A 110,605-nucleotide genomic window follows, 5' to 3' on the forward strand; every position below is an offset into this window, starting at 1 on the left:
GTCGGCCGCGGCGAGCGTGACGACGGGCGCCGCCCCGCCGGCGGGCGCCGCGCGCGGGCCGCGGGGCGTCGCCGCGTCGCCGCGCGCCGCTGCGCCGCCGGGCGCCGCTGCGCCGCCGGGCGCCGCCGCGCCGCCGGGCGCCGCCGCGCCGCCGGGCGCCGCCGCGCCGCCGGGCGCCGCCGCGCCGCCGGGCGCCGCTGCGCCGCCGGGCGCCGCTGCGCCGCCGGGCGCCGCCGCGCCGCAGGGCGCCGCGCGCGCCCACGCCGCCAGCGCGGCGTCCAGCCACCGCTGCGCCTCTTCGACCGTCGCGAGGAGGTCGGGCACGCCCATCGCCGGGTCGATCAGCGACGTGTTGACGAGGTCCTGGGCGAGGACGAGGCCGCCGGGGGCGTGGTCGAGGCCGAAGCGATCGCCCGCAAGCATGGGCAACAGACTATCGACATGGTCTAATTGACTTAGACTCTGTCATGACGTATCGTCGTGGACGTGCTCCCCCTGGACAATCCGGTCTACTCCGCTCTCGACACCGACCACGCACACTTCGCCGTCAGCCACGGCCTCGCCAAGCGCTATCCCGGCGAGGTCGCGCGCTTTGCCGGTCTGCGCGAGGCGTCGGCGGCGGGGTTTGCCGACCTCGAGGCGCTGGTCGAGCCCGGCGAGACGGTCGCGTTGGTCACGGCGGCGGATGTCGTCGTCCCCGACGGGTGGGAGCTCGCCCGCGGCCGGTTGATCGACCAGATGGTCTGCGACCGCCCGCCGGCGCCCGCACCCGCCGGGCCGCCGCTGCTCGAGCTCGGCGTCGAGGACGTGCCGGAGATGCTGGATCTCGCCGAGCTCACGCAGCCGGGGCCGTTCGGGACGCGCACGCTCGAGCTCGGCCGCTATCTCGGCATCCGTGTCGACGGCCGCCTGGCGGCGATGGCGGGCGAGCGGATGCGCCCGTCCGGCGCGACCGAGATCAGCGCCGTCTGCACCCACCCGGATTTCACGGGCCGTGGCTATGCCCGCGCGCTGATGACACCGCTCCTCCAGGACGCCTTCGCCGCCGGCCGGAGCCCGATGCTGCACGTCAAGACCGAGAACGGGGCGAAGCGGCTCTACGACCGTCTCGGCTTCACCGTCCGCCACGCGATGCGGCTGACGATCGTCACGCGAGCGCGATGACCTCGAGCTCGACCAGCCACGCCGGGTCGAGCGTCTCGACGACGATCGCCGTGGTGGGTACGAGACGCCCGCCCAGCGCGGCGGTGCGACACGCCGCGTTGCGCTCCGCGTACGCGGCGTCGCGCAGGTAGCTCGTCACCCGCACGACGTTGTCGACCGTCATCCCCGCTGACGCGAGGATCGCTCGCAGGTTGTCCCAGATCAGCGCGAGCTGCTCGTCGAGCGATGCCGGGGCGTCACCGTGCAGATCGAGGCCCATCGTCCCCGAGACGAACAAGGACCGGGTCGCGCCGCGCACCTCGAGCGCGTGGACGTAGTCGGGCGTGGCGGCGTAGAGGCCGTCGTGTGTCGCAAGCTCCATGACCGGCGAAGCTAGGCGATCCTTCGAAGCCGACGCACCCGATGCGCAATGATTGCCAGCGGATGGCGGTCCTGGACGAGATTGATTGCGCGATTCTCGCCGAGCTCCAGGAGCGCGGGGACATTCCGAACATCGAGCTCGCCCGGATCGCGGGCCTCTCGCCCGCGGCCACCTCGCGCCGGGTCGCGCGTCTGCGACTCGAGGGCGTGATCGAGGCGGTGCGGGCCGTGCTGGTGCCGGAGGAGGTCGGGCTGCCGATCGAGGCGTTCATCCTGGCCACGCTCGCCGAGCACCAGCCGGAGGCCGACGCCCGCTTCGCCCGCGAGGTCGCGGCGATGCCCGCCGTCCTGCGCGCGGACAGCGTCGCGGGGGAGGACGACGTCCTCCTGCAGGTCGCCGTCGCCACGCCCGCGGACCTCCAGCGTCTGCTGCTCAAGCTCAAACGCGCGGGAGCCGCGCGGCTGACGACGATGCTGCGCCTCCAGGTGATCAAGCCGGCCGCGCCTTTGGCGCTCCGTTCGTCGGCGTGAGCGGTTAACACGCGCACCATGCGTGTTGTCGTCGCCGTCGCCGTCCTGCTGCTGTTCCCGGCGGCGGCGCGGGCGGACTACACCGTGGCGACGGTCGAGAGGCCCACGACGGTGTCGGCTTACGCCGGCCACGTGGTCTGGAGCCAGTTCGACGGCTCGAGCTACCGCCTGTACGAAGCCCACGCGAGCCCCGCCGGGCAGGTGACGACGCAGCTCGCCGCGGCGCCGCGCAGCGTCCCCTTCGACGCTGACATCGGCCCCGGCGCCGACGGCACGCCCACCGTCGTCTACTCGCGCTGCGCCACCGAGCCCAAGCTCGATCAGCTCCCGATCTGGGCGACCGCCCGCGGGTGCGATGTCTACCGCCTCGCCCTCGGCGCGACGAAGGAGACCCGCGTGGCCGGCGTCAGCACCGCCGCCGACTCCGAGTTCCTCCCGAGCATCTGGCGCGGCAGGATCGCCTTCGCCCGCGTGTACGACCGCAACCCGTATGTCTACGTCCGCGGGCCGGAAGGCCCGAACGAGCGCCAGCCCGGCGGCATGCGCGGCGAGACCGGCCTGCCGGGGCCGACGTCGCTCGACCTCGCCGGCGTCCGCCTCGCGCTCACCTGGGGCGTCGACGGCGACGCCCGCACCGAAGTGCGCCTCGACACGACCACCGGCGGCCACCGACTGCTCGAGTTCACCACCGACCAAGGCCGCGGCGAGCGGGTCGTCAACGCGTTCGTCTTCGCCGGCCGCGTGTGGTGGGCGCACGAGACGGACACCGGCCCGCTGCACCGCTACCGCCGGTGGCGGATCGCGACCGAGAAGCTCGAGGAGGCCGACATCCCGAATGACCGTCAGCCGACGCTGAGCATCGCGCCGCAGTCGGCGTCGAGCGTCTACTGGTCGCAGCCCGGCCGCGTCGGCGGTGACGGATCCGCGATTTTTCAAGCTAGTCTTTGAGGCATGAGCACGACGACCGACATCCGCAGCCGCATGGATGCCGTCGTCGCGCGAGCGCTGTAGCCGCAGGCCCGCACGCCTGCGGCTCTCCACAGCCCTCGCACACCCGCAACCCAAGGCGGACCCATGCTCAGCAGTGACCTCCGGCGTTCCTACGTCGACTTCTACACCTCCCGCGGCCACACCGAGATCCCCGGCTCGACGCTGATCGGGGACGACACCGTGCTGTTCACGAGCGCCGGGATGCAGCCGCTGATCCCGTACTTCGACGGCACCCCGCACCCCTCCGGGCGGCGGCTCGTCAACGTCCAGCGCTGTCTGCGCACGGTCGACATCGACGAGGTCGGCGACGACCGCCACCTGACCTGCTTCGAGATGCTCGGCAACTGGTCGCTGGGCGACTACTACAAGCACGAGTCGCTCAGCTGGACGCTCGAGTGGCTCCTGGAGATCGGCCTCCCGTTCGAGCGGCTCGGCGTGACCGTCCACGAGAGCGATCCCTACGCGCGCGCTGTGTGGCGCCAGCTGGGCGTCCCCGACAACCGCGTCCGCGTGCTCGGCGACGAGGACAACTGGTGGGGACCGCCCGGCCCGCACGGACCCTGTGGCCCGGACTCCGAGATCTTCTACATCCGCGACGACGGCCGCTGGCTGGAGATCGGCAACAACGTCTTCATCGTCCACGATCAGGACCTCGACGGCACGCGGCGCGGCCTGCCGCAGCACAACGTCGACGTCGGCCTCGGGCTGGAGCGGATCCTCGCGCTGCTGCAGGGCGTGGAGACGGTCTACGAGACCGACCTGTTCAAGCCGACCTTGGAGGTCGTGCGGCAGCTGAGCACCACGCCCGACACCCGCGCGGAGCGGATCGTCACCGATCACGTCCGCGCCTCGCTCTTGCTCGTCCAGGACGGCGTCACACCGTCCAACACCGGCCGCGGCTACGTCCTGCGCCGGCTCGTCCGGCGCGCGATCCGCCAGGGGCGCAAGCTCGGCATCGAGGGCCCGTTCCTGCACGAGCTCACGAAGTCCGACGTGCTCGAGGCCGAGGAGCGGCGCTTCGGACGCACGCTCAACCGCGGCCTGCGCGAGCTGCGCAAGCTCGACGACGTCGACGGCCGGCAGCTCTTCAGGCTGTTCGAGACCTACGGGCTGCCGCCCGAGCTGACGCTGGAGGAGTTGGGCGTCAGCCCGGGTGGCTGGAGGGAGGACTTCGACCGCGCGGCTTCAGAGCACCGCGAGCGCTCTAGACAGCGGCCGTAAAGCGCTTGCTCTCGGACTCGACCGCGGATTCCTCGGCCGGGACCGGCGTCGCGCCCTGGAACAGCGCCATGTGGACTCCGGCGCCCACCAGCGCGCCGATCAGCGGCGCGACGATGAACATCCACAGCTGCGAGATCGCCCACCCGCCCACGAACAGGGCCGGGCCGATCGAGCGCGCCGGGTTGACCGACAGGTTCGTGATCGGGATGCCGACGAGGTGGATCAGCGTCAGGACGAGGCCGATCGGGATCCCCGCGAAGGCGACGTTCGCGATCTTGTCGGTCGCCGACAGCACGGTGAAGATCAGGAACGCGGTGAGCAGTACCTCGGCCAGGAACGCGCCCCCCAACGCGTAGCCGCCCGGCGAATGGTCGCCGTAGCCGTTGGCGCCGAGCCCCATCGCGCCCGCGTCGTAGCCGCCGGACTTCGACTTGGCGATGATCAGCAGCACGCCGGCCGCGACGATCCCGCCGAGGACCTGGGCGATCCAATAGCGGACGGCCTCGCTAATCTCGATCCGTTTGGTGACGAGCAGCCCGAGCGTCACCGCCGGGTTGATGTGACAGCCGGAGATCGGCCCGACCGCGTAGGCCATCGCCAGCAGCGATAGGCCGAACGCGAACGCGACGCCGAGATTGCCGATCTTGTCGCCGGCGATCACCGCCGCGCCGACACCACCTAGAACGAGGACGAACGTCCCCACGAACTCCGCACCTGCACGCCTGAGTGGCATTCGCAACTCCCCTTGGTCGCTTGCTCGGCAGCGTGTCAGGTTCGGCGGCGGCTGTAAATGCAGGCAACAGCGCCGTCACAGTCGGAACGGCGCGGGCCGCGGCAGGACCGCGGCGCCCTCGACCGTCCGCACCCACTCGTAGCCGAGCGCCTTGGCGTGCGTCAGCCGCGCCCCCGCGTCGCGCAGGCGGTCCAGGCCGCGGGCGTGCATCTCGCCGGAGGAGAACGTCGCGTCCTCCACCACGACCACCGTTTTGCCCTTCTCCATAAGTCCGACCGCGGACTGGTAGACGCAGACGTCGGTCTCGAAGCCCACGAGCACCGCGGTCGGCCGGCTGACCGCCGCGAGGATCTCCGGCGTGCCGGCGAGCCCGAAGGTGGGCTTGATGAACGCAGGCGTCACGGCCAGACGCGGGTCGGTCGGCCCGTTGTCCTCCGGCTCCTCCTCGGTGACGACGACGGGGACGTCGAGGCGTTGGGCGAGCGTCACGAGCCACGCGGCACGGTCGAGCGCCTGCACGGCGCCTTCCGGCTCAGGGCCGAAGAACCCGGGTTGGGCGTCGATGACCACCAGGACGCAGTCTTCATGGGCGATGAGCGGCATGGGAGGATTCTGAGATGAACGTCGATCTCGACCTGCACCCGAACGAGGCGTCCGACCTCGCCGTCATCCCGGGCGGACTGGAACGCTACGACCAATCGTTCGTGACCGTGCTCGACGAGGGCGTGATCGAGGAGTCGATCGCGGTGCTGGGGCATCGCGGCGGCGATGTCACCGGCGGGTGGGAAGCCGTCCGCCTCTCGCTGACCCCGACCGACCATGCGGGTCGGACCGAGGACTCCGAGGCGTGCGACTTCTGGGGCGGGCACCTGTACGTGCTCGGCTCGCACTTCGGCTCCAAGGACGGGCCGCTGGAGGCGCGGCGGGCGTGGATCGCGCGGGTGCGCACCGCGGACCTGGCGGGTGCGGTGGCGGGTGAGAAGCCGCCGGTCGAGATCGCCCGCAACCGCTTCGGGCTGCACCGGGCGGTCAACGACCGGTTGCGCGAGTCCGGCGTCGCCTTGCGCGAGCTCGGCCCGCGGGCGCGCGAGCGGCTGGTGCTGCGCACGATCGAGCGCGGCACCAAGAAGGGCAAGGCATGGGCGGCGCGGGTGCAGACCGACGACCAGCCGCTCAACATCGAGGGGTGCTGCTTCCTGGAGGATGGGACGCTGCTGCTCGGGCTGCGCTGCCCGGTCACGGCGTCCGGCCACCCGCTGCTCGTGGAGTTGCGCAACCTCGAGGCGTTCTTCGCCGACCCGGACTCCGTGCCGGACCTCGGCGCCGTCTGGGTGCTCACGGATGCCGGCACGCGCGAGGACCCGGTGGGCGTGCGCGCGCTGCATCGCACCCCCGATGGCCACGTGCACGCGATCGTCGGCTCGTTGGACGCGCTCGGGAAGGACAGCGCGCTGGTCTTCGATCACGCGTCGGCGGGGCAGGCGCACTGTGAGCACTGGGAGCTCGAGGTGCCCGACCACCGCGGCGGGGGCGTCGTCGAGGTGGGTGTGAAGAACGCGTTCCCGGGCGAGCGTTCGGTCGAAGGGCTGGCGAAGATGCCGTCCGGGCCGTTCATGTACGTGGTGGATCGCGACCACAACGTCCATCTGCGCTTCCTCATGGCAGATTAACCCGCATGCCCGCAAACGGACCATGCCCCAGCTGCGGGGGCCAGCTCGTCCAGCTCGAGCGCAGCGGCGTGCACATCGACGCGTGCCGGAACTGCCGCGGCGTGTGGCTCGACCGCGGCGAGCTCGACACGATCCTCCAGCGCGAGCGCCAGGTCGTCGCCTCCCACCACGACGACGACGAGGAGTTCTTCCGCGAGATGACCGGCCACGGCGGCCAGAAGACCTCGCACCACCACGAGTCCTACGGCTTCGACTTCGACAAGCACACCGCCGAGCGCCTGCTCAAGGACTTCAGCTCACATAAGAGCCACAAGCGCAAGAAGAAGAAGAGCTTCCTCGACGAGCTCTTCGACTAAGCGCGCCTGCGCGTGTAGGCGCGCAGGATCAGGGCGATCACGGCGAGCACGCAGAGGCCGACGACCGCGGTCCCGATCGGGCCGACGATCCCGCCGACCTTCTCGTAGTGCTCGCCCAGCGCCCACCCGGCGCCGATCAGCGCGCAGTTCCAGGCGGTCGAACCGAGCACGGTCAGCGCGGTGAACTTGAGCACGGGCATCTCGCTCAGCCCGGCGGGGATGCTCACGAGGCTGCGTGCGCCGGGGACGAGCCGGCCGAAGAGCACGATCGGCGCCCCGTGGCGGTCGAACCAATGATCGGCCTTGTCGAGGTCGGACTCCTTGATCCGCAGCACCTTGCCGAAGCGCAGGACGAGCGAGCGGCCGCCGAAGCGCGCGATCGCGTAGAGGATCAGCGCGCCGGCCAGGCTGCCGAACGTCGCCGCCAGCACGGCGAGGACGAACGCCATCTCGCCCTGGCCGACGTAGTAGCCCGCCAGCGGGAGGATCAGCTCCGACGGGATCGGCGGGAAGAGGTTCTCCGCCAGGATCAACCCGCCGAGCGCCGGGTAGCCGCCCGCGGAGACTGTGTTTCGCACCCAGTCACCGGGCGCCACCGCGAATGTCATCCCGCACCAGGCTACCCGGAACCTAAAGGGGCCTGACCCCTTTAGGTTGGTGGGCGTGGATGACAGGGGGGACTACGCGCTGCTCGCGTTCGCGGTCGTCTGCGTGTCGTGCTCGGCGCCGCTGGTGGCCGCGGCGACCGCGCCCGCGCTCGCGCTGGCGTTCTGGCGCACGGGGGCGGCGGCGCTCGTGCTCGGGCCGTTCGCGCTCGTGCGGCGCGAGGCGATCACGCGGCGCGGGTTGGGTCTCTCGGTGTTCGCCGGGTGCCTGCTGGCGGCGCACTTCGGGACGTTCCTGCCGAGCCTGAAGTACACGAGCGTCGCGTCGTCGAGCGCGCTCGTCTGCTCGCAGGCGGTGTTCGCCGGCGTGTTCGGGCGGCTGCTCGGCGAGCGCCAGCCGCGGCGGGCGTGGTTCGGCACCGCGATCTGCCTCGCCGGGGTGCTGATGGTCACCGGCGTCGACGCGTCGCTGGACTCGCGAGCGCTGCTCGGCGACGTGCTCGCGCTGGCCGGCGGGGTGTTCGGCGGCGCGTACATCGTCACGGGCGGGTTCGCCCGGAGGGATCTCTCCACCGTCAACTACACGAGCCTCTGCTACGGCGTCTGCGGCGTCCTGCTGCTGGTCGTGTGCCTGGTGAGCGGAGCCGCCGTGACCGGGTTCTCCGCGGCCGACTGGGCCCGGATCGCCGCGTTGACGGTGCTCGGACAGCTGCTCGGGCACTCGCTGATGAACTTCGTGCTGCGCTCGATCAGCCCCACGATCGTCTCGCTCGCCGTGCTGTTCACCGTGCCGGGCGCGACGTTGATCGCGGCGCTGACGATCGGTCAGTCGCCGCCGATCGAGACGGTCCCGGCGATGGCGTTGCTGCTCGCCGGGACCGCGATCGTCATCAGCGCACGCGAGCGAGCTCCGGCGCGGGCACCGTGAGCACGCGCGACACGTTCAGCGCCGCCAGGATCGTCATGCAGATCGCCGAGCCGACGCACCAGATGCAGATGGCGTCGATCAGCGCGATCTCCGTGTAGGTCAGCCACGCGCTGAAGCCGAAGCCGAGGATCGAGAGGAACGCGGCGATGCTGCGTTCGCGCTCTCCGTCCTTGATCAGCGCGGCGAGGATGCCGACGTAGCCGAGCATCCCGAGCAGCGCGACCGGAACGCCGGCGAGCTTGGAGTAGTCGGACTTCTGCACGGTCTCGCAGCCGTGGGCGATGGCGCACACGGGCGAGCCGCCCGCGTAGTGGACGATCGTCAGGTAGGTCGCGATCCCGAGCCCGATCACCGCGACGACGATGGCGGCGGCGCGGAGCTTCACGACAGCGCCTTGTCGAGGTTCGCGGTCAGGTTGTCGAGGCCGACCGCGGCGACGGTCTCCTTCTCGCCCTTCTTGGTGACGGTGAACGTCGGGGTGGAGTCGACCTTCAGCGCCTGCGCGTCGCCGTCGGCCTGGTCGAGCGCGGCCTGGGCGGAGGCGCCGTCGGCGAACGCCTTGGCCTTGTCGGGGTCGACGCCGGCGGCCTTGGCGACGCCGGTGAGGAAGTCATCGGTCACGTAGCCGGAGTTCTCCTGGCCCTGGGACGCGTAGAGGGTCTCCAGGAACGCCCACAGCTTGCCCTGCTGCTCAGCACCGTGCGCCCACTTGGCGGCGGTGATCGAGTCCGGGCCGATGAAGCTCAGCGTGCGCGCCTGCAGCTTGACCTTGCCGGTGCGGACGTACTTGTTGATCAGGTCGGGGAGGTTGGCCTTGGAGGCCTCGGCGCAGATCGGGCACTGCGGGTCGAGGTACTCGGTGACGGTGATCGGCGCGTTCGGGTTGCCGAGGACGCCGTCCTTCTCGGGGATGCCCGCGACCAGCTTGGCCGCGCTGCTGTGGGCGACGGGCTTGGCCTTCGCGCCGCCGTTGGCGGAGATCGCGATGCCGGCGACGACCAGGACGACCGCCAGGCCGGCGGCGCCGAGCAGGTTGCGGATGCGGCGGCGACGGGACTCGGCGGCGACGGCGGCCCGTTCGGCCTGGCGGCGCTGCTCGCGCAGCTCGCGCTTGGACTTCGACATTGGGTTTGCTCCTTACGGTTTCGGGTGTCTTCTGCGGTGCCTGGCGAACTACGCCGGCGCAGGAGGCGCCCGATCCCGCGTGGGGCGGGTGAAGCGAAGGAGCTGCGGGGTCGCCGGCGGCTGGGTGCCGACGACGGTGAACTCGAGGATGCCCTGGAGCTTCGGTGCGAGTTTGTGGATCAGCTCGCGGGCGGCGGGCACGGCGTGCAGCGCGAGCGCGATGACCGCTCCGGCCGCGACGCCGAACGCGGCGAGCTGCAGCCAGCCGCCGCCGAGCAGCGCGCCGCCGCCGAACAGCTCGGCAAGGATCGCCTGGCCGCCGCACACGGCATACACACCCGCGGTCGCGACCGCCCACAGGTAGGCGGGCGCACGACGTCGCTGCGCCACCCGCGCGACGAGAGCGGCGATCGCCGAGGTGTAGATCGCGAGGATCGCCACCGCCGCGAGCCCGAACCGTCCGTTCCCGGCGGTCTCCAGGCAGCTGCGCACGTCAGGTCCGCAGACGAACGACACCCGCATCTGGTCGATCCCCACCGCGAGCAGCGGGATCAACACCAACGCGCGAAGCGTCAGCGGCAGGCGGGTGAGCAGGGCGCGCAGGTGCACTCGCCCATGATCGTCGTCGCATCCGAAGGCTTCTTAAACCGTGGGAACTACGGATGTGCCTCCGTATTCGGCCCAACAGTGGTATGAACCACTTGGAGGATGATGCGCGCGCTGCTGATCGACGGAGGGCAGAGCGGGTGCCGCGCCGCGGTGGTCGACCACGGCCGAACGGTCGCGACGGCCACTGCCGCGGGGCTACCGCGCCAAGGGCGCGACTACGACGCCCTGCGGGCGCTGCTCGCGGACGACGACTGGCGTGGCATCGACGTCGTCGCCGCCGGCCTGACCGGGTTCCGCGGCGACGCGGACGCCGCCGCGGCCGCGTTGCGCGTCCCGTCCGCGATCGTCACCAACGACGCCGTCACCGCCCACCTCGGTGCGCTCGGGGGCTCGCCGGGCGTGGTCGTCGTGGCCGGCACCGGGGCGATCGCGCTCGCGGCCGACGAGCGGGCCGCGCGCGCCGACGGGTGGGGCACGCGCCTCGGCGACGACGGCGGCGGCTACTGGATCGGCCGCGCCGGCCTCGCCGCCGCCCTGCGCGCCCACGACGGCCGCCGCGGCGGCTCCCCGGACCTGCTGGCCCGGGCGGTCGCCCGGTTCGGCGAGGTGCCGCCCCGCGACGCCGCGCCCGCCGGTGGCGACGCCGCGCCTCGCCGCGGCGCCGAGCTCGCCGGTGGCGACGCCACGCCACGCCTCGACGCCGCGCCCGCCGGTGGCGACGCTACGCCCCGCCGCGGCGCCGCGCCCGCCGGTGGCGACGCCACGCCCCGCCTCGACGCCGCGCCCGCCGGTGGCGACGCCGCGCCTCGCCGCGATGCCGCGCCCGCCCGGGACGACGCCGCGACCCGCCGCCCCGCAGCGTCGGCCGGCGCGATCATCACCGCCGTCTACGACTCGGCCGACCCCGTGGCGGTCATCGCGTCCTTCGCGCGCGACGTCGCGGATGCGGCGCGCGACGGCGACGCGATCGCGCGCGGCATCTGGGAGGCGGCGGGGCGGGAGCTCGCGGAGACTGCGCGGGCGGCCGCGCGGCGCGCCGGGGTCGACGGGCCCGTCACCTACGCCGGCGGCCTCTTCGACGTGGGCGACCTGTTGCTCGACCCGTTCCGCGCCGAGCTCGGCGAGGTGCGCGAGCCGCTGGGCGACGCGCTCGACGGTGCCGCTCGCCTGCTCGAGCGCCCGCCCCACTTCCTTGACCTGATCCACGAGACCGGAGCCTCATGACGCGACTTGGCCACCTGTCCACAGAGGGGGCGCGCGCGGAGCGCGCGGAGATCGATCGTCTGCCGACCGGCGAGCTCGTGCGGCTGATGAACGCCGACGACGCGATCGTTCCGGCCGCGGTGGGGGAGGCCGGGCCGGCGATCGCCGCCGCGGTGGACGCGATCGTCGAGCGGCTCGAGGCCGGCGGCCGGCTGATCTACGTCGGCGCGGGCACGGCGGGACGGGTCGGCGTCCTCGACGCGTCCGAGTGCGGCCCGACCTTCAATACCGATCGCGTCGTGGGGGTGATCGCGGGCGGGCAGGTCGCGGTCAGCACGGCGAGCGAGAGCGCGGAGGACCACCCGGACTCGGGTGCGCAGGCGATCGCGCTGCTCGGCGTCGGCGCCGACGACGCGGTCGTCGGGATCAGCGCGAGCGGCCGCACGCCCTACGTGCTCGGCGCGATCGAGCGGGCGCGCGCATCGGGGGCGCTGACGGTCGGCCTCGCGTGCAACGAGGGCTCGGACCTCAGCGCCGCCGCCGACCTCGCGATCGAGGTGCTCGTCGGCCCTGAGTTCATCGCCGGGTCCACGCGTCTGAAGGCCGGCACCGCGCAGAAGCTCGTGCTCAACATGCTCTCGACGCTGACGATGGTGCGGCTCGGCAAGACGTACGGGAACCTGATGGTCGACGTCCGCGTGACCAACGCGAAGCTGCGCGACCGGGCGACGCGGATCGTCGAGCAGGTCGCGGGCGTCACCCACGCCACCGCGGCGGCCGCGCTGGCGGAGGCTGACGACGACGCGAAGGTCGCGATCGCGATGCTGCGCACGGGCACGACGCCGGATGCCGCCCGCGAGCGCCTGGCCGCCGCCGACGGGCACCTGCGCCGCGCGCTGATGGAAACCTAAAGGGGTCAGGCCCCTTTATGTTGGTGGTCGGGTTGATGTCCGGGACGTCGTGCGACGGGATCGACGCGGCCGTCGCGGACCTGGAGCTCGACGGCGACGTCGTGACGCTGCGCTGCGTCGGCGAGCTCTCGGCGCCCTACCCCGACGACCTCCGCGACGAGATCGAGGCCGCGCTGCCGCCCGCGAGCACCACGCTGGAGGCGGTGTGCCGGCTGGACACGCGGATCGGGCAGGCGTTCGCGGACCTGGCGGAACGGGCGGTCGCGCAGCACGGCGGCGATCTCGTCGTCTCGCACGGCCAGACCGTCTTCCATGCCGCGCACGACGGGACGCTGCAGCTCGGGCAGCCCGCGTGGATCGCCGAGCGGACCGGGCTGCCGGTGGTCGCGGACCTGCGGGCGCGCGACATCGCGGCGGGCGGGCAGGGCGCGCCGCTGGTCTCGTTGCTCGACGCGCTGATCCTGCACGGTCGCCCGGGCCGCCCGGCCGCGCTCAACCTGGGCGGGATCGCGAACCTCACCGTCCCGCCGATCGCGTTCGACGTCGGACCCGCGAACGCGCTGCTCGACGCCGCCGCACGCCACTTCACCGGCCGCGCCTACGACGCCGACGGAACGCTCGCCGCCGCGGGCACCGTGGACCAGACGCTGCTCGACGAGCTCCTCGAAGACCCCTACTACGCCCGCCCCGCGCCGAAGACGACCGGCAAGGAGCACTTCCACGCGCACTATGTCCGCTATCGCGGCGGCGCGGAGGACACGCTCGCGACCCTCACCGCGCTGACCGCCCGCACGGTGGCCGACGCGGCCCGCCGCCACGGGGTCACCGAGGTGATCGCGTCCGGCGGCGGCGTCCGCAACCCGACACTGATGGCGGCGCTGCGACGCGAGCTCGACCCGATCGCCCTGACCACGAGCGACGCGCTCGGCCTCCCCGCGCAGGCCAAGGAGGCGTACGCGTTCGCGCTGCTCGGCTTCCTCACCCACCACGGCGTCGCCGGGACCATCGAGCAGGCGACCGGCGCGCGCCACGCGAGCGTCCTCGGCGCCGTCACACCGGGTGCGGGTGCGCTGCCCGCTCCGCGGGTAGTGCGTCTCGAATGATCCGGAAGATCGGTCTCACCGCGCTCGTATGCGCGAGCCTCACCCCCGCCACGGCACAGGCGGACTCGTTCAAGACGGTGCCCACGAACGGGCTGACGTGGACCAGGCACGGCCTCGACGCCGGCGCATATGCGCGCCTGGACAACCTCGCGAAGACGTTCCCGCGCCGCGACCTGAAGTTCGTCCTCGAGCACCCGCGCCAGACGACCCAGTCGGCGGCGGGCTCGCCGTCGCTCGGCCAGGTCGGTCCCGGCGCCGTCTCGGCCTTCAAGTGGTCCGACAAGGACAACACCGGCAAGTGGATCCCGCAGGGGATCACCGGCAGCGCCGCCGCCCAGGACGACGGGATCGTCGGCGGCCACCGGTCGCTGCTCGTCAGCTGGTACCAGGACATCCCGTCGAGCCCGGCGCGGGTCAGCTTCGTCAACGCCGACAGCCTCAACGGCGGCGGGTCGACCTACAACAGCGCGACGCTCGTGATCCCGAGCGGTCGCACGGTCAAGCCGATCAAGACCCACGCGGGCGGCATCGCCTGGTACCAGCACTGGCTGTTCGTGGCCGAGACCCGCGTCGGCGTGCGCGTCTTCGACATGAACTACATCCTCGGCGCGAAGAAGCTGCCGCCGACCGCGGACCTCAACGCGCCGTTCGTGCTGCCGCAGGTCGGCTTCTACAAGCAGGCCAAGGGCGCCGGGCTGACGTTCTCGTTCGTCGAGACCGACCGCTCGTCACCCGCGTTGATCACCGGCAAGTACGCCGACAAGAAGGCCAACCGCCGGATCGTGCGCTGGCCGCTGGACGCCGGCAGCGGGCTCCCCGGCCTGCAGGCCAACGGCGCCTGGAAGATGCCGGCGTCCAACGTCCAGGGCGGGCTGATGCACAAGGGCCGCCTGCTGATCTCCTCCAGCTACAAGCCGGGCGGCGGTGGCATCGGCGAGCTCGTCGCCGGCAATCCCGACCAGGCGGCATCGCACTGGAACTGGCCGGACGGCGCGGAGGACCTGCACTACGCCGGAACGAGCAACCGCGTCTACTCGCTGACGGAGAAGGCGGGCGACCGGATCGTGTTCGCGATCGACGGCGCCTCGGTCGGTTTGACGCCGTAGCATCGCTCCGTGACTCCGATCGCGATCCTGCTCGGGCTCGCGATCGGCGTCGTCGTCGGCGCCGTCGGCGGGGGAGGAGCGATCCTCGCGCTGCCGGTGCTGATCTACGTGCTCGACCAGCCGGTCGGCCCCGCGTCGACCACCTCGCTGGTCGTGGTCTCGCTCGCCGCGGCGATCGGGGCCGGCTCGCTCGCCCGCCACGGCCGCGTCTGCTGGCGCCTCGCGTTCCGCTTCGCGATCCCCGCCGCGGCGGGCTCGCTGCTCGGCACGTTCGCGAGCCGCAACGTCGGCGGACCCGCGCTCGTCCTCGCCTTCGTGCCCGTGATGCTGATCGCGGCGTTCGCCACCTGGCGCCGCACGGGCGAGGACGACGAGGCGGACAGCGGCTGCCCGGACGCGCCGATCCGGCGGGTCGTGATCGCCGGGCTCGGCGTGGGTGTCCTCACCGGCTTCTTCGGCGTCGGCGGCGGGTTCGTGATCGTGCCGGTGCTGACCCTCTGGCTCGGCGCGCCGTTCCGCCGCGCGGTCGCGACCTCGCTCGTGATCATCACGCTCACCGGCGTCGCCGCGCTGGCCAGCCATCTGCTCGCCGGCTCGCGCCCGAACCTCGAGATCACCGCCGAGCTCGCGGGTGCGACCGGCATCGGCGCGCTGATCGGCACGACGGTCGGCGAACGCCTCCCACAGCAGGTCCTCCGGCGCGCCTTCGCGATCATGGTGACCGTCGTCGCCTGCGGGCTGCTCATCGATGTGCTGGGGCTGGGCGGCCCGCCGCGCTAGGCGCGCGTTCGAACCGGAGCGGCTCGCGCCCCGACGGCAGCGACACGCGGTGCACGCCCCAGGCGAGCGCGACCAGGAACGCCAGCGCGATCGCCATGACCGTCGCGTACGCCGCGCCCCAGAGCCAGCCCGCAGCGGACTTGCGCTCGCGTTGCAGGAGCTTCTGTTCGGGGCCGAACGGACGGTCCATCGTCGCCCGCGCGGGGACGCCCGCGACCGGGATCGCCGAGTCGGCGGGGAGGTGGACCGGCAGCGCGGTCAGCGCGCGGCCGCGATGGAGCCGGATCATCGTCTTCCAGTCGCCGGTCAGCGGGAGCGGCTGGGTCGAGCGGTAGACGCCCTCGCGCACGCGCTGGAGCCGATCGACGACGAGGCCGCCGCCCTGCCAGGCCGTGGCGGTGAGCCAGTTGGCGTCGTCGGCGCCCGTCGGCGGGTCCAACCGCACGGTGGCGACCGCCGTCGCGGGTGCACCGTCGGCCGCGGCCGCGGCCTCGCCCGCGCGCGGCTCGAGCGTCACCACTGCGCGGACGCCCTGGCTGCCGGTCGAGACGAGCCCGAACGCGACGAGGGCGAACAGCGCGGCCGCGCCGGCCGCCGCGGCGGGTCGCAGCGACGGGGTGCGGTCCTGGCTGAGCCGCGCGCCGAGCCACGCGCCGACGCACGACGCCGCCAGCGCCGTCGCGAACCCGGCGAGCACGCCCTCGGGAGCCAGCGCGGCGGGCCACGGGAGCGGCATCCACACGTGCGTCCAGCCCCACTCGGCCGCGAGGCCGAACGTCCCGATCCCGACGCCGGACGCCAGTGCGAACGGCAGCGGCCGCTTCACCCGCAACGCGATCAGCTCGACGACGAGCGCCGACACGATGTAGAGCGGGAAGTGCGGCGTCGGCTCGCCGAGCACCGGGCCGACGAGCAGCGCCATCAGCGCGCGCATCGCCAGGAAGAACGCCGCCGCGCCCAACGCGGCCCCGCGCCCCAGCCACACGCGGGTGGCGACGAGCGCGACGCCCGCCGCGAGCATGGTCAGGATCGGCCCGAAGACCATCCGGAACTGGGGGACGCCGAAGTCGAACTCCGCCTGGAACGTCGAGAGTCCCAGCAGCAGCGCGCCTGGCAGCGACACGCGGCGCATCGTCCGCGCCCACGCGAGCTCGCGGCGCGGCGCGGCCTCCACGAAGAGCACGGCGAGGCCGACCAGGGTCATCGCCGCGCCGCCGATCAGCATCAGATGCGTCGGCCCCCAGAGGGTCACGTCCTGCCCGAACAGGCGATGCCAGACGTCGTCCAAGGGGAAGCCGACCAGCGAGAAGGCGCCGGCGGCCGCGATCAGCACGCCGCCGAGCGGCGCGTACCAGCCGTCGGCGAGCTTCACCGCCACCCGCGACGGCTTCTCCAGCGGCAGGCACATCGACAGGAACCCGCTCGAGAACACGCCGAAGAGTCCGCCGAGGATGAAGTAGTGCGCCGGGTTGGCGAGCGGGCCGTTGTCGCGCCCCTGCGCGATGTGCAGCGAGATGTCCCAGAGCATCCCGAACAGCGCGGTGATCAGCGAGACGACGATGATGCCGGCCGGGATCGCTGCCCAGTCGGGGAGGCCGGAGACGCGCCGGCTGAAGCGTCCCAGCCGGCCCAGCACACCCACGCGACCGGATCGGTGCCCGAGGCCGAGCCACAGCAGCACGGCGGTCACGACGAGTGCCGCCCCCGATGCGATCGCGACCTGGTCCAGCGCGGCGCCACCCGCGGGCTTCGCGGCGAGCAGAGCGAACATGCCGGCGAATGTATCGTCGTTTGATGTCACGTTGTGTGACGTAACACCCAGAGGCGGTACGGTTCAAACGTGCTCACGATCGACGAACTCGCGCGCGAGACCGGGATGACGGTGCGCAACGTGCGCTCGCACCATGCGCGCGGCCTGCTGCCTCCGCCCGAGGTCCGCGGACGGACCGGGTACTACGGCCCCGAGCACGTCGAGCGGCTGCAGCTGATCCAGAAGCTCCAATCCGAGGGGCTCAAGCTCGCTGGGATCAAGCGTCTGCTCGATGACCCCGACGCGCGTCTGCTGGCGCTGCGGCGCGCCGCCGACGAGCCGCCGGAGACGCCCGAGTACCTGACCGGGATCGAGCTCGCGCAGCGCCTGGACTTCGGCGGGGAGGACCCGCGCGGCCTGCTGCGCCAGGCCGAGCAGCTCGGCGTCCTCAAAGCGCTCGGCGACGGGAGCTTCGAGATCAAGAGCCCGGCGCTGCTGGCGGCCGCCGAGCAGGTCGTCAAGCGCGGCGTGACACTCCGCCACGCGCTCGCGCTGATCGCGAGCGTCGAGCAGCACTCGCGCACGCTCTCGCGTGGTTTCATCGACCTCTTCATGGAAGACGTCTTCGGGCCGTTCGCCTCCGAACAGCGTTGGGACGAGCTCGCCGACGCGATCCAGGAGGTGCGCCCGCTCGCGGGCGAGGCGCTGCTGGCGGTGTTCCGGCGCACGATGGACGAGGAGATCGGCGCCCTGTTCGACCAGCTCGAACGCGCCTGGCGAGCGTAAGCTCCGCGGGTGGCCGAACAGCGCCCGACCCCCGTGCTGCTGACGCTGGCGCTGGCGTGCGTCGCGTTCTCGCTCTCGCAGACCCTCGTCGTTCCCGCGCTGCCGTCGCTGGCGCGGGAGTTCGACGCGAGCCCGTCCACGGTCTCGTGGGTGCTGACCGGGTTCCTCGTCAGCGCCTCGATCGCGACGCCGATCGTCGGCAAGCTCGGCGACCTCTACGGCAAGGGCCGCGTGCTGACGGCGGTGCTGGTGCTCTTCAGCGCGGGCGCGGTGATCAACGCGCTGGCGGGCTCGATCGGCGTCGTGATCGCCGGCCGCCTGCTGCAGGGTGTCGCGGGCGGCGTGTTCCCGCTCGCGTTCGGGATCGTCCGCGACACGTTCCCGCCCGACCAGATCGCCGGCGGGCTGGCGATGATCAGCGCGATCTTCGGCATCGGCGGCGGGATCGGCCTGCCGCTGTCGGGCGTGATCGTCGACAACGTCGACCTGCAGTGGCTGTTCTGGATCAACCTGATCGCGCTGCCGGCCGCCTTCGCCGCCCACCGGCTGATCCCGCCGTCGCCACCGGTCCCGCACGCGAAGGTCGACTGGATCGGCGCGGTCGTGCTGTCCGGCGCGCTGGCGGGGATCCTGCTCGGCGTCTCGCAGGGCTCCGAGTGGGGCTGGGGCTCGCCGGCGAACGTCGCGGCGATCGGCGGCGGGCTCGTGCTGATCGGCGTCTTCGTCGTCGTCGAAGGTCGCGTCGACCAGCCGCTGATCGACCTCGACGTGCTCAGGCGCCGCAGCGTCGCCGCCACGAACCTGACCGGCTTCATGGTCGGCGCGGCGATGTTCTCGAGCTTCTTGATCATGCCCCAGTTCGCGCAGGCGCCGGAGGTCACGGGCTACGGCTTCGGCTTCACGGTGACCGAGGCCGGGCTGCTGCTGATGCCGACCGCACTCGCGCAGCTGCTGGCCGGCCCGCCCGCGACCAAGCTGGCGCGGCGGGTCGGCTTCAGGGCGCTGCTGAGCCTCGGCGCGGTCATGATCACCGCCTCGTTCCTGATCAACACGTTCGCCCACGACCATCCCGTCGAGCTGATCGTCGGCGGCATCCTGCTCGGTGCGGGCATCACGTTCGCGTTCGCGGCGATGGCGAACCTGATCGTCGACGCCGTCGCGCAGTCGGAGGTCGGCATCGCCACCGGGATCAACACCGTGATGCGGACCGTCGGCGGCTCGTTCGGCGCCGCCGCGGCCACGGCGATCCTGGCCGCGACCGAGATCGAGGAGCTTGGCCTGCCGACCGAAGGCGCCTACACGACGGCGTTCGCGTTCTCGAGCGGCGCGGGCGTCCTCGCGCTGCTGGCGAGTCGGCTCGTTCCCCGCCCAGGGAAGCGGGTCAGCCTCGAGCCGGCCCGTGCTGAGTCACGCTGAGCGACCCGGAGAACGGCTCGGCGGTCATTGCCTCCAGGCGCCCGTGGAACGCCCGCGCGACCCGCAGCGCGTGCGCCTTGGCCAGCTCCGCCCGCTCACCCGCGAACAGCTCGTCGACCGTCGCCCGCCACAGCACGAGCCAGCGCTCGAAGTGACCTGAGCGCAGCCGCACCTTCATATGCAGCTCCGCGTGCGGGCGGAACGCGCCGCCGCGGTAGGACTGGGCGCCGAGCAGGATCGTCTCCCAGAAGGACGAGATCTCCGGGACGTGCGCCTCGAGGTCCAGGTGCGCGACGTCGGTGAAGATGAAGCCGATCACCGGGTCCGTCAGCGCGCGCCCGTAGAAGGCGCGCACGAGGCGCTCGACGTCTTCGCGGGTCTCGATGTCGGCCACGCATCCAAGATGTATCAGGCGCGGGATCCGGTGCTCTGGATGAGCGGATTGTGAGGCTCAACCGAAGGGATTCACGTGCAACGCACACCGCTCAAGTGGGCCGCGGCGATCGGACTTGCCGCGACCTGCCTCGCCGTGCCCGCGGCGACCTACGCCGCCGACCCTGAGAACGTGATCTACAGCGCGGAGTTCGAGGACGGCAAGATCGTCCGCTCCGGGCAGACGCAACTCGGCAAGGAGGCCTTCGGGCGCGCCGAGATCAAGCAGAAGTCGCTCAAGGAGGACACGCTGCCGCCGCAGGGCAAGATCCAGCAGGACCTGCTGGACCTGATCGCGGTCGGCGACCCGCACAAGCCCGTCGAGGTCGTCGTCAACTACCGCGACCCGATCACCGTGCCCGAGTTCCCGATGCCGGTGCTCGACGAGGATCGTTCGAGCCCACGCAACCAGGAGCTGCTCAAGCAGGCGCAGAGCATCGTCGCCGGGCTCCAGAGCGAGCGCGCCGGGCTCTACAAGCGCCAGAGCGCGCAGCTCGAGCAGCTGGGCGGCAAGCTGCTCGACACCTTCTGGCTCGTCCAGGGCGCCCACGTCAGCCTGCCGCTGGAGTCCGTCCGCAAGCTCGCCGACTCCGACGAGGTCGCCTACATCGAGCTGGCCGACGGCGCCGCCAAGCCGCCCGCCGACGCCAACCCGAACAACGACATGGACGACGCCCGGGCGCAGATCTTCTCGGACCCGTACTTCAACCTCGGCCAGACGGCGGGCTGGATCGGCCTGCTCGACACCGGCGTGCGCACGAGCCACGTGCTCTTCAACTCGCCCGACCACATCGCGATCGCCTCCGACGTGACCGGCGACGGCGACCCGACCGACCAGTGCGGTCACGGCACGAGCTCGGCCGCCGAGATCACCGGCAACGCGCGGCTCGGCAACGCCTACCGCGGCGTCTCGGCGATCTCCGTCGACTCGTGGGACATCTACGGCAACGACTGCCTCGTCGGCTCGGCGCACACGGTCGCCGGCTTCCAGCAGGCCGTCCTCTGGCTGGACAAGGTGATCGTCGCCGAGATCCAGCTCAACGCGGGTGAGGCGAGCGCTTCCTCGACCGCCGCCGACAACGCCTTCAACGCCGGCTCGGTCGTGATCGCCGCCAACGGCAACTTCGGCCCGGGCGCCGGCACGGTCCGCTCCCCGGGCAACGCCCACAAGGCGATCGGCATCGGCGCCGCCGACCTGCAGACCGACGCGCTGATGGGCTATTCCGGCCGCGGCCCGTCCGACGACGGCCGCTACAAGCCTGACCTCGTCTTCCCGACGAACATCGAGACCGGCAGCTCGGCCTCCGACACCGCCGTGGGCGTCTTCACCGGCACCAGCGCCGCGACCCCCGTCGCCGGCGGCGCCGCGGCGCTGCTGCGCAACTGGATGCGCGGCGGCGTCGGCTCGATCGACGCGGGCCACGTCTACAGCCACATGATCCTCGGCGGCCAGACGACGTTCCCGTTCAACAACAACACCGGCGCCGGCGCGTTCCAGCTCGGCACCGGCGGCAACGCCTGGTGGGGCAAGACGACGGTCGCCAACGCCGCGCGCGTCGACATCCCGATCTCCGTCGTCGCGGGCAAGACCCTGTTCGAGGGCGCCCTGTGGTGGCCGGAGGGCACGGTGGGCCACAACGACATCGACCTCGAGCTGATCGCCCCGGACGGCACGGTGCGCGCCTCCAGCTGGTCCGGCGTCAGCGTGTTCGAGCGCGCGAGCGTCCGCACCGGCCTCTATCCGGGCGCCTGGAAGCTGCGCATGAAGGGCTACTCGGTCACGGGCAACCCGACGGTGTTCTGGAGCGCGCGGACGCGCTAGGGAGCCGGTTGACGAATTCCGGTGCTAGGTCTGCGCGAGGTCGCCGAGGTCGGCGACCTTCACGGACGTGGCGCGTCCGTCTTTGACGCGCCACGTCCACACCGAGGAGCGCTTGACGTCCAGCCCCTGGCGCTTGCCGGTGACGTGCCCGATCACGATCACCGAGCCCGGGATGACGCGGATGTCCTCGGTGTGCAGGACGAGCTCCTCCCACACGCGCTCGACGTCGCGGAAGTACTCGCGGGCGCCGTCGTGGCCGCGGTAGGCCCCGGCGCGGCCCGCGAGCCGTGACGTCCCGGCGAGGTCGAGCTCGCAGTCCGGGCTCAGGTAGTCGAGCATGCCCTCGACGTCCCGCCGCGCGAACGCGTCGTAGATCGCGCGCACGACGTCCGCCTCGTCGGTGAGTCCCGCTGGGTTGCCGTAGTAGTCGGGGCGGGCCACGTTCCCGTAGAGCGTGACAGAGATGGCGGCGAGATCAGCACCCGAACGCTTCCTTGTAGGTCCCGTCCACGGTGAGGCCGAGCTTGCCGCCGGGGACGTCGCCCTTGCCGTTGATCACGTCGGCGTACTGCCACACGACCTCGGGGTAGTCGCCCTCGACGTCCATCGAGCGCAGCAGCGGCCAGTCGCGCGAGCCCGCGAGAGCCCGCGCCGCCGTGGCCTTGTCCCCGTTCAGCCACTGCTCGATCCAGCCGCAGACGACCGCGCCGGCGACCTTCGCGCCGAGCTGGTAGCGGTCGCGGGTGTCGCCGCTCGGCGCCGGCGCCTTGAAGCCGGGCGGGAGCGGGATGCCGCGCAGCATGTCGTCGATCGTGGCCGCCTGCGCCTTTGGCTGGACCGCGTTGGCCGGCAGCGCCTCGAGCCACTCCTGCGCGCTCACCTGGTGGATGCGTCCGAGGGTGTCGAGGAACTCGCCCGGCGACGACGCCGTCCCGCGGGCGCGGACGTCGTGCCACAGCGCGGTGTAGTCGTGGGTCCCGGGGTAGCGGCCGACGAAGGCGCGCGTGCCGTCGACGGTGACGCTCGCGACGCCCTCGAGGTCCTTGCGATCCTGGTTGTCCGGTGCCCAGCTGACCTCGAGCGTGCGCCCGTCGCCGCTGAACGTCATCTCGCCCGTGCCGGCGTCCCACTCGTCGACGCGGGTCACCTTCCAGCCGTCGACCAGCAGCCGAGGCGAGGCCTGCGCGGCGCGGATCGCGGCTTCGGCGAACGTGGGGCCGCGTTGCGTCAGCACGAGCGCGAGGGCGATGACGCCGGCGGCGACGACCGGCGACAACAGCAGCACCGGGCGGCGCCGGCGCCGCGGCGTGAACGTGCGGTGGGGTGGGGGCTCGACCGGCGGGGCGAGCTCGCGCAGGAGATCGAGATCAGGCACGGGTGGGCTCCAGGAGGGTGGGGTCGGCGCCGAGCGCGCCGCGGGCGCGGTTGAGGCGGCTGCGGACGGTGCCGACGGGAATGTCGAGCGCGCGGGCGATCTGCTCGTAGCTGAGGTCCGCCCAGACGTGCAGGAGCACGACTTCTCGTTGCCGGCGGGGGAGGCGGGCGACGGCGCGGATCGCCTGCTCGGCCTCGGCCGCGTCGACGTGGGCGACGTGCTGCGCGGCGACGCGGGCGTAGGCGTCCAGGCGCCGGCGTTCCGAGCGCCAGTGGCGCCGCATCACGTTCGTGGCGATGCCGAGCAGCCACGGGACGGGATCGGGGCGGCCGTCGTAGCGCCGCCGCTGGGCGAAGGCGCGGGCGAAGGTCTCCGCCGCCACCTCCTCGGCCAGTTCGAACCCCACGCGCCGCTGCGCGAACGCGTGCACCGCCGCGTAGTGGCGGTCGAACACGGCGTCGAAGTCCAGCGAGGTCATGACCGGTGTAGCCCGCTCGGCCCCGGGAAGTTCCATTTCGTTAGGGTCAGGTCGCTATGAGCCAGATCGGGGTCACCGGGCTCGCCGTGATGGGGGCGAACCTGGCACGCAACATCGCACGTCGCGGCGTGCCCATCGCCGTGCACAACCGCACGGCGTCCAAGACCCGCGACTTCCTGGACGAATTCTCGTCCGAGGGCAGCTTCACCGGTTCGGAGTCGATGGAGGAGTTCGTCGCGGCGCTCGAGCGCCCGCGGCGCATCATCGTGATGGTCAAGGCGGGCAAGCCCGTGGACGGCGTGATCGCCGAACTCGTGCCGCTGCTCGACAAGGACGACATCATCATCGACGCCGGCAACTCGCACTACGTCGACACCCGTCGCCGCGAGGCCGAGCTGACCGCGCAGGGGCTGCGCTTCATCGGCACCGGCGTCTCCGGTGGCGAGGAAGGGGCCTTGAACGGCCCGTCGATCATGCCCGGCGGTCCGCACACCGCCTACAGCGAGGTCGAGGAAGTTTTCACCACGATCGCCGCGCAGGTCGACGGCGAGCCGTGCTGCGCCTACATCGGCGCCGACGGCGCGGGCCACTACGTGAAGATGGTCCACAACGGCATCGAGTACGCCGACATGCAGCTGATCGCGGAGGCCTACGACCTCCTGCGCCACGGCATCGGTCTCGACGTGCCGACGATCAAGGGCATCTTCGACGACTGGAACGCGGGCGATCTGGAGTCCTTCCTGATCGAGATCACCGCGACCGTGCTCGGCAAGACCGACGCGTCGACGGGCAAGCCGCTCGTGGACGTGATCGTGGATCAGGCCGAGCAGAAGGGCACCGGGCGCTGGACCGCGCAGGACGCGCTGGAACTCGGCGTGCCGCTGACCGGCATCACCGAGGCGGTCTTCGCCCGCTCGCTCTCCGCGTTGCGCGACCAGCGCCGCGAGGCCGCGGGCGTCTTGGCGGGCCCGAAGCCGGGCGGGCTCAGCGAGTCGCTCGTCGAGGACATCCGCAAGGCCTTGTACGCCTCGAAGGTCGTCGCGTACGCGCAGGGTTTCGAGCAGATGGCCGCGGCCGCGCGCACGTACGACTGGGACCTGCAGATGGGCGAGCTGGCGAAGATCTGGCGCGGCGGCTGCATCATCCGCGCCCGCTTCCTGAACCGCATCACCGAGTCCTACGGCGAGCACCCCGACCTCGTGAACCTGCTGATGGCGCCGTATTTCCGCGACGCCGTCGCCGACGCGCAGGACGCGTGGCGCAAGGTGATCGTCGCCGCGGTCGAGCAGGGCGTCGCCGTCCCGGCGTTCTCCTCGTCGCTGGGGTACTACGACGGCTACCGGCGCGAGCGCGGCCCCGCGAACCTGATCCAGGGCCAGCGCGACTTCTTCGGCGCCCACACCTACCGGCGCGTGGACAAGGAAGGCTCCTACCACACCCGCTGGTCGCAGGACGGGACCGAGGTCCGCACGGATTGATCGTCCTCCTGCCGCCCTCCGAAGGGAAGACCGCGCCTTCGGAGGGCGCGCCGGTGGATGTGAGCTCGCTGCCGTTCCCGGGGCTGAACAAGACCCGCGAGCGGCTCCTCGACGTGCTCTCGCGGCTCACCTTCCCGCGGGCGCTGAAGTACCTCGACATCGGACCCGGCCTGGAGGAGGAGGCGCGGCGCAACCTCACGCTCCGCGACGCCCCGGCCGCGCCCGCGCACGAGGTCTACACCGGCGTGCTCTACGAGCACCTCGGGCTGGGCTCGTTCGCCGAGACCGACCGCGTGCTGATCGCGTCGGCGCTGTGGGGCTTCGTCCGCCCGTCGGACCGCATCCCCGCCTACCGGCTGTCGATGGGCGCGACGCTGCCCCGCATCCCGTCGCTGCCGGCACTCTGGCGCGATCCGCTGCGTAAGGCCCTACCCGACTCCGGGCTGATCGTCGACATGCGCTCGGGGTCCTACATCGCGGCCTTCAAGCCGAAGAACGCGACCGTGATCGGCGTCCGCGCGTTCGTGGACGGCAAGACGATCAGCCACATGGTCAAGGCGACGCGGGGCGACGTCGCGCGGCTCCTGCTCGCGTCGGGCGAGACGCCTGAGACCCCCGAAGACGTTGCGAGTCTCGTCCGCCAAAACGGCCTATCCGTCGAGTTGTCCGGCGCCGGACGTTCATTCAATCTCGACGTCAACACCTGACCGCGGCGGCCGATACAAGGGGTGTCAGACAGCGACGGCAACCCGAGGGCTGAGACCTCGTTTTACGACGTCCCCCGACCATAACCCGCCTGATCTTCTGATGGCCGAAGCCCGCTCCCGAGCGGGCTTCCGCGTTTAACGGGGCGCTTCGCGCACCACGTCCGCCGCGGCCTTGTCGTCGCGCATTCCCAGGAACTTCGGGTGGCGCAGGCGGCCGGCGGTCGTCCACTCCGAGAAGCCGAACTCGCCGACGAGCTCGGGCTCGATCCAGGTGGCGTCGCGGTAGTTCGGGGAGTCGGCGAACGGGGTGGTCTCGCGGACCAGGGCGCGCATGCGGGCGCCGAGGTCCTTGAGGGTCTCGCGATCGAAGCCCGTGCCGACCTTGCCCGCGTAGCGGAGCTCGCCGTCGGCGTAGTGGCCGACGAGCAGCGCGCCGAACTCCTCGCGCGACCCGCGCGGCGCGGTGAAGCCGGCGATGACGAGCTCCTGGCCCTGCTCGCACTTGAACTTGAGCCAGTCCTTGGAGCGCTTGGACGTGTACACCGAATCGGCTCGCTTGGCGATCACGCCCTCCCAGCCCTTGGCGCACGCCTCGGCGAACATCGCCTCGCCTTCTTCATTCCGGTGCTCCGTGTACCGGACGTGGTTCTTGAAGTTCAGAGAATCCTTTAGAAGGACTTTCCGCTCGCGCAGCGGGCGGTCGCGGACGTCCTCGCCGTCGAGCCAGAGGATGTCGAAGACGTAGTAGAAGATCGACGCGTCCTTGTGCCCGAGGCCCTGGAACGAGGTCCGCGTCCCCTCAAACGCGACGACCTCTCCGTCGATCGCGAAGCGGGTGCACGGCTGCGACTGGAGGTCCTCGACGACGTGGGGGTAGCGGCCGTTGAGCGACAGGTCGTTGCGCGAGAGGAGCTTGACCGCGCCGTCGTCGCGGATCGCGATGCAGCGGATGCCGTCGAGCTTGCGCTCGAAGATCCAGTCGGGATCGGAGAAGCGGGCGTCGGTGAGGACCGCCTTCATCGCCGAGGCGGTCGTCGGGGCGTCGGACATCTATGCGGCAGTGTGCCGCAAGCCGTCCATCAACAGCTTCAACAGCGTGGCGATCTGGTCCCGGTCATCGGTGGACCAGACCGGCCCCATGGCGCGCCAGATGTCGTCCGCGGTCACGTCGGACCGCAGGACGCCGGCCTCGACGCCGGCCGCCAACAGCTCCCCGAGGGCGGAGAGGATCTGCACCCGGGTCTCGGCGTAGACGTCCGAGCCGCCCGCGACGATCTGGGTCAGCGCGCCGCGCATCCCCTTCTTGGTCTCCGCGTAGGCGACGAAGCGCTCCATCCAGCGCTCCAGCGCGACGTCGGGCGGGTGGGCCTTCAGCAGTGCCTCCGCCGCCTCGCACAGGTGCTCGACCTCCGCGCGGTAGGCGGCCTCGACGAGCGCGTCGCGGGTGGGGAAGTGGCGATACAGCGTGCCGATCCCGACCCCGGCGCCCTTTGCGACGGCGTCCAGGGAGACCTCGGTGCCGACGGTCGCGAACAGCTCACCGGCCGCGTTGAGGAGCTTCTCGCGGTTGCGGCGGGCGTCGGCGCGCTTCGTGGTCTCAGGACGAGTCATCGAGATGTAAACGGAGGGTCCCTCCGGTTGGTGCTACATTGAGCGAACCGGAGCAATCCTCCGCTTGATTCTAGGAGGCATGAATGTCGAAAGTCTGGTTCATCACCGGCACTTCGAAGGGATTTGGCCGTGTCTGGGCCGAGGCCGCGCTCGAGCGCGGCGATCGGGTGGTCGCGACGGCGCGCAACGCCGCCACGCTGACCCCGCTCGTCGAGACCTACGGCGACCTGGTTCTTCCGCTCGCGCTGGACGTGACCGACAAGGCCGCGATCGACGCGGCCGTCAAGCAGGCCCATGAGCACTTCGGCCGTCTCGACGTCGTCGTCAACAACGCCGGCTACGGCTTGTTCGGGACGATCGAGGAGGTCACCGAGGAGCAGGCGCGGGCGCAGATCGAGACGAACGTGTTCGGCGCCCTGTGGGTGACCAAGGCGGCGCTCCCGATCCTGCGCGAGCAGCGCTCGGGCCACATCATCCAGGTGTCGAGCATCGGCGGCGTCAACGCCTTCCCGGGCATCGGGCTCTACCACGCGTCCAAGTGGGCGCTCGAGGGCTTCACGCAGTCGCTGGCAGGCGAGGTCGCGGGCTTCGGGATCAAGGTCACGATCATCGAGCCCGCCGGTTTCTCGACCGACTGGCGCGGTCCCTCGGCGGTCGTCGCCGACCCGATCCCTGAGTACCAGGCCGTCCGCGACTATCGGGCGGCGCGCGCCAACGACGGCGACAACGAGTTGTTCGACCCGGGCGACCCCGAGGCGACCGGCCCGGTGGTCCTCGAGCTCGTCGACGCCGACGAGCCGCCGTTGCGGCTCTTCCTCGGCACCGGCACGCTGAACATGATCAAGGACGAGTACGCGAAGCGGATCGCCGAGTGGGAGCAGTGGGACCACCTCGCGGTCGCCGCGCAGGGAGGGGTGAAGGCGTGAAGTACGGGTTCGACACCACCGCGCTGGAGGTCGTCGAAGGCGTCGACCTCTCGGGCAAGCGGGCGATCGTCACCGGCGGCGCGTCGGGCATCGGCATCGAGACCGTCCGCGCGCTGGCCAAGGCCGGCGCGGACGTGACGATCGCCGCCCGCGACGTCACGGCCGGCGAGCGCGTCGCGACCGAGACCGGCGCCACCGGCGTCAGCTACCTCGACCTCGCCAATCTCGAGTCCGTCGAGGCGTTCGCTCGTGGCTGGGACGGCCCGCTGCACCTGCTCGTCAACAACGCGGGCGTGATGGCGATCCAGGAGCTGACGCTGAACGGCGACGGCCTGGAGATGCAGTTCGCCACCAACCACGTCGGTCACTTCGCGCTCGCCACCGGCCTGCACGGCGCGCTGGCGGCCGAGGGCGCGCGGATCGTCTCGGTCAGCTCGAGCGCGCACCTGCGCTCGCCTGTGATCTTCGACGACCTCAACTTCGCCTTCCGCGACTACACGCCGTTTGGCGCGTACGGTCAGGCGAAGACCGCCAACGTCCTGTTCGCGGTCGGCGCGACCGCCCGCTGGGAGCGCGACGGCATCTACGCCAACGCGCTGCACCCCGGCGGGATCGCGACCAACCTGCAGCGGCACACCGGGCCCGAGCTGATCGAGCAGGCGCTCAAGAGCGGGCTCGTGCTCAAGACCCCCGAGCAGGGCGCCGCGACGTCGACCGTCCTCGCCGCGCGGCCGGAGCTCGAGGGCATCGGCGGCCGCTACTACGTCGACTGCAACGAGGCGCCGGTCGTCGACCGCTACGACGCGGGCGGCGTCGCTCCCTACGCGCTCGACCGCGACAACGCGGACCGGCTCTGGGAGCTGAGCGAGCGGCTCCTCGGCGCGCACGTCCGGTAGCGCCGCGTGACGGTGAAGGTGCGGCCGTCGGCGAGCTTGACGGCCACCTTCACCGTGTAGCGCCCCTTCGGCAGACCGCGCAGGGTGATCGTGCCCGTGAACGGCTTGGCCTTCCTGCCGTTGATCGAGACGGTCGCCTTGGCGATCTTGACGCTCGCGGGGTGGCGGAGCCGCAGCGTGAGCGTCCGGCGCGACACGCACCGTGTGTTGGCGGGGAGCGCGACGAGGTCGGCGGCGGTGAGCGTCGACGTGGGGGTCGCGGTCGGCGTGGGCGAGGGCGAGGCGGTGGGCTGCGGGACGGCGGTCGGCGTCGGCGACGGGTCGGCGGTGGCGGTCGGGTCGGCGGTGGCGGTGGGTGACGCCGTCGCGGTCGCGGTGGCCGTCGGCGTGGCGGTGGCGGTGGGTGACGACGTCGCCGTCGCGGTGGCCGTGGCCGTCGGCGTGGCGGTCGGCGTCGGCGTGGGGCTCCCGCACGTCGCGGCCGCGGCCGGGCACAGCGCCAGCCCGCCACCCACGACGCCGAGCCGGAAGCGGCTCGCGGCGGCCCCGGTGACGCTCGAGAACGCGCCGCCGAGCGTGCCCGCGGTCACGATCGGCAATTGGTCGCCCGCGGTCGGCACATAGGAGCCGAGCAACTCGAGCGTCCCGCCGAGGCTCGCCGCGCCGGTCACGGCCAGCAGGTCGTGCTGGTCGGCGCCGGCGCCTTCCAGCTCCATCCGCAGCAGGCCGCCTCCGAACTGCGTGAACGCGCCCGCCACGTTCAGGGTCCCGGGCGAGGCGCCCGGCTCGATCGTCCCGCCGTTGTTGGTCACGTCGCGCACGGTCCCGCGGCCCTTCAACGTGCCGCCGTCGAGCACGACGTTCTTGTTCAACGTCGCGCCCGAGAACACGTTCGTCAGCCCGGCGGACTGCGTCAGCGTGCCGTAGGCCGGGCCACCGCCGCCGAACGTCCCGGCGTTGATCGTGATCGTCCCCGAGTTCTTCAAGGAGCCGGTGCCGAAGAAGGTCGTGCCGGTGTTCTTGACGATCGCGCCCGAGTTGTCCAGCACGCCCGGACCAGAGAGCTCGCCTCCGGTGACCGTGATCGTGCCGCTGTTCTCCCAGCTACCCGCGTCGAGGTCGATGCCGCCGCCCTTGAACGCCGTCGCGCCCCGCGTGTCCAGCACGGCTCCGCCGTCGAGGTGGCTCGACGTCGCGTCGATCTGCAGCGGGCCGTCGATGCGCGTCCGCCCGCCGCCGAGGTGGGTGCCGAGCAGGTAGGAGTCGGCCGGGCCGATCGCGCGCAGCTCGCCCGCGCCGTAGCGCCCGCCGGTGCCGCGGATGTCGTGCAGCTCGATCGCGCCGACGGTGGCGTCGGCCCCGAGCTCGAGTCGCGCGGCGAGGTACAGCGCGAGCATGCCCGGCGTGAAGGTCGCCCCGGACAGCACGCGGGCCTTGCCCACGCTGTTGAGCTGCGGCGACATCTCGAAGCGCCCCGGTCCGGTGACCGCGGAGCCCGCGGCGAAGTCGAACGTCGAGCCGGTGCCGGGCCGCAACGAGAGCGTCCCGGTGGCCCCGATCTCGAAGCTGCCGGTGCTCGCGGGGGAGTCGGGCGCCGGCGCGATCTCGGTCAGCACGTCGGTCCGCAGCTTGCCGCTGTTCTGGAACTTCGTGGAGATGTTGAGCACGCTGTTGTCGACCGTGACGTCGCCGGTCGGCGTGATCGTGGTGGTGCCCGCGCCGAGCACGGCGCCGGTCCACTTCACGCCCGCTCCGGAGATCACCAGCGACGTGCCGCCCGTGAGCGTCAGGCCGCCCTGGTAGGCGCCGGGCCCGGCGAACGTGACGACGGCGCCGTCGCTGGCGACCGCGCTGGTGAACGAGGTGACCTCGGTCGGATGCCCGGTGATCGTCAGCGACTTCTTGATGTCGAGCGCCGATCCGTTCTGCACCGCCTGGACCGTGATCGGGACATCGAGCGTCACCTTGTGGCCATCGTCGGTCGGGCCGAGGTTGGCGACGTCGCCGGGGCCTGCCACCGCTCCGTTGAACCAGTTGTTCGGGTCACTCCAGTTGCCGCTGAACCCGGGACGCCAGATGCGCGTCACGGCCTGCGCCGGCGCGGCGAGCCAGAGGGTCAAGAACGCCGTTCCGATCAGGGCCATTCGTGGCATACGGGCGAGTATCTCCGGACCCGTCGAGGAAAATCAACGGGTGGAATCCTTCACCCCTGAGAGCGATGCAAGATCCCGACGCCGCAGCCGATCATCCTGTCCATGCCCTGCGTGATCAAGCTCATCATGGATCTGGTCTTCGGCCCCGAGGAGCAGATCGCCTACGTGTCGGTGACGACGCGCTGAGGCGCCTCGTCACCCTCCCGATCAGCCACTACTGCGAGAAGGCACGCTGGGCGCTCGAGCGCGCCGGGCTCGCCTACACCGAGGAACGCCACGTCCAGGGCGTGCACATGCTCGCCTCCCGCCGCGCGGGTGGAAACGGCACGACGCCGGTCCTGGTCACCGGGCACGGCACGTTCGCCGGCTCGGAGTGGATCGTGCGCTACGCCGATCTGCACCTGGAGCCGCACCATCGCCTGGCCACGGGCGACCCCGAGGTCGAGACGCTCTCGCGCCACCTCGACGACGGCCTCGGCCCGGACGGCCGCCGCCTGATCTACGCGCACATGCTGCCGCGCCCCGAGCTGATGCTCCCCTACAACGACCAGGGGGTTCCGGCATGGGAGGACAAGGCGCTGCGGAGCCTCTACGCGCTCGCCAACCGCTGGGCGCGCCGCCACCTCCAGCTCCGCAGCCTCGACGACGATCGCGCGAAAGTGCTCGCCGAGTTCGACGCCATCGCCGCGCGGCTCGCCGACGGCCGCCCGTACCTGACCGGCGACCGCTTCACGGCCGCCGACCTGACGTTCGCCTGCCTGGCCGCCGCGGTCGTGCTCCCGCCGGAGTACGGCGTGACGCTGCCGCAGCCGGACCAGTTGCCCGGCCCGGTGCGCGAGGACATCGAGCGCTTCCGCGCCCACCCCGCGGGCGTCTACGCGCTGGCGCTCTTCGCAAATCTTCGCCGGAACGCGCCCGTCCAGCCTTCGTAGCGCGCGAGCTGCGACTGCTGCGCCGCCAGCCGTGCGGCCATCGCCTCCTGGAGCGCGTCGACGAGCTCGGGGCGCGCGTTGAGCAGCGGCTGCAGCTGGCGCCTGCCGACCTCGTAGACGAGCGCGCCGTCGAGCGCCCGCACGGTGGCCGAGCGCGGCTCGCCGGTGAGCAGCGACATCTCGCCGATCACGCAGTCGCGGCGCATGCCCAGCCCCACGTCGGTGCCGTCGGAGCGGCGCAGCAGCACCTCGACCGAGCCGTCGACGACAGCGAACAGCGAGTCCCCGTCCTGGCCCTGCACGATGATCCGTTCGAGCGGCCCGTAGAGCTGCGGGCGGGCGCTGTGGGCGAGCCGGTCGATCTCGTCCTCGGCGAGGATCGAGAACGGCGCGGTCGCGCCGAGCAGGTCGGCGAGGACGTTCAGCGGCGGCGCGTAGCCCGCGGGCAGCTCGGCGCCGACCTCGATGCGGTCGGAGTCGTAGCCGTCGCGCTGCTGCAGCAGCGCCACCCGCGACGGCTGGTTGAGGTGCGCCTCGAACAGGCTCACCGCGCGCGGGACGCACTCGTCGCCCGTGTGGTCCATCAGCCCCAGTTCCCGGGCCCGGTCGGCGACCTGGTTCATCGAGTCCCGGTACTGGTTGCACGCCGAGCCGAACAGGCCGTCCTGGTCGCCGAGCAGCTTGCCGAGCGGCCCGGGAACGCGCAGCGCGCGCGTCAATCCGAGTTGACCCTGGCGGTGCCAGAGCACGAACTTGCGGACCTCGGCCGGCAGGTCGGCGAGCTCCGGGAACGCGTCCGGCGTCTGCCGCAGCACGGCGCGCTCGGCGTCGCGGAAGACGCGGTGCCACGTCTCCTGGGCGTGGTCGAGGTTCGGTCCGGCGAGCTCGATCGCGTGCTGGAGGTCCCGGTGATGGACGTGCAGGAACTGCAGCGTCGCGCGCCGCTTGGCGATCAGGTTCATCGCCGAGACCGGGCCGGAGCGGGGGAGGCCGCGGGTGGTGATGGCCCGCAGGCCCCAGACGCCGCGCCAGCCTTCGACGTCGAGCCGCGCGCGGATCGGCGCGAACTCCGGCGCGGTCTCGAACGCGGCGCGCTCGTCCGCGCTGAGGATGTCGCCGATGTCGTCCTTGACGGCCTCGACGATCCCGAGCGCCGTGAGGAACTCGAGATACAGGCCGACGCGCACCAGCCAGCCGGGATCGGCGAGGTTGCGCCGCTTGTGGACGATGTCGCCGACCAGCGCACGGGTGTAGAGCTCGGCCTTGTGCGCGCCGATCAAGAGCACCGGGAACCACGGGTGGTAGGCGTGCGAAAGGCCAGGCGCCTGGCGTTCGGTGTCGGGCTTGACGACGCGCTCGACGATCCGCTCATAGAGCGAGCCCATCTGCTCGACGTCGTAGACCTCGAGCGTCGCCTCGGCGCTCGTCTCGCCGACGCGGACCTCGACCGCCAACTGCTGCGAGAACAGCGTCGCGAACGAGTACTCGCCAGGGAGGTCGTCGAGCGCGATCACATACGTGCCGTCGCCGAGGGAGGTCTCACGCAGGCTGCCGTCCTCGGCGAACACGGTCGGCGTGACGGTGCGACCGCCGACGACGAGGTCGCACCCGGCGCCGTCGGTGACCGCGATCAGGAGGTAGTACGCGCCGTCGCGGAACGCGACGGCGTCGCTGGAGCCCATGCCGGGATGGCGCGCCTCGTCGGTCGGGCGCCGCCCGGGGGAGAACGGGATGATGCGGACCGCCGGCACGGGCGGCGACGCTACCTGTCCGAGGGGGCGTACGTCCAGCGCGCCGGCGGGCAGCCGCGCTCGGCGAAGCAGACCTTGCTGAGGTCGATCCGGCTCGCGTCGACGCGCCCGATGACCTTCCCGGCGGCGTCGTAGCCGACGATCCCGCGCCTGCACCCAGATCACGTAGCCGTGGCGGACGCCCTCGGCCACGGCCGGCGGACTGTCGTCGAAGGTCGCCTCGACCCGCACCACCGAGCGCGCCGTCACGCCCATGATCGGGAAGCGCCCGCGCTCGTCCCAAGGCCGCCCGTGCACCGAAGCGGGCCCGAGGAGGACCACCTTGCGGTCGGCGAACGTCTTGCGCCAGTCCTCGATCGTCGCGCCCTCGCTCTCGGCAGTCGTCCGGCTACACCTGCGGGATCGCGATCCCGAGCTTCTGGACCGACCCGCGCGCGACGACGCCGCGGCGGGTTCGCTCCGCGCCCGCTTCAAGCTCGAGTGCAGCATCGCCCCTCAGTGCCGCGAGGGGCTGCAAGCGTGACTAGGCGGTCCAGTAGAAGTCGGCGCCGGCCGGGATCGGCGTGCCGGCGCGGGCGAGGGCGGCGCGGGTCTTCGCCGGATCGGCCTGCATGATCGCGATGACCTCGACCGTGGCCAGCGGCTCCGGCGCCCACGCGAGCACCTGCTCGACCGACTCGGGCTTGGCCCGGCGGGCGAGGCCGAGGTTGGCCAGCGCGGTCTCGTAGACCTCGATCGGGTTGTAGCCGGGGATCGAGAACGTGCGACCGTCGGCCGTGATCTCGTAGCTCGGCGCCGTGTAGCGGCGCTCGTGCTCCGGACCGCCCAGCTTGTGGTCCAGCCGGCGGGCGGCCGGGCTGGGGGAGCGGGCGGCCTCGATGTCCGCGCGCAGGGCGTCCTCCACCGCCGGCATGCGCATCCAGTTCTCGAGGTCGGCGGGGTCGAGACCGACGTCGGTCGCCGCGCCGTGGATCAGCGCCGGGTCGTCGAGAAGGCCGCGCTGCATCGCCCGGACGCGCAGTCGGCGCAGTAACGGTGCCTCGGCGCCGGGGGCGTTGAGGCGGGCGGCGACGACGGCGCGGCAGGCGGGCTGCGACGAGAAGGTGCGCTCGTACGGGTTGGGGTCGATCGGCATCCCGTACTTGCGCTGCAGGCCGGGCGCGCCCTCGGCGAGCTTGGCGTCCTCGCCGGGCTCGAGCGTCAGCACGATCATGTTCAGCCGCCACCGCAGCTGATCGCCGTAGTACCAGCGCAGCCGCTGGCGGTTCGGTTCGGCCGAGAACGCGAACGGGCAGGCAGGATCGGTGAAGAGCGTGATGTCGGCGGCCACGCGCAGGCAGGCTAGCCGGTCACAGGATCCTCACCTCGCCGTAGGGAAGGGAAGGTGAACCGCTCAGACGAACAGCTCCTGGCCGCCACGCGCCGCGATCCGCGGGCGTTCGGCGAGTTCTACGCGCGCCACGAGCGGGCGGTGTTCCGCTACTTCTACCGGCGCGTCGGCGACGTGGAGCTGGCGGCCGACCTGTCGGCGGAGTGCTTCGCGGCGGCGCTGCTGTCGTGCGGGCGCTTCCGGGCGGGCGAGGCGCCGGCGGTGGCGTGGCTGTTCGGGATCGCGCGCAATGTGCTGGGGCGCAGCTTCGAGCGCCGGCGGGTGGAGTCGCGGGCGCGTGCGCGCCTCGGGATGCCGCCCCTGGTCCTGGCCGACGACACCCTCGACGCGCTCGAGCGCATCCATGCCGGCCAATTGCTCGAGAACGCGCTCTCGTACCTCCCGGACGACCAGGCGGAGGCGGTCCAGGCCCGGGTGGTCGAGGAGCGCTCGTACGAGGAGATCGCGCGCGAGCTGCGGACGTCGGAGGCGGTCGTGCGCAAGCGCGTCTCGCGTGGGCTGGGTGCGTTGCGTCGTCACGTGGAGGACCAGGCATGAGCGATCTGCCGCAGTTGGAGACGTTGCTCGTCGACGCGGCCGTGCGGCGCCGGCGACGGCGGCGCGTGGTGGGCGGAGCGCGGGTCGCCGTGCTCGCCGCGGCGGCGGTCGTCGCGTTCGTCGCGATCCCGCGGTCGCCCTCGGACGTCGAGGTCCCGGCCGTCACGCCCGGGTCGGTCGAGGCGAACTATCACGTGTTCCGCCGGCCGGCCACGCCCGCGGACGGCGGCGCGGAGAGCCGCGCGATCGGGTCCGCCGGCGGCGCGTTCCTGCGCCGGATGCAGGGCGAGGTGTGCCTGGTCTTGAAGGGGCGCGGTACCGGGCGCGCTCCGTGCGGGCCGGTCACGTCCGCGCTGGACGGCTTCCTCAAGCAGGACTTCGACGGCGGCGTGGCGTTCGCGTTCTCCGACGGCGTGCGCAAGGTCTCGCTGATCCTGGCCGACGGTGACGAGAAGACGCTCCCGGTGGTGGACAACGGCGTCGTCGTCGACCTGCCCTCGCCGGTCGTGCGGGCGAACTGGACGGCGGCCGACGGGAGCGCGAAGGGCACGAGCTACGCGGGCGCGGCGGCGCCTCCGGCCGACATGTTCGCGATCCTGCGGGCGCCGTCGGACGGCCGCGACGAGCTGCCGGGGCTGCCCGGATCACGCCTGGCGCTGCGCGCCAACTCGGTCAAGGTGTGGCTGGTGCCGCGGCGGACGACGATCTGCGTCGTGATGCGGATCAAGGACCGGTCGGCGTCCGGCTGCCAGCCGATCGGGATCGCCAACCAGGCCCCGATGGCGATCGCGATGCCCGGCAGCGCGGGGCGCGTCGTGGTCGTGGTCCACAACGACGCGATCACGGACGTCTCGGTCTCGAAGGGCTACGCGCAGGCGGCGTACACGGCCAACGTGTTCATGTGGACCGACACCGGCGGGCCGCGGACGCTGCGCTACGTGACCCGCGACGGCCCGGTGCGCAAAACGCTGCGCAAGTTCCCGTTCAACGCGCGCATGCAGGCTCCCTGACGTCGACCCTCGCCGGAGGCGGTGGACCGCGCCGGGAGCGCTGTACTCTGCCGCGCGTGACCGTCCTCGATCTCGTCGAACGCATCGCCCGTCAGGAGCTGATCGAGCTCCTCGGAGACGTCGAACCGCCGCCCGCCTCCGGGCCCGTGCGCGTGCGCTCGACCGAGGAGGAGCTCGCGGCGCGGCTCGCCGCCGAGCACCACGGCGAGTGCTGGGCGACCTTCGCCGCGGGCGCCGTCGACGCGGGCTTCGCGGGTCGCGCGCTCGACCTCTACGCGTTCGCGACGCCCTGGCTGGACGGCGACGACGCCGTTGCCGCCGGTGCCGCCGAGCTGCTGATCCAGATCGCCGACGGCTACGCGCTGCTCTCCCACCCGGTCGCGATCGCGCCGCTGCCGTTGCCGTTGAAGGCGTTCGCCGAGGTCGTGATGCGCGCGCTCGCGATCGACGGGTGGGCCGCCGCGCTCGGCCACCCGCTCGAGCTCGACGCGGCCGAGGCCGACTACCAGCTCGAGCACCGCGAGGACCCGGTCAGCGACGATCGCGACCCGCACGCCGACCTCGACGGCGCCCTCTCGGTCGCCGCCCTCCGCCACGAGCTCCTCAAGGTGCTCTGTGACTCCCCGACCGGCCGCACCGCGCTGCAGAGCGACGGCTTCCGCGGCTTCGCGGTCGAGCGGCTGGCCGAGGCCTACGGCTGGTCCTACTGGGTGCGCACGGAGGACGAGGGCAAGACCGCCCAGCGACTCGTGCGCATGGCCGAGACGTGGTTCATCGCCGCCCACGGCGCGGCCGCCTCGAGCCGGGACGTCAGCGTCTGATCTGCAGCGTGCGCTCGCGGGCGGCGTTGCCCGCCGTGTCCGTGACGACCAGGCGCATGCGCCACGTGCCGGCGCTCAGGCGGGGGAGCCGGACGCGCTGCTCGCCGGCGCCGATCGCCTGCTCGACGACGCGGCGGTCCAGCGTGCGCGTACAGCTCTTCCCGCGTGCGCGGCCCGGGGCGACGCAGCGCTTGCCACGGCGCACGCCGCGGGCCTGCTTGGTCAGCACGACGCGCACGCGGCCGGCCTCGTCCGTGGTCAGCCGGAGCGTGCCGCGGATCACCGCGAAGCTCAGCAGCCGCGGGGCGCGCGCGTCGTGCGGAGGCGGGGTCGTCGGCGCCGGGACCACGACCGGACCCGGAGGCGGCGGCGCGTCGGCGACCTCAAGCACCCGCCCCGCGGTCGACTGGTTGCCGAAGTCGTCACTGAGCAGCACGCCGATCACCTTCAAGCCGGCGGTCGCGAAGGCGTGCGGGCGCGTCAGCCCGCTCTCGAGCGGCCCGTCGCCGAACGCCCACGTCGCGTCCTTCGCCGGGCCGGACCAGACGTCGAGGCCGGTGACGGAGTAGAGGTCGAACCCGCCCGCGACGGGGTGCTGGGGCAGCGTCAACGACGTCACCCGCGGCCCGGCCGCGTCGTAGCCGAAGGCCCGCAGCACGTACCCGCCGTAGTCCTCCTGGGCGGCGAGCGCGACCGCGTTGCCTTCACGGTCGGCGCCGACGGCCAACAGGTTGTCGTCGAACGTCGCCGGGGCGAGCGTCGCCGGGGCGCTCAGGGTGCCGTCGGCGCCGAGCACGCGGCCGATCAGCTTCACCTGCCCCTCGCGCTGGAGCCACGCGAACACCGCCTCGCCCGTGCCCGCGCGGGCGGCTTGGAAGAACCGCGCACCCTCGTCGCCCAACAGCGGCCGCGGCGTCGTCCAGGTGCCGTCGTCACGGCGGGTGGCGTACGACCAGAGGGTGCCGGCGCGGATCGCCGCCACCGGCGCGCCCGGTCCGCCGAGCAGTCGCTCCACCACGGCGCCCGGACCGGTCACCTCCTCGGCGGGGAGCAGGACCGACGGCCACGCGACACCGCGCTTGCGGTGGCGGGCGAGCGAGGAGATCGTCCCGGTCGTGAACGACGCGCGCGTGTAGGTGATCGTGTCCGCGCCGTCGGCGTCGGTGGCCAGCTGGATCGGGACGGCGAGCACGTCGCCCGTCTCGACCGCGCACGCGCCCTCGGCGACCTCGCCCTCGCCCTGGGCGAGCGCGACCGACCAGACCGGCCCGACGACCCCGCGCGAGGAGACGTCGACCTCGCGGATCTTGCTCAGCAGCGTGCACGGATCGCCCGGAGCGCCGGGCGTGCTCCCTCGCTCGAGGAACGTGACGTGGGCGCGGTCGGCCTCGGGCACGGTGATCGCCGGCGACGTCTCCCGCGCGCCTGGGTCGAGCAGCGGAACGCTGTCCCGGCTCCCGAGCCGGTAGACCGCGAGCGCGTCGTCGCGATCGGGCGCGCGGGAGACGAGCCACAGCCGCCCGTCCGGTCCGAGCGCCGCGTCGCCGCCCGCCGGCGCGGCCTCCGCCGGGCTGGTCCACGCCTGCCCCGGCGCCCGCACCGAGGCGTACCGCACGTTGCCGACGTCGAACACCAACGCGGCGGTCCCGTCAGGCCCCGTGAGCACCCGCAGATGCGAGTCCGCGGGCGGAGCCACGGACACCCGCGGCAGGTCGATCACCGGCCCGTACGCCCCACCCGGCGGCCGCTCCCGCACCTCCAACGCCCCGTCGGGAGCGAACCGCGCGACGATCACGGTTCCGTCCTGCGCCATCGCGGCGCTCGCATCGGCCTGCAGAGCGTCCGCGACCCCGAACGGAGGATCGGCGGCGAACCAGCGCGGCTCCGCGGCGGCAGGACTCGCGAGGACCAGCAGCAGCGCGAAAGCGGGGAGGAGGTGGCGCATCCTGCGAGGGTGCGACGGCCGGGCACCCCCGACAATCGGGACGTCGCCCTGAAGTTAGATCTGAAACGCTGCCCGCCATGACTCCCGGCGTCTACGTGGCGGGGTGCGAGCCCGCGACGGGCAAGTCCGCGGTCGCGCTCGGTGTGCAGCAACTCCTCACACGCCGCGTGGAGCGGCTCGGGGTGTTCCGGCCGGTGGTCGCCGATCCCGAGCACGATCCGCTGATCGAGTTGTTGCGGCCGCTCGGGGCGGCCGGGGTGCCGTACGAGGCGTCATGCGGCGTCGGGTATGACGAGGTGCGGGCGGACGAGGCGGGGGCGCTGGAGGAGATCGTCGCCCGCTATCGGGCGCTCGCCGCGCAGTGCGACGGGGTGCTCGTCGTCGGCACCGACTTCGCGGGGACGGCGTCAGAGCTCGCGTTCAACGCGCGGGTGGCGCTGAACCTCGGGCTTCCCGCGCTGCTCGTCGTGACCGGGCACGAGCGCACGCCGGAGGAGATCGAGACCGCGATCTCGGTCGGCCTGACGACCTGGCGGCGCTGGGGGCCGGATGTGATCGGCGTCGTGGCGAACCGCGTGCGGGGCTTCGAGGTCGACGCGATCGCGGCACCCACCGCCGACCCGCCGGTCTACGCGCTCCCCGAGGTCGACCTGCTGATGGCGCCGACCGTCGGGCAGGTCGCGGCCGCGTGCCACGGCGAGGTGATCGCGGGCGACCCGGAGCTGCTGGGGCGCGAGGCACTGCACCTGACGGTCGCGGCGATGACGCTGCCGAACCTGATGGAGCGGATCACCGACGGAGCGGTGCTGATCACGCCCGGCGACCGCGCGGAGGTGCTGCTGGCGGCGATGTTCGCGCACGCGTCGACGCAGCTCCCCTCGCCCGCGGGTGTCGTGCTGACCGGCGGGCTGAGGCCGCCCGAGCTGATGCTCAACGCGCTCGGGAGCTTCGGCGGCATCGTGCCGGTGATCCTGACCGAGCACGACACCTACGAGACGGTCTCGCTCGCGAGCGCGCGCGAGGGCGCGATCACGCGCGACGCGCCGCGCAAGATCACCAAGGCGCTCGCATTGTTCGAGACCCACGTCGACGGCGACGAGTTGCTCGACCGGATCGACGTCGCGCGCTCGAACGCGGTGACCCCGCTGATGTTCGAGTACACGCTGCTCGACCGCGCACGGGCGGCACACAGGCACATCGTGCTCCCGGAGGGGACCGACGAGCGGGTGCTGCGGGCGGCGGACATCCTGCTGCGCCGGCGCGTCGTCGAGCTCACGCTGCTCGGCCCTGAACCCGAGGTCCGCGGCGCGGCGTCGCGGCTGGGGCTCGACCTCTACGGGGCGCACATCGTCGACCCGGCCGAGCCCGAGCTGCTGGAGCGCTTCGCGGTCGAGTACGCGCAGCGGCGCGCCCACAAGGGCGTCACGGTGGACCAGGCACGCGACGTGGTCAGCGACGTCTCCTACTTCGGGACGATGATGGTCGCGCTCGGACTGGTCGACGGGATGGTCTCCGGCGCCACCCACACGACCGCCGAGACGATCCGGCCGAGCTTCGAGCTGGTCAAGACGGCGCCCGGCGTCTCGATCGTGTCGAGCGTGTTCCTGATGTGCCTCGCCGACCGTGTGCTCGTCTACGGCGACTGCGCGGTCAACCCGAACCCGGACGCGGCGCAGCTCGCCGACATCGCGATCTCGTCGGCGCAGACCGCGTTGCAGTTCGGCATCGAGCCGCGCGTGGCGATGCTCTCCTACTCGACGGGATCGTCGGGCGCGGGCGCGGAGGTCGAGCGGGTGCGCGAGGCGACCGAGCTGGTGCGCGAGCGGGAGCCGGAACTGTCGGTCGAGGGGCCGATCCAGTACGACGCGGCGGTCGACGCGGGCGTCGCCCGCACCAAGCTGCCGCAATCCGCTGTCGCCGGTCGCGCGACAGTGTTCATCTTCCCCGACCTCAACACGGGCAACAACACGTACAAGGCCGTGCAGCGGTCGGCCAACGCGATCGCGATCGGGCCGGTGCTGCAGGGGCTGAACAAGCCGGTCAACGACCTCTCGCGCGGCGCCACCGTGCACGACATCGTCAACACCGTCGCGATCACCGCGATCCAAGCCGGCCAGTGAGCGTCTTCGTCGTCAACTGCGGCTCGTCGTCGCTGAAGTGGTCGGTGATCGACGTCGACTCGGGCGAGACGCTCGGGTCCGGCACCGTGCAGAAGGTCACCGACCACGCCGCGGCGCTCAACGGCGTCCTGCAACAGGCACCCGTCGATGCCGTCGAGGCGGTCGCGCACCGCGTCGTCCACGGCGGCGAGCGCTTCAGCGCGCCGGTACTGATCAACGACGCGGTCGTCGCCGCGATCCGCGACCTCTCGGTGCTGGCCCCGCTGCACAACCCGGCGAACGCCGACGGCATCGAGATCGCCCGGCGCGCCTTCCCGGACGTGCCGCACGTCGCGGTCTTCGACACCGCCTTCCACGCGACGCTCCCGCCGCGCGCCTTCACCTACGCCGTCCCGCGCTCGTGGAACGTCCGCCGCTACGGCTTCCACGGCACCTCGCACGCGTACGTCTCCCGCGAGGCGGCCCGCCTCATCGGCAACCCGGACGCGAACGTCATCGTCCTGCACCTCGGCAACGGAGCGTCCGCGAGCGCGGTGTCCGCCGGGCGCAGCATCGACACCTCGATGGGCCTGACTCCCCTCGAGGGCCTGGTCATGGGCACGCGCTCGGGGGACGTCGACCCGGCGCTCGTCCTGCACGTGCGAAGGACCCGCAACCTGTCGACCGACGAGATCGACGCGGTCCTGAACTCCCGCTCCGGCATGCTCGCCCTCGCCGGCGACAACGACATGCGCGAGGTCCAGCGGCGGGTGAACGCCGGCGACCAGGCCGCCGAGCTGGCCCTGGACGTCTACTGCTACCGCATCCGCAAGTACGTCGGCGCCTATCTCGCGGCCCTCGGCGGCGCGGACGCGATCGCGTTCACCGCCGGCGTGGGCGAGAACGACGCCGTGGTCCGGGCGCGCGCCCTGCAAGGCCTCGAGCGCCTCGGCATCGCCATCGACCCCGCCCGCAACCAGAAGGGCGAGACGGTGATCTCGCCCGACGACTCCCCGGTGACGGTGCTGTTGATCCCGACCAACGAGGAGCTCGAGATGGCGACCCAGACGGCCGCGGTCGTCAGACGAGCCTGACGGACTCCTCGCCCAGCACGACCACATCGCCCGCGTGCAGCTGCCGGCCGCGGCGGATCTCGACCTCGCCGTTGACCGTCACCTGCTCGTCGGCGAGGACCAGCTTGGCCTCACCGCCCGTGTCGACCAGGCCCGCCGCCTTGAGCAGCTGGCCGAGCCGGATCATGCCGTCGCGCGCGTGGAACTCATCCATGTCGCCACCATGATGACTCCCAATGGAGCTCAGACACCTGCGCTACTTCATCGCCGTCGCCGAGGAGCTGCACTTCCGCCGCGCGGCGGAGCGGCTGCACATGTCGCAGCCGCCGCTGAGCCAGCAGATCCGCCAGCTCGAGGAGGAGGTGGGCGCGCAGCTGCTGATCCGCAACCAGCGCAAGGTCGAGCTCACCGCGGCCGGCGCGGCGTTCCTCGTGCGGGCGCGCGAGATCCTCGACGCGGTCGAGGACGCGTCCCGCCAGGCCAGACGCGTGCAACGCGGCGAGGTCGGTCGCCTCGCGGTCGGCTTCGTGGGCAGCGCGATGTACAGCTTCGTCCCGGAGCTGCTGCGCGCGTTCCGCGAGACCGCGCCGGACATCGCGCTGCGCCTGCATGAGCTCGGGACGACCGAGCAGCTGCGCCAGCTCGACGACGGGCGCCTCGACGTCGGCTTCCTGCGCACCCCCGGCCGCTGGCCCGGGCTGAGCTTCGAGACCGTGCTCGAGGAGCAGGTCGTCGTGGCGATGCCGGACGTGCACCCGCTCGCGCAACGCTCGATCGTCCCGCTCACCGACCTCACGGGCGAGTCGCTGGTCCTGCTCACGCCCGCCGGCTCACCCGGCCTCAGGGCGGCGCTGGCGACCTCGATCGCCCAACTCGGCGGTGAGGAACGGATCGTGCAGGAAGCCTCGGAGATGCAGACCGTGATCGGGCTCGTCGCGGCGGGCGTGGGCATCTCGCTGGTGCCGGAGTCGGTGCGGGCGCTCGTGCGCCACGGGGTGACCTACCGGCCGCTGGAAGGCGACGCGCCCGCGGTCAAGCTGGCGATGGCCTGGCGGGCGACCGACGACTCGCCGGTGCTCACGTCCTTCCTGGAGAAGGCACGCGCGGCGGCCCCCGCCGAAGGAGAGAGAGGTCGGCGGGGGCCAGCACGCAATTGACGTCGCCTCGGCACCGGGGAGGAGAGATATGTACCGGCACCGCTGCGAGGTGGGGAGCCACCAAGTCGTCGAGAGAGAATGTACGCCGAGCTAAGTGATTGGTCCAATATCGAGTTTCGGGAGCAGTGATACTCGAGACGTATCAGGGTCGTTGAGGAGTCTCATCAACGACCAATCTTGCTCTCGTTCACCGCTCACGGTAGGTTCGGCGCTCAAAAGGCGCGACGGTACGGATCGCCGCGCGCCAATGAGGAAGAGGGGTTTGGATGCGAGGTCGGTCCTGGGCCGCCATCGGTGGCATTCTCGCCAGCCTGGCGCTCACCGCGTCGGCGAGTGCGCAGACATACACGCCAGGCGGACGCTCGCTCGGCGACAGGCTGCCTGAGCTGGCGTACCTCGGCAACACGGGCTACGACGCCCTGAACTACGACCTGACGCTCAACTACGACCCGGTGGCGAACACCTTCAACGCCGGGACGAAGGCCGACATCACGCTGCGGGCGACGCAGAACCTGTCGGAGTTCGCGCTCGACTTCCGTGGGCTGAACGTCACCGGGGTCACGATCGACGGCGTCGCCGCGACGTTCACGCGCGAGAACGGCGACCCGGCCGGCGCCGACCGGTACCGCAACAAGCTGATCGTCACCCCCGCCGCGGGCATCAACACCAACCGCGTCTTCCACGTCGTGGTCGAGTACGCCGGCACGCCCACCGCGATGGAGGACCCGGACGAGTCCTTCGAGGGCTGGATCCGCACCTCCGACGGGTCGTTCGTGGTCAACGAGCCGATGGGCGCGATGACCTGGTTCCCGAACAACAACCACCCCGCCGACAAGGCGACGTACGACTTCCACATCACCGTCCCGGCGACGCACACGGCGCTCGGCAACGGCGAGCTCGTGGGGCCGAACCCGCCGGCGCTCAACGCGGATGGCACGCGCACCTGGAACTGGCACGACGGCTACCCCACGGCGACGTACCTGACGACGGCCACGGTCGGCGTCTTCGACTTCACGATCGGCACGGGCGCCACCGCCAAGGGGGCGAGCGGCAACGCGCTCGGGCTCTACAACGCCTGGGAGAGCACGTTCACCACCGCGCAGAAGACGGCGCTGAACACCGCCGCGGGGCGTGAGGATCAGATCGTCGCGTTCGAGGCCGAGTACAACGGCGTCGCCCACCCGTTCGACTCGATCGGCGCGGTCGCCGACCGCCTGCCGTCCAGCCTCGGGTACGTGCTCGAGGTCCAGACCAAGATCCACTTCCCGTCGGCCTCGATCAGCCTCGGCACGCTGTCGCATGAGATCGCGCACCAGTGGTACGGCAACAGCGTCTCGCTCAAGCAGTGGACGGACATCTGGCTCAACGAGGGCTTCGCGACCTGGTTCTCGTGGAACTGGGGCAGCAAGTTCAACAACGCCGCGACGCCCGAGGCGCAGTTCCTGACGAACTACAACCGCACCTCGAACAACTGGACGATCCCGCCGGCCAACCTGCCCAACGCGGCTGAGCTGTTCACGAACTTCCCGGTCTACAACCGTCCGGCGACGATGATCGAGGGCCTGCGTCAGATCCTCGGCGAGCCGGCGTTCCAGGCGCTGCTGAAGTCCTGGCAGACCACCTATCGCCACGGCAACGCCGACACGGCCGCGTTCATCGCGATGACCAAGCAGATCGCGGCCGAGAAGGCCGGCTTCGTGCAGGCCAACCTGAGCAAGCTCGACACGTACTTCCAGCAGTGGCTGTTCGGCACGGTCAAGCCGACGCTGACGCCGACGACGTTCTTCCAGAGCACGACGGTCCCGAACGTCCCGGTCGCCGGCACGGTCCCGGCGACGCTGGCGCTGACGATCGGCTCCAACGCGAGCTTCGGCCAGTTCGCCCCGGGCGTCGAGAAGACCTACACGGCGGACGCGACGGCGACGATCACCTCGACCGCCGGCGACGCGGCGCTGAGCGTGAGCGACCCCGGCCACCTGATGAATGGCACGTTCGCGCTGCCGGAGCCGCTGCAGGTGTCCTTCAGCAAGTCCAGCTGGACCGGCCCGACGAGCAACGAGAACGTCACGGTGACGTTCAAGCAGCTCATCAAGCCGACGGACGCGCTGCGCACCGGCAACTACTCCAAGACGCTCACGTTCACGCTTAGCACCACACAGCCGTAGTTCTAAGGTCCCCACGATGCTGACGAGCCTCGTGGGGTCCTATCCCCAGCCGCAATGGCTACTTGATCGCGAGAAGCTGCGGGGGCGTCAGCCCCCGCGGATTCGCGCCGCGGACTTCTGGCGCGTCGAGGAACAGCACCTCGAGGAGGCCCAGGACGCCGCCACGCTGATGGCGATCCGCGACCAGGAGCGCGCCGGCCTGGACGTCATCACCGACGGCGAGCAGCGCCGCGAGAGCTACTCCAACCGGGTCGTGATGGCGCTCGACGGCGTCGACGTCGACAACCCGGGGGAGACCCTGGACCGCAACGGCAACCCCTTCCCGGTGCCGCGGATCGTCGGCAACATCGAGCGCCCGCGCCCGATCCTCGCCCGCGACGCGGAGTTCCTGCGCGCGAACACGGACCGCCTGACCAAGGTCACGATCCCGGGCCCGTTCACGATGGCCCAGCAGGCGCAGAACGACCACTACGCGTCCGAGCGCGACGTGGCCTACGCGTTCGCCGACGTGGTCCGCGCCGAGATCGAGGACCTGCACGCGGCCGGCATCGACATCGTCCAGCTCGACGAGCCGTGGATGGAGTCGCGCGCCGACGCCGCCCGCGACTATGGCATCGACACGCTGCACCGCGCGCTCGACGGCCTCAAGGGCACGACCGCGCTGCACATCTGCTTCGGCTACCCGCTGTTCGTCCCGGGCCACAAGCGCGCGTACCGGTTCCTGGAGGAGCTCGCCGACGCGCCGGTCGACCAGATCTCGATCGAGTCCGCGCAGGCCGAGCTCGACCTCGAGGTGCTGGCGGCGCTGAACGGCAAGACGATCATCCTCGGCGTCATCGCGCTCGACACCGAGGACGTGGAGAGCGGCGAGACGGTGGCGAACCGGCTCCGGCGCGCGCTGCCCTACACGACGAACCTCGTCGCGGCCCCCGACTGCGGCATGAAGTACCTGACGCGCGAGTCCGCGTTCGGGAAGCTCCAGTCGTTGGTCGAGGGCGCGAAGGCGGTCTCAGAAGAGCTTGCGTGAGGCGATCGCCGCGCCCTCTGTGAGCGCGGCGAGCTTCGCCCACACCACGTCGGGATCGACCGCGGCCTGGCCCACCCAGGTGCCGTAGCCGCAGTCTGACCCGGCCATCACGTTCTCCGCTCCGACGAGGTCGGCGTAGCGGCGGATCCGCTGCGCGATCAGCTCCGGGTGCTCGATGAAGTTGGCCTTGGACTCGAGCACGCCCGGGATCAGCACCTTCCCGTCGGGCAGCTTGACGTCCTCGAAGATCTCCCACTCGTGCGCGTGACGCGGGTTGGCGGCCTCGAAGGCGATCGCGCTCGGGCGGGCGGTGAAGACGAGGTCGACGATGTCCCTGAACGGGACGTCACAGTGGTGCGGGCCCTCGTAGTTGCCCCAGCAGACGTGCATCTTGAGCATGTCCGGGTCGATGTTGCGGGTGGCGTGGTTGAGCGCCTCGATGTTCAGCGCCGCCTCGCGCCGGAACTCCTCGAGTGAGGCGCCGGCGAACTGGATGTGGCGGCCCATCGCCAGGTCCGGGCAGTCGATCTGGACGATGATCCCGGCGTTGGTCACGGCCTCGTACTCGACCCGCATCGCCTCCGCGATGGCGTGGACGTACTCCTCGCGCGTCGCGTAGTGGTCGTTGCGGAAGAAGAGCGCGATGACACCCGGCGACGCGGCGTTCAGGAACGCCTCCTGGCCCTCCGGCAGCGCGGCCTTCAGGTGCTCGACGTCGATGTTCGCCGCCTCCGGGTCGCGGACCGTGATCGGCCCGTCGCAGGCCGGGAGCCGGCGCCGCGAGCGGCCGGGGTCGCCGAACACCTTGCGGTGCAGGACCGGGAAGTCGTCGAGGTCGGAGTAGGTCTCCACGGGGTGGCTCTCGCCGCCGAAGCCGTCGAGCCGGTCGATCACGTAGGTGACGTAGGACGGCTTGCTCATCTCGCCGTCGGAGACGACGTCGACCCCGGCGGCCAGCTGCTTGCCCACGGTCTCCGCGACCGCCGAGCGGGTGCGGACTTCGAGGGCGGCGTGGTCGATCGGCACACCCTCCTGCTTGGCGAACATGGTGCGGATCAGGTCGTCGGGGCGGGGGAGGCTGCCGACGTGGGTGGTGAGGATGCGTTCGGTGGAGCGCTTCATAGCTTGGACGCGACGTGCTCGACGGTGTTCTCGAGGTGGGTGCGGGTGGCCGCGGCGGCGCGCTGCGGGTCGCGCGCCACGCACGCTTGCAGGATCTCGCGGTGCTCGGCGTCGAGCCGGGCGACGGGGAAGTCCGACTGCGCCCGGTAGATGTGCAGGTAGGCGCTGGAGGCGTCGCGCAGCGCGGCGATCATCGTCACCAGCTGCGGGCGGCCCGAGTGCTCGTAGAGCGTCGTGTGGAAGGTCTGGTTGAGCTGGATGTAGCGCGGGGCGGGCGGCGCGGTGCGCATCTCGTCCAGCATCGCTTCCAGCGGCGTCGCCCACTCGGTCTCGAAGCGCTCGGCGGCCTTGGCCGCGGCCAGGGACTCCAGCGCCGCGCGGATCTCGTAGTGGTGGCGCAGGTCCTCGACGCTGGGCAGGAAGACCACCGCGCCGCGCTGCGCGCTGTGCTGGACGAGCCCCTCGCGCTGCAGGATCGCCAGCGCCTCGCGGACCGGCGTGGTCGACACGCCGTAGGCCTGCGCGATCTCCACCTGGCGCAGTTTTGTGCCCGCGGGCCGCTCACCGGCGAGAATCTCGGCCTTGAGGCGTTCGGCGACCTGGCCGGCGATCGTGCGGGGCGCCATGAGCGTCATCCGGCGGTCAGTATTGACGCGTAATATCGATTGTGCAAATTTTGCGGGCAGACTCGAGGAGGAGACGCGTATGAAGCAACCGCTCAAGGGACCGCACCACTTCACCGGCGTCACCCGCGACGTGGTGACCAACGTGGACTTCTGGTGTCGCGTCATGGGCATGCGGTTCGTCAAGAACACGCTCAACTTCGAGACGACGTTCCGCTACCACACCTACTTCGGCGACGAGGAGGGCAACCCGAGCTCGGTCGTCACCTTCCTCGAGTTCAAGGAGGCGCCGCAGGGCGTCCCCGGCGACGGGGACATCCACCGGATGGTCTTGCGCGTCGGCTCCTACGCCTCGCTCGAGTATTGGATGGACCGGCTGATCGCCAACCAGCACCACTCCGAGCTGCTGCGCCTCGATCCGACCTCGCCCCAGTCGCTGGTCTTCTGGGACCCGGAGGGCCATGAGGTCGAGCTGATGGTCTCGGACTCCACCGACAAGCCGCTGGTCGCCGACGCCGACGACATCCCCGCCGAGCACCGCATCCTCGGTCTCGAGGGCGCGCGCTCCTACACGACGATCGAGGAGCAGGCCCCGTTCGGCGCCCACCTCGGGTTCCGCGTGGACGGCAACCGGCTCGTGCTCGACGGCGAGCGCTCCGGTCGCTGGTACTTCTCCGAGCCCACCGGCCGCCCGTCCAACGACGGCCGCGTCGGCGTGTGGCATCACATCGCCTATGACGCCGGCGACGGCGAGGAGACCCAGCGCGCCCGCGACGAGGCCAATGAGGGACTGCGCCCGTGGACGAAGATCTTCGATCACTACTTCTTCGACAGCTGCTACACGATGTCACCCGGAGGGCGGATGGAGATCTGCACGACGGGGCCTGGATTTCAACTCGACGAGAAGCTCGAAGACCTCGGAGACCGTCTCTGCCTCTCGCCTCGAGTGGAGCCGCTTCGCGCCAAGCTCGAGTCCGAGTTGACGCCGCTCGTCAATCCGCGGCCGCGTTCCAAGAAGAAGGCGCCGCCGGCGCCCGTCGCGGAGCCTGCGAGCGTCGCCTGACGTCACCCTCACCTTCGACAACGGTCCGGACCCGGAGGCGACGCCCCGGGTCCTGGACATCTTGCGCGCGCGCGAGCTGAAGACGACGTTCTTCGTCGTCGGCGAGCAACTGCGCGCGCATCGTGAGCTGGCCGAACGCGCCGCCGCCGAGGGGCACTGGATCGGCAACCACACGCTCACGCATCCGCGGCCGCTGGGGTCCGCGGACGACGCGCGCTGCGAGATCCTCGCCACGCAGGAGGCGATCGGCGCGCTGTCACATCCCGACCGGCTGTTCCGGCCGTCCGGGGCGGGCGGCGAGCTCGAGCGCGGGCTGCTCAGCTCGGACGCCGTCGACACGCTCGTCGACGGCGACTACACGTGCGTGCTCTGGAACGCCGTCCCCGGCGACTGGAAGGACACGCTGTGGGTCGAGCGGGCGCTGCGCGAGTGCGCCACGCGCGAGTGGACCCTGCTCGTGCTCCACGACGTCGCCGGCGGCGCCGCGGAGCGGCTGGAGGAGTTCCTCGACCGCGCGCCGGTGCGGTTCCGGCAGGACTTCCCGCCCGCGTGCGTGCCGATTCGGCGCGGCGTGATCGAACGCCCGCTCAACGGCCTGCTCGCCCGGTAGACCGAGTCCGCACGATCGTCCCTGGATCAGCGACGCCGACTTCGAAGCCTGTTCTGAATCCGGATCGTTCGGGCGTTCTCATCTGGATCGAAGCCGCCGAGGCGTAGCGTGGTGCAGTCGAACGGAGGAGGAGTGCATGCGGCGTTTCCTACTACCGGTCTCCCTCTTGGCGGTCGCTGCCGCGGCTGCACCGGTCGCCGGTCTCGGCACCGGCCGGAGCACGTCCGATGCGCAGGCGTCGGGTCTGAACGCGTTGACGCCGATGCAGCAGCGGCTCGTGTCCGGGTTCGCCCGGGCGGCGCTCGACCAGCGCGCCGGCCTGGCGCCAAACGCCCGCTCGCTGCAGCCCGGGCAAGCGCAGCAACGCAGCCTGTTGACGGGGTGCCCGGTCAATCGCGGGTCCAACGTGCGGGTCAACCAGAACTGCCTGAACCTCACGGATCCCGATCTGCAGGGTCGCGGGCAGGCGCAGAACGAGACCGGGATCGCCCAGGACCCGGGTGACGCGCGACGGATGGTGTCGTCGTTCAACGACTATCGCCGTGGGGACGGCAACTGCTACACGTCCTACAGCGCCGACGGAGGGCGCAGCTGGCAGGACTCGACGCCCCCGATGGGGTTCACGCGCGGGGCGAGCTTCGGCGGTGCCGCGCGTCAGTACTGGCAGGCCGGCGGGGACACCTCGGTCGCCTGGGACACGAAGGGCAACGCCTACCTGTCCTGTCAGATGTTCATGCGGGGCACGGCCGTCTCCAACAACCCGGACCAGTCGAGCGCGTTCTACGTCTTCCGCTCGACCGGCAGCGGCGGCGCGTCGTGGAACTTCCCGGCCCGCCCGGTGGCCGAGCTCAATGACGTCGCGGGTGCCGGTGACGCGCTCCTGGACAAGCAGTACATGACCGTCGACGACCAGCGCGGGAGCCCGTTCCAGGACCGCGTGTACGTGACGTGGACGCTGTTCGCCGCCGACGGCACCTCGTACATCTACGAGGCCTATTCCCGCGACTACGGCGAGAGCTTCAGCACGCCGAAGCTGGTCAGCACGACCAGCGCGCTGTGCTCGAACACGCAGGGAGCGGCGACCCCGCAGGGCACGTGCAACACCAACCAGTTCTCGCAGCCGTTCACCGGGCCCGACGGCGCGCTGTACGTGGTCTGGGACAACTACAACCTGACCGGCGTGCGCCCGGGGGAGGGTGACGACGAGGGTGGCGGCGCCGATCGGCAGGCCGCGCCGGCGGTCGGCATCGACAACCGTGCCCAGGTCCTGCTCGCCAGATCGACCGACGGCGGCAACAGCTTCTCGGCCCCCGTCAAGGTCTCCGACTACTACGACCTGCCCGACTGCGTCACCTACCAGGGCCAGGACCCCGGCGTCGCGTGCGTGCCGGAGAAGGGCGAGACGGCGAACTCGTTCTTCCGCGCGACCAACTACCCGTCGGCGGCCGTCAACCCACGCGATCCGAGCGAGATCGACGTGACCTTCGGCTCCTACATCAACCGGCACTCCAACGAGCGCCAGCGGACGCCGTGCGTGCCGCAGGGCTACAACCCGGACACGTTCCAGCCGCTCTACACCGGCGTCAAGACGGCGGGCGCGTGCAGCAACGACATCCTGATCAGTCGCTCCACGAACGCCGGGAGGTCGTTCACCGGCTCCTCGGCTGACGTGCGGACCCTGCCGTCCGTGCGCGATGGCGACGAGCGCGCCGACCAGTACTGGCAGTGGGCGGCGTTCGACAACCGTGGTCGACTCGCGGTCTCGTACTACGACCGCGCCTACGGCAACGATGAGCAGACCGGGTTCTCGGACCTCAGCGTCTCCGGCACCCGCGACGGCTCCAACTTCGGCACGACGCGGGTCACGACCGCCTCGATGGCGCCGCCGTCCGAGTTCGGAGGCCTGTTCTTCGGCGACTACAGCGGCCTTAGCGCCGACGACTCCGCGCATCCGGCGTGGATGGACACCCGCGACCCGGACCTCTTCGTCTGCCGCGACTCGGCCGGCAACGTCACACAGCCGCCCAGCGTCTGCACGGCGTCGGCCCCCAACGCGGCCCAGGCCAACGACGAGAACATCTACACCGACTCGGTGAACATCCCCGTGAGGTGATGACCGTTGGGCCCCGCTCCGGCGGGGCCCAACACCTCAGTGGGCGGGCCGGCTGCAGATGATGTCCTGGTCGCACGTCCGGTACTCGTGTCCGGGCAGGAGCGGCCAGCGCCGTGCGAAGCGATACGTGATGCCCGGACCGCCGCGTTGCAACGTGACGATGTACGCGTCACCGAGGACCCACCCGCCGTCGTAGCCGGAGAAGGCGTCCTCGCGGCCCGCGAGGTAGCCGGCGTCGTACGTGCCGGGCGTGGGACGCGCGGTGTGATCGGCGTTCGCCGTCGCACGCCCGAGGAGGAAGGCGCCGCCGGTGGCGGCGATCAGGACGGCGAGCAGGAGCGCGAGACGCACGCTACGCCGTCAGACCGGATTGCAGGTCGCGGACGATCGTGCCGAGGACCCCCGATGCCAGCAGCCCCGGCCCAAGCGGGCCGGACCGGTCCTCGCCGACGGGCGGGAGCTGCCGCAACGCGGCCCTGACCTCCGCGGACATGTGACCCAACTGCCAGCGGATCTCCTCACCGACGGCGTCCGGCTGTTCGGGCGCGGCGAGACCGGTCGCCTTGGCGGCGTATGCGGCGGCTCCGAGGGCGTGCGCGCCCATATGCACCACTGCCGCGGCCTGCCCGGCCGCACGCGCGGCGGCCACCGCCGCGGGAGCGAGCGGTTCGCCCGCCGTGACACGATTGGCGAACCGGCGGCGGATCTCGTCCGCGACGTCGACCTCGCCGCGAGCGAAGGCCCGCGTGCGGGCGATCGCCTCCCGGGCGCGGGTATCCGCCGGGGCCTCGACCTCGAACAGGCCGACCACCCGCTCCGCGCAGTCCGCGGCCCAGAGCGCGACGATCCGCCGGTCGGCTTCACTGAGCGTCTGCGGAGAAGTCACACGCACAGTCTTGCGCGCCTCATCTCCCGGCGTTAGCGTCGGTGCAACGACACCGAGCACAGGAGCGAGCGTCGTGGCCTTCACCAGCCCGCGGGCCCTCGGCCCGATCAAGCCCTACCTGCTCACGCAGTGCGGCGTCCAGGTCGTCGCCAAGCCGCTCGTCGAGCAGCCGCACCAGGACCGGATCGCCGGGCAGGCCCAGCACGTCGCAGACGCGTTCGCGCACTTCGTGTCCGCTGCCCGGACGAGCCTCGACATCTGCATCTATGACTTCCGGCTGGAGATCGACCGCGTCCGCCAGACGATCGTGGACGCGATCAACGGCGCCGCCGCGCGCGGGGTGACGGTGCGGATCGCGTACGACAAGTCGTTGGAGGCCTCCGACGGCCCGATCCTCAAGCAGTTCCGGACGGCCGGCGGCGACCCGGCGCCGGTCGGCACCGATCACTTCCTGCGCGACAGCGCCGGCCTGCACCAGCAGGTCGAGGCGAAGGCGATCAGCGAGGAGGCGATCGACCCCGGCAACCAGATCATGCACCAGAAGTACATGGTCCGCGACAGCGCCGCCGACGGGGCGGCGATCTGGACCGGGTCGACGAACTTCACCGTCGACGCGTGGGCGCTGCAGGAGAACAACATCCTCGTGATCAGCCACTGCCCCGAGCTCGCGGCCGCCTACACGCGCGACTTCGACGAGCTCTGGACGAGCGGGCGGATCGCCGGCAGCGGCGCCGGCGACATCGGCACCGCCGTCGTCGCCGACCGGGCCGTCCGGTACGCGTTCGCCCCCGGCGAGGGCCATGCGATCGAGGCCCTGATCGCCGAGATCGTCGCCGGTACGACCGAGCAGCTGCGGATCGCCTCGATGGTGACCTCCTCGCAGACCATCCTCGCCGCGATCAAGGCCCAGATCGACGCCGGCCTCGACGTCGGCGGCACCTACGACCGCGGCGAGACCGAGAACGTGCGCGCCAACTGGCGACGCACCGGCCAGACGGCCAAGGTCGCGCTGCTGGACGCGACGACCAGGCCGCTGGTCGCCAAGCCGTCGCTGCCCTACTCCCCGCAGAACGCGCACAACTTCATGCACGACAAGCTGATCGTCGCCGACCACACCGTCATCACCGGCAGCTTCAACTTCTCGCTCAACGCCACCCGCAACGCCGAGAACGTCCTCGTGTTCGACGACGCCGACCTCGCGACGCTCTTCACCGGCTACATCGAAGAGGTGGCGGACCGCTATCGCGGGTCCGCGTGACCTCGATCAGCCGGCGGACGGTTCCTCGCCCGGGTCGGGCGGTGCCACCAGACACGGCGTGACGGAGCCCGTCGCGCTGTAGCTGCCCGTGAAGTTCGATCCGCCGCCGCCGCGGGCTCCGCCGGTGACGAATGCCTTGAAGGCCTCCGGGGTCCCGGCGTGGTCGGAGTTGCGGTACACGCTCGCCTTCGGGTCATCGGTGGGCTTGACGCCGAGCAGGTCGAAGTCCGTGCCGAACGCGGTGTAGACCGCCGCCGCCCATTGCCAGCTCACGTTCACGCCCGGGGTGTCCGTGAGGAACCTTCCGCTCCAGGTGACGGGGTTCAGGCCGCCGGGCAGCCCCGCGGCGACGCCGAGCCCCGCGCCGGAGAGGAAGGTGTTGCCGCCGAGACCCTTCGGGACCGTCGTGTTCCACGCGCCGCCGGCAGGGTCCAAGCTCGTGGTCGCGACGGTCGCGGTCGGCGAGAACGTGATCGTCGCGTCCGGCACGGGGACCGTCGTCCCCGCGAGCTGGACCTTCTGGTCGACGACCCGGATCGTGACCGCGCCGGCCGTCATGGCGATTCGTCGTGGCATCCCCGTCTGTTTCGGCCTGGACGCGACCGATCGTGAAGGTCGCCGCGCGCCGTCGACGCATGACGTCAGACGCCGATGACACTCAGCTCTTCTTCATCTCCGTGGAGGTCAGCCCGGCGTTGAGGCTGCCGCCCGCGTTGCGCGCGGTCGCGATGCAGAACAGGATGCGGTGCGAGGTGGGGCGGCCCTTGGCGTAGATCGCCTTGGTGATCTTCAACTTCGCCCCGTGCTCGTGGCGGAGCTCCAGGAAGCCGCCGGTGTTGGTTCCGACGGACCACTCGTAGGACAGCTTGGCCGGGGCGCCGCCGAGCTTGGGCGCCGTGCACGTGACAGTGCTCCCGATCCGCGCCCGGCCGACGATGCGCGTGTGACGGAAGCCCCCGGTGGTGTACGGCTCGATGACCGGGTTTGCCTGGTTGATGAACGCGGCGTAGGACGAGACCCGCATCGCGACGTCCGGCAGCCGCTGCTGGCCGCAGCCGACCTCCATCACCTCCGCCCCCCAGCTGGTGACCCCGACCTGCACCGGACCGGTCGGGGTCTGCACGATCACCGGCCCGCCGCTGTCGCCCGGGCACGCCATGACGAACGGCGGCGCCATGCTGACGCCGTCGGCGGTGCAGAGCATCGTGGCCTCGATCGCCTTCGGGTACGCCTTCGCGCAGTCGCTCTCGCCGAGCACGCTCAGCGCGCCCTGCTGCAGCGGGGCCTTCGGCCCCGGGCCCGTCGGGCCGTCCGGAGCGGTGTCGCCGTAGCCGAGGATCGTCGCGGCGGTGCCGGGCGCCTCGAGCGCGGCGTCGCCGGCACCGGCGACGCGCACCGGCGCGATCGTCCGGATCGGCTTCTTCAACAGGATCATGCCGACGTCGTTGACGGCGATCGCGTCCTGCGGGCGCTTGTGCGCGAAGGGGAACGACTCCTTGAACTTGGGGTGCACGGTGTACCCGCGGACGGCCACGGCGAGCTTGCCCCTGCCACTCGTCTGCGCGTTGCCGTCGACGCCGACCAGGACCTGCGCGTCCGCGATGTCGGCGCCGTCGATGCAGTGCGCCGCGGTCAGGATGCGCGTGGGGGAGATCAGCGTGCCGGTGCACCGCCCACCGAGCCAGGAGACATACGGAGCCTGTGCGATCGGCATCGTCGCCCCGCCTGACACCGCCTGAGCGGGGGCCGCCGCGACCACGGTCACCAACGCCGCCAGGACGAGTCTCGAGCGCATCATCCCGCCAGCGTAGGCGCGACCCACACAGGGTGTCAGCCCTGAACTTCGCGCTCATCCACCCTGAGCTTTCGGGGGTCCGTGAGGGCGAGCAGTAGACTCGCGCCACCGATGAGGAAGTTCGGAACACTCGCGAGTCTCGCACTCGTCGCGCTCCTCAGCGTCCCGGCGGGTGCGCAGGCCGCCGCGCACACGATCATCGTCGGGACGACCGATCGCGTGGTGTCGCTCGATCCCGCAGGTTCCTACGACCTCGGCTCGCAGCAGCTGATCGGCAACCTCTACCAGAACCTGCTGGCGATCCCGGCCGGCGGCAACCAGCCCGAGCCGGACGCGGCCAAGCGCTGCGCGTTCAAGAACGCGAAGACCTACGTGTGCACGCTGCGCGGCGGGCTGAAGTTCGCCAACGGCGACCGGCTGACCGCGGCCGACGTGAAGTTCTCGTTCGACCGGGTGCGCAGGATCGCCGATCCCTTGGGACCTTCGTCGCTGCTCTCCAACCTCGCGCGGGTCGACGCGACCGGGGCGAAGACGGTGACGATGCACCTGCGCCGCGCGGACGGCACGTGGCCGTTCATCCTCACGCACACCGCGACGGCGATCGTGCCGAGGCGGGTGTTCCCGGCGCGCCGCCTCCTCGCCGACCGCAAGGCGGTCGGCTCCGGGCCGTACGAGCTCGACAAGTACACGGCGGACCAGCAGGCCGCGCTCTCGCGCAACACGCGCTACACGGGGCGCAAGCCGAAGACCGCGAACATCCTCGTGAACTACTACTCGAGTGGCAGCGGGCTCAAGCAGGCCGTCGAGCAGGGTGACATCGACGTCGCCTGGCGTGGCTTCTCGGCGGCCGAGATCGCCCAGCTGCGCACCGAGGCGGCCGCGGGCGTCCGGGTGCTCGAGGGCCCCGGCGCCGAGATCCACTACCTCGTCTTCGATGTCAGGCGGGTGCCGGTCGCCGTGCGTCAGGCGATCGCGCAGGCGATCGATCGCGCCGCGCTCGCGAGCACGGTCTACGCCGACACGGTGACGCCGCTCTATTCGCTGCTGCCCGCGGCGCTCTATGGAGCCAAACCGGCGTTCCAGACGACGTACGGAGCGCCGAACGTCGCGAACGCGCAGGCGACCCTCGCGGCCGCCGGGATCACGACGCCGGTCGCGCTCGAGGCCTGGTACACGCCCGCCCAGTACGGGCCGGAGGAAGCGGCCGGCACAGCCGAGATCCGCCGTCAGCTCGAGTCGAGCGGGCTCTTCACGGTGAAGGTCGGTTCGCAGGAGTGGGAGGCGTACAAGGAAGCCGCCTTCGACCAGCACGAGTACCCCGCGTACGGCCTCGGGTGGTTCCCCGACTACGCCGACGGCGACAACTTCCTCTCGCCGTTCCTGCGCGACGGAGGCTTCATGGGCAACGGCTACGAGAACGCCGCGGTGAACGGGTTGCTCGACCGCCAGCACGCGTCGACCAAGCCCGCCGAGCGCGCCGCGCTCTTCGGCCGGCTCCAGGACGCGCTCGCCCGCGACGTCCCGCTGCTCCCGCTCTGGGAGCGCAAGCAGATCGCCGCGGTCCGGACGGGCGTCGAGGGCGTTCAGGAGACGTTCGACCCGGCGCTGCAGCTGCGGTTCTCGCTCCTGTCGAAGCCGTAGACCGCCGGCCGATCGTCGCGAAGGGCCTCGACGCCGAGGCTCGTTGCCACATCCCGCGCCCGCGGTGACCAGCAGGTCCCCACGAGGAGCGCGGTGTCGACCGGCCCGGCGATCACGTCAGTGCCTGCTCACCGTCGCGACGCGGACGCGGTGAAACCGCTCCGGTCCGACGGGCAGCGGGCCGTTCCACGCAGGCGCGCGTGCGTGGCGGAGCCATCAGTCTTCCAAGACAGGGTGGGAGCCGTGAAGCCGGAATTCGGCGATCGTGCCGGGTGTCGACCATGATCTGCCGCATCAGGAACAGGTCGGCCATCCGTGCGCGCTTACGCAGGTCGACACCACTGTCCCCTGGGCGCGACCGAGCACCTTCGCTCCGCCGGCGCCGGCCGGGCGGGCGGTCACCCGCCCGATCGGCGCCGGGTAGTGCCGAACTCACTTCACGGTGAAGTCAGCGTGCATCCCGCCCTTGTAGTGGCCCGGGATGTTGCAGATGAGCACGTAGTGGCCCTTCTTCAGGTTGAACGTCTGCTTCTTGCTCTTGCCGCCCCCGATGTCCTCGATCTCGCCGACCGAGCCCTTCTGGGACGCGCGGTTCTTGGAGACCTTGAGCTTGGAGGCGCTCGTGGAGGTCTTGATGATCACGAGCTCGTGCTGCATGTCGCCCGTGTTCTTTGCGGTGAACGTGACCTTGCCCGCGGAGACGCTCTTGGGCGAGGCGGAGATCTTGAACTCATTCAGCGTGACCGTCGTCGCCTTTGAGGCGGCGTCGGAGGTGGTGGCGACCGTGACGGCCGCGATCATCGCCGCAAGTACTGCGAGAAGGCCGAGTAGACCGACTCGGCGGTGCGAAATTGACATGGGGAGATCTACGCAGCGCCCGCGAACCGGTTCAGCTCGCGATGAGAAATGCTCTCATCTCTCCCACCAGTGGGGTCCGAGCGGAGCGGGACGCGGGTTGCGCGCCGGGAGCGTCAGCAACTGGTCGAGCACGCGCTGGGCGCGGGCGAAGTCCTCGTGGTCCAGCCCGAGCGCCGCGGCGAGCGCGCCGTCCTCCCACCCGGCGGCGGGCTCGCGCAGGAAGTGACGTTGGATCAACGCCATCAGCACCACTGAGTCGACGGGTGCGCCCCCGTCCTCGAGGTCAGCAGGATGGCCGGGGGACTCCGGCGCCCGGTAGCCGCCGCGGGTGTTCAACGCCGCGAACAGCCACACGCGGGCGGCGATCGGCGGCGCGCCCGCGGGGGTAGCGGGCGACAGCTGCCAGCCGTGCAGCGAGTAGCTGAAGGTCACGGCGTCCTTGTGCGTGAGGGTCGCGTGGTCGACGCCGAGGCTCTCGAGATGGCCGCGAGCGCTCCAGGTGTTCGTAGGCATTTCACGGGAAGACGTCGCGAGCGCGCGACGTCTTCCCGTGCGGTCTCACGGCGTCGTCGTCGACAGCGTGTAGGTCAGGGTCTTGGCGTAGGTACCGGTGCGCAGCGGGTCGCTCGCGCCGATGTCCTGCAGGAACGTCAGTGCCACGCCGTCGTTGCTGACCGGACCGGTGTAGGTCAACAGGGTGCTGGGCGCACCGCTGACGGTGGCCACGCCCGCCGAGGTGCCGAGCGGACTCGACGCGCTCGCCTTCAACGCGGCCGGGAGCGAGAACGTGCCGTTGACGAGCTTGCCCGGCGCGACGGATGACGGGTCGCCGACGCTCAGTGCGGCGTCGCCGGCGGTGCTGATCACGGTCGCCGTCGAGGACGCGGTGTACGTCTTCGCCACGCCCGGCGTGAAGGCGCCGAAGCTCGGCGCCGCCCCGAGCGTGAGCGACAGCGTCGCCGGCACCGTGCCACCGACGTCGCCGAGCACCGGCGTCTCGGTCGGCCCGTTCGGCACGTCGCCGAGCAGGTCGCCCGGGTGGCAGTGGTGCGGGGAGAAGAACGTCGACCCGGCTACGCAGCGCCACATGCTCGGGTTCGTCCAGCTCGGCGCGAGCCGGACGTTCGTCGCCTGCTCGAAGGCGTAGCCCGCCGCGAGCAGCGCGGCCTCGCCGCCGGCGGTGCCGACGAAGGTTACGCCGATCGGGTTGCGGCCCGCGCCCGCCGTGCCGTAGCCCGCGGGCACCGTGAGCACCGGATAGCCGGCGCGATCGGCGACGCCCACGAGGGCGTCGCCCGACGGGACCATGATCACGTCGGCATCGCTCAACAATCCGTCGATCAGCGCCGCCGCGCCCGCCTTGCCCGCTGCCTTGTCCGCTTCGTAGGTACTCAGGTCTGGCGCATTGGCGGCGATCAGCTGGCCCTGCTGGTACTTCAGCCCCTCGACGGGGTTGGCGGCGTTGTAGTCGATGATCGCCTGCAGTGACATCGAGCGCGGCGCGAGGAACCCGTTGAGGTCGCGCTTGAACTCGCTGGCCACGATGCTCGGCGGGTTCGGGCTCGGCGTCCCGATGGTCTTGGTCACAGGCGTGGCACCGAGGCCGGCGATCGCGGTGATCGCGGCCGGGTAGGGCGCCGCGGTGGAGCTCGTCACCGCGACCTTCTTGCCCGCGAGCGCGGTCGCCGACAGCGGGTACGACCTGCCCGTCAGCACCTCCAGCGCGCTCGCCGCGTCGGCGACTGTGCGGTGATCGGGCCGACCGCGTCCTGCGAGGCCGCGACCGGCAGCACGCCGGTGGTCGGCACCGCGCCGACGCTCGGCTTCAGCGCGACCACACCCGCCGCGCCCGCCGGGGCGACGATCTGCGCCGTGTCGGTCGAGGTCTCCAACCCCACCGCGAGCGCCGCGAAGCCCGCCGCGGTCGCCGCGGCGGCGCCCGCCGCCGAGCCCGCGGGCGTCTTGTCCGTATCCGACGGGAGCAGCACCTGCCCGCCGAGCGACGAGTAGCCCTCCGGCATGTTTGCGTCGAAGAGCCCGCCGAGCTCGGACACGTTGGTCTTGCCGAGCACGATCGCGCCCGCCGCCTTCAACCGGGCGATCAGCGCGGCGTCCGCGCCCGGCAGCGACTTCTGCAGCGCGATCGACCCGCCGGTCGTCGGCAGCCCGGCCACGTCGACGAAGTCGTCCACGAGCACGGGGATGCCGTGCAGCGGGCCGCGCGGCCCGGTCGCCGCGTCCGCGGCACGCGCCTCGGCCACCGCGTTGGGGTTGAGCGACCGCACGGCCTGGATCGAGGGACCCTCAGCGTTGGCCAGCGCGATCCGCGCCAGGTAGGCCTTCGTCAGCGTCTCCGATGTCAACGTCCCGGCGGCGATACGGGCCTTCAGCGACGCGACGGACTCGGTCTCCAGCGAGAAGGGCAGCGTCGGCGCCGGCCCGCCGACGAGCTTCATCGCCGCCTCGTAGTCGGGGTTGCAGCCTCCGCGCGAAGCGAACGGCGGCGCCGGGATCGTCTTCGCGCAGCGGTACATGCTGGGGTTCAGCGACGACGCCGTCTTGCGCTTCTTGGTCGCCTGCTCGAGCACATACGCGACGCCGAGCAGGTCGCGCTCCTTGTACGCGTTGGCGTGGAAGTTGACGTTGACCGTGCGTCGCTGGGTGTCGTTGTAGCCCATCGGGACGGTGACCTGCGGGTAGCCGGCGAGCGGGCCGTTGTTGACGCTGCCGAGGATCGCGATGAAGTCGTCGCTGGTGTCAGCGGGCGTGTCGTTGTTCATCATCCGGTCGATGCCCGACCAGGCGATCTGCTTGCGGATCGGCAGGTTGGTGTTGAACAGCGTCGTGTACTCGGTGCCCGGCCCCCACGGCACCGCCAGGGCGTTCGCGTGGCTCGAGTTGCCGAACTTGAGCGCCTCGTGCTCGTTGGCGGTGTTGTCGGCGACCTCGTCGGCCAGCGACTTGATCGGCGCGCTCGCGCCGAGCCGCTTGTAGTAGAGGTCGATCGCCATGTGCTGCTCGCCGCCGCCGGCCAGCGCGGGCATCGCGCCCGGGTCGATCACGGGCCGCTCGACGAGGATCGCGCCCGCCGCCTCCAGCGCCGCCTTGGCCTCGAGGATCTGCGGCGTCGAGCCGTTGTAGCCGATCCGCTTCCCGCGCACGAAGTTGACGTCGAGCGCGCTCATGTAGTTCGGCACCGTGGGCGGCGCGGGCGGCACCACCGAGGCCGGGTTCAGCGCGCCCCAGTACTCGCGGTAGTAGGCGTCGTTGATCGGGTCCGGCCCGGCGATCGACTGCAGTGTCATCGCGGCGTTGGCGACGGTCCGGTCCATCGGGCCGGCGGTGTCCTGCGACGCGCGGATCGGCGCGATGCCATAGCCCGCCACGAGCCCGACCGTCGGTCGCAGGCCGACGAGCGACTGGGCGCTGGAGGGGGAGATGATCGACCCGGACGTCTCGGTGCCGACGGTCAGCATCGACAGCGCCGCGGCGCCCGCCGTGCCCGAGCCCGAGGAGGAGCCGGACGGGTTCTGGTCGGCGTCGAGGCCGTGGATCACCTGGCCCGTGAGGTTGCTGAAGCCCGACGGCTGGTTGCCGAAGGAGTTCGCGTACTCGGACAGGCCGAGCTTGCCGAGGATCACGACGCCGCTCTCGCGCAGCTTCTTGGCCACGCCCGAGTCGGTCTCCGGGAACGAGTTGCGCAGCGAGTAGTTGCCGGCCGACGTGTACATGCCCTTGACGTCGATCAGGTCCTTGAGCAGGACCGGGAGCCCGTGGGCCGGCCCGCGCAGCTTGCCCGCCTTGCGCTCGGCGTCGAGCCGCGCCGCGTCCTTCAACGCCTCCCGGTTGAGCTGCGTGACCGCGTTGAGCCCCGGCCCGCGCTTGTTCAGGGCCGCGATCCGCGCGATGTACGCCCGCGTCAGCTGGACCGATGTCAGCGTCCCGTTGGCCATCATGGCCTCGGCCGTCGGGCCGTCGAGCGTCTCCAGGTCCAGGATCGGCTCAGCCGCGTGTGCCGGCGTCGCGCAGATCGCGCCCACGGCGCACGTCAGCGCCGCGAGACGTGCCAGTCTCATTCGGTCCCCCTCGTCTCATTTGACCCTCATACGGGAGTCAATTCGGGGGAGGCCCGGCGCGCATTGGACCGGCGGTCGGAGCCGGGTTCGACGCTCAGTCCTTCGGGGGCACGACCGGCGCGGCGTTCTCGTTGCCGGCCTGCACCTCTTCCAGGCGCGAACGCAGGCGCTCACGCAGCTCGTCGGGCGAGTAGTCCGACTGCGGGCGGCGGTTGCGGGCGACCACCGCGCCCGTCGCGGCGACGCCGGCGGCGCCGGCGAGACCGAGGAGCTTCCATCGCGCCTTCATGGTTCGCGTACCTTACCGGCCGTGAACGCCTCGTCGCTGCCCTTTGAAGAAGCTGTCGCCACGACCTCGACCGGCGACATCTGGCTGTTCCGCGGGCGCTCGCTCGCCGATCGCGCCATCCAGACCGTGACCAACAGCCCCGTCAACCACGTCGGGATGGCGATCGCGCTCGACGACATGCCGCCGCTGCTGTGGCACGCCGAGCTCGGCAAGTCGCTCCCGGACGCGTGGACCGGCGAGCGCCACCGCGGCGTGCAGCTGCACAAGCTCGAGGACGCGGTGCGTACGTGGGACGAGAAGTACGGTCAGCGGGCGTGGGTGCGACACCTGGAAGGCGGCTCGGTCACGCGCGAGCAGGAGAATCGGCTGATCGAGACGATCGACAAGTACAACGGCAAGCCGTTCCCGACGACGCCGAGGCTCGCCGCCGGGTGGGCGACGGGCCGGCTGCGCCGGCGCGAGGTGTCGCGCGAGACGATCTACTGCGCCGAGCTCGTGGCCGCGACCCTGCAGCACATGGGCCTGCTGGGCGACGACCGGCCGATGACGTGGTACGACCCGGGCAAGTTCTGGTCCGGCGACGACGTCGAGCTGACGCCGCCGTTCAAGCTCGGCGGCGAGATCGCCGTCACCTGAACGCGCGCCGCCACGAGCGGCGCTCGTCGATCTCGCGGACGAGCCGGCCCGCGAGCCAGTATTCCCAGCTCGGCGGCCCGAGGCGCCGCGCGGCGAGCAGGCCGAGGCCGAGCATGAGCGCCGCGACCGTCCGAGAGGACCGCGGCGTCGGCGCGGTCCCGGGGGTCAGACCGCGAACGCGGGCGGAGCGGTGCCGCGCGCTGCGCTCGAACGCCGCGATCGCGAGGTCCGGAGCGATCCGCCACGTCAGCCCGCGGGTGGCGGACAGCCCTTTGACGTGGGCGGCGATCAGCGTCCCCATCGCGACGCCCGCCACGGCCTCGGGCCACACCGCGGGCGCGGAGAGCCGTTCCGGCTCGGGCAGCACCTCGGGATCGGCGGGCGGCGGCACGTACACGGGCCCGTCCGGGAGCACTAACAGCACCTCGCGGAGTGTGAGCACTTGACAAGTGTCCTCCCCCGACCGGGGGAGGGGGCTAAAGGGACTTTCAACGGACGCCGACGGATCTCCTAGGTCGCAGGTATTCCCATTGGTCCTGGGGAGCGACTGAATCCGTCCCGTCCGTCGGAGGTCTCCTTCATGCGCCGCAATGCGCAGCGTCTCGCTGTCTCGTCCCTGCTCGCCCTCGCCGCCGCAGCCGGTGCCCCGGCCGCCGCGAACGCGAAGGGATGCTCCGGCGCCGACAGCAGCCCGGCCACGCTCGGCCAGGCCAAGACCGCGCACACGACGCTCTGCCTGCTCAACCACGAGCGCACGATCCGCGGCCTCCGCCGCCTCCGTCACGACACCCGCCTGAGCCGCGCCGCCCGCGGTCACGCCGGCGACATGGTCGCCAAGCACTACTTCGACCACACCTCCAAGTCCGGCGCCTCCTTCGTCACCCGCATCAAGCGCACCGGCTGGACCAAGTCGCGCCGCTCGTGGACGGTGGGCGAGAACATCGGCTACGGCGAGGGCTCGCTGGCCACCCCGCGCGAGATGGTCAAGGCGTGGATGCACAGCGCCGGGCACCGTCAGAACATCCTCGCCCGCCAGTTCAAGATGATCGGCATCGGGGTCGCCAACGGCGCGCCGACCGGCGGCGGCGGCGCGACCTACGCCACCGACTTCGGCGGCTGATCCCGGCAGGGGATTTAATGCCGGGGAGTGCCACGTGAACCGGTAAGGAAACGGATGGCGGGCGTCCTCGTCGTGGGCGCCGCTGAGCCGGAGATCCAATCCTGGCTGCGTGCCGCCGGTCACGCGCCCCGTGCCGTACGCCGCGCCGCCGCCGCCGGCCCCGCGCTGGAGGAGGAGCCGGTCGACCTCGTGATCGTCGACCGCGACGCCGCCGGCCTCGACGCGCCCGCCGTCTGCCGGGCGCTGCGCGACGACCCGCGGCTGGGCGACGCGTGGCTGCTGGCGATCACGGTCGCCGCCAAGGGCCGGATGGCCGACTCGGTGCTCAACGCGGGCGCCGACGACTATCTGCACCGCCCGTTCACCCGCGCCGAGCTGATCGCGCGCACCCGCGCGGGCCTGCGCGCCGCCGAGCAGCGCTCCAACGACCGCCTGCTGCGCACGCTGATGGAGAACGTCCCGGGCGCGATCTACCGCTCCGCCTGGCACGCGGACTTCATCCTGGAGGCGATCAGCGACGAGATCGAGCGCATCTCGGGCTACCCGCCGCAGAACTTCCTCGCCTCGCAGCGGCGCACGATCCTCTCGATCGTCCACCCCGACGACGTCGACGTCGTGCTCGAGACGGTCTCGCACTCGACCGAGGCGAACGAGCCGTTCGTGCTCGAGTACCGGATCGTGCGCGCCGACGGCGAGGTCCGCTGGGTGCTCGACCGCGGCCAGCCGGTGCCTGGTCCCGGTGGAAGGCTGTGGCTGGACGGCGCGCTGTTCGACATCACCGAGCGCCGGGCGGCCGAGGCGGCCTTGCTCGCCCACAAGGTCGAGGCGGCGCGCACCGCGGAGCTGCGGGCGTCGCGCCAGCGCATCCTCGAGGCCGCGGACGCCGCGCGGCGCAAGATCGAGCGCGACCTGCACGACGGCGCGCAGCAGCGGCTGGTCTCGCTCGTGCTCGACGTCCAGGTGGCCAAGCGCCGGCTGGCCAAGGACCCGTCGCAGGTCGGGGAGTTCCTCGAGCGGATGGGGACCGAGCTCAAGGAGGCGTCGAACGAGCTGCGCGAGCTCGCCCGCGGCATCCACCCCTCGGTGTTGACCGAGCGCGGTCTGGTGGCGGCGATCGGCGCGCTGGCGACCCGCTCGCCGTTCCCGGTGGAGGTCGTCGAGCCGCCGGAGGAGCGCTTCCCGGCCGCGGTCGAGGCCGCGGCGTACTTCACCGTCGCCGAGGCGCTCACGAACGTCGCCAAGTACGCGCAGGCCACGCACGCGGTCGTGCGGGTGTCGTGCGTGGGCTCGGACCTGATCGTCGAGGTGCTCGACGACGGTATCGGCGGCGCCGAGGTCGGCAAGGGCTCGGGGCTCTCCGGCCTTGCCGACCGCATCGGGGCCAGCGACGGCACGCTGACGGTCGTCTCGCCCGTGGGGGAGGGGACGACGATCCGCGCGGTGCTCCCGCTCAACGGCGCGGGGTAGGCTCGTTCACATGGCCCGCGACGACCGCATGGTGTACTCGTCCTCCGACGGCGACCTGCGCAAGGCCCGCGACCCCGCGCTGACGGCGCGCAAGGCCGCGGGCGGACGCGTGAAGGTCAAACGCGAGACGAGCGGGCGCCGCGGCAAGGCGGTCACGACCATCTACGACGTGCCGCTCGCCGACGACGGCCTGAAGGAGCTCGCCGGACGCCTGAAGAAGCGCTGCGGCGTCGGCGGCTCGGTCAAGGACGGCGTGATCGAGCTGCAGGGCGACCACCGCAACGTGGTCATCGAGGTGCTGAAGGCCGACGGCTACGACGTCGTCGCTGCCGGAGGTTGAGAATCAAGGCAGGGCAGCCCCTCCGCCCCACCCCGATCATCCGACCTTAACGGAACGGCTTGGAGACGTCGGCGCAGATCATGTTCGCGCTGAAGCGGCTCGCGCCGCCGTTGTCCGTGAACTCGATCTGGTAGCTCGAGCGGAACGGGACGATGCCGTTCAGATGGTCCTCGGCGTCGACGGCGTTCCCGCCCGCGCTGAGCGCGACGTCGCCGTCGTCACAGCCAAGGCTCACGCCGCTGACCAGCACGGTCTTCCCGCCGCCCGGCCCGCTGACCAGGCCGGTGGCGACGCCGTAGAGGCGGCTCGGCAGGAAGTCCTCCTCGGACTTGCCGTCGAGCTTGTCGGCGTTGAGGTTGGAGGCCTTGCCTGCGTCGGCGTTGACCGCGATCGGCGGCTGGCCGGCCGGGACGGTGAGGTCGATGCCGCGGCGGCCAGCGCCCGCGCCGCCGTTGACGACCTTGAGGACCGGGCCGATGCCGCTGCCGCTCTTGCGCAGCGACAGGACGCCGTCGTTGAGCTGGTTCGTGCCCTCCAGGACCGTCGACGCCTTGTCGATCCGCTGCGACTGACCGAGCTTGAGCGGGTCGCCGGGGACGGCGTCGGTCGCGGCGAGCGCGACCGCCGGGATCGTGGTGAAGCCGATGGCGAGCGCGACGATCGAGCGCTTACGTGTGAGGTTCATGAACGACGAAGACGCCCCGTCCGGCGCCGTCAGACGGGGGAATCCCCCGCCCGCCCCCTGACCGCCACCACGAGGATCAGCGCGAGCGCGGCGACCTGGGCGATGCCGGCGAGCGCGGTGCCGAGCGGGACCGTCGCCAGCGCGACCGCGGCGGCGATCAGCCGCCCGCTGTTGCGCGGCAGGCCGAGCGTGTGGCGGAAGCCCGTGTCACAGACGATGTAGAGCGCGGTGCCGACCGCCAATGCGACCGCGACCCAGTCGTCGAGCGCGTCGTAGGGATGTCCGATTGCCTTCTTCAGGCCCGCCGCGACCGTGATCACCGCGAGCAGCAGGCCGTAGTGCCAGTAGCCGAAGGCCTGCAGAGCGAGCGGCGCGCGGCGCTCGGCCGGTGCCTCCCCGAACGCCTCCTCGACCGCGTTCTCGTCGCTGAAGTAGACCCACCACAGACCGGCGACGAGGGCCAGCGCGAGCCAGGCGAACAGGATGATGCTCGCGTCGAGCTCGAGGCCTTCGGCGCCGACGCCGAGCACGACGATCGACTCGCCGAGCGCGATGATCACCACCAGGCCGTGGCGCTCGACGAAGTGCGCGACGCCGACGACGAAGCCCTCGACGCTGGTGAAGCGCGGGGTCAGCCAGAGCAGGACCGCGGCGACGGCCCACAGGATCGTCTGCGCGTCACCGCCGAGCGCCCCGCCGGCGACGACGAGGCCCGCGCCGAGCAGGTTGAACGGCGCGATCTTGAGGATCGCCGCGAGCTCCTCCGCCGTCACGCCGCGGGCGAACATCCCGCCGTGCAACGCGGTCACGACCAGGTAGCCGAGGCCGAAGAGCAGCCCGTCCTGTTCGTACGCGTGCGGCGTCGCCAGCGCGATCATCAGGAAGCCGCCCATCCCGCCGAGCAGCAACAGCCGGAAGCGCCCGCTGCTGGTCGGGATCGCGTTCGTCAGCCACGCGTAGCCGTCGTACATCCACCAGATCAGCAGCAGCATCACGACCACCCGCGTCAGCGCCTCGAGGTCGTGGCCCTCGGCCAGGACGTCGGTCAGCTGCGTGATCGTGAAGACGAAGACGAGGTCGAAGAACAGCTCGAGCGTGGAGACACGGACGCTCCGCGGGGCGCTTGGGGAGGACACGCTGAGAGATCATGCCTCCTCGCGCCCCGCGGGTCCGTTCTAAAGCCGCTGAGAGACCTGGAGCACCGCGGCGCCGACCCCGATGCAGTCGCTGCCCTGGTGGTGTTCGACCGCGAGCGTCGTCTGACCGGCGGGGAGGATGCGCGAGACGTCGAAGCGGTCCGTGTCCCACAGGGTCCCGATCTCGAACGGCGGGCCGTCCTGCGGGTCTGAGCCGTCGAACGTGTCGATCAGGTCCATCGTGTCCGCGCCGGTGAGCGTGAAGACCTCGCCCGCGCTCTGGCCGTCCGGGCCGGCGAGGATCAGGCTCGCGGCGCCGCCGATGCTGTTGATGCCGGAGAACGACCGTGTGATGGCCGCGTCGTCGTCGGTGTTGGTGTCGTAGGAGAAGTCGCTCAGGACCTGGTTCTGCGCGCCGCCGCCGACGTAGAAGACGACCAGCGTCGCGCCGTCCGTGTAGGGGAGCGTGCCGTGGGGCTCGCCGTCGACCCGGGTCTCGCCGCGCACGGGGTCGGTGACCTCGTAGGTGCCGTTGCCGGAGCCGGTGACGTACTGCGTCACGTCGGCGGCGTAGCCGACCGTGTTGTCATCGTCCCAGCAGAGCGTGCCGGAGACGTTGGACGCGATGTCCGCCTTGACCTTGTGGCCCTGGAACGTGATCTCGTTCGAGGGCTGCTCGCCCTGGTAGAGGATGCCCCACATGAGCACCGCGCGGCCGACGGTCGCGCCGGCCGGGACGGTCGTGATCTTGATCGAGCCGTGGTCGCGGTTGCGCAGGCCGGTGCCGGCGGCCTCGGCGCCGCACGGGTTGCAGTTGGTCGAGGTGCCGATCGGGACGCTCGCGTTCTCGCTGTCGGTGGCGTCCGCGTTGTCGGCGCGCGCGAACGCGTGGTTGGTGAGCGAGGTGTCGTCGTCCGGGGCCTTCCAGCGCACGGTGACCGTCTTCTCCTCGCCGGGGCCGAGGTCGCCGACGCCGATGACGTAGCGGTCGTTCGGGCCGGCGTCGGCGGGCGCGCCGCTCGGGTCGGAGTCGACCAGCGAGCCCGCGTTGGGCAGCGTGTCGACGACCTCGGCGTTGCGGGCGGTCCCGTCACCGGTGTTCTTGACGCGGATCGCGTACGCGAAGGTCTGTCCGGCGAAGGCGCCGAGCGGGCCGGTGTGCGTGATCTCGAGCTGGGGGCGCGTGACCGGTTGGGGCACGGGAGTGGGCGTGCTCGCCGGCGGCGGGGGATTGCCGCCGGGCGGGCAGCGGTAGAGGTTGATCTTCAGGGCGGGCAACGGCTGGTTGATCTGGAACGGCCCGAAGGAGACGCCGACCTGCGAGCCGCCCTCGATGTCGATCGAGCAGCTGGCATCGAGCGCGACGCTGAACGCGAGCGCGGGCTTGGCGTCGAAGTGGACGTCGGCCACGCCGGCGGCGCCGACCGCGAGGCGGATGCTCGGCCCGACGGCGAACTTGCCGGAGCCGCTGGCCGAGGCGTTCGCGTAGGCCGAGGCCTTCGACGTATTGGTCACGCTCGTGCCCTTGAACGCCATGCCCGCGGTCAGCGAGAAGCCGGCCTCGGCGTTCTGGCGGATGTCCGAGCCGATCGAGGCGGTCGCGAACAGGCCGAACTGCACGTAGGTCGGCACCAGCACCGGGCCGACCGGGATCGAGCCGGGGATCGCGGGCGCCTGGATCTGCGCGGTGCAGCCGGTGTTCTTGCGCAGCAGCACGTCGATGCCGGCCTTGCCGGACAGCGTCAGCGCCAGCTCGCCGTACGGCAGGCCGGTCGGGATGCCCCACGTCGTCGGGATGTGGATCTCGACCTTCCCGTCCAGGCCGAGGCTCTGGTAGGTCGTGACGTGGGAGTCGCCGAGCGAGGCGGTGCAGCGGAAGTAGGGCGTCCCGAGGCTCGCGGTCAGCGGGTCGAACGCCGACGTCCGCGCCGTCGTGACCGTGGTCTTGCCCGGCTCGAAGGAGAGGTGGGTGTCGATGTCGAGCTGCGGGAAGGCCTCCTGCAGGTGGGCGGGGGTGATCGCGACGATCAGCTTGCCGCCCTTGCGGGTGACCTTGGTGACGCGATGGAACACGCCCGCCGGGAGGTTCTTCGTCGGCTTGCCGGTGAGGATCGCGCCCTTGGTGACCTTCGTGCTCGCGGGGAGCGTGAGCGTCTTCGGAGCCGTCGGGTCGCCCGTGAACGTGGCCTTGGCGAAGTTCAGGCCCTTGACGTTGGCGTTGATGATCGTGCCGTAGCGCAGGGCGGCCTTCGCGGTCTTGCCCTTCTTCGCCTTGACCTTGACCGTCTTGACCGCGGGCAGTGCCACGCTGCCGTCCTTGACCTTCTTGCGGCCGCTGCGGATCGTCACCTGGCGGACCGTGAACGTGTACGTGCCCGCGCGGGGGACCCGCAGCGTGGTGGAGCCGGTGAGCGTCTTCGCGTACTTCGGGCCGCGGACCTTCACGCTCCCCTTGATGCCCGGCGGGAGGCCTTTGACGCTGACCGCTATTCGCGTCGGCTTGCCGGCGGCGTGTGCCGCGTGTGGGGCCGCCGCAAGCGCGATGGCGGCGACGACGAGGGAGCTGAGGACCCGCGGACCGAAAGACATCGGCGCGTAGGACTAGCTTCCGGACCGTTGCGTCCCCCTGGCCGGGCGTTCAGGTACGCGGGTGATCCTGGCGCGTCAGACCCATCGCGAGCAATGCCTGCTCAGCGGAGGTTTTCGTGACGCCCAGCCCGCCAGGGCTGATGCGAACGCTCCGGCCGGGCGCCCGCAGCACGATCAGCCAGCTTCCCTGGCGGTCGGGCTCGAGCGCGAACGTCGTCTCACTCACCCACAGTGGCTCGCCGCCGCGCAGCGCCGTGCCGGTGAGCTGCTCGCCCTCCCTGGCGAGGACGACGACGCGGTGCAGCAGGCGGTCGCGGACGCTGAACGCGAACAGCGCGGCGAACACGAGCGCGATCGCCCCGGGCGCGCCCGCCCAGGCGATCAGGACCGCGACGACGACCAGCACCGCCAGGACGGCGAGCCGGTACCGGGTCGGCGAGGATGTGAGCGCCATGGCTCAAGAACTCATACCCGCCCGGCGCGCGGTCGCGGTGCGCGTGGCCCGCGGCGACGCCCTGCGCGTGATCAACACCCACGGCCAGCAGGTCATCGACGCGTGGGCGTTCGTCGACGCGGGCGAGTGGATGTCGATGGAGCACTCCCGGCTGCACATGGGCCGCGTCAACCCAGCGCTCGGCGACACGTTCGTGACCAACCAGCGGCGGCCGGTGCTGACGCTGACCGAGGACACCTCCGGCGGCGTGCACGACACCCTGCTCGCCGCCTGCGACCGCTCCCGCTACGAGCTGCTGGGCGCGCCCGACCATGACAACTGCGCGGACAACCTGCACGCGGCGCTCGCGTCCGTCGAGGTGTCCGTGCCGTGCACGCCCAGCCCGCTGAACCTGTTCGAGAACGCGCCGCCGGCGCGTGACGGCACGATCGCGATCGCCCCGCCGGTCTCCACCCCCGGCTCGTGGGTCGTGCTGCGCGCCGAGCTCGACGTGCTCGTCGTGCTGTCCGCCTGCCCGCAGGACCTGGCCCCGACCAACGGGCCGGGGCCGGCCGACGCGCACTACGAGCTCATGCCCCAGGGTTAAGCCCCGGGTCGGACTCCGCTGACACGGGGCGCGCCGCTCACGAGAGTGGCGGCATGCTCCCCATGACCTCCTCCCGCGTCGCCCTCGGCGTCTCGCTCGCCGCGCTCGCGCTGTCCACCACCGGCACGGGCTACGCCGTGACCAAGCTCTCCGCCAAGAGCGTCGGCGCGCGCGAGCTGAAGGCCGGCGCCGTCCAGTCGCCCGCGGTCAAGGACGGGAGCCTCAAGCTCGCCGACCTCGACAAGCAGGCCCGATCCCAGCTCGTCGGGCCGGCGGGCGCTCCAGGCGAGCAAGGACCGGCCGGCCCGCAGGGTCCCCAGGGATCCGCGGGCGCGGACGGTGAGCCCGGGGCGAGCGGCGTCGTCGCCACCCGCCACATCGACGCGGCCAATGTCTCCACCAGCTTCGCGCTCGGCCCGCAACTGCTGCTCAACTGCAAGACCCCGGCCTACTCCGCGGGCCCGGGGGAGCGGGCGATCGTGACCGCACCCACCTCGATCTGGCCGCTCGGCGCGCCCGCGGGCGGCGTGATGGGCGCGAGCGTGGCCGTGTCGATCGACGGGAGCCCCGGCGCCGTCGCGATCGGCACGCAGCAGTTCGACGACATGGACGGCGGCCCGGCCAGCACCGCGCCGACGGTCGAGCTCGCGCTCGTCGCCGGCAAGAGCTACCGCTTCGCCCCGCTGCTGCAGTCGACCGTCGTCACCAACGTCTACAAATCCGCCTGTCAAGTCAGCGTGCTGATCGTCAGGGGCGCCTGACCAGGTTCACACTTGCAGACCGGACCCAATTGTTGACACTATGAACAGGTCACCGACTGACCACCGGTGATCCACCCGTCGGGCCCGGCGGCGCGAGCAACCTGGGAAGGTCGCGTCGCCGGCCCGCGCTCAGCCCGTCAGGACCAGCTTGCCGAAGACCTCGCCGGCGGCGAGGGCCTCGAAGGCGGAGCGCGCGTCCGCCAGCGGCACCTCGGACTCGATCACCGGCCGCACGTCGCGCTCGACGCACAGTCGCACCAGGCGGTCGAGCTCGTCGCGCGTCCCCATCGTCGAGCCGATCACGGAGAGCTGCAGGAAGAACACGCGGTTCAGCCCCGCGGGCGGGTCGCCGCCCGAGGTCGCGCCCGAGATCACCAACGTCCCGCCGGGCTTCAAGGACTTCAGCGAGTGGTCCCACGTCGCGGCACCCACGGTCTCGGCGACGACGTCGACGCGCTCCGGCAGCCGGGCGCCCGGCTCGAACGCGGCGTCGGCGCCCAGCGACACCGCGCGCGAGCGCTTCTCCTCGGACCGCGAGGTCGCCCACACCCGCAAGCCCGCCGCCCGCGCCAGGACGATCAGCGCCGTCGCGACCCCGCCGCCCGCGCCCTGCACCAGCAACGTCATGCCCGGCACGACGCCCGCGCGGGTGAAGAGCATCCGGTAGGCGGTGAGCCACGCGGTCGGCAAGCAGGCCGCCTCGGCGAAGGAGAGCTCCGGCGGCTTGGGCACGAGGTTGCGCCGCGGCACCGCGACCCGCTCGGCGAACGTCCCGGGGAACCGCTCCGAGAGGATCGAGCGCTTCGGGTCGAGCGTCTCATCCCCCCGCCAGGCGTCATCGCTCACCACTGAGTGCACGACGACCTCGTTGCCGTCGGGGTCGATCCCCGCCGCGTCGCAGCCGAGCACCATCGGCAGCCGGTCGGCGGACAGGCCGACCCCGCGCAAGGACCACAGGTCGTGATGGTTCAGCGAGGCGGCGCGCACTTGGACCGTCACCCAGCCTTCGGGGACGGGCGCCGGGTCGAGCTCGCCGACCACCAATCCGGACAGCGGACTTTCCGCGTTCATATGCGCGGCATAAACACTCAGCACGCCGCGAAACCTTAACCTGCCCGCGGGGTTCAGTCCCGCACACGGATGGCCGATCACAAGCACAGATGCTCCGCTCCCTCGTCGCCGGCGTAAGCCTGCTCGCACTCCTGCTCGTCCTTCCGGCACGCGCCCACGCGGCCGCCGGGATGGAGCTCGCGCTCCAGGACGACGCCGTGTTCGTCGACCAGCGCTGGATGGATCGCGACAACGCCCTCGACCACGCCGTCGAGCTCGGAGCGACGCGGATCCGCGTGAACGTGCTGTGGGCGCGCCTGATCGTCGGCGACGCCCACGACCGCACCACGCCGGACACCGTCACCTACGACTTCAGCCGCATCGACGCGCTGCAGCAGGCGGCGCAGGCGCGCGGCATCAAGCTGCAGCTGACGATCGCGGGTCCCGCCCCCGCCTGGGCGACCGGCGACCACCGGATGGGCAACTACAGGCCCGACGCCGCCAAGTACGGCGCGTTCGTCCAGACCGTCGTCTCCCACTTCGAGGGCCGCGTCGACCGCTACGCGATCTGGAACGAGCCGAACTGGAACACCTGGCTGGCGCCCGGCAGGAGCGCGGCGAGCCAGTACCGCCTGCTCTACGCGGCGGGCTACAAGGCCGCCAAGGCCGCCGACCCCAAGGCCAAGGTGCTGATCGGCGAGCTCGCCCCGACCGGCGGCGGGCGCGCGATCGCGCCGCTGAAGTTCCTGCGCGACGTCACCTGCTCGAAGGCCGACTACAAGGCCGCCAAGCACTGCGTCGGCCTGAAGGCCGACGGCTTCGCGATCCACCCGTACCAGTTCACCGCCGCCCCGACGATCGCCGCCGGCAAGCCCGACGACGTGCCGATCGGCGGCCTCTCGCGCCTGACCTCAGCGCTCGACAAGCTCGCCAAGCGCAAGGCGCTGCGGACCCCGTCCGGCGCGAAGATGGGCGTGTACCTGACGGAGTTCGGCTACCTGACCGTCGGCGCCCGAGCGCAGAAGCCCAAGGTCCGCGCGGCCTGGCTCCAGGAGGCCTTCAAGGTCGCCCGCCACAACCCGCGCGTCAAGCAACTCCTCCAGTACCAGCTCGTCGATCCGCCCGACGACGAGATCTGGCACTCCGCGATCCTGGACCGCGACGGCCGGCGCCTGCCGACCTACGCGGGCCTCGCGAAGGCTTCCGCCGCCAACCACTGAGCGGCTGCGCGCCGGTGCAACGCACCGGATACGACATCAGGGGTACGATCGCGGCGTCGGCGTCACACGAAGGAGGAGTTCGTGAAGACCAGGGCAGCCATGCTGTGGGGAGAAGGCCGCGATTGGGAGATCGCCGAGCTCGACCTCGACGAGCCCAAGCAGGGGGAGGTGCTGATCCGCTGGGTCGCCGCCGGACTGTGCCACTCCGACGAGCATCTGCGCCACGGCGACATCGTGCCGCGGTTCCCGATCGTCGGCGGGCATGAGGGCGCGGGGATCATCGAGAAGATCGGTCCGGGCGTCTCGCGCGTGAAGGAGGGCGACCACGTCGTCACGTCCTTCCTGCCCGTGTGCGGCCACTGCCGCTTCTGCGCGACCGGTCACTCGAACATCTGCGACCTCGGCGCGACGATCCTCGACGGCTGCCTGCCCGACGGCACCTTCCGCTTCCACGGTGAAGGCCAGGACGTGGGCGCGATGTGCATGCTCGGCAGCTTCAGCCAGTACAGCGTGATCTCCGAGACCAGCTGCGTCTCCGTCGACAAGGACCTCCCGCTCGAGACCGTCGTGCTCGTCGGCTGCGGCGTCCCGACCGGGTGGTGCAGCGCCGTCTACGCCGCCGACGTGGTCCCGGGCGAGACCGTGATCATCTACGGCATCGGCGGGATCGGCTCCAACGCCGTCCAGGGCGCGACCCACGCGGGCGCCGCCAACGTGATCGCCGTCGACCCGCTCGCCAACAAGCGCGAGATGGCCGAGGACCTCGGCGCCACCCACACCGTCGCCAGCGCCGAGGAGGCGTACGCGCTCAGCCAGGACCTCACCCGCGGCGTCGGCGCCGACAAGGCGATCATCACGGTCGACATCGTCAACGAGGAGGTCGTCGGCAACGCGGTGACCGCGATCCGCAAGGGCGGCACCGCGGTCATCACCGGCCTCGCGGACCCGAACAAGCTGACGGTCCAGCTGTCCGGCGCGGTCATGACGCTCTACGAGAAGACCGTGAAGGGCACGCTGTTCGGCTCGGGCAACCCGATGCACGACATCCGCAACCTGATCGGCCTCTACCAGGCCGGCAAGCTCAAGCTCGACGAGCTCGTCACCCAGCGCTACCCACTCGACGACATCGGCCAGGGCTTCCAGGACATGCTCGACGGCAAGAACATCCGAGGCGTGGTCGTCCACGAGCACTAGCGCCTCACTGCTCGCGCAGGTCGACGCTCGCATCGTCGGCCTGCGCCGCGAGGCGGAGGTGCTGGCCGCGACGCTCACCTCCGGCTGTCATGTCGTCCTCGAAGGCCCGCCGGGAACGGGGAAGTCGACGCTGCTGCGCGCCGTGGCGGACGGGGCGGGCCTCGGCGTCGAGTTCGTCGAGGGCAACGCCGAGCTGACGCCCGGACGGCTGGTCGGCCACCACGACCCCGCGCTCGTCCTCGAGGCGGGCTACACGCCGGACACGTTCGTCGACGGGCCGCTGATCAGCGCGCTACGCGAGGGCCGCCTGCTCTACATCGAGGAGCTCAACCGCGTCCCGGAGGAGACCCTCAACGTGCTCGTCGGCGCGCTGGCCGAGGGGGAGATCCACGTGCCGCGCCTCGGCCGCGTCCCCGCCCGAGCGAGCTTCCGCCTGATCGCCGCGATGAACCCGTTCGACGCGGTCGGCACCGCGCGTGTGAGCCAGGCGATCTCGGACCGCATGTGCCGGATCGCCATCGGCTACCAGGACGAGGTGGGCGAGCGCGCGATCGTCGAGCGGATCGCCGGCGCGAGCTCGCTCGTGCGACCGGCGGTGACGCTCACCCGCGCCACCCGTGCGCACGCCCAGGTGCGCATGGGCGCGTCGGTCCGCGGAGCGATCGACCTCGTCCGGCTCGGGCGCGAGCTCAGCGGCCTGCGGGGGGAGGCTGAGCCGGCGCCGGGGAACGCGACGTTCGCCGACGCGGCGATCGCCGCGCTGTCCGGGCGGCTGCGGCTCGAGGAGGGCTCGGACACGACCCCCGAGGCGATCGTCCTCGAGCTGATCGAAGGGCTGATCCCCAAGCCCGAGCCCGAGCCACCGGGAAAAGCCGCGGGCCTGCTCCCGGGGGCGGAGCGGGCCGGTCACTGAGCGGCGCGGCCGCGCGGGAGATCGTCAAGGAGCGCGGCCGGCGCACGCTCCGCCGCGACCAGCTCCAGGGTGCGCACGGCCACCTCGAGCGGGTCTCGCCCGCGGTCGGCCGGCTCGACGAGCAGGCGTTCCACGACCTCCTGCGCACCGACCCCGACGCCGCCGTCGCGCTGCTCGCCGACCTCGGCGCCGCGACCGATCCGCAGCTGCGCGCACAGGCCCGGCGGCTCGCCGCGCGGCTGTTCGTCCGCGCCGGCCGGCTCGGCTCGAGCACGACCCGCGGGTACCGGCGGCTCACGCCGGCGCGGGCGGCGGGGGAGGGCGACCTCGACCTCGACCTGACCCTTGAGGTTGCGGGTGGACGGCCGAAGCGGGCCGACCAGCTGATCGCCCGCCAATGGACGGCGCCGCGGCGCGCGCTGTGCCTGCTCGTCGACCACAGCGGCTCGATGCGCGGCCACGCGGTCGGGCTCGCCGCGATGGCGACCGCGGCGGTCGTGCTCAACGGCGCCGAGCGAACCGACGCGAGCACGAGCGTGATCGCGTTCGCCGCGGACGCGCTCGTTCTCCAGCGCCAGGGCGAGCGGCGGCCGCCGTCGGCGTTGGTGGACGACCTGCTCTCGTTGCGTGGAAAGGGGCGCACCGACCTGGCGCTGGCGCTGCGGACGGCCGCCAAGGAGCTGGCGCGCGAGCCGGCCGCGGAACGGCTGGCGATCGTGCTCTCCGACTGCCGGGCAACGGCCGGTGACGATCCTGTGACCGCGCTGAGCGGCTTGGACAGGGTCGACGTCCTCGGCACCGACGACGACCCCGACGCGGTCGCGCTGGGGAAGCGGCTCGCCTCACGCGCGCGCGGGCAGTATCTGCCGGCCGGGCGTTTCAGAGACCTCAGAGCCAGTCTAGTCGCGCTCCTGGCCTAAAGGACGTGTGGAGTCATCTGGACGAATTGCGGCTTGACGAGGCCTCTCATAGAGAGGTACCGTCGCCCGCACTCGGGGTGTGATGTCGCCTCACGGGGAGAGGTGCGTCCTACGATGCTCCGCACGGTCAATTACGGGTCCACGCAGGTTTTTGCAGGAGGGAGAGTGGCAGCGATGCCCTCATTCGGTCTCAAACACAAGCTTGGGGTAGCGGTTCTGACGGCAGCGATGTTCGCGCTGTCCGCGGGCGCCGCCTCGGCCAAGCAGGCCTGGGTCTGGGCCTGTCATGGTCCTAACGGCACACCGATCGGCACGACGATGACGACCGGCGGGAACCTCGACGCCGACGCCACCGCCAACTGCGCCGGCGACGAGAACACCGGCGCGGTCCTGCGCCTCAACGGTGCCAACCCGGCCGGCCGCTCGCGTGCGAGCCTCTCGATCCAGCTCCCCTCCGGCGTCACCGCCAGCCGCGTGATCATCACCCACGCCGTGCACGGCATCTCCGCCGGCGCCCGCTACACGGTCGCGATGGACGGCGCGGGCTTCCTCGTCGACCAGCCGCTGGACACCGCTCCGACGCTCGCGTCGGACTTCACCAAGAACGGCTCCGGAACCCTCACCTTCAGCTTGACGTGTGACCAGGCGGCCGCCTGTGGCGGTCCGGTCTCGGTCGACGTCGTCAAGGTCGCCGTCCTGGTCGACGACTCGCGCACGCCCTACGGCAGCGTCGGCCGCAACAGCCCGGTCAACCAGTCCTCGAGCCTGACCGCCAGCTCGATCGAGGAGGGCGTCGGCTTCAACCGCGCCGACGCGACGATCTCCACCTCGGCCTCCGACGCCAACGTCGTCGCGACGCAGAGCACCGCGATCGGCAACTGCAACGACCTCACGCCCGGTGACGGCACGCTCGACCTGCCGCTGGACAACTCGCGCTGCCTCTCGGGCTCGCAGGCTCCCGTCCTCACGTTCGACACCTCCGCCCTCCCCGAGGGCACCTACTACCGCCGCGTCGTCATCTGGGACGCCGCCGGCAACGGCCAGGACCTGCTCAAGAGCGGCGACTCGGTCTGGGAGGCGTTCGAGGTCTGGCACCCGGTCCTCGGCTCCCCGACGCAGACGCTGAGCATCGGCTCGAGCTCGATCGTCGCCCCGGATCAGAACCCGAACGTCAACCCGAACCAGAACGGGACGCCCGGCAACCAGTCGTCGAGCTGCCGCTCGCCGCGCCTGTCGGTGTCACTCGGCCAGAAGCCGCTGCGTGTCTCGAAGTCCGTCGCGGTGCTGCAGTACGGCAAGCGCTACCGCTTCGAGGGTCGCCTGACCTGCGTCGTCAACGGCCGCCGCATCTCGGCGCCGAAGCGCACCAAGATCGAGCTGCTGAACAAGATCGGCAAGAAGACGACGAGCAAGACCGGCCCGAAGATCGCGGACAAGGGCCGCTTCAAGATCTCGCTGAAGTATCCGGTCGGCTCGCGTACGCTGATCTTCCGGTTCCGCAACGCGGACGGCCAGCGGTCGCAGGTCTCGATCAAGATCAAGACCGAAAAGAAGAAGAAGTCCACGAAGCGCTAAGCGCTCGGACAGGCAGGGAGAAGGCATCATGAAGCGGTACGTGGCGCTCGGCGCCGTGCTCACGGCGCTCGGCGCCGCAGGCGCGGCGGCCGTGCAGGGGGCGGCGGCCGGCGGGTCCGCCGCCCAGACCAAGGACGGCGGGCTGTCGGTCATGCCCGCCGTGATCGAGCACAATGCGCAGCCCGGCCAGCTGGCGTCGATGACGGTCGCGAACCGTTCGACGGCGCCGCTCGAGGTGACCGTCACGCCTCGCCCGTGGGTGCAGGCGGTCACCGGCAAGGTGTCGCCCAACCGGCGCGCGACGCTCCCCGGCGTCAGCGTCAGCCAGACGAAGTTCACGCTCCAGCCCGGTGCCGAGACGGTCGTCACGGCGAACCTGACCTCGGCTCCCTCCGCCGGGTACCTGTACGGGGCGATGGAGGTCGTCGGCGTGCCGACCGACGCCGCGCAGCGCAAGGGCGTCGTGCTCGGCTACCGGCTCGTGGGCGCGATCCGCATCAACCCCGCCGCGCCGAAGTACCTGATCACGGCGGGCAAGGTGAAGGCCTCCGGCAAGACCGCGGTGATCCCGATCAAGAACGGCGGCAACACGGTCGACGCCGTCTCCGGCTCGGTCAAGGTCAAGGGCGCCACCAAGACCGACAACCTGACGATCCAGGCGGTCAAGATCCTGCCCGGCAAGACGGTCAACCTGCCGGCCGGCAAGAACCTCGCCAAGGGCTCCTACACCGCCACGGTGTCGCTCAACCAGCGCGGCAAGAAGGCGCTGTCGGTGAGCAAGACGTTCAAGGTCAAATGAGAAATCTCGAGTTGCGTCCGAATCTTTGTGGAGGCGGCTACGCTCCGATTCCGGCTGCGCCGTGTTGGTGTGAGTCGGTGGTCAACTTGAAGATCCTGGAAGGGAAGCAATGAAGCTGCGAACGATCCTCGCCGCCACGGCGGCCGCCGCGCTGATCGCGCCGAGCGGCGCGTTGGCGCAGACGCCGGATCCGGTCAGTGGCGGCACCAACGTCGGTGGCGTCGTCGGAAGCTTCCTCGAACTGGGCATCGTGCAGCCCGCCAAGGGCTTCGCGGCCTTCTCGAAGGCGAAGTCCTACGAGATGTCCTTCGATGCGCTGGCCACCGCCACCGATGGCACGACGCTGCTGTCGATCGCCGACGGCGACGTCGCGTCGGGCTCGAAGATGGGCCACCTCTCGGTCGGCAGCAAGAGCCTTCCGTCGCCGCTGGAGGCGACCGTCGGCACCGATGCCTTCCAGCCCCTCGACTCGTCCGTCGACCCGCTGCTGCACCGCTGGAACGACGCGATGACCAAGTCCAAGTCGACGGTCAAGCTGCGTCAGAAGGTCACCGGCAAGGCCACGGGGACGTACCGCAAGCTGGTGCTCGTCACGCTTTCCACCGAGACGCCGTAGTCCACGGCGCCTCACGCACTACCGAACGAAAGACCAAGGAGATCCCGAAGTGAAGCGCGCTAGGAGTCGGCTCGTCGCCGGCGCTCTCAGCCTTGCCGTCGTGGGTTCCGCGACGGGCGGGGTGATCGCTGCTCAGGCGGACGACTCGGCGCCGCGGGCACAGGCTGCCCAGCAGGGCGGCGTCTCGATCTCGCCGGCCACCGTGGAGGCCACCGCCAAGCGCGGCTCGGTCGGCTCGTTCACGGTCAAGAACACCACCAAGGACACGCTGCGGGTCACGATCACCGTCCGCCCGTGGAGCCAGGACCGCAACACCGCCGCGGTCGCCCTCAACAAGCGGGCGAACCTCTCGCCGTACGTCGTCGGCAGCCCGGCGTCGTTCGACCTCAAGCCCGGCACGCGCTCGGTCAAGCTCAACATGAAGCGCATGACCGCGTCCGGCTCGCTGTACGGCGGGATCCAGGTCTTCGCCAAGCAAAAGAAGAAGAAGGCGACGAACGGGATCATCCCGCAGTACGAGGTCATCGGCCGCCTGCGGCTGAACCCGTCGCGCAAGCGCCCGAACCTGCGCGTCGGCGCCACCGACGTCGTCGGCACCGGCAACAACAAGTCGCTGATCCTCGCCGTCCGCAACATCGGCAACACGCTGGACCCGGTCGGCGGCACGGTGAAGATCACCGGTCCGACGGCCCGCAACGCCACGATCCCGCAGGTCAGCGTCGTCCCCGGCCAGGTCGTCTACCTCAAGGGCGGCTCGCTGCGTGGCATGAAGTCGGGCAACTACACGGGCGAGTGGTCCGTGACGCAGGGCGGCAAGCGCTACACCGTCAAGCGCACCTTCCGCCTCTAGCTCTTTCCTCGCGCGGCCGCCTGGACCGGTTCCGGGCGGCCGACGTGGAACCCCTGCGCGTAGTCGACACCGAGCTCGCGCAGCATCGCGACCGTCGCTTCGTCTCCGACGAACTCGGCGGTCGTCGTCTTTCCGAGGCCCTTCGCGATCTGGACGATGGCCTGCACGGTCAGCTGGTCCGAGCGGGTCGTGGGCAGCTCCTTGATGAAGTCCCCGTCGATCTTGACGACGTCGAACGGCAGGTGCTTGAGGTAGTAGAAGGAGCCGAAGCCCGAGCCGAAGTCGTCGAGCGCGAACTGGCAGCCCAGGTCGGCGAGCCCGCGCGCCAGGCTGCGCGCCCGTTCGACGTTGGCGATCGCGGCGGTCTCGGTGACCTCGAAGATCAGGCAGGTCGGGTCGATCGGGGCGTTGCGGACCTCGGCGGCGATGAAGTCCATGACCGTCGGGTCGGTGATCGACTCGCCCGAGAGGTTGACGTCGAGGCCGAGCCGCTCGTGGCCGGACGCGTGCCGGTCGGCGAGCAGGCGGATCGCGCGCCCGATCACCCAGCGGTCGATCGCCTTGATCAGGCCGTAGCGCTCGGCGGCGCCCAGGAAGGCGCCGGGGAGGACGATCTCGCCGTCGGCGTCGAGCAGGCGGATCAGCAGCTCGGAGCGGTCCACCCGCCCCGCGGCGAGGTCGAGGATCGGCTGCTCGTAGAGCACGAAGCCGTCGCTCTCGAGCGCCTCGCGCAGCCGTTCGACCCACGTGAGGGCGTGCGAGCGGGCGGAGCCGTGGACGTCGCGGCCGGACACGGCGAAGCGGTCGCGCCCGCGCTCCTTGGCCTCGTTGCGGGCGATCTCGGCCTCGGCGAGCTGTTCGGCGGGCGTGAGCTGGTCCTCGGGCTCGATCGCTCGGATCCCCATCGAGAGCGTCGCGCGGACCCGGCGCGAGTCGCGGACGACGTGAACCTGCTCCCGCGCCGCCTCGATCAGCGCCTGGGCGATCGACTCCGCGTCCTCGAGCGCGGTCTGCGGCAGGATCACGCCGAACTCGTCGCCGCCGAGGCGGCCGACGATGTCGGTGTCGCGCAGCCGCGAGCGCAGCAGCGCCGTGACCGTGCCGAGCAGCTCGTCGCCGGTCGCGTGGCCGTAGCTGTCGTTGACGTACTGGAAGTGATCGACGTCGATCGAGAGCAGGACGGCGGGGTGGCCGTAGCGCTGGGCGTAGCCGACGATCCACTCGAGCTCGTCGCCGAAGCGGCGGCGGTTGTAGAGGCCGGTGAGCGCGTCCGTGTCCGCGAGCCGTCGCAGCTGGCCTTCGAAGCGCTTGCGGTCCGAGATGTCGACGTACTGGACGATCAGGTATCGCGCGTCGCCGTCGCCGACCGGGCTCGCGCGCACTTCAGCATGGACGACGTGGCCTTCTCGGTGCAGGTAGCGGTATTCGCCGGCGATCATCCCCGCCGCTCCGGCGTGCAGAGCGTCGAGGTCGCGCTGCGCGGTCTCGCGGTCGTCGGGGTGCATGAGGCTGCGGACGGGCTTGCCGGCGAGGTCCTTGTGGCCGAACATCTGGGCCAGCGCCGCGTTCGCCTGCACCACGATCGGGTCATCCATGGTGATGAGCGCCATGCCGATCGGCGCGTGCTCGAAGGCCGCTTGGAAGCGCGCCTGCGCGGCGCGCAGCGCCTCCTCGGCCCGGCGCGCGTATGTGACGTCGCGCGAGACGGCCACGACGCCGGTCAGGCCGCCCGCCGCGTCGCGGATCGGTGACAGCGTGCTCGCGATCTGGATCTCGGAGCCGTCGCGGCGCCGCCGCGTCGACTCGCGCCGCACGACCGCGCCTTCCATCACGCCGGCGGAGCCCTCCTCGCCCTCGGGGCTGGGGACGAGGCGGGCGGCGTCCTGGCCCAGCGCCTCGCGCTCCGTGTATCCGAACAGTGCCGTGGCAGCGTGGTTCCAGGCGGTGATGCGTCCCTCGACGTCGACGGCCACGATGGCGTCGGCGCTGTGCTCGACGAGCGCCGCGTGGCGCGCCCGCATCGCCTCGTTGCGTGCGCGGTCGGTGACGTCGCGGGCGATCTCGGTGATGCCGATGACCTGTCCGCGCGGGTCGCGCAGCGCCGCCATCGCGACCGACACGAGCACGATCGTGCCGTCGCGGCGCAGCCGTTCGGTCTCGAGCGCCTCGATCGCACTCCCGCTGAACACCCGTCGGCGCAGCGCCGCGGCCTCACCCTCGCGCTCAGGCGGAACCAGACGTTCGACCGGGCCGCCGATTGCGTCCTGGGCGGTCCACCCGTAAAGTCGTTCGGCACCAGGGTTCCACGCGGTGATGCGACCGCGCCGGTCGGTCGCGATGATCGCGTCCGGCGAGTGGCGGACGAGCGCGGCGAGGCGCTGGGCGGCGGCGGGCCCGCGCCGGTCTCTCGTACTTTTTGCTAGGCGTCTGCGCTTCACTCAAGGATCTCTGATGAGTCTAGATGGCACCCTTCCCCCACTTCATGCACTGGAATCAGAAGTCATGGAGGAGCTCTGGGCGCGCTCCGAGGCGACGGTCCGGGATGTCCAGGAGGCGCTGAACGCGCGCGGTGACAAGGTCCGTGCGTACACGACGCTGCTGACGGTGATGACGCGGCTCGACGCGAAGGGGCTGCTCGTCCGGCGCCGCGCAGGCCGGCTCGACGTGTACGCGCCCGCGTTGTCGCGGGACGACTACTTGCAGCGGCGCGCCGAGTCCGAGGTCGCGGCGCTGGTCGAGGACTACGGCGACCTCGCGCTCGCCCACTTCGCGCGCCAGCTCGGCGGGCTCGACCCGGAGCGGTTGGAGAAGCTCCGCCGGCTGGCCGCCGGTGACTGAGCTGCGGCGCGCTGAGTTCGCGGTCGCCGCCTTCGGCGTCACCGCGTTCCTGTTGGCGCTGATCTTCGCGCTCGACGCCGTCCGCTTCCACGGCGACGTGCTGGTCGCGGCGCTGCAGGCGCTGCTCCACGGGGAGATCCATACCCAGGGCGTGCTGTTGATCTCGCTTGCGCTGTTCGACCTCTACGCGGTCGGGCGGGCGTTCTGCTCGATCTGGCGCGGCGCGTCGGCGCACCGCCGCATCGCCACGCGGATGCCGATCTCGGAGATGCGGGTGATCGCGGGGCGGCGCGTGCTGGTCGTGCCGGCCGAGCGGCCGATGGCCTTCTGCGGCGGGCTGCTGCGGCCGCGGGTGTACGTGTCCACGGGCGCGCTGGAGCGGCTTGGGGAGGCGGAGCTGGCCGCGGTCGTCGCCCACGAGGCGCATCACGCCGCTCGCCGCGACCCGCTGCGGATCCTGGTCGCGCGGGCGATCGGCGACGCCTACTCGCTCGGCGCGCTGCCGCGGCGCGAGCAGGCGCTGGCGGAGCTGGCCGCCGACGCGGCGGTCGTGCGCTCGCGCGGCGCGGCGCCGCTGGCGTCGGCGCTGCTGGCGTTCGACGGCGAGGAGATCGCGCCTGAGCGCGTCGACCGGCTCGTGGGCGAGGCGCCGCGCCACCAGGTCCCGCGCATGCTCGTGGCGGGCGCGGGTGCGGTCATCGCGGCGCTGGTGCTGTTGCTGATGGCCGGCCTGATCGTCGACGGCCACCCGCGCGTCTGCCTCCCGCTGGCGTCCGCGCCGATCTGGTGGCTGTGCGCCGTCACGGCGCGGCTCGCGGCGATGGCGCCGTCCTGGCTCGGCTGGCGCCGGGCCGGCGCGTTCCTCACCCCTTGATCTTCTTCTCGCAGTCCTTGGCGACCTTGACGCGCTTGGCGTTGCCCTTGAACCGCGAGACGTTCACGGTGTCGAAGCCGGGGCCGCACTTGACGGTCCCGCTGCCGCTGGCCGTGATCGCGGTGATCAGGTCGTCGCCCGGGCCGGCGTCGATGCGGGTGCGCTTGCCGGCGAGGCGGATGGTGTCGTTGCCGTTGCCGCCGAAGAGCTGGCTCGAGCCGCCGTTGCCCTGCAGGTAGTCGTTGCCTTCGCCGCCGTAGGCGACGTTGATGCCGCGGCCGGCGTAGATCGTGTCGTCGCCGCCCTCGCCGTAGAGGAGGTCCTTCTGCTTGAGGGCGCGGGCGCCGCCTGAGTCGTGGGCGGCGTCGCCCCACAGGACGTCGTCGCCGTCACCGCCGTAGAGCTTGTTGGAGCCGTGCTGGCCGTTGAGGCGGTCGTTGCGGGCGCTGCCGTGCTTGGCGCCGTTGCCCTGCCACGAGATGCCGCGGGTGGGGTCGCGCTCGGCCGCGAGGTCGATGACGTGCTCGCAGTTCGGCTGCGCGTCGAGGAGCTTGCGGTTCGTGCGGCCCTTGGGCGCGGGGCTGTTGTAGACGGTGTCGTCGCCGTCGCCGCAGTCGATCGAGCGGATCGCGCTCGGCGGGTCCGAGTTGAGGTGGATCTGGTCGTCGCCGGGGCCGGCGTCGATCGTGTCCGGGCCGGTGTCGGAGTGGATCTCGTCGTTGCCGTTGCCGCCGAAGATCGTGTCCGCGCCGCTGCCGCCGAAGATGATGTCGTTGCCGTCGCCGCCGAGCAGGCGGTCGGGCGCCTCGTCGCCGTTGATCTGGTCGTCGCCGCCCCCGCCGGACAGCGTGTCGTGGCCGAACCCGCCGCTCAGCTTGTCGTTACCGTCGCCGCCCTCGAGGTTGTCGTCGCCGGACCCGCCGTCCTCCTGGTCGTTGCCGTTGCCGCCGTCGATCTCGTCCGGGCCGGTGTCGCCCTGCAGGATGTCGTCGCCGTCGAGGCCCCGGACCAGGTCACGGCCGCCGAGGCCGTTGATCGTGTCCGGGCCGGCGGTGCCCGTCAGCGTCTCTGCGGCGTTGGAGCCGATGATCGTGTTGGCGAACGCCGTCGCGGCAAAGGCGAGCGCGCAGATGGCCGTGACGGCCAGGAGGAGGCGGGAGCGCATGGACACGATTATGAGCCGACTCGGCGTGTCCAGAACAGGTAATTAGACACGCTCGCTGTGACGCGGTGTCAGCAGGTATTGCGAGACCAGCCACTCGTCGCCGCCGTTGTGATCCCAGATCTCGGCTGTTGAGATCATGAACAGACGCCAGGCGGCGAGCTGGCGTCGCGCCTCGCGGCGGCCGGAATGGCGCTCGAGCACCGCCAGCGCCTGCGTGGAATTGGCGTCCAGGCGCTCCAGCCACGCCCGCAGGGTCCGCGCGTAGTGGGTGCCGGACACCGCCCAGCGGTCCTGCACCGTCAGGTGCTCCTGGAAGCGCAGCATCAGGTCGTGGCTCGGCATCGTGCCGCCGCTGAAGAAGCGCTCGGCGGCCCAGGTCCCTTCGAAGCGGTAGGCGAGGCTGCGGTGGCTGAACACCTGCACGAACGCGCGGCCGGTGCCGGGGTGCAGGCGGGTGGAGATGCGTCGCAGCAGCTCCTTCCAGTTGCGCATGTGCTCGAACATCTCGATCGAGACGACGCGGTCGACCTGTCGACCGGGGTCGTAGGTGTTCGCGTCGGAGGTGACGATCTCGACGTTCGTGATCCCGCGGTGCTCGGCCTGCTGCTCGACGTGCTCCCGTTGTGCCGGCGAGCTGGTGATGCCGGTCACGCGGGCGTTGGGGTAGCGCTCGCCGAGCCACAGGGAGAGCGAGCCCCAGCCGCAGCCGAGGTCGAGGATGTCCATCCCGTCCTCGATCTGCGCGCGCTCGCAGGTGAGCGCGAGCATCGCCTCCTCGGCTTGTTCGAGCGTGGTCGTGGGTGTGCGCCAGAGCCCGCAGCTGTATTTGTGGCGCGGGCCGAGGAAGTTTTCGTAGAAGTCGAAGGGGAGCTCCTGGTGGAGCACGCTCGCCTGCTCGGGCACCTCGAGGATCGGCCCGTGCGACATGTGCCAGACGAGGCTGCGCAGCCGGTCCTCCTGCGCCTCGACGCCGCCCTCGCGCTCGTCCTTCAGCCGCCTCCGGGTCGCGGCGCGCGAGCCGAGCAGCAGGACGGGATCCGGGAGCAGATGGTGGGAGAGCGCTCGGTCCAGGAGCTCGTAGCGGCGCATCGCGGCAGTATGTCGGTATGAGCGACGAAGCTGTGGCACCGATCGCCCGCGCGGAGCGGCCGATCGCCGCCGGAACCAGGATCGGGCACGTCCACCTCCGCACCGCCGACATCGACCGCGTGCGCGGCTTCTACGTCGACGTCCTCGGGTTCGACGTCCTCGCCGAGGGACGCGACGTCCCCGGCTGGGGCACGACGGGCGACGTCCTGTTCCTGTCCGCCGGCGGCTACCACCATCACCTCGGCTTCAACACCTGGAAGTCCGCGGGCGGCGCCCCGCAACCCGACGGCGTCACCGGCCTGCACCACGTCGCGATCGTCTACCCCACCCGCGCCGACCTCGCCGACGCCGTCCGCCGCCTCCAAGCCGTCGACTGGCCCCTCCGCCAACTCGCCGACCACGGCACCCACGAAGCCATCTACGTCTCCGACCCCGACGGCAACGACGTCGAGCTCTACTGGGACCGCCCCTTCTCCGACTGGCCCCTCGACGCCAACGGCCACATCACCTTCGCGGGCGGCACCCTCGACCTCGACAACCTCCTAAACCCCACCTTAGGTGCCTGACCCTTTAGGTGGCCTTTAGGTGCGCGCACGGCGCTGCGCCGTGTTTGAACCTAAAGCGGAGATAAGGGGTCAGGCAATTTAGCTGGGCGTTAACTCTCCCGCGAGGTCCTTCGGGAACATGTCGCGGACCTCGTCTGGGTCGCGGCCTTCGGAGAGGAGGACGACGAGTTTCGCGTAGGCGGCTTCGGTGGTCATGTCCAGACCGCCGACCGCACCCGCCCGCACGAGTGGGCCGGAGGTGGCGTAAGCGCCGAGGTCGACGCGGCCGTCGGCGCATTGGCTGACGACCGCGATGACGATGTCGCGGCGGGCGCCTTCGGCGAGGGCGGCGTAGAGGTACGGGTCGGCGTCGGCGAACGTTCCCGCGCCGTAGGCCTCGATCACCAGGCCCTTGATCGGTTCGGCCATCGCGGCGCGCAGAAGCGCGGCGGGCATGCCGGGGTACAGGCGCAGCAGCGCGACGTTGGCGTCGAGGGAGAGCGGGAGCGCGACCGCGCCGCGGATGCCGCCGCGCAGGCGCGTCTCCTCGATGTTGATCAGCACCCCCGCCGCGCCGAGCGGCGCCGCGTTCGGGCTCGTGAAGGCCTCGAAGCCACTGGCGCTGGTCTTGACCGCGCGGGCGCCGGCGAGGATCGCCGAACCGAACACGAGGACGACCTCGCGCACGTCCTCGCGCGCCGCGACCAGCACGCTCGTGAGCAGGTTCTGGCGGCCGTCGGAACGCAGCACGCCGAGCGGGATCTGCGACCCGGTGACCACCACCGGCTTGCCGAGCCGGCGCAGCAGGAACGCGAGCGCGGACGCCGTGTAGGCCATCGTGTCGGTGCCGTGCAGCACGACGAACCCGTCGTAGCTGTGGCGGTGCTCGACGATGTCGCGCGCGATCCGCAGCCAGTCGGCGGGGCGGGCGTTGGCGGAGTCCAGCAGCGGCTCGTGCTCGCTCACGAAGAGCTCGGGCACGTCGCGCCCGTTGAGCTCCGGCGTCTGCCGGATCTGCGTGCCCAGGTGGCCCTTCACCGGCGCGTAGCCGGACTCCGTCGGCATCATGCCGATCGTGCCGCCGAAGTAGGCGACGTAGATGCGCTTGCGGCTCATGACGTCAGCTCGTCGAAGTGCTGCTGGGCCTGCGGTGCCCAGCGCTCGTGTCGCTCGCGGAAGAGCTCGTACGCGCTCCGCCGCGGCCAGTCGCGCGGAAGCAGATCATCCGGCAGGTCGGGGTCGATGAACGGGAAGCGCCGCCACGCGTGGACGATCGCGATCTGGGTCGCGAACGTCTCCTCCGCCGACCGCGGCCGGGCGGACGCGAAGTCCTCGACGAACGTCTCGTAGTGGTCGCGCAGCGCCGGCAGGTCCCAGGCCTCGCCGATCACCTTCTCGGTGCCGCCGAACGCACCCAGTTCGGCCCGGAACGTGAGCAGCTGCGCGGGCTCGGAGGCGGTGACGAGCGACTCCCGGTCGACGTGCGGCGTGATCCACAGCCCGTTGCCGAGCGACCCGAAGCCCGCCCACGCGAGCTGCGTCGTCAGCTGATGGCGCAGCTCGCGCCGCTGCTCGGGCACCCGCAGCACGAGCAACAGCCAGCGCCCGTCCCAGCTCACCGGCCCGCCGAACCCGTAGATCCGCCGCGCTCCGTCGCGCAGCAGCGTCGCCGATGACGCCGTCAGCCGCATCCGCGACCGGCGCCCCACCCGCTGGCCCTCGAGCCACCCCTCGCGCGTCGATCGCACCACCGCCTGGCGCGCCGCGCTCGGCGTGAACCCGAGCCGGTTCAGCGCGGCGATCAGCGCCTCCTGCCAGGCCCCGTCCGGCCGCGGCAGCAGGAACTCGCCGAGGATCGTGAGCAGCGTCGAACGGGCGGCGGGCGCGCCGACAGAACGGCGTCGCAGGACGTCTTCCACCGCGAAGACGCTACTGGGATTGCTCATGTGCCAACGACCTGGGACGCTCGCGCCATGGCATCCCGCGACGTCAGCGGGCAGCGGAGCGAGGCGCTCCCGGACCCAACGGCCGCGGCCCCGCCGGCCCACGCGGGCGAGGCGTTCGCCGTCGCCGCGGCCGGCGTGCGCGGCCTCACGGCCGCCCGTGGCACCCTCGCCGACCGGGACCTCGCGACAGCCGTGCTCGGCCTCCAGGCCGCCGCGGGCAACCGCGCAGTGGCCGCGCAGGCGCGGCTGGCGCGCGACGTCGCTCGGCCCGCCGTCGCCGGTCCCGGCCGTGCGCTTCTCGCGCGCGCCCCCGGCACCACCGCCGCCGCGGACGTGCCCGTGACCAACACGGCGGCTCCCGCACCGGGTGCCGTGCCGGGGCGCTCGAAGGTCATCGCCCCACCCGACCCCACCCGCGGCGTCCAGCCTGGGGACGACGACGGCGTGCACCCCGCGATCGACCTCGCCGCCGACCAGAGCACGGTGACGCTGACCCTCGTCCTGCGCAACTTCAACCTGCCGCAGTCGGGAGACGCGAGCACGGTCGACTTCCTGCACGAGCCCAACGTGAGCATCCAGGTCACGCCGGGCAACCTGCCGCAGCCGGTCGTCCAGGCCGCGATCGCGGCGATGAACGTGCATCTGCGCCGCAACGGGCGCGACATCGCGGAGCTGTCGATCAACCCGCAGGTGCAGCGGGGGAGCGACGGCCGGCCGTCCGCGGGCGCCTCCGCCCAGGTCGAGTTGCACGTCACGACCGGCTTCTCGATCACGGCGTCGACCTCGGCCGCGGTCACGCCCCACAGCGACCAGCCGAACGACGGCTCGCTGCGGGTCACCCCGCCGAACGCGCCCGTCGACCTCAACTGGACGCCGTTCTCCGTCGGCGTGCTCTACCACCTCGACGCGAACGACAGGCCACGCGAGAACGGCCCCGGACTCGACTACGACGCGCTGCGCAGCGACGCCGCGATCATCTCCTGGGTCGTCAACCAACTCGACCGCGCCGACTTCACCTCGCGCGGCGCCGGCGAGCTCGACGTCGCGACCTTCGTCACCCAGCTGCTGGACGTGATGCGCGGCGCGGGCGGGGAGGAGGCACAGTGGGCGATCCACCTCGGCGTGCTCCAGGTCCCCGACATCCCGGCCGGCCTCACCCGCGGCCTCACCCGCGCGGCGCAGCTGATCGCCGGCGCCGACCCGGGACTGGCGAACCTCCGCCGCGTCCGGGTCTCGATGTTCAACCTCCCGCCGAGCGGCGACGGCGCCGAGCGCGTGGTCCGGTGGGCGCTGCTCGACCTCGCCGGCCGCACCGTCACGCCCGCTCCCTAAAAGGTCGTAAACCGACCTCAACGGGTCCACAGGGGCGGTCGATCATACGTATTAGCCGTCTTTCCCTACCAGAAACCACACCTGTGAACCTCTTCAGAAACCTCCGGCTCTCCATGCGTCTCGGCGTCGTCTTCGGCGCCGTCGTGGCGGGCCTCTTGATCCTCGCCGTCGTCGGCGTGCGCTCGCTCGGTAGCGAGTACGACACGGCGCAACGGCTCGGCCACAAGGACATGCCGGCCGTCAAGGCGCTCGGCTCGATCCAGTTCGCCATGGTCGCCTACCGCGCCGATCAGCTCGCGCACGCCCACCAGACCGACGCCGCCGGCCGCGCCGACCAGGAGTCGCAGATGGCCGAGCACGACGCGATCATGCAGAAGGCCTTCAAGCAGTACGAGGGCCTCTACGTCGATGAGCACGACCGCAAGCTCGCGGCCAGTGCCAAGGCCAACTGGGAGGCCTACAAGAAGGCGAGCGCGCCCTTCCTGGCGCTCAGCCGCAAGGGCGACCACGCCGGCGCGTACGCCGTGCTCAAGCGCGAGGTCGGCCCGCTCGTCGCGCTGATCGGCGACCTCGACAAGTGGATCGCGTTCGCCGAGAAGGCGCGGGCCGCGCACGTCGAGGACGCCAAGAGCACGTACACCGGCGCCCGCACCGTGCTGATCGTGCTCGCGATCGCGCTGACGCTCCTCGCCGCCGCGGCCGTGGTGTTCGTGACCCGCTCGGTCACGCGTCCCGTGCACCGCCTGCGCGCGCGCCTGCACAGCCTCAACGACGCGGACCTCGAGAGCCTCGCGGGCGGTCTCGATGCCGCCGCCGAAGGCGACTTCACGCACCGCGTGCAGGCCGTGACCGAACCGGTCGAGGTCGAAGGCCGGGACGAGCTCGGCGAGCTCTCCATGGTCTTCAACGAGATGATCGAGAAGTCGCGCCGCAGCGTCGCCGGCTATGACGCCATGCGCGCCCGGCTGGGCCAGATGATCGGCGAGGTCGCGAACACCGCGACCACCGTCTCGACCGCCTCGGAGGAGATGGCGGGCACGTCGGATGAGACGGGCCGCGCCGTGAACGAGATCGCGTCCGCCGTCGGCGACGTCGCGCAGGGCACCGAGCGCCAGGTGCGCATGGTCGAGTCCGTTCGCGAGGCCGCGCAGCACGCGGCGCGGATGGCCTCCGAGAGCGCCGTCTCCGCCCGTGAGACCGCTGACGCCGCCGAGCGCGCCCGCGCCGTCGCCGACGAGGGCGCCGAGGCGGCGCGCGTCGCCTCGGGCACGATGGACGAGGTCGCGCGCAACTCCGAAGAGGTCACTGTGGCGATCCGCGACCTGGCCGAGCGCTCGGAGCGGATCGGCACGATCGTCGAGGCGATCACCGGCCTCGCGCAGCAGACCAACCTGCTGGCGCTCAACGCCGCGATCGAGGCCGCCCGCGCCGGCGAGCAGGGCAAGGGCTTCGCCGTCGTCGCCGAGGAGGTGCGCAAGCTCGCCGAGGAGTCGCAGACGTCGGCCGCGTCGATCTCCTCGCTGATCGAGGAGATCCAGCAGGACACCGTGCGCGTCGTCGAGGTCGTCGAAGCGGGCGCCCGGCGCACGCAGGACGGCGTGGCCACCGTCGAGCACACGCGCGAGGCGCTCGAGCGCATCGGCACCGACGTGCAGGACATGCACGCCCGGGTCTCGGCGATCGCCGCCGCCGTCGAGGAGATCTCCGAGGCGACCGAGCGGATGGAAGCGGGCGTCGCCGACGTCGCCGCAGTGGCCGAGCAGTCATCCGCGTCGACGGAGGAGGTCTCGGCCTCCACGCAGCAGACGAGTGCCTCGGCGCACGAGATCGCCGCCTCGGCGGCGGGGCTCGCCGAGACGGCCGACCAGCTCGAGGCGCTGGTCCGCCGGTTCCGCGTCACCGCCTGACCCGGCATGGCGGCCGGGGTATCCTCGGCCGCCATGAAGCACCGGGCCTTGGATGAGGTGTACTGCTCGGTCGCGCGGACGTGGTCCGTGCTCGGAGACCGCTGGACGATGCTGGTCCTACGCGAGGCGTTCGCCGGGACGAGCCGGTACGACCGCTTCCAGACCAAGCTCGACATCGGGCGCACGCTGCTCTCCGACCGGCTCAACCGGCTGGTCGACGAGGGGATCTTCGATCGCGTCCGCTACAGCGAGAAACCCGAGCGCTTCGAGTACAAGCTCACGCGCAAGGGGCTGGACCTGTACCCGGTCCTGTTGTCGCTGATGGAGTGGGGCGACCGCTACAAGGTCGACGACCCGCCGGTCCGGCTGTTCCACAAGGCCTGCGGGGAGGAGGCGGACCCGCAGCTGGTGTGCAGCCATTGCGCCGAGCCGGTCGCGTACGGCGACCTGCGCGCCGAGTACGCGCCGGGCGCTTGGTAGTCCTGCGCGGCGGCACGGTCGCCGACGTCTACACCGGGACGTACGTCGACGCCGACGTGGTGATCGACCAAGGCCGGATCGTGTACGTCGGGCCGGATGCGCCCGACGCCGACACCATCGACGTTCGCGGCAAGGTCGTCGTCCCCGGCTACATCGAGCCGCACGCCCACCCGTGGTGCCTGTACGGGCCGAGCTCCCTGCTCGAGGTCGCGATCCCCGACGGCACGACGACGCTCGTCTACGACAACCTCTTCTTCTTCCTCTCGCACGGGGTCGACGGGCTGCGAGCGATCGTCGACCAGATGAACGCCGCGCCCGCCCACGTCAAGTGGGTGGCGCGGATCGCGGCCCAGACGGCGCTCGAGCAGGACGCGTTCGACCCCGGCACGGTGTCGCGGATGCTCGACTGGCCGGAGGTCGTCGCGTCCGGCGAGATCACGAACTGGTTCGGCGTCACCCGCGGCGTGTTCGACCGTGGCATCGCCGCCGCCAAGGCCGTGCGCAAGCGGGTCGAGGGTCACAACGCCGGCGCGTCGCCGCGGCGCCTGAACGCGTTGAGCGCCAAGGGGATCTCCGCCGACCATGAGGCGATCACCGGCGAGGAGGCGTTCCAGCGCCTGCGGCTCGGCATGTGGACGATGCTGCGCCAGTCCTCGCTGCGGCCGGACCTCGAGCCGATGCTGCGGGAGCTGCTGCCCGTGGTCGATCAAGCGCGCCGTCTCATGTTCACCACGGACGGCGCCGTGCCGAGCTTCTATGCCGAGAACGGCCTGATCGGCGGCTGCCTGCGGATCGCCAGCGGCCTCGGCCTCGATCCGATGCGGGCGCTGCAGATGGCGACGATCGACCCGGCGACGTTCCTCGGCCTCGACGAGGAGCTCGGCGGCGTCGCGCCCGGCCGCCGCGCCACGCTCAACGTGCTCAGCGAGAAGGACGCCTGGCGCCCCGAGTTGGTGCTCGTCGACGGCGAGATCGTCGCCCGCGAAGGCGAGCTCACCGCGACGACCCCCGACCTGGACTGGCCCGCCGGCCCGAAGCTGACGCCGCCGCCCGCGATCACGCCGCTCACCGGCGTGCAGCCCGTCGCCCGCTACGAGAGCGCCGTGATCAACCGCCGTGTGGATCGCGAGGTGACGCCCTCGGACCTCCAGGCCGTGCTGGTCGGCCGCGACGGCAGCTGGCAGACCCGCGGCGTCGTCGACAACTTCCTCGACACACCCGGCTTCGCGACCACCGCGACCACGAGCCTCGAGTTGCTCGTGCTCGGCACCGACCCCGACGCGATGCTGCGCGCCGCCCGCAAGGTCGCCGACATGGGCGGCGGCTTCGCCTTCGACGGCGGCTGGTCGGCGCCGCTGGAGATCGACGGCCTGATCAAGCGCGGGAGCTTCAAAGACGCGCTCGCGGTCGAGCGCGAGCTCGCCGAGCACATGCACGCGGCCCGCCACCCGTTCCACGATCCGCTGTACTCCCTGTTGTTCGCCTCCGGCGACTTCCTGCCTGAGGTCCGGCTGACCCCGAGAGGAGTGCTCGAAGTGAAGACCCGGACTGTCCTAGAGGGTCCGTCACGAATTGATACGGTCTCGCCGCGATGATGAACTCCGGGACGCTCGTCGACCGGCGGCTCGAGGCCGGCCACGGCGAGAAGGTGGCGATCCGCTGCGCGGGTGAGGAGATCACGTACGCGCAGCTGCACGGCCGGATCTGCGCGGCCGGCACGTTCCTGAACGAGCTCGGCATCGGCCGCGAGGACCGCGTGCTGATGGTCCTCGACGACACGCCCACGTTCCCCACGCTGTTCCTGGGGGCGATGCGCATCGGCGCGGTACCGGCGCCGGTCAGCTTCCTCGACACGACCGAGAACTTCGCCCACTACGCCCGCGACAGCTACGCGAAGCTGATCGTCGCCGAGGACCACCTGCTCGAGCGGCTCCCGGCGGGCGCGATGTCGCGCACCGCGTTCGAGGAGCACCTGCGCAAGCACGAGGGGCTCACCGACCCCGCCGACGTCCACCCCGACGACATGGCCTTCTGGCTGTTCAGCGGCGGCAGCACCGGCTTCCCCAAGGGCGTCGTGCACCTGCACCACGACATCCCGTACACCTGCGAGACGTTCGCCAAGGAGATCCTGGAGATCTCGCAGCAGGACGTCACGTTCAGCTCGACCAAGCTCTACCACGCGTACGGGCTGGGCAACAACCTGACGTTCCCGTACTGGGTGGGCGCGACGACGGTGCTGCGGATGGGCAAGCCGGACCCGCGCGGCCTGCTGGAGACCGCGCAGGCGAACCAGCCGAGCCTGTTCTTCAGCGTCCCCACGCTCTATGGCGCGATGGTCAACCTGCCGGACGCCGCCGACTACGACCTGAGCAGCGTCCGCTTCTGCGTCTCGGCGGCCGAGCCGCTCGCCCCCGAGGTCTACCGCCGCTGGAAGGCCGCGTTCGACCTCGACATCGTCGACGGCATCGGGTCGACCGAGATGCTGCACATCTACTGCTCCAACCGCCCCGGCGCCGTCAAGCCGGGGACGAGCGGGAAGCCCGTGCCCGGCTACGAGCTGGTCCTGCTCGACGAGCTCGGCCAGCCGGTGCCGCAGGGCGAGGTCGGCAATCTGTACGTGCGCGGTGACTCCGCGCTGGCCTACTACTGGCATCAGCACGAAAAGACCAAGGCGGCGATCAAGGGCGACCTGTTCTTCACCGGCGACCGCTATCGCGAGGACGCCGACGGCGACTACGTCTACGAGGGCCGCGCCGACGACATGATCAAGATCGGCGGCCTGTGGGCGAGCCCGATCGAGATCGAGAACGCGCTCGTCGAGCACCCGCGGGTGCTGGAGGCGGCCGCGGTGGGTGTCGACGCGGACTACACGACCCGCGTGAAGGCGTTCGTGATCGTGCGCGGCGAGTCCGGCGATGAGTCGCTCGTGCTCGAGCTGCAGGAGTGGTGCAAGACGCGCCTGCGCCGGTACGAGTTCCCGCACTTCATCGCGTTCGTCGACGAGCTCCCGAAGACGCCGACGGGCAAGATCCAGCGCTACAAGCTGCGGGAGGAGGCGTGATCTTCACCGCGCCACCCGTCCAGGACTGGGCCGAGGTCGAGACGGCGCTCACCGCCGCGTTCCAGCGCGCCCAGGAGGCGGCGCGGGGCGAGGAGCCGATCGTGTTCGTGCTCTCCCAGGCCGACCTGCTCGGCCAGGCCGGCGCGCCGGGGGCGATCCTGGCCAACGCCCTGCTGAGCGGCATGCGCACGCTCGCCGCCGAGGGCCACAAGGCCAACGCGGTCGCGGTCGGCACGGATGCCGATCCGGAGGACCTCCAGCACTGGATCGCGCTGCTCGAACAGGGCCGCGGCGTCGCCGGCGAACTCGTCCGTGTGCACGCGGCGCACGTGGGCAAGATCCAGGTATGAGCGTCGCGATCGTCACCGGCGCCGCCCGCGGCATCGGCGCGGCCGTCGCGGATCGCCTCGAACGCGACCACGACGTGCTGCGCGTCGACCTCGACCCGAGCGTCGACGGCGTCGTCGCCGACGTCACCAAGCCCGAGGACCGCGCACGCATCCTCGACGCCGTCGACGGCGAGATCGGCGTGCTCGTCAACAACGCCGGCATCACCAAGGACGCCCGGATCGTGAAGATGACCGAGGAGCAGTTCCTCGCGGTCATCCGCGTCAACCTCGGCGCGGCCTATCAGCTCACGACCGCCGCCATCCCGCGCTTCGCCGAAGGTGCGAGTGTCGTCAGCCTCGCCAGCCGCGCCTATCTCGGCAACTTCGGCCAGTTCAACTACAGCGCCTCCAAGGGCGGGCTGGTCGGCATGACCCGCGCGCTGGCCCTCCAGCTCGCGCCGAGGGTCCGCGTCAACGCCATCGCCCCGTCGCTCACCGCATCCGAGATGACCAAGGCGATGCCCGAGAAGGTGCTGGACAAGATGATCGCGAGCATCCCGCTCGGCCGCATGGGCGAGCCGGAGGAGATCGCGGAGACGATCGCCGCGCTGGCCTCGCCGGCGATGGCGTACGTGACGGGTCAGGTCGTGGTCGCCTGCGGCGGCCGCTCCCTCGCCCCTTGAAACCTAAAGCCCACCTAAAGGGTCTGACCCCTTAGGTGGGCTTTAGAAACCCGGAGGAACAGAACATGGCATCAATGCTGATAGCGGGAGAGAAGACCGAAGGGTCGGCGGGCGAGGGCATCGACGTCGTCGATCCCGCGACCGAGGAGGTCATCGAGAGCGTCCCGCGCGGCGGAGCGAAGGACGTCGACGCGGCGGTCCAGGCCGCGCACAAGGCGTTCAAGGACTGGCAGAAGACCGACGCCGAGGACCGGGCGAACCTGCTGCGCAAGGCGATCGCGCTGATCGAGCGCGACCGCAAGGACCTGACGATGTCACTGGTCCACGAGCAGGGCAAGCCGGTGACCGAGGCGGGCGGCGAGATCCACCACCTGATCCACGGCCTCAACTACTACGCGGACCTCGCGACCAAGGTCAAGGGCTCCTACCACGAGCTGCCGAGCGCGCTGTCCAAGGCCTACGGCATGGTGATCAAGCGCCCGATGGGCGTCGTCGCCGCGATCGTCCCGAACAACTTCCCGCTGACGCTGCTGGGAACGAAGCTCGCGCCGGCGCTGATGGCGGGCAACACGATCGTCGTCAAGCCCGCGGCGACCACCCCGCTGACCACGCTCAAGATCGCCGACCTGCTGCTCGAGGCCGAGTTCCCGCCCGGCGTCGTCAACGTCATCACGGGTCGCGGCTCCGAGGTCGGCGACGCGCTCGTCACCCACGACCTCGTCCGCCGCGTCGCCTTCACGGGCTCGACCGCGGTCGGCCGCCACATCATGGGCCTCGCCGCCCCGAAGCTGAAGCGCATGACGATGGAGCTCGGCGGCTCGGACCCCGTGATCGTCGCCCCCGACGCCAACGTCAAGGCCGCCGCGCGAGGCATCGCGATCGGCCGCTTCTGGAACTGCGGTCAGATGTGCCTCGGCGGCAAGCGGATCTACGTCTTCGACGAGGTCTACGACGAGCTGCTCGAGCAGCTCACCCGCACGGTCTCCAAGTACGAGCCCGGCCTCGGCTGGGAGAAGGCCGAGAAGCCGGCGATCCGCGTCGGCCCGCTGCACACCGCCGAGGGCCGGACCGAGATCCGCGAGCAGCTCCAGGACGCGCTCGATACCGGCGGCGAGCTGCTGCTCGGCGGCGACGACGTCGACGGCAAGGGCTACTTCGTCAAGCCGACGATCGTCGCCAACCCGGCGCAGGACTCGCGCGTCGCCCGCGAGGAGACCTTCGGCCCGCTGCTGCCGGTCTGGCGGGTCTCGAGCCTCGATGAGGCGATCGAGCGCGCCAACGACTCCGAGTACGGCCTCGGCGCGTCCGTCTGGACCAACGACGTGCGGATCATCCACCGCGTCGCCAACGAGGTCGAGGCGGGGATGAAGTGGGTCAACCAGTTCCACTACGGCTACGACGAGCTGCCGTTCGGCGGCGTCAAGCAGTCGGGCTACGGCAAGGAGCACGGCGCCGAAGGCCTGGATTACTACCTCGAGGACACGGCGGTCGTCGTGGGAGGGCTCGAATAACCATGGCGGTCACGTTCTCCGCGGACGGCGCGGTCGGTTTCATCACCCTCGACAAGCCGCCCGCGAACTCCTACGACTTCGACTTCATGGAGGAGATGGGCGCCGCGGTCGACGCGGCGGCCGCCGACGACACCGTGAAGGTCGTGATCGTCCGCTCCGCCTCGAAGAAGTTCTTCTGCGCCGGCGCGGACATCAAGGCCTTCCTGGCCAATGACACCGCCGGCAACATGAAGATGATCAGCCGCGGGCACGAGGCGCTCGCGGCGATCGCCAAGGTGCCGAAGGTCTTCATCGCCCAGATCGAGGGCCACGCGCTCGGGGGCGGGCTGGAGATCACGCTCGCGTGCGACCTGCGCTTCGGCGCCCGCGGCTCCTACAAGCTCGGCGTGCCGGAGGTGACGCTGGGGCTGCTGCCGGGCAACGGCGGCACGCAGCGGCTGTCGCGGCTGATCGGCGCGCCCAAGGCGTTGGACCTGATGGTCACGGGCCGCGCGATCAGCCCGGGGGAAGCCCACAATCTCGGCGTGTTGAACCGTTTGTGGGCGGCGGACGTCATCGCCGAGAAGACGCTCGAGTATGCGACCGGTCTGGCGAACGGCGCCACGGCGGCGATCGGCGAGATCAAGCTGACCACCTACGAGGGCCTGGAGCTTCCGATCGCCGACGCGCTCGCCCGCGAACGCGACGGAATCGAGAAACTGTTCGCCACCGAGGACGCGAAGGAGGGTCTGAGCGCGTTCGCCGAGAAGCGAAAGGCGGAGTTCAAAGGTGTCTGAGCGAGAAGTCGACTTCCTGATCATCGGCGGCGGCGACGCCGGGTTCTCCGCCGCCCGCACCCTCCGCGAGGAGGGTGCCGAGGGGTCCATCACGGTCGTCAGCCGCGACCCCGACCCGCCGTATGACCGCACCGCGGTCTCCAAGGGCTACCTCGGCGGCGAGAAGGCGAAGGCCGAGACGTTCCTCGGCGGCGAGAACTGGTTCGCGGAGAACGACGTCGAGCTGCTCACCCGCACGAGCGCGATGAAGCTCGACACCGATGCGCACACGGTGGCGCTCGCCAACAAGGACGTCATCAAGTACGGCAAGCTGCTGCTGGCGACGGGCGCGAACGTCCGCCGCCTGCGGATCGACGGCGCGGAGCTCGACGGCATCCACTACCTGCGCGCGCTCGGCAACGCCGACAGCATCCGTTCCGACACCGAGAACGCCGAGCACGTCGTCCTCGTCGGCGGCTCCTACATCGCCACCGAGGTCGCCGCCACGCTGACCGCCCTCGGGCGCAAGTGCGCGCTGGTCATGCAGGAGGACATCACCCTCGAGCGCACGTTCGGCAAGACCGCCGGCGGCTACTTCCAGAAGGTGCTGACCGACCACGGCGTCGAGATCCACGGCGGCGAGGACGTCGAGCGCTTCGAGGGCGAGGGCCGCATCCAGGCCGTCGTCACCAAGGCGGGCAACCGGTACGCCGCGGACGCGGTGATCGTCGGCGTCGGCGTGACCCCGGACGTGATGCTGGCCTCGAAGGCCGGCTTGGAGATCGGCGAGCGCGGCGGCGTCAAGACCGACGCGACGCTCGCCGCGAGCGCCCCCGACGTCTTCGCCGCGGGTGACATCGCCGAGTACGACAGCCCGATCCACGGCGCTCACGTCCGCATCGAGCACTGGGACGTCGCCGAGCAGCAGGGCAAGACCGCCGCGTTGGGCATGCTCGGCAAGCCGCAGCCGCACGAGGTCATCCCGTACTTCTTCTCGGACCTGAGCGACTGGACCTGGATGGAGTACGTCGGCCCCGCGTACGGCTGGACCGAGGAGATCGTCCGCGGCTCGGTGGACGAGGGCAAGTTCACGGTGTGGTATCTCGACGGAGACCGCCTCGCGGCGGCGCTGAGCGTCGACCGCTCCGACGACCTCGAGCGGGCCCGCGAGCTGATCGCCTCACGCGAGCCCGTCGACCGGGAGGAACTCGCCCGCGTTCCCGACTGACGTCAAACGCCGTTGACAGAACTCTGACAATCGTCCAGGGGCGCGTCGCCGCGGTCGTGGCGATGGTCCGCAATGGCGAAGCATCGTCCATGATGACATCGCTTCGTCGCGGCGGGCTCGCCGTCGCTGCCACCGCCCTCGCGATCGGCGTCGGCGCACCCTCCGCGTCCGCCGCTCCTGGAGTCTGCAATCAGGCCAGCCCGCACTGGCTCGGCGGCGGTCTCGTCGCGCTCGACACACCCGTGAACAGCCCGGCGGCGCGCTACACGGTCGACATCGGCAAGCTGCCGTCCAACGCCGCAGGGTTGTTCACGGCCGCCGCCAAGTCGCCTTCGCTGACGGTCTGCGACGGCGGCAGCGTCACCGTGATCGACGACGGCACGCCGATCCCGGTGGATGTCGGCCTCGGCTAACCGCCTGGACACATCCTGAGAGGCGTCGGGCGCTTGAGTGGCGCCCGATGCGACTCCTCATCCCCATCCTTGCCGCCGCCTCGCTGGCCGTGGCCGCGCCGGCGCACGCCCAGACCACGCTCGCGGTCATCGGCGACGTCCCCTACGGCGCCGAGCAGATCGCCGGCTTCCCGACTGACATCGCGGAGATCAACGCGGACCCGGCGGTCGGGCGCGTCGTCCACCTCGGCGACATCAAGGACGGCAGCTCGCGCTGTGACGACTCCTACTTCGCGGCCCGCCTCGCCGACTTCCAGCGCTTCGCCGACTCCTTCATCTACACGCCCGGCGACAACGAGTGGACGGACTGCCACCGGGCCAACAACGGCGGCTACCTCCCGACGGAACGGCTCGACGCCATCCGCCGCACCTTCTTCCCGGTGCACGGGCGCACCCTCGGCGCGGGCACGGAGACCGTCGCCTACCAGTCCGACGCGTTCCCGGAGAACGTCCGCTGGACGCAGTCGCGGGTGACGTTCGCGACGGTCCACGTCGTCGGCTCCGACGACAACCAGGCGACGTGGTACGGCGACCGCGTCGTCGACGGTGTGCGCAAGCCCGAGACGGCCGAGGAGCGGGCGCTGCGCGTCCAGGAGTACACGACGCGCGAGGCCGCGACGCTCGCCTGGATCGACGCGGCGTTCGACGCCGCCGAGCGCGACGGCTCCGCCGCCGTGGCGATCGGGCTGCAGGCCAACATGGGCGGCCAGAGCGCGTTCGCGCCGATCCAGGCGAAGATCGCCGAGCGCGCGACGCGGTTCGGCAAGCCCGTGCTGCTGATGGAGGGCGACTCGCACCTGTTCCTCGTCGACCGCCCCGCGGGCATGCCGGCCAATGTCACCCGCTTCGTCGTCCAGGGCTCGACGAACATCCCGCGCCTGTGGCTGCGCCTGCACGTGGACGGGGACGCCGCCCAGCCGTTCTCCTGCGAGAACGTCGAGTACCGCACGGGCAAGACGACGCCGTGCCCGGCTCCGCTGGCTCCCATCGCCACCGCGAAGAGCACCGCCGGTGGAACGGTCGCTCCGACGCTCTCCTTGACGCTCGGCGCACCCGCGTCGTTCGGCGCCTTCGTCCCGGGCGTCGCGGCCGACTACACCGCGTCGACCACGGCCACGGTCACGAGCACCGCCGGCGACGCGACCTTGAGCGTCGCCGACCCGAGCGCCACCGCCACCGGCAAGCTGGTCAACGGAACGTTCGCCCTGACCACGCCGCTGCAGGGCCTCGGCGCCGTCAAGGCGTGGACCGCGCCGACGTCCAACGAGGTCGTGCCGATCACGTTCAAGCAGTCGATCGCGGCCAACGAGCCGCTGCGCACCGGCACCTACGCCAAGACGCTGACCCTCACGCTCTCCACCACGAACCCCTAGAGCCCGAACCAGCGCGCCCGGCGGGTCGCGCCGAACTGCACCTTCTCGGCGGCGTACGCGCCCGACGGGTCGTTGCGTTGGGCCACCGCCGCCGGGCCGCTGAGAAAGTCGACCTCGACCTTGCTGACGAGGCCCTCGCCGAACTCCGCGTAGCAGATGCCCGACCCGCCGTACGGGTCAGGGGCGTCGCCGCCGGCGATCGTCGCGGCGATGTCATCGGCGACGACCAGCGCGGCCGACTCGGCGAAGATCCCGGCCTTCGGGACGGTGCGCGGGCCGGTGCATACGTCGCCGATCGCGTAGACCTGCGGGAACTGGGTCCTGAGATTGGTCTGGTCGACCGGCACCCAGCCGTTGACGGCCAGGCCCGCGGCCGCGAGCGGGTCGGGCGCGCGGTGCTTCGGGATGCCGACGAAGAGATCGTAGGAGAGCGTTTCGCCGTCCGCGAGCTGCGCGGTGCGCGTGGCCGGGTCGATGCTCGTGACGAGGGTCTGCGAGCGCTCCTCGATGCCACGCGCGGCGAGCCCTTCGCGGAACATCTGTGACACCTCGCCGGTCACCGGGACCGGGCGCTGCATCGGGAACGCCGAGATCAGTTCCACGGAGTCGCGGATGCCGCGCTGCGCGAAGTACTCGTGCAGCAGGAACGCGCCCTCGAACGGGGCCGGCGGGCACTTGAAGGGCTGTCCCAGCACCGAGACGACGACCCTGCCGCCGTCGAAGCCGGGGAGCGCGTCGCGCAGCCGCTCCGCGCCGGCGACGGTGTAGTACTCGAACCCGCCCTCCTCGAGGCCGGGCGTCGCGGCCATGTCGTAGTCGGCGCCCATCGCCACCACGAGGAAGTCGGCCTCGTAGGTGCCCGCGTCGGTGGTCACATGCCGGGCGGCGGGATCGATCGCGGTCACCGTCTCCTGGCGGAACTCGACCCCGGGCTTGACGAACGCGCTGTAGGGCAGGCGCACGCTGTCGGCGGTCTCCCGGCCGAGCATCACATCGAGCTTGGAGTACCCGAACACGAACGCGTCGTTGCGGTCGAGCAGCGTGACGCGAACGTCGTCCTGCAGCGTCTCCGAGAGGCGCGTCGCGAGTTCGAGGCCGCCGAATCCGGCGCCGATGATCAGGACATGTCGCTTCACGGGATGACCCTACACGGGTCCGCCGTGAAGGATGTGGACGTTCCCTGAGCCGGTCGGCTCGAAGGTACAGCGACCGCGGCGGGGTGGCCGCCGGACGGGCGGCCTGGCAGGAGCTCCTGGGGTCGGCGGGCTTCGTCTTCTTCCCCGCGGGCGCGACGCAGAACTACGCCGTGGGGATCGAGATCGGCGCGTTCGACGCGCTGACGCTGACCGCGCCGGCCGGCTCGCCCGCCGCCGGCTCCGCCGTCACCGTCGACGTGCCGGCCCGCGACCACGGCGACGCGCTGTCGGGCCGCCTCGTGCGTTACGCGATCGCCGGCGCCAACCCGCAGTCGGGGACGGTCACCACGACCGGCGCCGGAACGAGCGCGATCTCGTGGTCCGGCGTGCGCCCGGGCACCGACGCACTCCACGCCTTCCTGGCATCGCGGGTGCGGCCCAAGACGGGCGACGCCGTGCTGCGTCTCCGCGTGCCGGCGCCGCGCCGAAGGCTGCGGGCACCGTGCGCGTCACGGTCAATCCCGATCGGACGGCGCTGCGGACCCTGCGCCGGAGCGGCCGCCTCGCGACCGCGGTGATGCTGACCTTCACTCCGGCGGGCGGGTCGCCGCGCACGATCTCACTGCCGCTGGTCCTGCGCCTCGCTCGCTGAGCCCGCTCAGGTCCGGCTCGGCACGCGCTCCGCTGTCGTCGCGAGGCCGACGAGCGCGGCCAGCTCCTCCTCCGGGCGGCCCGGAGGCAGCACCAGCTGCACGCTGTCGGCCCCGGCCGCCGCCCACGCCGCGAGCTGCTCGGGCAACTCGTCGTAGGTGCCGAACAGCGTGACCTCGCGCGCCAGCTCCTCGGCCGCGGGCGGCAGCTCCTCGCCCGCGCCCTGGAGCGCCGCGACCGTCGCCGCGTCGGAGAACCGGCCGAGCAGCCGCGGATAGATCGGGCCCATGCGGGTGGTGTACGTCGTCAGCCACCACGCCGCCAGGCGGCGGGCATGCTCGAGGTCGGGGCCGAGCGCGACCGGCAGGGCGACCGTCATCCGCGTGGGGCGCGGGACCTCGGCACGCGCCTCGCCTTCGTCCAGCAGCGCGCGCCCCTCGCTCAGCCGCGAGCGAGCCCACAGGAACGGCGCCCACGCGTCGGCCAGCTCCCCGGCCACCCGGACCGACTCGTCGGCCAGGGCCGCCAGCGCGATCGGAACGGGCACGTCGGGCAAGGCTCCGAGCCGCAGCGGCCGCGCGCCCGGAGCCGGGTTCGGCAGACGCTCGTCGGCGAGCAGCGCCCGCACGGCGGTCAGCGTCTCGCGCACGTGCGCGACCGGACGCTCCCAGCGCACCCCGTGCAACCCTTCGGTCAGCGGCGGGCTGCCCGCGCCGAGGCCGAGCGAGAAGCGCCCGGCGGACGCCCGCTGCAGGCCCGCCGCGGCGAGGGCGATGCTCGCGGGTGTCCGGCCCCAGACGGAGAGCACGCCCGTGCCCAGCTCGACCCGCGACGTCTGCGCCGCCAGCTCCGCGACGAGGATCGTCGCGTCGTGCGTCCACGCCTCCGCGACACCGACGCTGTCGAGGCCGAGCGCATCGGCCTGGCGGGCGAGCCGCAGGATCGTGTCGACGCGGGTCTCGAAGGGGGTGAACGCGATACCGGTCATCGCCTCCGATCGTCGCGCCCGTCCGCCACGCGCGCAATCGGGAGCACACCCTGAACTTTCCTTGACTCCGCGCCCGCCGTCGCATAGGAAGCGCCGATGAGCGCGGGAGCGGCGATGGGGCCGGGTGTGGAGATCGTCGCGACGAAGTTGCATGCGCCGACCGTGAACACGGGGTTCGTGCCGCGCGACATGCTCGTCGTCCGGCTCGCGTCGGGCGTCAGCGGCCGGCTCGTGCTGGTCTCGGCGCCCGCGGGCTGGGGGAAGACGGTGCTGCTCGCGCAGTGGCGGCACGCGGAGCAGGACCACCGGCCGTTCGCGTGGGTCTCGCTCGATCCGGCCGACGACGACCCCGTGCGGTTCTGGAGCTACGTGGTGGCGGCGCTGCGGACGGTCGTGCCCGGGTTCGGCGGCGGTGTGCTGGCCGCGCTGCCGAACGCCGGTCCCGCCCTGAACGCGATCGTGCTTCCGCGACTGATCAACGAGCTCGCGGAGCTGCCTGAGCCGGTCGTGCTCGTCCTCGACGACTACCACGAGCTGCGCGACGAGCTCGTGCACACGTCGGTCGCGTACCTGCTGCAGCACGCGCCCCGCACGCTGCAGATCGCGCTCGCCACCCGCGTCGACCCGCCGCTGCCGCTGGCGCGGCTGCGCGCCGCCGGCGAGCTGACCGAGATCCGCGCGGCCGACCTGCAGTTCGACGCGCCGGAGGCCGAGGCGCTGCTCAACGGCTCGCTCGCGCTGGGCCTCGAGCCCGGCGACGTCGAGCTGCTGCACGCGCGCACCGAGGGGTGGCCGGCGGGGCTGCAGCTCGCCGCGCTGTCACTGCGCGGCGTCGAGGATCGCGCCGCCTTCATCCGTACCGGCGGGGACCGGCAGATCGCGGACTACCTGCGCGAGGTGCTCGAGAGCGTCACGCCGCGGCTGCGCGACTTCCTCCTGCACACGTCGATCCTCGAGCGGATGTGCGCGCCGCTGTGCGCCGCGGTCACGGGCGACGACGACGCGGCGTCACTGCCTCACCGAGGCGCATCGCTCGAACCTGTTCCTGGTCGCGCTCGACGATCGCGGGCACTGGTATCGCTACCACCACCTGCTGCGGGAGCTGCTCCACCACGAGCTCGCCCAGCGCGACCGGGCGCTGCTGCGCGATCTGCACGCCCGAGCGTCGGCCTGGCACTGGCGGGCGGGGAACATCGACGAGGCGATCACCCACGCGATCGCCGCGGACGAGACCGACAGCGCGAGTGACATGATCGCCGCGCACTGGCAGCAGGTCGCTCAGGGCGACCCGCGGGTGGTCGACCGTTGGCTGAAGGCGCTCGACCAGGACGTGATCGTCGCGGATGCCCGGCTGTGCATCGCTCTGGGCTGGACGTCGATGCTCACAGGCCGCTTCGAGGCCGTCGAGCCGCTGCTCGAGGCCGCGGAGCGCAACCCGCTCCGCGGCGCCGCCCCGGACATGCTCGGCACGCTCTCCGGCAAGGTCGCCCTCACCCGCGCGTCGCTGGCCTACATGCGCGGGAACGTCGGCCGCACGGAGGCGATGGCCGCCATCGCCGCGGAGGAGGAAGCGCCCGCGGCGCGGTTCCTCGCGGGCATGATGCTCGGCGCCGCCCGGTACTTCGCGGGCGACCGCGACGCTGCCGTCGCGGCGCTCGAGCCCACCCACTTCGCCCTGCAGCAGGCTCCCCAGCCGCAGATGCTGCTCACGACGCTCGGCCTGCTCGCCGCGGCGCGGCTCGATGCCGGCGACACGGACACGGGCACCCGGCTGGTCACCGAGGCGGAACAGCTGATCGACGAGTTCGGGTTCGCGGAGGCTCCCACCGCGTCGCTGGCCCACACCGCCGCGGGGATGCTCGCCGAGACCCGCGGCGACCTCGACGAGGCCGACCGCCTCTACGAGCGTGCCGCGGTGCTCGCGGCTCGCGCCGCGTGGCCGCTCGACCACGCCCACGCTCTGCTCGCCCAGGCCACGATGCGCCGGCGGCGGCGCGATGTCAGCGGCGCCCGCGCGTTGGCCCGCGAGGCGCGCGCCGTCGTCGACGCCTGCCCCGACCCCGCTGCGCTCGCGGACCGCCTGGCGGCGCTCGAACGCGCGCTCCAGCTCGCTCCGGGCGCCCCGCGCGACCGGCTCGACGAGGAGCTGAGCGAACGCGAGCTGACCGTCCTGCGGCTCCTTGCGACCGAGCTGTCGCAGCGCGAGATCGGCAACGAGCTGTTCGTCTCGCTGAACACCGTCAAGAGTCACTCGCGCACGCTGTTCCGCAAGCTCGGCGTGTCGAGCCGGGCCGAAGCCGTCGAGCGCGGGCGCGAGCTCGGGTTGCTCTAGCTGTTGCGCACCGCGTCGGCCGCGGCGAGCAGCGTCGCCGCCAGCCGTTCGTGCTCCACGACCTCGGCGCAGAGCTCGATGTTGCGGGCGAGATGCTCGAGCGGGAAGTCCCGCGCCACCAGCACGCCCGCGAGCCAGAGCATGTTCTTCTGGAGGCTGGCGAACCCACGCAGGTCGAGCACGGCCCAGTTGAGCGTGTGCAGCGTGTCGTGGATCTCCCACGGCATCGCCGCGTCGCCGTAGCGCTCGAGGTCCTCCGGGAACTCGGCGAAGTAGCGCTCGGCGACCGCTTCGGCCCAGGGCGTGAGCTCGATGCGCTCGCCGTCGAGCTCCGCGGTGCGCGGCGGTGGCATGCCGGCCGGTGGGCGCGTCATGTGTGCGAGAAGGATCGGGTGCGGATCACGGGCTCGCCGGCGGCGTCGGAGGCGTCGAGGTCGACCGTGGCGACGATCGACCAGTCGTGGTTGCCCTCAGGATCGTCGATGATCTGCCGCACTGTCCACTCGCGGGCGTTCCCCGGCTCGATCAGCAGCAGCCCCGGCGCCCGCGCCTCCGGCCCGTCGCCGAGGTTCTCGTACTCGTCCCAGTACGCGCCCAGCGCCTCCTCCCAGGCGTGCGCGTTCATCACGGCCTTGCCGGGCAGATCGCTCTCGAGCGCGGCGAGGTCGTAGTAGCGGTCGCGCGCCGCGAGCTGCACGCGCTGGAACATCGCGTTGCGGATCATCACGCGGAACGCGCGCTCGTTGGCCGTGATCGGTCGTGGCGGGGCGATCGGCTCGCCCGCGGCGGCAGCCTCCGCGGCACGGGCGACGGACTCGGGGTCCGTCAACGCCTCCCACTCGTCCAGGAGGGAGGAGTCGATCTGGCGGACGGTCTCACCGAGCCACTCCTCGATGTCATCGAGCTCCTCGGTCTTCACGCGGTCCGGCACGGTCTGGCGCAGCGCCCGGTAGGTGTCGCTCAGGTAGCGCAGGACGAGACCTTCGGCGCGGGCGATGCCGTAGTAGGCGATGAACTCGGTGAACGTGCGCCCCCACTCGTACATGTCGCGCACGACGGACTTGGGGGAGAGGTCCGAGTCCAGCACCCACGGGTGGGTCTCGCGGTACAGCGCCAACGCCGTGCGCAGCGGCTCGTCGAGCGGCTTCGGGTACGTGATCTCCTCGAGCAGCTTCATCCGCTCCTCGTACTCGATGCCATCCGCTTTCATCTGCTGGATCGCCGCGTCCTTCTCCTTCTTGGTCTGCGCCATCAGGACCGGGAACGGGTCGTCGAGGATCGACTCCACGACCGACAGCACGTCGAGCGCGAAGGTCTCGGACTCGGGGTCGATCAACTCGAAGGCCTGCTGCGCGAACGACGCCAGCGGCTGGTTGAGCGCGAAGTCGTCCTGCAACGCCGGCGCGAGCTGCAGCGTGCGGCCGTACTCGTCGGGCTCTTCGAGCCACTCGAGCACGCCGGAGGTCAGCAGCTCCTCCTGCAGCGACGCGGCCTGCGTGGAGAGGCGGGTGCGCCCGCGCTCGTCCTCGTGGTTGTCCTCCATCAGCTCGCGG

At 71.6% G+C, this 110,605-nt stretch carries 110 protein-coding genes and 2 pseudogenes (1 of these 112 cut by a window edge); 65 read left to right on the top strand and 47 right to left on the bottom strand.

The genetic code is table 11. The features are described from left to right. Nucleotides 1-423 (bottom strand): annotated as a pseudogene (locus G569_RS63145) (hypothetical protein); the annotation flags it as partial. A gap of 63 nt (nt 424-486) precedes the next feature. On the opposite strand from G569_RS63145, the gene G569_RS0129540 reads away from it, so the two are divergent. Then, nucleotides 487-1,164: a GNAT family N-acetyltransferase gene (locus G569_RS0129540; RefSeq protein WP_157592410.1), complete on the top strand. Its 678-nt coding sequence runs from the start codon at nt 487-489 to the stop codon at nt 1,162-1,164. Here the strand turns inward: G569_RS0129540 and G569_RS0129545 are convergent. Next, entirely contained in the window at nt 1,148-1,525 is a 378-nt protein-coding gene (locus G569_RS0129545; protein WP_028066086.1) for a RidA family protein, read from the bottom strand. The genes G569_RS0129540 and G569_RS0129545 overlap by 17 nt on opposite strands. A gap of 62 nt (nt 1,526-1,587) precedes the next feature. Here G569_RS0129545 and G569_RS52610 point away from each other — a divergent pair, with 62 nt between their 5' ends. The 3 genes from G569_RS52610 to G569_RS52615 all read left to right on the top strand — a co-directional run bounded on the left by G569_RS52610 (nt 1,588) and on the right by G569_RS52615 (nt 4,266). Next, nucleotides 1,588-2,055, top strand: coding sequence for an Lrp/AsnC family transcriptional regulator (locus tag G569_RS52610; RefSeq protein WP_053227149.1), 468 nt, complete (start codon nt 1,588-1,590; stop codon nt 2,053-2,055). 18 nt (nt 2,056-2,073) lie between these two features. Next, nucleotides 2,074-3,003: a hypothetical protein gene (locus G569_RS0129555; protein ID WP_028066087.1), complete on the top strand. Its 930-nt coding sequence runs from the start codon at nt 2,074-2,076 to the stop codon at nt 3,001-3,003. A 126-nt stretch (nt 3,004-3,129) separates the two neighbouring features. After that, complete coding sequence (locus G569_RS52615; RefSeq protein WP_053227150.1) at nt 3,130-4,266, top strand: alanine--tRNA ligase-related protein; 1,137 nt, start codon at nt 3,130-3,132, stop codon at nt 4,264-4,266. Here G569_RS52615 and aqpZ read toward each other — a convergent pair. Both aqpZ and G569_RS52620 read right to left on the bottom strand, forming a co-directional pair. Further along, complete coding sequence (gene aqpZ / locus G569_RS0129565; protein ID WP_037500226.1) at nt 4,250-4,999, bottom strand: aquaporin Z; 750 nt, start codon at nt 4,997-4,999, stop codon at nt 4,250-4,252. The genes G569_RS52615 and aqpZ overlap by 17 nt on opposite strands. A 75-nt stretch (nt 5,000-5,074) precedes the next feature. After that, nucleotides 5,075-5,602: an isochorismatase family protein gene (locus tag G569_RS52620; protein WP_053227151.1), complete on the bottom strand. Its 528-nt coding sequence runs from the start codon at nt 5,600-5,602 to the stop codon at nt 5,075-5,077. A gap of 14 nt (nt 5,603-5,616) precedes the next feature. Between G569_RS52620 and G569_RS0129575 the strand changes: the two genes are divergently transcribed. Next, on the top strand, nt 5,617-6,669 hold the full coding sequence (locus G569_RS0129575) for a hypothetical protein (protein WP_028066089.1): 1,053 nt from the start codon (nt 5,617-5,619) through the stop codon (nt 6,667-6,669). 5 nt (nt 6,670-6,674) lie between these two features. Then, nucleotides 6,675-7,025 carry a TFIIB-type zinc ribbon-containing protein gene (locus tag G569_RS52625; protein WP_037500229.1) on the top strand — a complete coding sequence of 117 codons (351 nt, stop codon included), beginning with the start codon at nt 6,675-6,677 and terminating at the stop codon, nt 7,023-7,025. On the opposite strand, the gene G569_RS0129585 is transcribed toward G569_RS52625, so the two are convergent. After that, entirely contained in the window at nt 7,022-7,633 is a 612-nt protein-coding gene (locus tag G569_RS0129585) for a DedA family protein (protein ID WP_037500232.1), read from the bottom strand. The two genes, G569_RS52625 and G569_RS0129585, sit on opposite strands and share 4 nt — an antisense overlap. A 55-nt stretch (nt 7,634-7,688) precedes the next feature. On the opposite strand from G569_RS0129585, the gene G569_RS52630 reads away from it, so the two are divergent. Further along, complete coding sequence (locus G569_RS52630) at nt 7,689-8,558, top strand: DMT family transporter (protein ID WP_211233129.1); 870 nt, start codon at nt 7,689-7,691, stop codon at nt 8,556-8,558. On the opposite strand, the gene G569_RS52635 is transcribed toward G569_RS52630, so the two are convergent. From G569_RS52635 to G569_RS0129605, 3 genes are read right to left on the bottom strand one after another with little or no spacing between them, the layout of a single operon-like run. Next, nucleotides 8,521-8,943, bottom strand: a complete 423-nt coding sequence (locus tag G569_RS52635) for a vitamin K epoxide reductase family protein (protein WP_053227153.1) — start codon at nt 8,941-8,943, stop codon at nt 8,521-8,523. The genes G569_RS52630 and G569_RS52635 overlap by 38 nt on opposite strands. Continuing rightward, nucleotides 8,940-9,683: a DsbA family protein gene (locus G569_RS0129600; RefSeq protein WP_028066091.1), complete on the bottom strand. Its 744-nt coding sequence runs from the start codon at nt 9,681-9,683 to the stop codon at nt 8,940-8,942. The genes G569_RS52635 and G569_RS0129600 overlap by 4 nt, the downstream gene beginning before the upstream one ends. A 48-nt stretch (nt 9,684-9,731) precedes the next feature. Then, nucleotides 9,732-10,292 carry a hypothetical protein gene (locus G569_RS0129605; RefSeq protein WP_028066092.1) on the bottom strand — a complete coding sequence of 187 codons (561 nt, stop codon included), beginning with the start codon at nt 10,290-10,292 and terminating at the stop codon, nt 9,732-9,734. Nucleotides 10,293-10,391: 99 nt separating this feature from the next. Here G569_RS0129605 and G569_RS59220 point away from each other — a divergent pair, with 99 nt between their 5' ends. Genes G569_RS59220 through G569_RS0129630 form a run of 5 tightly spaced genes read left to right on the top strand, consistent with a single transcriptional unit; the run spans nt 10,392 to nt 15,395 of the window. Next, entirely contained in the window at nt 10,392-11,516 is a 1,125-nt protein-coding gene (locus G569_RS59220) for a BadF/BadG/BcrA/BcrD ATPase family protein (protein ID WP_053227154.1), read from the top strand. Further along, nucleotides 11,513-12,406: an N-acetylmuramic acid 6-phosphate etherase gene (gene murQ / locus G569_RS0129615; protein WP_028066093.1), complete on the top strand. Its 894-nt coding sequence runs from the start codon at nt 11,513-11,515 to the stop codon at nt 12,404-12,406. The genes G569_RS59220 and murQ overlap by 4 nt, the downstream gene beginning before the upstream one ends. 17 nt (nt 12,407-12,423) lie before the next feature. Beyond that, the gene (locus tag G569_RS0129620; protein ID WP_028066094.1) at nt 12,424-13,509 is read left to right on the top strand and encodes an anhydro-N-acetylmuramic acid kinase; all 1,086 of its coding nucleotides are present in this window, start codon (nt 12,424-12,426) and stop codon (nt 13,507-13,509) included. Further along, nucleotides 13,506-14,615: a hypothetical protein gene (locus G569_RS0129625; RefSeq protein ID WP_028066095.1), complete on the top strand. Its 1,110-nt coding sequence runs from the start codon at nt 13,506-13,508 to the stop codon at nt 14,613-14,615. Before G569_RS0129620 ends, G569_RS0129625 begins: the two co-directional genes overlap by 4 nt. 9 nt (nt 14,616-14,624) lie before the next feature. Next, a complete protein-coding gene (locus tag G569_RS0129630; protein ID WP_028066096.1) occupies nt 14,625-15,395 on the top strand; it encodes a sulfite exporter TauE/SafE family protein in 771 nt (256 codons plus the stop codon). On the opposite strand, the gene G569_RS0129635 is transcribed toward G569_RS0129630, so the two are convergent. Next, entirely contained in the window at nt 15,358-17,166 is a 1,809-nt protein-coding gene (locus G569_RS0129635) for a hypothetical protein (RefSeq protein WP_028066097.1), read from the bottom strand. The genes G569_RS0129630 and G569_RS0129635 overlap by 38 nt on opposite strands. A gap of 69 nt (nt 17,167-17,235) precedes the next feature. On the opposite strand from G569_RS0129635, the gene G569_RS0129640 reads away from it, so the two are divergent. Beyond that, nucleotides 17,236-17,931 (top strand): MerR family transcriptional regulator, encoded by a 696-nt coding sequence (locus G569_RS0129640; protein ID WP_028066098.1) that lies wholly within the window; start codon nt 17,236-17,238, stop codon nt 17,929-17,931. 9 nt (nt 17,932-17,940) lie between these two features. Further along, a complete protein-coding gene (locus G569_RS0129645; RefSeq protein WP_053227155.1) occupies nt 17,941-19,347 on the top strand; it encodes an MFS transporter in 1,407 nt (468 codons plus the stop codon). Here G569_RS0129645 and G569_RS0129650 read toward each other — a convergent pair. Beyond that, a complete protein-coding gene (locus G569_RS0129650) occupies nt 19,313-19,741 on the bottom strand; it encodes a group III truncated hemoglobin (protein ID WP_053227156.1) in 429 nt (142 codons plus the stop codon). The two genes, G569_RS0129645 and G569_RS0129650, sit on opposite strands and share 35 nt — an antisense overlap. A gap of 75 nt (nt 19,742-19,816) precedes the next feature. Between G569_RS0129650 and G569_RS0129655 the strand changes: the two genes are divergently transcribed. Next, nucleotides 19,817-21,601 carry a S8 family serine peptidase gene (locus G569_RS0129655; RefSeq protein ID WP_028066101.1) on the top strand — a complete coding sequence of 595 codons (1,785 nt, stop codon included), beginning with the start codon at nt 19,817-19,819 and terminating at the stop codon, nt 21,599-21,601. Nucleotides 21,602-21,625: 24 nt separating this feature from the next. Here the strand turns inward: G569_RS0129655 and G569_RS0129660 are convergent, their stop codons facing one another. Genes G569_RS0129660 through G569_RS0129670 form a run of 3 tightly spaced genes read right to left on the bottom strand, consistent with a single transcriptional unit; the run spans nt 21,626 to nt 23,490 of the window. After that, nucleotides 21,626-22,042 (bottom strand): nuclear transport factor 2 family protein, encoded by a 417-nt coding sequence (locus G569_RS0129660; protein ID WP_028066102.1) that lies wholly within the window; start codon nt 22,040-22,042, stop codon nt 21,626-21,628. 34 nt (nt 22,043-22,076) lie between these two features. After that, a complete protein-coding gene (locus tag G569_RS0129665) occupies nt 22,077-22,976 on the bottom strand; it encodes a hypothetical protein (RefSeq protein ID WP_028066103.1) in 900 nt (299 codons plus the stop codon). Then, nucleotides 22,969-23,490: an RNA polymerase sigma factor gene (locus tag G569_RS0129670; RefSeq protein ID WP_084285776.1), complete on the bottom strand. Its 522-nt coding sequence runs from the start codon at nt 23,488-23,490 to the stop codon at nt 22,969-22,971. Before G569_RS0129670 ends, G569_RS0129665 begins: the two co-directional genes overlap by 8 nt. A gap of 20 nt (nt 23,491-23,510) precedes the next feature. Here G569_RS0129670 and gnd point away from each other — a divergent pair, with 20 nt between their 5' ends. Beyond that, nucleotides 23,511-24,932, top strand: a complete 1,422-nt coding sequence (gnd, locus tag G569_RS0129675; RefSeq protein WP_028066105.1) for an NADP-dependent phosphogluconate dehydrogenase — start codon at nt 23,511-23,513, stop codon at nt 24,930-24,932. Beyond that, nucleotides 24,929-25,639: a YaaA family protein gene (locus G569_RS0129680; RefSeq protein ID WP_028066106.1), complete on the top strand. Its 711-nt coding sequence runs from the start codon at nt 24,929-24,931 to the stop codon at nt 25,637-25,639. Before gnd ends, G569_RS0129680 begins: the two co-directional genes overlap by 4 nt. Nucleotides 25,640-25,774: 135 nt before the next feature. On the opposite strand, the gene ligD is transcribed toward G569_RS0129680, so the two are convergent. After that, complete coding sequence (gene ligD, locus G569_RS0129685) at nt 25,775-26,689, bottom strand: non-homologous end-joining DNA ligase (protein WP_211233131.1); 915 nt, start codon at nt 26,687-26,689, stop codon at nt 25,775-25,777. Then, the gene (locus tag G569_RS0129690) at nt 26,690-27,250 is read right to left on the bottom strand and encodes a TetR/AcrR family transcriptional regulator (RefSeq protein ID WP_028066108.1); all 561 of its coding nucleotides are present in this window, start codon (nt 27,248-27,250) and stop codon (nt 26,690-26,692) included. It lies immediately after the preceding gene. Between the two features lie 83 nt (nt 27,251-27,333). On the opposite strand from G569_RS0129690, the gene G569_RS0129695 reads away from it, so the two are divergent. Beyond that, on the top strand, nt 27,334-28,176 hold the full coding sequence (locus G569_RS0129695) for an SDR family oxidoreductase (RefSeq protein ID WP_028066109.1): 843 nt from the start codon (nt 27,334-27,336) through the stop codon (nt 28,174-28,176). Continuing rightward, complete coding sequence (locus G569_RS0129700; RefSeq protein WP_028066110.1) at nt 28,173-29,072, top strand: SDR family NAD(P)-dependent oxidoreductase; 900 nt, start codon at nt 28,173-28,175, stop codon at nt 29,070-29,072. Before G569_RS0129695 ends, G569_RS0129700 begins: the two co-directional genes overlap by 4 nt. On the opposite strand, the gene G569_RS63150 is transcribed toward G569_RS0129700, so the two are convergent. Further along, nucleotides 28,997-31,225: an autotransporter outer membrane beta-barrel domain-containing protein gene (locus G569_RS63150; RefSeq protein WP_157592411.1), complete on the bottom strand. Its 2,229-nt coding sequence runs from the start codon at nt 31,223-31,225 to the stop codon at nt 28,997-28,999. The genes G569_RS0129700 and G569_RS63150 overlap by 76 nt on opposite strands. Nucleotides 31,226-31,290: 65 nt before the next feature. Between G569_RS63150 and G569_RS0129710 the strand changes: the two genes are divergently transcribed. Further along, nucleotides 31,291-32,157 (top strand): glutathione S-transferase family protein, encoded by an 867-nt coding sequence (locus G569_RS0129710; RefSeq protein ID WP_084285778.1) that lies wholly within the window; start codon nt 31,291-31,293, stop codon nt 32,155-32,157. On the opposite strand, the gene G569_RS52645 is transcribed toward G569_RS0129710, so the two are convergent. Together G569_RS52645 and G569_RS0129725 are read right to left on the bottom strand one after the other, a co-directional pair. Further along, complete coding sequence (locus tag G569_RS52645; RefSeq protein ID WP_157592412.1) at nt 32,100-33,908, bottom strand: cyclic nucleotide-binding domain-containing protein; 1,809 nt, start codon at nt 33,906-33,908, stop codon at nt 32,100-32,102. The genes G569_RS0129710 and G569_RS52645 overlap by 58 nt on opposite strands. 523 nt (nt 33,909-34,431) lie before the next feature. Then, nucleotides 34,432-35,238, bottom strand: a complete 807-nt coding sequence (locus G569_RS0129725) for a DsbA family protein (RefSeq protein ID WP_028066114.1) — start codon at nt 35,236-35,238, stop codon at nt 34,432-34,434. A 54-nt stretch (nt 35,239-35,292) separates the two neighbouring features. On the opposite strand from G569_RS0129725, the gene G569_RS0129730 reads away from it, so the two are divergent. The 3 genes from G569_RS0129730 to G569_RS0129740 are packed head-to-tail and all read left to right on the top strand — an operon-like array spanning nt 35,293 to nt 37,666. Next, nucleotides 35,293-35,835 (top strand): RNA polymerase sigma factor, encoded by a 543-nt coding sequence (locus G569_RS0129730; protein ID WP_053227159.1) that lies wholly within the window; start codon nt 35,293-35,295, stop codon nt 35,833-35,835. Beyond that, on the top strand, nt 35,832-36,845 hold the full coding sequence (locus G569_RS0129735; RefSeq protein WP_028066116.1) for a hypothetical protein: 1,014 nt from the start codon (nt 35,832-35,834) through the stop codon (nt 36,843-36,845). The genes G569_RS0129730 and G569_RS0129735 overlap by 4 nt, the downstream gene beginning before the upstream one ends. A gap of 56 nt (nt 36,846-36,901) precedes the next feature. Next, complete coding sequence (locus tag G569_RS0129740) at nt 36,902-37,666, top strand: hypothetical protein (protein WP_028066117.1); 765 nt, start codon at nt 36,902-36,904, stop codon at nt 37,664-37,666. On the opposite strand, the gene G569_RS0129745 is transcribed toward G569_RS0129740, so the two are convergent. Continuing rightward, entirely contained in the window at nt 37,656-39,611 is a 1,956-nt protein-coding gene (locus G569_RS0129745) for a hypothetical protein (RefSeq protein ID WP_028066118.1), read from the bottom strand. The two genes, G569_RS0129740 and G569_RS0129745, sit on opposite strands and share 11 nt — an antisense overlap. Before the next feature lie 77 nt (nt 39,612-39,688). Here G569_RS0129745 and pta point away from each other — a divergent pair, with 77 nt between their 5' ends. Both pta and G569_RS0129755 read left to right on the top strand, forming a co-directional pair. Continuing rightward, complete coding sequence (pta, locus tag G569_RS0129750; RefSeq protein ID WP_028066119.1) at nt 39,689-41,731, top strand: phosphate acetyltransferase; 2,043 nt, start codon at nt 39,689-39,691, stop codon at nt 41,729-41,731. Continuing rightward, nucleotides 41,728-42,804 carry an acetate/propionate family kinase gene (locus tag G569_RS0129755; RefSeq protein WP_028066120.1) on the top strand — a complete coding sequence of 359 codons (1,077 nt, stop codon included), beginning with the start codon at nt 41,728-41,730 and terminating at the stop codon, nt 42,802-42,804. Before pta ends, G569_RS0129755 begins: the two co-directional genes overlap by 4 nt. On the opposite strand, the gene G569_RS0129760 is transcribed toward G569_RS0129755, so the two are convergent. Beyond that, nucleotides 42,791-42,997 carry an RNA-binding S4 domain-containing protein gene (locus tag G569_RS0129760; RefSeq protein ID WP_028066121.1) on the bottom strand — a complete coding sequence of 69 codons (207 nt, stop codon included), beginning with the start codon at nt 42,995-42,997 and terminating at the stop codon, nt 42,791-42,793. The two genes, G569_RS0129755 and G569_RS0129760, sit on opposite strands and share 14 nt — an antisense overlap. 22 nt (nt 42,998-43,019) lie before the next feature. Here G569_RS0129760 and G569_RS52650 point away from each other — a divergent pair, with 22 nt between their 5' ends. From G569_RS52650 to G569_RS0129775, 3 genes are all read left to right on the top strand, one after another. Next, a complete protein-coding gene (locus tag G569_RS52650; RefSeq protein WP_053227160.1) occupies nt 43,020-43,940 on the top strand; it encodes a LysR substrate-binding domain-containing protein in 921 nt (306 codons plus the stop codon). Between the two features lie 266 nt (nt 43,941-44,206). Beyond that, complete coding sequence (locus G569_RS52655) at nt 44,207-46,105, top strand: M1 family metallopeptidase (RefSeq protein ID WP_053227161.1); 1,899 nt, start codon at nt 44,207-44,209, stop codon at nt 46,103-46,105. A gap of 16 nt (nt 46,106-46,121) precedes the next feature. Beyond that, on the top strand, nt 46,122-47,132 hold the full coding sequence (locus G569_RS0129775) for a 5-methyltetrahydropteroyltriglutamate--homocysteine methyltransferase (RefSeq protein ID WP_028066122.1): 1,011 nt from the start codon (nt 46,122-46,124) through the stop codon (nt 47,130-47,132). Here the strand turns inward: G569_RS0129775 and G569_RS0129780 are convergent. Then, on the bottom strand, nt 47,115-48,254 hold the full coding sequence (locus G569_RS0129780; RefSeq protein ID WP_028066123.1) for a cobalamin-independent methionine synthase II family protein: 1,140 nt from the start codon (nt 48,252-48,254) through the stop codon (nt 47,115-47,117). The two genes, G569_RS0129775 and G569_RS0129780, sit on opposite strands and share 18 nt — an antisense overlap. Further along, complete coding sequence (locus G569_RS0129785; RefSeq protein ID WP_028066124.1) at nt 48,251-48,889, bottom strand: GntR family transcriptional regulator; 639 nt, start codon at nt 48,887-48,889, stop codon at nt 48,251-48,253. The genes G569_RS0129780 and G569_RS0129785 overlap by 4 nt, the downstream gene beginning before the upstream one ends. Nucleotides 48,890-48,959: 70 nt before the next feature. On the opposite strand from G569_RS0129785, the gene G569_RS52660 reads away from it, so the two are divergent. The 3 genes from G569_RS52660 (at nt 48,960) to G569_RS0129800 (ending at nt 52,663) form a co-directional block, all read left to right on the top strand. After that, nucleotides 48,960-49,940 carry a VOC family protein gene (locus tag G569_RS52660; RefSeq protein WP_053227162.1) on the top strand — a complete coding sequence of 327 codons (981 nt, stop codon included), beginning with the start codon at nt 48,960-48,962 and terminating at the stop codon, nt 49,938-49,940. Next, complete coding sequence (locus G569_RS0129795) at nt 49,924-50,550, top strand: polysaccharide deacetylase family protein (protein ID WP_028066125.1); 627 nt, start codon at nt 49,924-49,926, stop codon at nt 50,548-50,550. The genes G569_RS52660 and G569_RS0129795 overlap by 17 nt, the downstream gene beginning before the upstream one ends. 136 nt (nt 50,551-50,686) lie before the next feature. After that, nucleotides 50,687-52,663: a hypothetical protein gene (locus G569_RS0129800; protein WP_028066126.1), complete on the top strand. Its 1,977-nt coding sequence runs from the start codon at nt 50,687-50,689 to the stop codon at nt 52,661-52,663. A 36-nt stretch (nt 52,664-52,699) separates the two neighbouring features. Here G569_RS0129800 and G569_RS0129805 read toward each other — a convergent pair whose 3' ends face one another. Together G569_RS0129805 and G569_RS0129810 are read right to left on the bottom strand one after the other, a co-directional pair. Then, a complete protein-coding gene (locus tag G569_RS0129805; RefSeq protein WP_028066127.1) occupies nt 52,700-53,014 on the bottom strand; it encodes a hypothetical protein in 315 nt (104 codons plus the stop codon). Nucleotide 53,015: 1 nt separating this feature from the next. Continuing rightward, nucleotides 53,016-53,549: a putative immunity protein gene (locus tag G569_RS0129810; RefSeq protein WP_028066128.1), complete on the bottom strand. Its 534-nt coding sequence runs from the start codon at nt 53,547-53,549 to the stop codon at nt 53,016-53,018. 73 nt (nt 53,550-53,622) lie between these two features. On the opposite strand from G569_RS0129810, the gene G569_RS0129815 reads away from it, so the two are divergent. Beyond that, a complete protein-coding gene (locus tag G569_RS0129815; protein WP_028066129.1) occupies nt 53,623-54,807 on the top strand; it encodes a phospholipase D-like domain-containing protein in 1,185 nt (394 codons plus the stop codon). Between the two features lie 6 nt (nt 54,808-54,813). On the opposite strand, the gene G569_RS0129820 is transcribed toward G569_RS0129815, so the two are convergent. Together G569_RS0129820 and G569_RS0129825 are read right to left on the bottom strand one after the other, a co-directional pair. Further along, on the bottom strand, nt 54,814-55,383 hold the full coding sequence (locus G569_RS0129820; protein ID WP_157592414.1) for a hypothetical protein: 570 nt from the start codon (nt 55,381-55,383) through the stop codon (nt 54,814-54,816). Nucleotides 55,384-55,465: 82 nt separating this feature from the next. Next, on the bottom strand, nt 55,466-56,605 hold the full coding sequence (locus tag G569_RS0129825) for a S1 family peptidase (protein ID WP_037500249.1): 1,140 nt from the start codon (nt 56,603-56,605) through the stop codon (nt 55,466-55,468). A 108-nt stretch (nt 56,606-56,713) separates the two neighbouring features. Between G569_RS0129825 and G569_RS0129830 the strand changes: the two genes are divergently transcribed. Continuing rightward, on the top strand, nt 56,714-58,243 hold the full coding sequence (locus G569_RS0129830; protein WP_028066132.1) for an ABC transporter substrate-binding protein: 1,530 nt from the start codon (nt 56,714-56,716) through the stop codon (nt 58,241-58,243). A 432-nt stretch (nt 58,244-58,675) separates the two neighbouring features. On the opposite strand, the gene G569_RS0129835 is transcribed toward G569_RS0129830, so the two are convergent. From G569_RS0129835 to G569_RS52675, 5 genes are all read right to left on the bottom strand, one after another. Beyond that, entirely contained in the window at nt 58,676-59,044 is a 369-nt protein-coding gene (locus tag G569_RS0129835; RefSeq protein WP_028066133.1) for a sulfocyanin-like copper-binding protein, read from the bottom strand. A gap of 111 nt (nt 59,045-59,155) precedes the next feature. Next, the gene (locus G569_RS0129840; protein ID WP_028066134.1) at nt 59,156-59,614 is read right to left on the bottom strand and encodes a hypothetical protein; all 459 of its coding nucleotides are present in this window, start codon (nt 59,612-59,614) and stop codon (nt 59,156-59,158) included. 45 nt (nt 59,615-59,659) lie between these two features. Then, the gene (locus tag G569_RS59225) at nt 59,660-60,817 is read right to left on the bottom strand and encodes a hypothetical protein (RefSeq protein WP_028066135.1); all 1,158 of its coding nucleotides are present in this window, start codon (nt 60,815-60,817) and stop codon (nt 59,660-59,662) included. Next, entirely contained in the window at nt 60,811-63,177 is a 2,367-nt protein-coding gene (locus G569_RS59230; protein WP_053227163.1) for an amidase family protein, read from the bottom strand. The genes G569_RS59225 and G569_RS59230 overlap by 7 nt, the downstream gene beginning before the upstream one ends. A 94-nt stretch (nt 63,178-63,271) precedes the next feature. Beyond that, nucleotides 63,272-63,466, bottom strand: coding sequence for a hypothetical protein (locus tag G569_RS52675; protein ID WP_037500524.1), 195 nt, complete (start codon nt 63,464-63,466; stop codon nt 63,272-63,274). A 21-nt stretch (nt 63,467-63,487) separates the two neighbouring features. On the opposite strand from G569_RS52675, the gene G569_RS0129860 reads away from it, so the two are divergent. Further along, on the top strand, nt 63,488-64,102 hold the full coding sequence (locus G569_RS0129860) for a C40 family peptidase (protein WP_028066136.1): 615 nt from the start codon (nt 63,488-63,490) through the stop codon (nt 64,100-64,102). Here G569_RS0129860 and G569_RS63155 read toward each other — a convergent pair. Further along, entirely contained in the window at nt 64,095-64,544 is a 450-nt protein-coding gene (locus G569_RS63155; protein WP_157592415.1) for a hypothetical protein, read from the bottom strand. The two genes, G569_RS0129860 and G569_RS63155, sit on opposite strands and share 8 nt — an antisense overlap. Nucleotides 64,545-64,682: 138 nt before the next feature. Between G569_RS63155 and G569_RS0129870 the strand changes: the two genes are divergently transcribed. The 3 genes from G569_RS0129870 to G569_RS0129880 are packed head-to-tail and all read left to right on the top strand — an operon-like array spanning nt 64,683 to nt 67,029. Beyond that, on the top strand, nt 64,683-65,222 hold the full coding sequence (locus G569_RS0129870) for a CAP domain-containing protein (RefSeq protein ID WP_028066138.1): 540 nt from the start codon (nt 64,683-64,685) through the stop codon (nt 65,220-65,222). A 54-nt stretch (nt 65,223-65,276) separates the two neighbouring features. After that, nucleotides 65,277-66,689: a PAS domain-containing protein gene (locus G569_RS59235; protein WP_053227164.1), complete on the top strand. Its 1,413-nt coding sequence runs from the start codon at nt 65,277-65,279 to the stop codon at nt 66,687-66,689. A 10-nt stretch (nt 66,690-66,699) separates the two neighbouring features. After that, on the top strand, nt 66,700-67,029 hold the full coding sequence (locus G569_RS0129880; protein ID WP_028066139.1) for a translation initiation factor: 330 nt from the start codon (nt 66,700-66,702) through the stop codon (nt 67,027-67,029). 46 nt (nt 67,030-67,075) lie between these two features. On the opposite strand, the gene G569_RS0129885 is transcribed toward G569_RS0129880, so the two are convergent. The 4 genes from G569_RS0129885 to G569_RS0129900 are packed head-to-tail and all read right to left on the bottom strand — an operon-like array spanning nt 67,076 to nt 71,893. Further along, nucleotides 67,076-67,714 carry a hypothetical protein gene (locus G569_RS0129885; RefSeq protein WP_028066140.1) on the bottom strand — a complete coding sequence of 213 codons (639 nt, stop codon included), beginning with the start codon at nt 67,712-67,714 and terminating at the stop codon, nt 67,076-67,078. A gap of 29 nt (nt 67,715-67,743) precedes the next feature. Next, complete coding sequence (locus tag G569_RS0129890) at nt 67,744-68,850, bottom strand: low temperature requirement protein A (protein ID WP_028066141.1); 1,107 nt, start codon at nt 68,848-68,850, stop codon at nt 67,744-67,746. A 39-nt stretch (nt 68,851-68,889) separates the two neighbouring features. Beyond that, nucleotides 68,890-71,439: a DUF11 domain-containing protein gene (locus G569_RS0129895; protein ID WP_028066142.1), complete on the bottom strand. Its 2,550-nt coding sequence runs from the start codon at nt 71,437-71,439 to the stop codon at nt 68,890-68,892. 49 nt (nt 71,440-71,488) lie between these two features. Next, complete coding sequence (locus G569_RS0129900; protein WP_028066143.1) at nt 71,489-71,893, bottom strand: hypothetical protein; 405 nt, start codon at nt 71,891-71,893, stop codon at nt 71,489-71,491. Between G569_RS0129900 and G569_RS0129905 the strand changes: the two genes are divergently transcribed. Further along, nucleotides 71,892-72,479, top strand: coding sequence for a DUF1989 domain-containing protein (locus tag G569_RS0129905; protein WP_028066144.1), 588 nt, complete (start codon nt 71,892-71,894; stop codon nt 72,477-72,479). The two genes, G569_RS0129900 and G569_RS0129905, sit on opposite strands and share 2 nt — an antisense overlap. Before the next feature lie 53 nt (nt 72,480-72,532). Further along, nucleotides 72,533-73,240 (top strand): collagen-like protein, encoded by a 708-nt coding sequence (locus tag G569_RS59240; protein ID WP_157592416.1) that lies wholly within the window; start codon nt 72,533-72,535, stop codon nt 73,238-73,240. A gap of 129 nt (nt 73,241-73,369) precedes the next feature. Here the strand turns inward: G569_RS59240 and G569_RS0129915 are convergent, their stop codons facing one another. Next, nucleotides 73,370-74,335, bottom strand: coding sequence for a zinc-binding dehydrogenase (locus G569_RS0129915; RefSeq protein WP_028066146.1), 966 nt, complete (start codon nt 74,333-74,335; stop codon nt 73,370-73,372). 65 nt (nt 74,336-74,400) lie between these two features. On the opposite strand from G569_RS0129915, the gene G569_RS0129920 reads away from it, so the two are divergent. The 3 genes from G569_RS0129920 (at nt 74,401) to G569_RS52695 (ending at nt 77,617) form a co-directional block, all read left to right on the top strand. Further along, nucleotides 74,401-75,510, top strand: a complete 1,110-nt coding sequence (locus G569_RS0129920; RefSeq protein WP_028066147.1) for a hypothetical protein — start codon at nt 74,401-74,403, stop codon at nt 75,508-75,510. Between the two features lie 81 nt (nt 75,511-75,591). After that, nucleotides 75,592-76,704 carry an NDMA-dependent alcohol dehydrogenase gene (locus G569_RS0129925; RefSeq protein WP_028066148.1) on the top strand — a complete coding sequence of 371 codons (1,113 nt, stop codon included), beginning with the start codon at nt 75,592-75,594 and terminating at the stop codon, nt 76,702-76,704. A gap of 58 nt (nt 76,705-76,762) precedes the next feature. Continuing rightward, nucleotides 76,763-77,617, top strand: a complete 855-nt coding sequence (locus G569_RS52695) for an AAA family ATPase (RefSeq protein ID WP_211233133.1) — start codon at nt 76,763-76,765, stop codon at nt 77,615-77,617. On the opposite strand, the gene G569_RS59245 is transcribed toward G569_RS52695, so the two are convergent. Beyond that, nucleotides 77,611-78,078, bottom strand: coding sequence for a hypothetical protein (locus G569_RS59245; RefSeq protein ID WP_157592417.1), 468 nt, complete (start codon nt 78,076-78,078; stop codon nt 77,611-77,613). The two genes, G569_RS52695 and G569_RS59245, sit on opposite strands and share 7 nt — an antisense overlap. On the opposite strand from G569_RS59245, the gene G569_RS59250 reads away from it, so the two are divergent. The 5 genes from G569_RS59250 (at nt 78,067) to G569_RS0129960 (ending at nt 82,377) form a co-directional block, all read left to right on the top strand. Next, entirely contained in the window at nt 78,067-78,537 is a 471-nt protein-coding gene (locus G569_RS59250) for a vWA domain-containing protein (protein WP_053227166.1), read from the top strand. The two genes, G569_RS59245 and G569_RS59250, sit on opposite strands and share 12 nt — an antisense overlap. Nucleotides 78,538-78,765: 228 nt before the next feature. Beyond that, entirely contained in the window at nt 78,766-80,112 is a 1,347-nt protein-coding gene (locus G569_RS0129945) for a hypothetical protein (RefSeq protein ID WP_028066150.1), read from the top strand. Nucleotides 80,113-80,140: 28 nt separating this feature from the next. Next, nucleotides 80,141-80,911 (top strand): hypothetical protein, encoded by a 771-nt coding sequence (locus tag G569_RS0129950; protein ID WP_028066151.1) that lies wholly within the window; start codon nt 80,141-80,143, stop codon nt 80,909-80,911. Between the two features lie 109 nt (nt 80,912-81,020). After that, nucleotides 81,021-81,527: a hypothetical protein gene (locus G569_RS0129955; protein WP_028066152.1), complete on the top strand. Its 507-nt coding sequence runs from the start codon at nt 81,021-81,023 to the stop codon at nt 81,525-81,527. 100 nt (nt 81,528-81,627) lie between these two features. After that, the gene (locus G569_RS0129960; protein WP_028066153.1) at nt 81,628-82,377 is read left to right on the top strand and encodes a fimbrial biogenesis chaperone; all 750 of its coding nucleotides are present in this window, start codon (nt 81,628-81,630) and stop codon (nt 82,375-82,377) included. Here G569_RS0129960 and G569_RS59255 read toward each other — a convergent pair. Further along, nucleotides 82,374-84,815, bottom strand: a complete 2,442-nt coding sequence (locus G569_RS59255; RefSeq protein ID WP_084285786.1) for a sensor domain-containing protein — start codon at nt 84,813-84,815, stop codon at nt 82,374-82,376. The two genes, G569_RS0129960 and G569_RS59255, sit on opposite strands and share 4 nt — an antisense overlap. 13 nt (nt 84,816-84,828) lie before the next feature. Between G569_RS59255 and G569_RS64120 the strand changes: the two genes are divergently transcribed. Both G569_RS64120 and G569_RS59260 read left to right on the top strand, forming a co-directional pair. After that, entirely contained in the window at nt 84,829-85,215 is a 387-nt protein-coding gene (locus G569_RS64120; RefSeq protein WP_064750483.1) for a BlaI/MecI/CopY family transcriptional regulator, read from the top strand. Further along, on the top strand, nt 85,208-86,089 hold the full coding sequence (locus G569_RS59260) for a M56 family metallopeptidase (RefSeq protein ID WP_028066155.1): 882 nt from the start codon (nt 85,208-85,210) through the stop codon (nt 86,087-86,089). Before G569_RS64120 ends, G569_RS59260 begins: the two co-directional genes overlap by 8 nt. Here G569_RS59260 and G569_RS52715 read toward each other — a convergent pair. Both G569_RS52715 and G569_RS52720 read right to left on the bottom strand, forming a co-directional pair. Continuing rightward, the gene (locus G569_RS52715) at nt 86,079-87,254 is read right to left on the bottom strand and encodes a calcium-binding protein (protein ID WP_053227169.1); all 1,176 of its coding nucleotides are present in this window, start codon (nt 87,252-87,254) and stop codon (nt 86,079-86,081) included. The two genes, G569_RS59260 and G569_RS52715, sit on opposite strands and share 11 nt — an antisense overlap. 42 nt (nt 87,255-87,296) lie before the next feature. Next, the gene (locus G569_RS52720; protein ID WP_037500269.1) at nt 87,297-88,343 is read right to left on the bottom strand and encodes an SAM-dependent methyltransferase; all 1,047 of its coding nucleotides are present in this window, start codon (nt 88,341-88,343) and stop codon (nt 87,297-87,299) included. A 17-nt stretch (nt 88,344-88,360) separates the two neighbouring features. On the opposite strand from G569_RS52720, the gene G569_RS0129990 reads away from it, so the two are divergent. Then, nucleotides 88,361-88,909 carry a VOC family protein gene (locus G569_RS0129990; RefSeq protein WP_053227170.1) on the top strand — a complete coding sequence of 183 codons (549 nt, stop codon included), beginning with the start codon at nt 88,361-88,363 and terminating at the stop codon, nt 88,907-88,909. Between the two features lie 78 nt (nt 88,910-88,987). Here G569_RS0129990 and G569_RS0129995 read toward each other — a convergent pair whose 3' ends face one another. Together G569_RS0129995 and G569_RS63160 are read right to left on the bottom strand one after the other, a co-directional pair. Further along, nucleotides 88,988-90,004: a type I asparaginase gene (locus G569_RS0129995; protein WP_028066157.1), complete on the bottom strand. Its 1,017-nt coding sequence runs from the start codon at nt 90,002-90,004 to the stop codon at nt 88,988-88,990. After that, nucleotides 90,001-90,834: a PaaX family transcriptional regulator gene (locus tag G569_RS63160; RefSeq protein ID WP_157592418.1), complete on the bottom strand. Its 834-nt coding sequence runs from the start codon at nt 90,832-90,834 to the stop codon at nt 90,001-90,003. The genes G569_RS0129995 and G569_RS63160 overlap by 4 nt, the downstream gene beginning before the upstream one ends. Nucleotides 90,835-90,861: 27 nt before the next feature. Between G569_RS63160 and G569_RS63165 the strand changes: the two genes are divergently transcribed. The 12 genes from G569_RS63165 to G569_RS64830 all read left to right on the top strand — a co-directional run bounded on the left by G569_RS63165 (nt 90,862) and on the right by G569_RS64830 (nt 103,945). Continuing rightward, nucleotides 90,862-92,166 carry a hypothetical protein gene (locus G569_RS63165; protein WP_028066159.1) on the top strand — a complete coding sequence of 435 codons (1,305 nt, stop codon included), beginning with the start codon at nt 90,862-90,864 and terminating at the stop codon, nt 92,164-92,166. 83 nt (nt 92,167-92,249) lie between these two features. Continuing rightward, nucleotides 92,250-94,073: a methyl-accepting chemotaxis protein gene (locus G569_RS59265; protein WP_028066160.1), complete on the top strand. Its 1,824-nt coding sequence runs from the start codon at nt 92,250-92,252 to the stop codon at nt 94,071-94,073. Nucleotides 94,074-94,106: 33 nt separating this feature from the next. Next, nucleotides 94,107-94,553 (top strand): winged helix-turn-helix transcriptional regulator, encoded by a 447-nt coding sequence (locus G569_RS0130015; protein ID WP_028066161.1) that lies wholly within the window; start codon nt 94,107-94,109, stop codon nt 94,551-94,553. Further along, nucleotides 94,547-96,148, top strand: coding sequence for an adenine deaminase C-terminal domain-containing protein (locus tag G569_RS52735; RefSeq protein ID WP_053227171.1), 1,602 nt, complete (start codon nt 94,547-94,549; stop codon nt 96,146-96,148). Before G569_RS0130015 ends, G569_RS52735 begins: the two co-directional genes overlap by 7 nt. Further along, the gene (locus G569_RS0130025) at nt 96,145-97,614 is read left to right on the top strand and encodes a benzoate-CoA ligase family protein (RefSeq protein WP_028066162.1); all 1,470 of its coding nucleotides are present in this window, start codon (nt 96,145-96,147) and stop codon (nt 97,612-97,614) included. Before G569_RS52735 ends, G569_RS0130025 begins: the two co-directional genes overlap by 4 nt. Beyond that, entirely contained in the window at nt 97,611-97,964 is a 354-nt protein-coding gene (locus tag G569_RS0130030; protein ID WP_028066163.1) for a hypothetical protein, read from the top strand. Before G569_RS0130025 ends, G569_RS0130030 begins: the two co-directional genes overlap by 4 nt. Next, nucleotides 97,961-98,626 (top strand): SDR family oxidoreductase, encoded by a 666-nt coding sequence (locus tag G569_RS0130035; protein WP_028066164.1) that lies wholly within the window; start codon nt 97,961-97,963, stop codon nt 98,624-98,626. Before G569_RS0130030 ends, G569_RS0130035 begins: the two co-directional genes overlap by 4 nt. A 74-nt stretch (nt 98,627-98,700) precedes the next feature. After that, the gene (locus G569_RS0130040; RefSeq protein ID WP_211233135.1) at nt 98,701-100,137 is read left to right on the top strand and encodes an aldehyde dehydrogenase family protein; all 1,437 of its coding nucleotides are present in this window, start codon (nt 98,701-98,703) and stop codon (nt 100,135-100,137) included. Nucleotides 100,138-100,139: 2 nt separating this feature from the next. Further along, the gene (locus G569_RS0130045; RefSeq protein ID WP_028066166.1) at nt 100,140-100,913 is read left to right on the top strand and encodes an enoyl-CoA hydratase/isomerase family protein; all 774 of its coding nucleotides are present in this window, start codon (nt 100,140-100,142) and stop codon (nt 100,911-100,913) included. Continuing rightward, on the top strand, nt 100,906-102,120 hold the full coding sequence (locus G569_RS0130050; protein WP_028066167.1) for an NAD(P)/FAD-dependent oxidoreductase: 1,215 nt from the start codon (nt 100,906-100,908) through the stop codon (nt 102,118-102,120). Before G569_RS0130045 ends, G569_RS0130050 begins: the two co-directional genes overlap by 8 nt. Nucleotides 102,121-102,212: 92 nt before the next feature. Beyond that, nucleotides 102,213-102,533, top strand: coding sequence for a hypothetical protein (locus G569_RS0130055; protein ID WP_157592419.1), 321 nt, complete (start codon nt 102,213-102,215; stop codon nt 102,531-102,533). A 47-nt stretch (nt 102,534-102,580) separates the two neighbouring features. Next, nucleotides 102,581-103,945 (top strand): hypothetical protein, encoded by a 1,365-nt coding sequence (locus tag G569_RS64830; protein ID WP_053227172.1) that lies wholly within the window; start codon nt 102,581-102,583, stop codon nt 103,943-103,945. Here the strand turns inward: G569_RS64830 and G569_RS0130065 are convergent. Continuing rightward, a complete protein-coding gene (locus G569_RS0130065) occupies nt 103,942-105,081 on the bottom strand; it encodes an NAD(P)/FAD-dependent oxidoreductase (RefSeq protein WP_028066169.1) in 1,140 nt (379 codons plus the stop codon). The genes G569_RS64830 and G569_RS0130065 overlap by 4 nt on opposite strands. 83 nt (nt 105,082-105,164) lie before the next feature. On the opposite strand from G569_RS0130065, the gene G569_RS0130070 reads away from it, so the two are divergent. Beyond that, the gene (locus tag G569_RS0130070; protein ID WP_028066170.1) at nt 105,165-105,659 is read left to right on the top strand and encodes a hypothetical protein; all 495 of its coding nucleotides are present in this window, start codon (nt 105,165-105,167) and stop codon (nt 105,657-105,659) included. Nucleotides 105,660-105,739: 80 nt separating this feature from the next. Here G569_RS0130070 and G569_RS52745 read toward each other — a convergent pair whose 3' ends face one another. Beyond that, nucleotides 105,740-106,720 carry an LLM class flavin-dependent oxidoreductase gene (locus G569_RS52745; protein WP_037500278.1) on the bottom strand — a complete coding sequence of 327 codons (981 nt, stop codon included), beginning with the start codon at nt 106,718-106,720 and terminating at the stop codon, nt 105,740-105,742. Between the two features lie 189 nt (nt 106,721-106,909). Between G569_RS52745 and G569_RS61655 the strand changes: the two are divergent. Continuing rightward, nucleotides 106,910-107,689: pseudogene (locus G569_RS61655) on the top strand (AAA family ATPase); the annotation flags it as partial. A 280-nt stretch (nt 107,690-107,969) separates the two neighbouring features. After that, a complete protein-coding gene (locus G569_RS61660) occupies nt 107,970-109,052 on the top strand; it encodes a helix-turn-helix transcriptional regulator (RefSeq protein ID WP_053227174.1) in 1,083 nt (360 codons plus the stop codon). Here G569_RS61660 and G569_RS0130085 read toward each other — a convergent pair. Both G569_RS0130085 and G569_RS0130090 read right to left on the bottom strand, forming a co-directional pair. Next, a complete protein-coding gene (locus G569_RS0130085; protein WP_157592421.1) occupies nt 109,049-109,426 on the bottom strand; it encodes a hypothetical protein in 378 nt (125 codons plus the stop codon). The genes G569_RS61660 and G569_RS0130085 overlap by 4 nt on opposite strands. Continuing rightward, nucleotides 109,423-110,605 carry the 3' portion of a DEAD/DEAH box helicase gene (locus G569_RS0130090; RefSeq protein ID WP_028066172.1) on the bottom strand. Its footprint extends 1,352 nt past the window's final position, so the window shows 1,183 of its 2,535 coding nt (coding positions 1,353-2,535); its start codon lies off the right edge, out of view; its stop codon occupies nt 109,423-109,425. Before G569_RS0130090 ends, G569_RS0130085 begins: the two co-directional genes overlap by 4 nt.

Origin of the sequence: Solirubrobacter soli DSM 22325, assembly GCF_000423665.1 — a bacterium.
GTDB classification, from domain to species: domain Bacteria; phylum Actinomycetota; class Thermoleophilia; order Solirubrobacterales; family Solirubrobacteraceae; genus Solirubrobacter; species Solirubrobacter soli.

Excerpts from the sequence above, each read along its gene's own strand:
- G569_RS0129545 (WP_028066086.1), bottom strand. The coding sequence starts at position 1,525 with ATGGAGCTTGCGACACACGACGGCCTCTACGCCGCCACGCCCGACTAC.
- G569_RS52610 (WP_053227149.1), top strand. The coding sequence starts at position 1,588 with ATGGCGGTCCTGGACGAGATTGATTGCGCGATTCTCGCCGAGCTCCAG.
- G569_RS0129555 (WP_028066087.1), top strand. The coding sequence starts at position 2,074 with ATGCGTGTTGTCGTCGCCGTCGCCGTCCTGCTGCTGTTCCCGGCGGCG.
- G569_RS52615 (WP_053227150.1), top strand. The coding sequence starts at position 3,130 with ATGCTCAGCAGTGACCTCCGGCGTTCCTACGTCGACTTCTACACCTCC.
- aqpZ (WP_037500226.1), bottom strand. The coding sequence starts at position 4,999 with ATGCCACTCAGGCGTGCAGGTGCGGAGTTCGTGGGGACGTTCGTCCTC.
- G569_RS52620 (WP_053227151.1), bottom strand. The coding sequence starts at position 5,602 with ATGCCGCTCATCGCCCATGAAGACTGCGTCCTGGTGGTCATCGACGCC.
- G569_RS0129575 (WP_028066089.1), top strand. The coding sequence starts at position 5,617 with ATGAACGTCGATCTCGACCTGCACCCGAACGAGGCGTCCGACCTCGCC.
- G569_RS52625 (WP_037500229.1), top strand. The coding sequence starts at position 6,675 with ATGCCCGCAAACGGACCATGCCCCAGCTGCGGGGGCCAGCTCGTCCAG.
- G569_RS0129585 (WP_037500232.1), bottom strand. The coding sequence starts at position 7,633 with ATGACATTCGCGGTGGCGCCCGGTGACTGGGTGCGAAACACAGTCTCC.
- G569_RS0129600 (WP_028066091.1), bottom strand. The coding sequence starts at position 9,683 with ATGTCGAAGTCCAAGCGCGAGCTGCGCGAGCAGCGCCGCCAGGCCGAA.
- G569_RS59220 (WP_053227154.1), top strand. The coding sequence starts at position 10,392 with ATGATGCGCGCGCTGCTGATCGACGGAGGGCAGAGCGGGTGCCGCGCC.
- murQ (WP_028066093.1), top strand. The coding sequence starts at position 11,513 with ATGACGCGACTTGGCCACCTGTCCACAGAGGGGGCGCGCGCGGAGCGC.
- G569_RS0129620 (WP_028066094.1), top strand. The coding sequence starts at position 12,424 with ATGTTGGTGGTCGGGTTGATGTCCGGGACGTCGTGCGACGGGATCGAC.
- G569_RS0129625 (WP_028066095.1), top strand. The coding sequence starts at position 13,506 with ATGATCCGGAAGATCGGTCTCACCGCGCTCGTATGCGCGAGCCTCACC.
- G569_RS0129635 (WP_028066097.1), bottom strand. The coding sequence starts at position 17,166 with ATGTTCGCTCTGCTCGCCGCGAAGCCCGCGGGTGGCGCCGCGCTGGAC.
- G569_RS0129670 (WP_084285776.1), bottom strand. The coding sequence starts at position 23,490 with ATGGAACTTCCCGGGGCCGAGCGGGCTACACCGGTCATGACCTCGCTG.
- gnd (WP_028066105.1), top strand. The coding sequence starts at position 23,511 with ATGAGCCAGATCGGGGTCACCGGGCTCGCCGTGATGGGGGCGAACCTG.
- ligD (WP_211233131.1), bottom strand. The coding sequence starts at position 26,689 with ATGTCCGACGCCCCGACGACCGCCTCGGCGATGAAGGCGGTCCTCACC.
- G569_RS0129690 (WP_028066108.1), bottom strand. The coding sequence starts at position 27,250 with ATGACTCGTCCTGAGACCACGAAGCGCGCCGACGCCCGCCGCAACCGC.
- G569_RS0129695 (WP_028066109.1), top strand. The coding sequence starts at position 27,334 with ATGTCGAAAGTCTGGTTCATCACCGGCACTTCGAAGGGATTTGGCCGT.
- G569_RS63150 (WP_157592411.1), bottom strand. The coding sequence starts at position 31,225 with ATGCCACGAATGGCCCTGATCGGAACGGCGTTCTTGACCCTCTGGCTC.
- G569_RS0129710 (WP_084285778.1), top strand. The coding sequence starts at position 31,291 with ATGCAAGATCCCGACGCCGCAGCCGATCATCCTGTCCATGCCCTGCGT.
- G569_RS0129735 (WP_028066116.1), top strand. The coding sequence starts at position 35,832 with ATGAGCGATCTGCCGCAGTTGGAGACGTTGCTCGTCGACGCGGCCGTG.
- G569_RS0129745 (WP_028066118.1), bottom strand. The coding sequence starts at position 39,611 with ATGCGCCACCTCCTCCCCGCTTTCGCGCTGCTGCTGGTCCTCGCGAGT.
- pta (WP_028066119.1), top strand. The coding sequence starts at position 39,689 with ATGACTCCCGGCGTCTACGTGGCGGGGTGCGAGCCCGCGACGGGCAAG.
- G569_RS0129760 (WP_028066121.1), bottom strand. The coding sequence starts at position 42,997 with ATGGATGAGTTCCACGCGCGCGACGGCATGATCCGGCTCGGCCAGCTG.
- G569_RS52650 (WP_053227160.1), top strand. The coding sequence starts at position 43,020 with ATGGAGCTCAGACACCTGCGCTACTTCATCGCCGTCGCCGAGGAGCTG.
- G569_RS52655 (WP_053227161.1), top strand. The coding sequence starts at position 44,207 with ATGCGAGGTCGGTCCTGGGCCGCCATCGGTGGCATTCTCGCCAGCCTG.
- G569_RS0129775 (WP_028066122.1), top strand. The coding sequence starts at position 46,122 with ATGCTGACGAGCCTCGTGGGGTCCTATCCCCAGCCGCAATGGCTACTT.
- G569_RS0129780 (WP_028066123.1), bottom strand. The coding sequence starts at position 48,254 with ATGAAGCGCTCCACCGAACGCATCCTCACCACCCACGTCGGCAGCCTC.
- G569_RS0129785 (WP_028066124.1), bottom strand. The coding sequence starts at position 48,889 with ATGACGCTCATGGCGCCCCGCACGATCGCCGGCCAGGTCGCCGAACGC.
- G569_RS52660 (WP_053227162.1), top strand. The coding sequence starts at position 48,960 with ATGAAGCAACCGCTCAAGGGACCGCACCACTTCACCGGCGTCACCCGC.
- G569_RS0129800 (WP_028066126.1), top strand. The coding sequence starts at position 50,687 with ATGCGGCGTTTCCTACTACCGGTCTCCCTCTTGGCGGTCGCTGCCGCG.
- G569_RS0129820 (WP_157592414.1), bottom strand. The coding sequence starts at position 55,383 with ATGCCACGACGAATCGCCATGACGGCCGGCGCGGTCACGATCCGGGTC.
- G569_RS0129825 (WP_037500249.1), bottom strand. The coding sequence starts at position 56,605 with ATGATGCGCTCGAGACTCGTCCTGGCGGCGTTGGTGACCGTGGTCGCG.
- G569_RS0129830 (WP_028066132.1), top strand. The coding sequence starts at position 56,714 with ATGAGGAAGTTCGGAACACTCGCGAGTCTCGCACTCGTCGCGCTCCTC.
- G569_RS0129835 (WP_028066133.1), bottom strand. The coding sequence starts at position 59,044 with ATGATCGCGGCCGTCACGGTCGCCACCACCTCCGACGCCGCCTCAAAG.
- G569_RS0129840 (WP_028066134.1), bottom strand. The coding sequence starts at position 59,614 with ATGCCTACGAACACCTGGAGCGCTCGCGGCCATCTCGAGAGCCTCGGC.
- G569_RS59230 (WP_053227163.1), bottom strand. The coding sequence starts at position 63,177 with ATGAGACTGGCACGTCTCGCGGCGCTGACGTGCGCCGTGGGCGCGATC.
- G569_RS52675 (WP_037500524.1), bottom strand. The coding sequence starts at position 63,466 with ATGAAGGCGCGATGGAAGCTCCTCGGTCTCGCCGGCGCCGCCGGCGTC.
- G569_RS0129870 (WP_028066138.1), top strand. The coding sequence starts at position 64,683 with ATGCGCCGCAATGCGCAGCGTCTCGCTGTCTCGTCCCTGCTCGCCCTC.
- G569_RS59235 (WP_053227164.1), top strand. The coding sequence starts at position 65,277 with ATGGCGGGCGTCCTCGTCGTGGGCGCCGCTGAGCCGGAGATCCAATCC.
- G569_RS0129880 (WP_028066139.1), top strand. The coding sequence starts at position 66,700 with ATGGCCCGCGACGACCGCATGGTGTACTCGTCCTCCGACGGCGACCTG.
- G569_RS0129885 (WP_028066140.1), bottom strand. The coding sequence starts at position 67,714 with ATGAACCTCACACGTAAGCGCTCGATCGTCGCGCTCGCCATCGGCTTC.
- G569_RS0129895 (WP_028066142.1), bottom strand. The coding sequence starts at position 71,439 with ATGTCTTTCGGTCCGCGGGTCCTCAGCTCCCTCGTCGTCGCCGCCATC.
- G569_RS0129905 (WP_028066144.1), top strand. The coding sequence starts at position 71,892 with ATGGCTCAAGAACTCATACCCGCCCGGCGCGCGGTCGCGGTGCGCGTG.
- G569_RS0129900 (WP_028066143.1), bottom strand. The coding sequence starts at position 71,893 with ATGGCGCTCACATCCTCGCCGACCCGGTACCGGCTCGCCGTCCTGGCG.
- G569_RS59240 (WP_157592416.1), top strand. The coding sequence starts at position 72,533 with ATGCTCCCCATGACCTCCTCCCGCGTCGCCCTCGGCGTCTCGCTCGCC.
- G569_RS0129920 (WP_028066147.1), top strand. The coding sequence starts at position 74,401 with ATGCTCCGCTCCCTCGTCGCCGGCGTAAGCCTGCTCGCACTCCTGCTC.
- G569_RS59250 (WP_053227166.1), top strand. The coding sequence starts at position 78,067 with ATGCGCGGCCACGCGGTCGGGCTCGCCGCGATGGCGACCGCGGCGGTC.
- G569_RS0129945 (WP_028066150.1), top strand. The coding sequence starts at position 78,766 with ATGTTCGCGCTGTCCGCGGGCGCCGCCTCGGCCAAGCAGGCCTGGGTC.
- G569_RS0129950 (WP_028066151.1), top strand. The coding sequence starts at position 80,141 with ATGAAGCGGTACGTGGCGCTCGGCGCCGTGCTCACGGCGCTCGGCGCC.
- G569_RS0129955 (WP_028066152.1), top strand. The coding sequence starts at position 81,021 with ATGAAGCTGCGAACGATCCTCGCCGCCACGGCGGCCGCCGCGCTGATC.
- G569_RS64120 (WP_064750483.1), top strand. The coding sequence starts at position 84,829 with ATGAGTCTAGATGGCACCCTTCCCCCACTTCATGCACTGGAATCAGAA.
- G569_RS52715 (WP_053227169.1), bottom strand. The coding sequence starts at position 87,254 with ATGCGCTCCCGCCTCCTCCTGGCCGTCACGGCCATCTGCGCGCTCGCC.
- G569_RS52720 (WP_037500269.1), bottom strand. The coding sequence starts at position 88,343 with ATGCGCCGCTACGAGCTCCTGGACCGAGCGCTCTCCCACCATCTGCTC.
- G569_RS0129990 (WP_053227170.1), top strand. The coding sequence starts at position 88,361 with ATGAGCGACGAAGCTGTGGCACCGATCGCCCGCGCGGAGCGGCCGATC.
- G569_RS0129995 (WP_028066157.1), bottom strand. The coding sequence starts at position 90,004 with ATGAGCCGCAAGCGCATCTACGTCGCCTACTTCGGCGGCACGATCGGC.
- G569_RS63160 (WP_157592418.1), bottom strand. The coding sequence starts at position 90,834 with ATGAGCAATCCCAGTAGCGTCTTCGCGGTGGAAGACGTCCTGCGACGC.
- G569_RS63165 (WP_028066159.1), top strand. The coding sequence starts at position 90,862 with ATGGCATCCCGCGACGTCAGCGGGCAGCGGAGCGAGGCGCTCCCGGAC.
- G569_RS0130015 (WP_028066161.1), top strand. The coding sequence starts at position 94,107 with ATGAAGCACCGGGCCTTGGATGAGGTGTACTGCTCGGTCGCGCGGACG.
- G569_RS0130025 (WP_028066162.1), top strand. The coding sequence starts at position 96,145 with ATGATGAACTCCGGGACGCTCGTCGACCGGCGGCTCGAGGCCGGCCAC.
- G569_RS0130035 (WP_028066164.1), top strand. The coding sequence starts at position 97,961 with ATGAGCGTCGCGATCGTCACCGGCGCCGCCCGCGGCATCGGCGCGGCC.
- G569_RS0130040 (WP_211233135.1), top strand. The coding sequence starts at position 98,701 with ATGCTGATAGCGGGAGAGAAGACCGAAGGGTCGGCGGGCGAGGGCATC.
- G569_RS0130045 (WP_028066166.1), top strand. The coding sequence starts at position 100,140 with ATGGCGGTCACGTTCTCCGCGGACGGCGCGGTCGGTTTCATCACCCTC.
- G569_RS0130055 (WP_157592419.1), top strand. The coding sequence starts at position 102,213 with ATGACATCGCTTCGTCGCGGCGGGCTCGCCGTCGCTGCCACCGCCCTC.
- G569_RS64830 (WP_053227172.1), top strand. The coding sequence starts at position 102,581 with ATGCGACTCCTCATCCCCATCCTTGCCGCCGCCTCGCTGGCCGTGGCC.
- G569_RS52745 (WP_037500278.1), bottom strand. The coding sequence starts at position 106,720 with ATGACCGGTATCGCGTTCACCCCCTTCGAGACCCGCGTCGACACGATC.
- G569_RS61660 (WP_053227174.1), top strand. The coding sequence starts at position 107,970 with ATGATCGCCGCGCACTGGCAGCAGGTCGCTCAGGGCGACCCGCGGGTG.
- G569_RS0130085 (WP_157592421.1), bottom strand. The coding sequence starts at position 109,426 with ATGACGCGCCCACCGGCCGGCATGCCACCGCCGCGCACCGCGGAGCTC.